The 111,279-nt window shown below is 73.2% G+C and carries 102 protein-coding genes and 1 pseudogene (1 of these 103 only partly in view); 40 read left to right on the top strand and 63 right to left on the bottom strand.

Going from position 1 to position 111,279, the window contains the following annotated elements; translation table 11 throughout:
* From nuoF to ACZ7BZ_RS16130, 8 genes are all read right to left on the bottom strand, one after another.
* On the bottom strand, positions 1–574 hold the 5' portion of the coding sequence (gene nuoF / locus ACZ7BZ_RS16165; protein ID WP_380457025.1) for an NADH-quinone oxidoreductase subunit NuoF. It extends 788 nt beyond the left edge of the window; only the first 574 of its 1,362 coding nucleotides appear in the window; the start codon lies at positions 572–574; its stop codon lies beyond the left edge, outside the window.
* Entirely contained in the window at positions 574–1,380 is an 807-nt protein-coding gene (gene nuoE / locus ACZ7BZ_RS16160) for an NADH-quinone oxidoreductase subunit NuoE (RefSeq protein WP_470358888.1), read from the bottom strand. The genes nuoF and nuoE overlap by 1 nt, the downstream gene beginning before the upstream one ends.
* The gene (locus ACZ7BZ_RS16155) at positions 1,377–2,741 is read right to left on the bottom strand and encodes an NADH-quinone oxidoreductase subunit D (RefSeq protein WP_470358887.1); all 1,365 of its coding nucleotides are present in this window, start codon (positions 2,739–2,741) and stop codon (positions 1,377–1,379) included. The genes nuoE and ACZ7BZ_RS16155 overlap by 4 nt, the downstream gene beginning before the upstream one ends.
* A complete protein-coding gene (locus ACZ7BZ_RS16150; RefSeq protein ID WP_380457031.1) occupies positions 2,741–3,454 on the bottom strand; it encodes an NADH-quinone oxidoreductase subunit C in 714 nt (237 codons plus the stop codon). The genes ACZ7BZ_RS16155 and ACZ7BZ_RS16150 overlap by 1 nt, the downstream gene beginning before the upstream one ends.
* Positions 3,451–4,005 (bottom strand): NuoB/complex I 20 kDa subunit family protein, encoded by a 555-nt coding sequence (locus ACZ7BZ_RS16145; protein ID WP_030286559.1) that lies wholly within the window; start codon positions 4,003–4,005, stop codon positions 3,451–3,453. Before ACZ7BZ_RS16145 ends, ACZ7BZ_RS16150 begins: the two co-directional genes overlap by 4 nt.
* 137 nt (positions 4,006–4,142) lie before the next feature.
* Positions 4,143–4,502 carry an NADH-quinone oxidoreductase subunit A gene (locus tag ACZ7BZ_RS16140; RefSeq protein ID WP_188306789.1) on the bottom strand — a complete coding sequence of 120 codons (360 nt, stop codon included), beginning with the start codon at positions 4,500–4,502 and terminating at the stop codon, positions 4,143–4,145.
* A gap of 839 nt (positions 4,503–5,341) precedes the next feature.
* On the bottom strand, positions 5,342–6,037 hold the full coding sequence (locus tag ACZ7BZ_RS16135) for a response regulator (protein ID WP_470358886.1): 696 nt from the start codon (positions 6,035–6,037) through the stop codon (positions 5,342–5,344).
* Positions 6,034–7,155 (bottom strand): sensor histidine kinase, encoded by a 1,122-nt coding sequence (locus ACZ7BZ_RS16130; RefSeq protein ID WP_470358885.1) that lies wholly within the window; start codon positions 7,153–7,155, stop codon positions 6,034–6,036. The genes ACZ7BZ_RS16135 and ACZ7BZ_RS16130 overlap by 4 nt, the downstream gene beginning before the upstream one ends.
* Positions 7,156–7,355: 200 nt before the next feature.
* Between ACZ7BZ_RS16130 and ACZ7BZ_RS16125 the strand changes: the two genes are divergently transcribed.
* Entirely contained in the window at positions 7,356–7,931 is a 576-nt protein-coding gene (locus tag ACZ7BZ_RS16125; protein WP_470358884.1) for a hypothetical protein, read from the top strand.
* A 12-nt stretch (positions 7,932–7,943) separates the two neighbouring features.
* Here the strand turns inward: ACZ7BZ_RS16125 and ACZ7BZ_RS16120 are convergent, their stop codons facing one another.
* Positions 7,944–8,909: a DMT family transporter gene (locus ACZ7BZ_RS16120; protein WP_470358883.1), complete on the bottom strand. Its 966-nt coding sequence runs from the start codon at positions 8,907–8,909 to the stop codon at positions 7,944–7,946.
* A gap of 176 nt (positions 8,910–9,085) precedes the next feature.
* Positions 9,086–9,751: a CatB-related O-acetyltransferase gene (locus ACZ7BZ_RS16115; protein ID WP_470358882.1), complete on the bottom strand. Its 666-nt coding sequence runs from the start codon at positions 9,749–9,751 to the stop codon at positions 9,086–9,088.
* Positions 9,752–9,929: 178 nt separating this feature from the next.
* Here ACZ7BZ_RS16115 and ACZ7BZ_RS16110 point away from each other — a divergent pair, with 178 nt between their 5' ends.
* The 3 genes from ACZ7BZ_RS16110 to ACZ7BZ_RS16100 all read left to right on the top strand — a co-directional run bounded on the left by ACZ7BZ_RS16110 (position 9,930) and on the right by ACZ7BZ_RS16100 (position 12,146).
* Positions 9,930–10,514: a TetR/AcrR family transcriptional regulator gene (locus ACZ7BZ_RS16110; RefSeq protein ID WP_470358881.1), complete on the top strand. Its 585-nt coding sequence runs from the start codon at positions 9,930–9,932 to the stop codon at positions 10,512–10,514.
* Between the two features lie 271 nt (positions 10,515–10,785).
* Positions 10,786–11,496, top strand: a complete 711-nt coding sequence (locus tag ACZ7BZ_RS16105) for a peptidylprolyl isomerase (protein ID WP_470358880.1) — start codon at positions 10,786–10,788, stop codon at positions 11,494–11,496.
* Between the two features lie 131 nt (positions 11,497–11,627).
* Positions 11,628–12,146 (top strand): MazG-like family protein, encoded by a 519-nt coding sequence (locus ACZ7BZ_RS16100; protein ID WP_470358879.1) that lies wholly within the window; start codon positions 11,628–11,630, stop codon positions 12,144–12,146.
* Positions 12,147–12,200: 54 nt separating this feature from the next.
* Here the strand turns inward: ACZ7BZ_RS16100 and ACZ7BZ_RS16095 are convergent, their stop codons facing one another.
* Both ACZ7BZ_RS16095 and ACZ7BZ_RS16090 read right to left on the bottom strand, forming a co-directional pair.
* A complete protein-coding gene (locus tag ACZ7BZ_RS16095; protein ID WP_470358973.1) occupies positions 12,201–13,490 on the bottom strand; it encodes a geranylgeranyl reductase family protein in 1,290 nt (429 codons plus the stop codon).
* Positions 13,491–13,678: 188 nt separating this feature from the next.
* Positions 13,679–14,374, bottom strand: a complete 696-nt coding sequence (locus tag ACZ7BZ_RS16090; protein WP_470358878.1) for a demethylmenaquinone methyltransferase — start codon at positions 14,372–14,374, stop codon at positions 13,679–13,681.
* Positions 14,375–14,586: 212 nt separating this feature from the next.
* Between ACZ7BZ_RS16090 and ACZ7BZ_RS16085 the strand changes: the two are divergent.
* A pseudogene (locus ACZ7BZ_RS16085) lies at positions 14,587–14,835 on the top strand (leucine zipper domain-containing protein); the annotation flags it as partial.
* A gap of 9 nt (positions 14,836–14,844) precedes the next feature.
* On the opposite strand, the gene ACZ7BZ_RS16080 reads toward ACZ7BZ_RS16085, so the two are convergent.
* The 5 genes from ACZ7BZ_RS16080 to ACZ7BZ_RS16060 all read right to left on the bottom strand — a co-directional run bounded on the left by ACZ7BZ_RS16080 (position 14,845) and on the right by ACZ7BZ_RS16060 (position 20,664).
* Positions 14,845–15,432 (bottom strand): hypothetical protein, encoded by a 588-nt coding sequence (locus ACZ7BZ_RS16080; RefSeq protein WP_380455263.1) that lies wholly within the window; start codon positions 15,430–15,432, stop codon positions 14,845–14,847.
* Between the two features lie 261 nt (positions 15,433–15,693).
* Positions 15,694–16,410, bottom strand: a complete 717-nt coding sequence (locus ACZ7BZ_RS16075; protein ID WP_470358877.1) for an imidazolonepropionase-like domain-containing protein — start codon at positions 16,408–16,410, stop codon at positions 15,694–15,696.
* Between the two features lie 19 nt (positions 16,411–16,429).
* Positions 16,430–17,650, bottom strand: coding sequence for a cyclic dehypoxanthinyl futalosine synthase (gene mqnC / locus ACZ7BZ_RS16070; protein WP_380455152.1), 1,221 nt, complete (start codon positions 17,648–17,650; stop codon positions 16,430–16,432).
* A 147-nt stretch (positions 17,651–17,797) separates the two neighbouring features.
* Positions 17,798–19,561 carry a serine/threonine-protein kinase gene (locus ACZ7BZ_RS16065; protein ID WP_470358876.1) on the bottom strand — a complete coding sequence of 588 codons (1,764 nt, stop codon included), beginning with the start codon at positions 19,559–19,561 and terminating at the stop codon, positions 17,798–17,800.
* A 191-nt stretch (positions 19,562–19,752) separates the two neighbouring features.
* A complete protein-coding gene (locus ACZ7BZ_RS16060) occupies positions 19,753–20,664 on the bottom strand; it encodes a menaquinone biosynthetic enzyme MqnA/MqnD family protein (RefSeq protein WP_470358875.1) in 912 nt (303 codons plus the stop codon).
* Between the two features lie 421 nt (positions 20,665–21,085).
* Between ACZ7BZ_RS16060 and ACZ7BZ_RS16055 the strand changes: the two genes are divergently transcribed.
* Positions 21,086–21,289, top strand: coding sequence for a cold-shock protein (locus ACZ7BZ_RS16055; protein ID WP_030287184.1), 204 nt, complete (start codon positions 21,086–21,088; stop codon positions 21,287–21,289).
* A 261-nt stretch (positions 21,290–21,550) separates the two neighbouring features.
* On the opposite strand, the gene ACZ7BZ_RS16050 is transcribed toward ACZ7BZ_RS16055, so the two are convergent.
* Positions 21,551–22,876 (bottom strand): dicarboxylate/amino acid:cation symporter, encoded by a 1,326-nt coding sequence (locus ACZ7BZ_RS16050; protein ID WP_470358874.1) that lies wholly within the window; start codon positions 22,874–22,876, stop codon positions 21,551–21,553.
* 475 nt (positions 22,877–23,351) lie between these two features.
* Here ACZ7BZ_RS16050 and ACZ7BZ_RS16045 point away from each other — a divergent pair, with 475 nt between their 5' ends.
* Positions 23,352–24,560 carry an MFS transporter gene (locus tag ACZ7BZ_RS16045; protein WP_470358873.1) on the top strand — a complete coding sequence of 403 codons (1,209 nt, stop codon included), beginning with the start codon at positions 23,352–23,354 and terminating at the stop codon, positions 24,558–24,560.
* A 92-nt stretch (positions 24,561–24,652) separates the two neighbouring features.
* Here the strand turns inward: ACZ7BZ_RS16045 and ACZ7BZ_RS16040 are convergent, their stop codons facing one another.
* The 5 genes from ACZ7BZ_RS16040 to ACZ7BZ_RS16020 all read right to left on the bottom strand — a co-directional run bounded on the left by ACZ7BZ_RS16040 (position 24,653) and on the right by ACZ7BZ_RS16020 (position 31,790).
* Complete coding sequence (locus tag ACZ7BZ_RS16040) at positions 24,653–28,084, bottom strand: SdrD B-like domain-containing protein (RefSeq protein ID WP_470358872.1); 3,432 nt, start codon at positions 28,082–28,084, stop codon at positions 24,653–24,655.
* Between the two features lie 137 nt (positions 28,085–28,221).
* A complete protein-coding gene (locus tag ACZ7BZ_RS16035; protein WP_470358871.1) occupies positions 28,222–29,391 on the bottom strand; it encodes a LacI family DNA-binding transcriptional regulator in 1,170 nt (389 codons plus the stop codon).
* Positions 29,392–29,435: 44 nt separating this feature from the next.
* A complete protein-coding gene (locus ACZ7BZ_RS16030; RefSeq protein WP_465743706.1) occupies positions 29,436–29,780 on the bottom strand; it encodes a DUF4229 domain-containing protein in 345 nt (114 codons plus the stop codon).
* 101 nt (positions 29,781–29,881) lie between these two features.
* Positions 29,882–30,409: a GNAT family N-acetyltransferase gene (locus tag ACZ7BZ_RS16025; protein WP_470358870.1), complete on the bottom strand. Its 528-nt coding sequence runs from the start codon at positions 30,407–30,409 to the stop codon at positions 29,882–29,884.
* Between the two features lie 52 nt (positions 30,410–30,461).
* Positions 30,462–31,790 (bottom strand): MFS transporter, encoded by a 1,329-nt coding sequence (locus ACZ7BZ_RS16020; RefSeq protein ID WP_470358869.1) that lies wholly within the window; start codon positions 31,788–31,790, stop codon positions 30,462–30,464.
* 205 nt (positions 31,791–31,995) lie between these two features.
* On the opposite strand from ACZ7BZ_RS16020, the gene ACZ7BZ_RS16015 reads away from it, so the two are divergent.
* The gene (locus ACZ7BZ_RS16015) at positions 31,996–33,024 is read left to right on the top strand and encodes a GlxA family transcriptional regulator (RefSeq protein ID WP_470358868.1); all 1,029 of its coding nucleotides are present in this window, start codon (positions 31,996–31,998) and stop codon (positions 33,022–33,024) included.
* A gap of 470 nt (positions 33,025–33,494) precedes the next feature.
* Here the strand turns inward: ACZ7BZ_RS16015 and ACZ7BZ_RS16010 are convergent, their stop codons facing one another.
* Complete coding sequence (locus tag ACZ7BZ_RS16010) at positions 33,495–33,968, bottom strand: ATP-binding protein (protein WP_380455176.1); 474 nt, start codon at positions 33,966–33,968, stop codon at positions 33,495–33,497.
* Between the two features lie 652 nt (positions 33,969–34,620).
* Here ACZ7BZ_RS16010 and ACZ7BZ_RS16005 point away from each other — a divergent pair.
* On the top strand, positions 34,621–35,199 hold the full coding sequence (locus ACZ7BZ_RS16005) for a sigma-70 family RNA polymerase sigma factor (protein WP_470358867.1): 579 nt from the start codon (positions 34,621–34,623) through the stop codon (positions 35,197–35,199).
* A gap of 37 nt (positions 35,200–35,236) precedes the next feature.
* On the top strand, positions 35,237–36,424 hold the full coding sequence (locus tag ACZ7BZ_RS16000) for a zf-HC2 domain-containing protein (protein ID WP_470358866.1): 1,188 nt from the start codon (positions 35,237–35,239) through the stop codon (positions 36,422–36,424).
* A gap of 51 nt (positions 36,425–36,475) precedes the next feature.
* On the opposite strand, the gene purU is transcribed toward ACZ7BZ_RS16000, so the two are convergent.
* Positions 36,476–37,342, bottom strand: coding sequence for a formyltetrahydrofolate deformylase (purU, locus tag ACZ7BZ_RS15995; RefSeq protein WP_380455182.1), 867 nt, complete (start codon positions 37,340–37,342; stop codon positions 36,476–36,478).
* Between the two features lie 128 nt (positions 37,343–37,470).
* Positions 37,471–37,905 (bottom strand): SCO4402 family protein, encoded by a 435-nt coding sequence (locus ACZ7BZ_RS15990; RefSeq protein ID WP_380455184.1) that lies wholly within the window; start codon positions 37,903–37,905, stop codon positions 37,471–37,473.
* Between the two features lie 257 nt (positions 37,906–38,162).
* On the opposite strand from ACZ7BZ_RS15990, the gene ACZ7BZ_RS15985 reads away from it, so the two are divergent.
* Positions 38,163–39,464, top strand: coding sequence for an ABC transporter substrate-binding protein (locus ACZ7BZ_RS15985; protein WP_470358864.1), 1,302 nt, complete (start codon positions 38,163–38,165; stop codon positions 39,462–39,464).
* A 71-nt stretch (positions 39,465–39,535) separates the two neighbouring features.
* Here ACZ7BZ_RS15985 and ACZ7BZ_RS15980 read toward each other — a convergent pair whose 3' ends face one another.
* Both ACZ7BZ_RS15980 and ACZ7BZ_RS15975 read right to left on the bottom strand, forming a co-directional pair.
* On the bottom strand, positions 39,536–40,702 hold the full coding sequence (locus ACZ7BZ_RS15980) for a hypothetical protein (RefSeq protein ID WP_470358863.1): 1,167 nt from the start codon (positions 40,700–40,702) through the stop codon (positions 39,536–39,538).
* Positions 40,703–40,874: 172 nt separating this feature from the next.
* Positions 40,875–42,251 (bottom strand): transcriptional regulator, encoded by a 1,377-nt coding sequence (locus tag ACZ7BZ_RS15975; RefSeq protein ID WP_470358862.1) that lies wholly within the window; start codon positions 42,249–42,251, stop codon positions 40,875–40,877.
* 305 nt (positions 42,252–42,556) lie between these two features.
* On the opposite strand from ACZ7BZ_RS15975, the gene ACZ7BZ_RS15970 reads away from it, so the two are divergent.
* Positions 42,557–43,261 (top strand): bifunctional DNA primase/polymerase, encoded by a 705-nt coding sequence (locus tag ACZ7BZ_RS15970; protein WP_470358861.1) that lies wholly within the window; start codon positions 42,557–42,559, stop codon positions 43,259–43,261.
* A gap of 487 nt (positions 43,262–43,748) precedes the next feature.
* On the opposite strand, the gene ACZ7BZ_RS15965 is transcribed toward ACZ7BZ_RS15970, so the two are convergent.
* Positions 43,749–44,447 (bottom strand): metal-dependent transcriptional regulator, encoded by a 699-nt coding sequence (locus ACZ7BZ_RS15965; RefSeq protein WP_380455193.1) that lies wholly within the window; start codon positions 44,445–44,447, stop codon positions 43,749–43,751.
* A gap of 221 nt (positions 44,448–44,668) precedes the next feature.
* Here ACZ7BZ_RS15965 and ACZ7BZ_RS15960 point away from each other — a divergent pair, with 221 nt between their 5' ends.
* From ACZ7BZ_RS15960 to ACZ7BZ_RS15950, 3 genes are all read left to right on the top strand, one after another.
* Positions 44,669–45,433, top strand: a complete 765-nt coding sequence (locus ACZ7BZ_RS15960; RefSeq protein WP_470358860.1) for an SIS domain-containing protein — start codon at positions 44,669–44,671, stop codon at positions 45,431–45,433.
* 203 nt (positions 45,434–45,636) lie between these two features.
* A complete protein-coding gene (locus ACZ7BZ_RS15955) occupies positions 45,637–46,566 on the top strand; it encodes a DUF4231 domain-containing protein (protein ID WP_470358859.1) in 930 nt (309 codons plus the stop codon).
* Positions 46,567–46,587: 21 nt separating this feature from the next.
* Entirely contained in the window at positions 46,588–47,442 is an 855-nt protein-coding gene (locus ACZ7BZ_RS15950) for an alpha/beta fold hydrolase (protein ID WP_470358972.1), read from the top strand.
* On the opposite strand, the gene ACZ7BZ_RS15945 is transcribed toward ACZ7BZ_RS15950, so the two are convergent.
* The 3 genes from ACZ7BZ_RS15945 to ACZ7BZ_RS15935 are packed head-to-tail and all read right to left on the bottom strand — an operon-like array spanning position 47,439 to position 54,024.
* The gene (locus ACZ7BZ_RS15945; protein WP_470358858.1) at positions 47,439–48,431 is read right to left on the bottom strand and encodes a 2-hydroxyacid dehydrogenase; all 993 of its coding nucleotides are present in this window, start codon (positions 48,429–48,431) and stop codon (positions 47,439–47,441) included. The genes ACZ7BZ_RS15950 and ACZ7BZ_RS15945 overlap by 4 nt on opposite strands.
* A gap of 32 nt (positions 48,432–48,463) precedes the next feature.
* Positions 48,464–52,417: an FxSxx-COOH system tetratricopeptide repeat protein gene (fxsT, locus tag ACZ7BZ_RS15940; protein ID WP_380455257.1), complete on the bottom strand. Its 3,954-nt coding sequence runs from the start codon at positions 52,415–52,417 to the stop codon at positions 48,464–48,466.
* A gap of 41 nt (positions 52,418–52,458) precedes the next feature.
* A complete protein-coding gene (locus ACZ7BZ_RS15935) occupies positions 52,459–54,024 on the bottom strand; it encodes a TIR-like protein FxsC (protein WP_470358857.1) in 1,566 nt (521 codons plus the stop codon).
* A 214-nt stretch (positions 54,025–54,238) separates the two neighbouring features.
* Here ACZ7BZ_RS15935 and ACZ7BZ_RS15930 point away from each other — a divergent pair, with 214 nt between their 5' ends.
* Positions 54,239–54,436, top strand: coding sequence for a DUF397 domain-containing protein (locus ACZ7BZ_RS15930; RefSeq protein ID WP_380455203.1), 198 nt, complete (start codon positions 54,239–54,241; stop codon positions 54,434–54,436).
* A 42-nt stretch (positions 54,437–54,478) separates the two neighbouring features.
* Here ACZ7BZ_RS15930 and ACZ7BZ_RS15925 read toward each other — a convergent pair whose 3' ends face one another.
* On the bottom strand, positions 54,479–55,408 hold the full coding sequence (locus ACZ7BZ_RS15925) for a helix-turn-helix transcriptional regulator (RefSeq protein WP_470358856.1): 930 nt from the start codon (positions 55,406–55,408) through the stop codon (positions 54,479–54,481).
* Positions 55,409–55,472: 64 nt separating this feature from the next.
* On the opposite strand from ACZ7BZ_RS15925, the gene ACZ7BZ_RS15920 reads away from it, so the two are divergent.
* The 3 genes from ACZ7BZ_RS15920 (at position 55,473) to ACZ7BZ_RS15910 (ending at position 57,146) form a co-directional block, all read left to right on the top strand.
* Positions 55,473–55,949, top strand: a complete 477-nt coding sequence (locus ACZ7BZ_RS15920; protein ID WP_380455207.1) for a hypothetical protein — start codon at positions 55,473–55,475, stop codon at positions 55,947–55,949.
* Positions 55,946–56,506, top strand: a complete 561-nt coding sequence (locus tag ACZ7BZ_RS15915; protein ID WP_470358855.1) for an NIPSNAP family protein — start codon at positions 55,946–55,948, stop codon at positions 56,504–56,506. The genes ACZ7BZ_RS15920 and ACZ7BZ_RS15915 overlap by 4 nt, the downstream gene beginning before the upstream one ends.
* Before the next feature lie 79 nt (positions 56,507–56,585).
* Entirely contained in the window at positions 56,586–57,146 is a 561-nt protein-coding gene (locus tag ACZ7BZ_RS15910; protein WP_470358854.1) for a GNAT family N-acetyltransferase, read from the top strand.
* Positions 57,147–57,213: 67 nt separating this feature from the next.
* Here ACZ7BZ_RS15910 and ACZ7BZ_RS15905 read toward each other — a convergent pair whose 3' ends face one another.
* The 15 genes from ACZ7BZ_RS15905 to pdxH all read right to left on the bottom strand — a co-directional run bounded on the left by ACZ7BZ_RS15905 (position 57,214) and on the right by pdxH (position 74,322).
* Positions 57,214–58,077, bottom strand: coding sequence for an alpha/beta fold hydrolase (locus ACZ7BZ_RS15905; RefSeq protein ID WP_470358853.1), 864 nt, complete (start codon positions 58,075–58,077; stop codon positions 57,214–57,216).
* Between the two features lie 98 nt (positions 58,078–58,175).
* Positions 58,176–58,370: a hypothetical protein gene (locus ACZ7BZ_RS15900; RefSeq protein WP_470358852.1), complete on the bottom strand. Its 195-nt coding sequence runs from the start codon at positions 58,368–58,370 to the stop codon at positions 58,176–58,178.
* Between the two features lie 39 nt (positions 58,371–58,409).
* Positions 58,410–58,637, bottom strand: coding sequence for a hypothetical protein (locus tag ACZ7BZ_RS15895; RefSeq protein WP_470358851.1), 228 nt, complete (start codon positions 58,635–58,637; stop codon positions 58,410–58,412).
* Positions 58,638–58,796: 159 nt separating this feature from the next.
* Positions 58,797–59,876 carry a serine hydrolase domain-containing protein gene (locus ACZ7BZ_RS15890; RefSeq protein WP_470358850.1) on the bottom strand — a complete coding sequence of 360 codons (1,080 nt, stop codon included), beginning with the start codon at positions 59,874–59,876 and terminating at the stop codon, positions 58,797–58,799.
* Between the two features lie 85 nt (positions 59,877–59,961).
* Positions 59,962–60,630 carry a DUF4097 family beta strand repeat-containing protein gene (locus ACZ7BZ_RS15885; protein ID WP_470358848.1) on the bottom strand — a complete coding sequence of 223 codons (669 nt, stop codon included), beginning with the start codon at positions 60,628–60,630 and terminating at the stop codon, positions 59,962–59,964.
* A gap of 242 nt (positions 60,631–60,872) precedes the next feature.
* Positions 60,873–61,340 carry a hypothetical protein gene (locus ACZ7BZ_RS15880; protein ID WP_470358847.1) on the bottom strand — a complete coding sequence of 156 codons (468 nt, stop codon included), beginning with the start codon at positions 61,338–61,340 and terminating at the stop codon, positions 60,873–60,875.
* A 176-nt stretch (positions 61,341–61,516) separates the two neighbouring features.
* Positions 61,517–62,293 (bottom strand): AAC(3) family N-acetyltransferase, encoded by a 777-nt coding sequence (locus ACZ7BZ_RS15875; RefSeq protein ID WP_470358846.1) that lies wholly within the window; start codon positions 62,291–62,293, stop codon positions 61,517–61,519.
* 19 nt (positions 62,294–62,312) lie between these two features.
* The gene (locus tag ACZ7BZ_RS15870; protein WP_470358845.1) at positions 62,313–64,715 is read right to left on the bottom strand and encodes an FxsB family cyclophane-forming radical SAM/SPASM peptide maturase; all 2,403 of its coding nucleotides are present in this window, start codon (positions 64,713–64,715) and stop codon (positions 62,313–62,315) included.
* Between the two features lie 68 nt (positions 64,716–64,783).
* Positions 64,784–64,969: a hypothetical protein gene (locus ACZ7BZ_RS15865; protein WP_380455226.1), complete on the bottom strand. Its 186-nt coding sequence runs from the start codon at positions 64,967–64,969 to the stop codon at positions 64,784–64,786.
* Between the two features lie 387 nt (positions 64,970–65,356).
* Positions 65,357–66,421: an aKG-HExxH-type peptide beta-hydroxylase gene (locus ACZ7BZ_RS15860; RefSeq protein WP_470358844.1), complete on the bottom strand. Its 1,065-nt coding sequence runs from the start codon at positions 66,419–66,421 to the stop codon at positions 65,357–65,359.
* A gap of 155 nt (positions 66,422–66,576) precedes the next feature.
* Entirely contained in the window at positions 66,577–67,746 is a 1,170-nt protein-coding gene (locus ACZ7BZ_RS15855) for an FxsB family cyclophane-forming radical SAM/SPASM peptide maturase (protein WP_470358843.1), read from the bottom strand.
* Between the two features lie 53 nt (positions 67,747–67,799).
* Complete coding sequence (fxsT, locus tag ACZ7BZ_RS15850) at positions 67,800–71,816, bottom strand: FxSxx-COOH system tetratricopeptide repeat protein (protein ID WP_470358842.1); 4,017 nt, start codon at positions 71,814–71,816, stop codon at positions 67,800–67,802.
* The gene (locus tag ACZ7BZ_RS15845) at positions 71,813–73,210 is read right to left on the bottom strand and encodes a TIR-like protein FxsC (protein ID WP_470358841.1); all 1,398 of its coding nucleotides are present in this window, start codon (positions 73,208–73,210) and stop codon (positions 71,813–71,815) included. The genes fxsT (ACZ7BZ_RS15850) and ACZ7BZ_RS15845 overlap by 4 nt, the downstream gene beginning before the upstream one ends.
* 132 nt (positions 73,211–73,342) lie before the next feature.
* Positions 73,343–73,537: an FxSxx-COOH cyclophane-containing RiPP peptide gene (gene fxsA / locus ACZ7BZ_RS15840; protein WP_470358840.1), complete on the bottom strand. Its 195-nt coding sequence runs from the start codon at positions 73,535–73,537 to the stop codon at positions 73,343–73,345.
* A gap of 152 nt (positions 73,538–73,689) precedes the next feature.
* The gene (gene pdxH, locus ACZ7BZ_RS15835; RefSeq protein ID WP_380455261.1) at positions 73,690–74,322 is read right to left on the bottom strand and encodes a pyridoxamine 5'-phosphate oxidase; all 633 of its coding nucleotides are present in this window, start codon (positions 74,320–74,322) and stop codon (positions 73,690–73,692) included.
* A 417-nt stretch (positions 74,323–74,739) separates the two neighbouring features.
* On the opposite strand from pdxH, the gene ACZ7BZ_RS15830 reads away from it, so the two are divergent.
* Positions 74,740–75,840: a citrate synthase 2 gene (locus tag ACZ7BZ_RS15830; protein WP_470358839.1), complete on the top strand. Its 1,101-nt coding sequence runs from the start codon at positions 74,740–74,742 to the stop codon at positions 75,838–75,840.
* A 154-nt stretch (positions 75,841–75,994) separates the two neighbouring features.
* Positions 75,995–77,119, top strand: coding sequence for a phosphoserine transaminase (serC, locus tag ACZ7BZ_RS15825; protein WP_470358838.1), 1,125 nt, complete (start codon positions 75,995–75,997; stop codon positions 77,117–77,119).
* Positions 77,120–77,432: 313 nt separating this feature from the next.
* Here serC and thpR read toward each other — a convergent pair whose 3' ends face one another.
* Positions 77,433–78,020 (bottom strand): RNA 2',3'-cyclic phosphodiesterase, encoded by a 588-nt coding sequence (gene thpR / locus ACZ7BZ_RS15820; protein WP_470358837.1) that lies wholly within the window; start codon positions 78,018–78,020, stop codon positions 77,433–77,435.
* 46 nt (positions 78,021–78,066) lie between these two features.
* Here thpR and ACZ7BZ_RS15815 point away from each other — a divergent pair, with 46 nt between their 5' ends.
* Positions 78,067–78,585: a GNAT family N-acetyltransferase gene (locus ACZ7BZ_RS15815; RefSeq protein ID WP_470358836.1), complete on the top strand. Its 519-nt coding sequence runs from the start codon at positions 78,067–78,069 to the stop codon at positions 78,583–78,585.
* Positions 78,586–78,661: 76 nt separating this feature from the next.
* Here the strand turns inward: ACZ7BZ_RS15815 and ACZ7BZ_RS15810 are convergent, their stop codons facing one another.
* Together ACZ7BZ_RS15810 and ACZ7BZ_RS15805 are read right to left on the bottom strand one after the other, a co-directional pair.
* Positions 78,662–80,203, bottom strand: a complete 1,542-nt coding sequence (locus ACZ7BZ_RS15810) for an MFS transporter (protein ID WP_380455243.1) — start codon at positions 80,201–80,203, stop codon at positions 78,662–78,664.
* Positions 80,204–80,324: 121 nt separating this feature from the next.
* A complete protein-coding gene (locus tag ACZ7BZ_RS15805; protein WP_380455245.1) occupies positions 80,325–80,759 on the bottom strand; it encodes a MarR family winged helix-turn-helix transcriptional regulator in 435 nt (144 codons plus the stop codon).
* Positions 80,760–80,880: 121 nt separating this feature from the next.
* Here ACZ7BZ_RS15805 and ACZ7BZ_RS15800 point away from each other — a divergent pair, with 121 nt between their 5' ends.
* Both ACZ7BZ_RS15800 and ACZ7BZ_RS15795 read left to right on the top strand, forming a co-directional pair.
* Positions 80,881–81,348 carry a VOC family protein gene (locus ACZ7BZ_RS15800; protein WP_470358835.1) on the top strand — a complete coding sequence of 156 codons (468 nt, stop codon included), beginning with the start codon at positions 80,881–80,883 and terminating at the stop codon, positions 81,346–81,348.
* A 291-nt stretch (positions 81,349–81,639) separates the two neighbouring features.
* Positions 81,640–82,482 (top strand): MHYT domain-containing protein, encoded by an 843-nt coding sequence (locus ACZ7BZ_RS15795; RefSeq protein WP_470358834.1) that lies wholly within the window; start codon positions 81,640–81,642, stop codon positions 82,480–82,482.
* An 85-nt stretch (positions 82,483–82,567) separates the two neighbouring features.
* On the opposite strand, the gene ACZ7BZ_RS15790 is transcribed toward ACZ7BZ_RS15795, so the two are convergent.
* Positions 82,568–84,280, bottom strand: a complete 1,713-nt coding sequence (locus ACZ7BZ_RS15790; RefSeq protein WP_470358833.1) for a hydrogenase maturation protein — start codon at positions 84,278–84,280, stop codon at positions 82,568–82,570.
* 232 nt (positions 84,281–84,512) lie between these two features.
* Positions 84,513–85,436 carry a DUF4231 domain-containing protein gene (locus ACZ7BZ_RS15785; RefSeq protein ID WP_470358832.1) on the bottom strand — a complete coding sequence of 308 codons (924 nt, stop codon included), beginning with the start codon at positions 85,434–85,436 and terminating at the stop codon, positions 84,513–84,515.
* 130 nt (positions 85,437–85,566) lie between these two features.
* Here ACZ7BZ_RS15785 and ACZ7BZ_RS15780 point away from each other — a divergent pair, with 130 nt between their 5' ends.
* Complete coding sequence (locus tag ACZ7BZ_RS15780; protein ID WP_470358831.1) at positions 85,567–86,016, top strand: VOC family protein; 450 nt, start codon at positions 85,567–85,569, stop codon at positions 86,014–86,016.
* A 124-nt stretch (positions 86,017–86,140) separates the two neighbouring features.
* Here the strand turns inward: ACZ7BZ_RS15780 and ACZ7BZ_RS15775 are convergent, their stop codons facing one another.
* Positions 86,141–87,601 (bottom strand): NCS2 family permease, encoded by a 1,461-nt coding sequence (locus ACZ7BZ_RS15775; RefSeq protein WP_380460229.1) that lies wholly within the window; start codon positions 87,599–87,601, stop codon positions 86,141–86,143.
* A 192-nt stretch (positions 87,602–87,793) separates the two neighbouring features.
* Here ACZ7BZ_RS15775 and ACZ7BZ_RS15770 point away from each other — a divergent pair, with 192 nt between their 5' ends.
* From ACZ7BZ_RS15770 to ACZ7BZ_RS15760, 3 genes are all read left to right on the top strand, one after another.
* Positions 87,794–88,096 (top strand): DUF2530 domain-containing protein, encoded by a 303-nt coding sequence (locus tag ACZ7BZ_RS15770; RefSeq protein ID WP_380460227.1) that lies wholly within the window; start codon positions 87,794–87,796, stop codon positions 88,094–88,096.
* Positions 88,097–88,148: 52 nt separating this feature from the next.
* Positions 88,149–90,599, top strand: a complete 2,451-nt coding sequence (locus ACZ7BZ_RS15765) for an HAD-IC family P-type ATPase (RefSeq protein ID WP_470358830.1) — start codon at positions 88,149–88,151, stop codon at positions 90,597–90,599.
* A gap of 61 nt (positions 90,600–90,660) precedes the next feature.
* Positions 90,661–90,903 (top strand): hypothetical protein, encoded by a 243-nt coding sequence (locus ACZ7BZ_RS15760; RefSeq protein WP_380460223.1) that lies wholly within the window; start codon positions 90,661–90,663, stop codon positions 90,901–90,903.
* Here ACZ7BZ_RS15760 and ACZ7BZ_RS15755 read toward each other — a convergent pair.
* Positions 90,867–94,163, bottom strand: coding sequence for a sacsin N-terminal ATP-binding-like domain-containing protein (locus ACZ7BZ_RS15755; protein ID WP_470358829.1), 3,297 nt, complete (start codon positions 94,161–94,163; stop codon positions 90,867–90,869). The genes ACZ7BZ_RS15760 and ACZ7BZ_RS15755 overlap by 37 nt on opposite strands.
* Before the next feature lie 465 nt (positions 94,164–94,628).
* Positions 94,629–95,510 carry a DUF3027 domain-containing protein gene (locus ACZ7BZ_RS15750; RefSeq protein ID WP_470358828.1) on the bottom strand — a complete coding sequence of 294 codons (882 nt, stop codon included), beginning with the start codon at positions 95,508–95,510 and terminating at the stop codon, positions 94,629–94,631.
* A 543-nt stretch (positions 95,511–96,053) separates the two neighbouring features.
* Between ACZ7BZ_RS15750 and ACZ7BZ_RS15745 the strand changes: the two genes are divergently transcribed.
* The 4 genes from ACZ7BZ_RS15745 to ACZ7BZ_RS15730 all read left to right on the top strand — a co-directional run bounded on the left by ACZ7BZ_RS15745 (position 96,054) and on the right by ACZ7BZ_RS15730 (position 99,650).
* Positions 96,054–97,412 (top strand): MFS transporter, encoded by a 1,359-nt coding sequence (locus tag ACZ7BZ_RS15745; protein WP_470358971.1) that lies wholly within the window; start codon positions 96,054–96,056, stop codon positions 97,410–97,412.
* Positions 97,413–97,497: 85 nt separating this feature from the next.
* A complete protein-coding gene (locus ACZ7BZ_RS15740; protein ID WP_380460219.1) occupies positions 97,498–98,028 on the top strand; it encodes a hypothetical protein in 531 nt (176 codons plus the stop codon).
* 10 nt (positions 98,029–98,038) lie between these two features.
* Entirely contained in the window at positions 98,039–98,800 is a 762-nt protein-coding gene (locus tag ACZ7BZ_RS15735) for a futalosine hydrolase (RefSeq protein ID WP_470358827.1), read from the top strand.
* Positions 98,793–99,650, top strand: coding sequence for a menaquinone biosynthesis family protein (locus ACZ7BZ_RS15730; protein WP_470358826.1), 858 nt, complete (start codon positions 98,793–98,795; stop codon positions 99,648–99,650). Before ACZ7BZ_RS15735 ends, ACZ7BZ_RS15730 begins: the two co-directional genes overlap by 8 nt.
* Positions 99,651–99,679: 29 nt before the next feature.
* Here ACZ7BZ_RS15730 and ACZ7BZ_RS15725 read toward each other — a convergent pair whose 3' ends face one another.
* Positions 99,680–100,063: a cold-shock protein gene (locus tag ACZ7BZ_RS15725; protein ID WP_380460214.1), complete on the bottom strand. Its 384-nt coding sequence runs from the start codon at positions 100,061–100,063 to the stop codon at positions 99,680–99,682.
* Positions 100,064–100,555: 492 nt separating this feature from the next.
* Here ACZ7BZ_RS15725 and ACZ7BZ_RS15720 point away from each other — a divergent pair, with 492 nt between their 5' ends.
* A complete protein-coding gene (locus ACZ7BZ_RS15720; protein WP_470358825.1) occupies positions 100,556–100,795 on the top strand; it encodes a hypothetical protein in 240 nt (79 codons plus the stop codon).
* Between the two features lie 22 nt (positions 100,796–100,817).
* Here ACZ7BZ_RS15720 and ACZ7BZ_RS15715 read toward each other — a convergent pair whose 3' ends face one another.
* On the bottom strand, positions 100,818–101,444 hold the full coding sequence (locus ACZ7BZ_RS15715) for an HAD family hydrolase (protein ID WP_470358824.1): 627 nt from the start codon (positions 101,442–101,444) through the stop codon (positions 100,818–100,820).
* A 98-nt stretch (positions 101,445–101,542) separates the two neighbouring features.
* Between ACZ7BZ_RS15715 and ACZ7BZ_RS15710 the strand changes: the two genes are divergently transcribed.
* The 5 genes from ACZ7BZ_RS15710 (at position 101,543) to ACZ7BZ_RS15690 (ending at position 106,344) form a co-directional block, all read left to right on the top strand.
* Positions 101,543–102,574, top strand: a complete 1,032-nt coding sequence (locus tag ACZ7BZ_RS15710) for a FecCD family ABC transporter permease (protein WP_470358823.1) — start codon at positions 101,543–101,545, stop codon at positions 102,572–102,574.
* Positions 102,571–103,620 carry a FecCD family ABC transporter permease gene (locus ACZ7BZ_RS15705; RefSeq protein ID WP_470358822.1) on the top strand — a complete coding sequence of 350 codons (1,050 nt, stop codon included), beginning with the start codon at positions 102,571–102,573 and terminating at the stop codon, positions 103,618–103,620. The genes ACZ7BZ_RS15710 and ACZ7BZ_RS15705 overlap by 4 nt, the downstream gene beginning before the upstream one ends.
* On the top strand, positions 103,617–104,441 hold the full coding sequence (locus ACZ7BZ_RS15700; RefSeq protein WP_465743605.1) for an ABC transporter ATP-binding protein: 825 nt from the start codon (positions 103,617–103,619) through the stop codon (positions 104,439–104,441). The genes ACZ7BZ_RS15705 and ACZ7BZ_RS15700 overlap by 4 nt, the downstream gene beginning before the upstream one ends.
* Positions 104,442–104,552: 111 nt before the next feature.
* Positions 104,553–105,539, top strand: a complete 987-nt coding sequence (locus ACZ7BZ_RS15695) for an ABC transporter substrate-binding protein (protein WP_470358821.1) — start codon at positions 104,553–104,555, stop codon at positions 105,537–105,539.
* A gap of 112 nt (positions 105,540–105,651) precedes the next feature.
* Positions 105,652–106,344, top strand: coding sequence for a VC0807 family protein (locus tag ACZ7BZ_RS15690; protein WP_470358820.1), 693 nt, complete (start codon positions 105,652–105,654; stop codon positions 106,342–106,344).
* 21 nt (positions 106,345–106,365) lie between these two features.
* Here the strand turns inward: ACZ7BZ_RS15690 and ACZ7BZ_RS15685 are convergent, their stop codons facing one another.
* Positions 106,366–107,166 (bottom strand): AraC family transcriptional regulator, encoded by an 801-nt coding sequence (locus tag ACZ7BZ_RS15685; protein WP_470358819.1) that lies wholly within the window; start codon positions 107,164–107,166, stop codon positions 106,366–106,368.
* A 65-nt stretch (positions 107,167–107,231) separates the two neighbouring features.
* On the opposite strand from ACZ7BZ_RS15685, the gene ACZ7BZ_RS15680 reads away from it, so the two are divergent.
* The gene (locus ACZ7BZ_RS15680; RefSeq protein WP_470358818.1) at positions 107,232–107,819 is read left to right on the top strand and encodes a TIGR03086 family metal-binding protein; all 588 of its coding nucleotides are present in this window, start codon (positions 107,232–107,234) and stop codon (positions 107,817–107,819) included.
* A gap of 122 nt (positions 107,820–107,941) precedes the next feature.
* On the opposite strand, the gene ACZ7BZ_RS15675 is transcribed toward ACZ7BZ_RS15680, so the two are convergent.
* Together ACZ7BZ_RS15675 and ACZ7BZ_RS15670 are read right to left on the bottom strand one after the other, a co-directional pair.
* Positions 107,942–108,817: a LysR family transcriptional regulator gene (locus tag ACZ7BZ_RS15675; RefSeq protein ID WP_470358817.1), complete on the bottom strand. Its 876-nt coding sequence runs from the start codon at positions 108,815–108,817 to the stop codon at positions 107,942–107,944.
* 90 nt (positions 108,818–108,907) lie between these two features.
* Entirely contained in the window at positions 108,908–109,753 is an 846-nt protein-coding gene (locus ACZ7BZ_RS15670; RefSeq protein WP_470358816.1) for a YsnF/AvaK domain-containing protein, read from the bottom strand.
* A gap of 211 nt (positions 109,754–109,964) precedes the next feature.
* Between ACZ7BZ_RS15670 and ACZ7BZ_RS15665 the strand changes: the two genes are divergently transcribed.
* Positions 109,965–110,333, top strand: coding sequence for a nuclear transport factor 2 family protein (locus ACZ7BZ_RS15665; RefSeq protein WP_470358815.1), 369 nt, complete (start codon positions 109,965–109,967; stop codon positions 110,331–110,333).
* Between the two features lie 169 nt (positions 110,334–110,502).
* Here the strand turns inward: ACZ7BZ_RS15665 and ACZ7BZ_RS15660 are convergent, their stop codons facing one another.
* Together ACZ7BZ_RS15660 and ACZ7BZ_RS15655 are read right to left on the bottom strand one after the other, a co-directional pair.
* Positions 110,503–110,736 (bottom strand): hypothetical protein, encoded by a 234-nt coding sequence (locus ACZ7BZ_RS15660; protein ID WP_470358814.1) that lies wholly within the window; start codon positions 110,734–110,736, stop codon positions 110,503–110,505.
* Positions 110,737–110,756: 20 nt separating this feature from the next.
* The gene (locus ACZ7BZ_RS15655; protein WP_470358813.1) at positions 110,757–111,125 is read right to left on the bottom strand and encodes an ATP-binding protein; all 369 of its coding nucleotides are present in this window, start codon (positions 111,123–111,125) and stop codon (positions 110,757–110,759) included.
* Between the last annotated feature and the right edge of the window lie 154 nt (positions 111,126–111,279).

Here is a 111,279-nt window from a genome sequence, read left to right as displayed (position 1 = left end):
GGCCCTCCAGCGAGTCCAGCAGCGCCGTCTCCTCGCCGCAGATGTACGCGCCGGCGCCGGCGTGCACTGTGATGTCCAGGTTCACCCCGGAGCCCAGGATGTTCCGGCCCAACAGCCCCGCCTCGTACGCCTCGGCGACCGCCGCGTGCAGCCGGCGCAGCACCGGGACGACCTCGCCGCGCAGGTAGATGAAGGCGTGGTCGCAGCGGATCGCGTAGGAGGCGATCACCATGCCCTCGATCAGCGAGTGCGGGTTGGCGAACAGCAGCGGGATGTCCTTGCAGGTGCCCGGCTCGGACTCGTCCGCGTTGACCACCAGGTAGTGCGGCTTTCCGTCGTTCTGCGGGATGAACTGCCACTTCATCCCGGTCGGGAAGCCCGCGCCGCCGCGGCCGCGCAGCCCGGAGTCCTTGACCAGGGCGATCACGTCGTCCGGGGGCATCGCGAGGGCCGCCTTGAGGCCCTCGTAGCCGTGGTGGCGGCGGTAGGTGGCCAGCGTCCAGGGGCGGCTGTCGTCCCAGGAGTCGGACAGGACGGGGGTGAGCAGCTTCTCGGCCGGCTCGGCGGAGGTCATCACGCTTCGGTCCCTTCCTGGCCGCTGGCCTTGCCCTCTTGGCCGGGCTCGTCGTGGCGAGGTTCGTCGTGACGGGGGGCCTCGTGGCGGGGGGCGACCACCTTGGTGCCGCCGGTGCCGGGCAGGGCCTCGCCGCGGGCCAGCCGCAGGCCGGCCAGCGAGGGGGCGCCGCCGGCACCGGACTCGTCGTTGGCGCCGGGGCGCTCGTCCGGGAAACCGGCCAGGATCCGGGCGGTCTCCTTGAAGCCGCACAGCCGGGCACCGCGGGTGGGCCGCACCTCGCGGCCGGCCCGCAGGTCGTCGACCAGCCGCCGGGCGCTCTGCGGGGTCTGGTCGTCGAAGAACTCCCAGTTGACCATCACCACGGGGGCGTAGTCGCAGGCGGCGTTGCACTCGATGTGCTCGATCGAGATCTCGCCGTCCTCGGTGGTCTCGTTGTTGCCGATGCCCAGGTGCTCCTGCAGCTCGGCGAAGATCTGGTCGCCGCCGAGCACCGCGCACAAGGTGTTGGTGCACACCCCGACGTGGTACTTCCCGGCCGGGCGCCGCCGGTACATCGTGTAGAAGGTGGCGACGGCGGTGACCTCTGCGGTGGTGAGGTCCAACTGCTCCGCGCAGAACCGGATCCCGGTCGGGCTGACGAAGCCCTCCTCGGCCTGCACCAGGTGCAGCAGCGGCAGCAGCGCCGAACGGGCCTGGGGGTAGCGGCCGATCAGCTCGGCGGCGTCCGCGGCCAGCCGGGCGCGCACCTCCTCCGGGTAGGGCGGGGCCGGCAGCGCCGGCAGTCCGAGTTCGACGTTGGTCACCGGTCCACGCCTCCCATCACCGGGTCGATCCCGGCCACCGCGACGATCACGTCGGCCACCTGGCCGCCCTCGCACATCGCCGCCATCGTCTGCAGATTGGTGAACGACGGATCCCGGAAGTGCACCCGGTACGGGCGCGTCCCGCCGTCGCTGACCACGTGCACGCCCAGCTCGCCCTTGGGCGACTCGACCGCCGCGTACGCCTGCCCCACCGGGACCCGGAAGCCCTCCGTGACCAGCTTGAAGTGGTGGATCAGGGCCTCCATCGAGGTGCCCATGATCTTGCGGATGTGGTCGAGCGAGTTGCCCATCCCGTCCGGGCCGACGGCCAGTTGGGCGGGCCAGGCGATCTTCTTGTCCGCCACCATCACCGGGCCCGGACGCAGCCGGTCCAGGCACTGCTCGACGATCCGCAGAGACTGCTTCATCTCCTCCAGGCGGATCAGGAAGCGGCCGTAGGAGTCGGCGGTGTCGGCGGTCGCGACCTCGAAGTCGTAGTCCTGGTAACCGCAGTACGGGTCGGTCTTGCGCAGGTCGTGCGGCAGGCCGGCGGCGCGCAGGATCGGTCCGGTGGCGCCGAGGGCCAGGCAGCCGGCCAGGTCGAGGAAGCCGACGTCGACCAGGCGGGCCTTGAACACCGGGTTGCCGGTGGCGAGTTTGTCGTACTCGTGCATCCGGGAACGGAAGGTGCGCACCGCCTCCCGGATCTGGTCCACCGCGCCGGGCGGCAGGTCCTGGGCGAGGCCGCCGGGGCGTACGTACGCGTGGTTCATCCGCAGGCCGGTGACCAGCTCGAAGACGTCCAGGATCAGCTCGCGGTCCCGGAAGCCGTAGATCATCAGGGTGGTGGAGCCGATCTCCATGCCACCGGTCGCCAGACAGACCAGGTGCGAGGCGATCCGGTTGAGCTCCATCATCATCACCCGGATGACGTCGGCCCGCTCCGGGACGTCGTCGGTGATGCCGAGCAGCTTCTCGACCGCCAGGCAGTAGGCGGTCTCGTTGAACAGCGGGGTCAGGTAGTCCATGCGGGTCACGAAGGTGGTGCCCTGGACCCAGCTGCGGAACTCCATGTTCTTCTCGATGCCGGTGTGGAGGTAGCCGATGCCGCAGCGGGCCTCCTTCACCGTCTCGCCGTCGATCTCCAGGATCAGCCGCAACACCCCGTGGGTGGACGGGTGCTGGGGGCCCATGTTGACGATGACGCGCTCGTCGTCCGCCCGGCCGAGCGCCTCGACCACCTCGCCCCAGTCGCCGCCGGTGACGGTGAAGACCCGGCCCTCGGTGGTGTCGCGGGCCTGCGCCTCCTCGGTCCCTTCCTGGGACTGGGCCTGGGCGCCTTCGTAGTGCTGAGTGCTCATCAGCTGTACGACCTCCGCTGGTCGGGTGCCGGGATCTGGGCGCCCTTGTACTCGACGGGGATGCCGCCGAGCGGGTAGTCCTTGCGCTGCGGGTGGCCCAGCCAGTCGTCCGGCATCATGATCCGGGTGAGCGCCGGGTGGCCGTCGAAGACCAGGCCGAAGAAGTCGTAGGCCTCGCGCTCGTGCCAGTCGTTGGTCGGGTAGACGCTCACCACCGAGGGGATGCGCGGGTCGGCGTCCGGCGCGGTGACCTCCAGCCGGATCAGCCGGCCGTGGGTGATCGAGCGCAGGTGGTAGACCGCGTGCAGCTCACGGCCCTTGTCGCCGGGGTAGTGCACGCCGCTGACGCCCAGGCACAGTTCGAAGCGCAGCGCCGGGTCGTCGCGCAGGATCCGCACCGCCTTCAGCAGGTGGGCGCGGTCGAGCTGGAAGGTCAGCTCGCCGCGGTCGACCACGGTCTTCTCGACGACCTCGGCCGGGTCCAGCCCCTGCTCCTCCAGAGCGCCCTCGAACTCGTCGGCGACCTCGTCGAACCAGCCGCCGTACGGGCGTTCGCTCGGGCCGGGCAGCACGATCGGGGCGGCCAGACCGCCGAAGCCGGAGGTGTCGCCGGTGCCCTGGGCACCGAACATGCCCTGGCGGCGACCGACCACCTCGACCGGGATCTCGCGGACCGGCTGCTCGCGGCGGGTCTCGGGTACCTGCTCGTTCATCGCAGCTGCCCCCGCATCTCGCTGACCGGGGTGGCCTTGAGGGCGAGCGCCTCGCCGAGCTCCTCGGCCCGGCGCCGGTTCACGCCCAGCGGCTCGTGCTGGATCTTGTCGTGCAGCTTCAGGATGGCGTCCATCAGCATCTCCGGGCGGGGCGGGCAACCGGGCAGGTAGATGTCCACCGGCACGATGTGGTCGACGCCCTGGACGATCGCGTAGTTGTTGAACATCCCGCCGGAGGAGGCGCAGACGCCCATCGAGATGACCCACTTCGGATTGGCCATCTGGTCGTACACCTGGCGCAGCACCGGGGCCATCTTCTGACTCACCCGGCCCGCCACGATCATCAGATCGGCCTGCCGGGGGGAGCCCCGGAAGACCTCCATGCCGAACCGGGCCAGGTCGTAACGGCCGGCACCGGTGGTCATCATCTCGATCGCGCAGCAGGCCAGACCGAAGGTGGCCGGGAAGAGTGACGCCTTGCGCACCCAACCGGCGGCCGTCTCCACGGTCGTGAGCAGAAAGCCGCTCGGCAGCTTCTCCTCGATTCCCATCAGATCCCTCTCAATGCCCTCAAGTCCTGTGGTACGTCCGGCGGTACGCCCGGGAGCGCCCGACGGCGCCCCGGGGAACGTCCGGCCCGTTCGAGTTTGTCCACTCGTTCACAAGGGGCGGCGGCACCGCCCCCGACTCAGTCCCACTCCAGGCCGCCGCGGCGCCAGACGTAGGCGTACGCGACGAAGACGGTGGCGATGAACAGGAGCATCTCGACCAGCCCGAAGATCCCCAGGGAGTCGAAGGTCACCGCCCAGGGGTAGAGGAAGACGATCTCGATGTCGAAGACGATGAAGAGCATCGCCGTCAGGTAGTACTTGATCGGGAACCGACCGCCGCCCACGGGCTGCGGGGTCGGCTCGATGCCGCACTCGTACGCCTCCAACTTGGCCCGGTTGTAGCGCTTGGGGCCGGTGAGTGAGGCCATCACGACGGAACCGACCGCGAACGCCGCCGCGATGGCACCGAGTACGAGGATCGGCGCGTAGGCATTCATAGCCTCCGCTCCCTCCGTCCAGTCGTCCTTGACTGCAGATCGGAACCGGCGGGTCACGCTGTGGTGAACCCGCGTTCCAGTTCCCGGGATCCACCTCATGTGAGGCAGTTCACAAAGCCTGGAACGAGCGCATCCTATGCCCGGCGGCTTGTGATCTGCGACACGCAGTTCATCGTCATCTTTGTGATCTACGACACCATGTGAATGGTGGCGAATGTGAACATGCCCAGAGTTGTCAACGCAAAGGAGTCAAATGGTCACAAGCAGTCGCATTTATCTTTGAAGCGGCTGGTCAGGGGCGGGTTTCTATATCAACTATGCTCCGGAGATAGCAAATTTCTGGGCGCCATGTTGACGTGTTATAGGGGCTCACTCGGAGGGGTGGTGGGGGGATGAACGCTTGCTTGACCCTTTGTTCACAAGCGCGCGAACTCGTCGTGGGGTCCCCTCCCCCACCCCGCCCGCCGCCCGCCGCCCGCCGCCCGCCGCCCGCCGCCCGCCGCCCGCCGCCCGCCGCCCGCGCCAGGGTTGCCCACCAGCCGCCGGTGTCACCTGCGCTGGGCCGGCCGGTCCCAGCGCGGAGCTGCTGCGCGCTCGCAGCCCCGGCGGCATGTGAGCCCCTGGGGGCCTGCCCTTCGCCCTCCTCCTCGCCCTCCGCCTCCGTGTCCGCGGCTCCGCCTCCCGTTGTGGGCAGGCCCAACTTCTCTTCCCAACGCGGCCCTCACGTCCCTGGGCCCGCCTCCACCTCAGCCTCCTGCCCTGCCTTCCTCTCGTCCTTGGGCCCCGCCCCGGTGCGGGCCGCCTACGCTGTTCCGCTCTCGCCTGTGGATCAGAGCCGGTTACCGGCTCCCGACCGCCTGTTCCCACACCCACGCCGCGACGCCCACCCGGTTTCGGGCGCCGAGCTTGCGCTGGATGTTGGCGAGATGGTTCTTCACCGTTCCCGGTGAGATGAAGAGCCCAGCGCCGATCTGGGCGTTGGTCGCTCCATCGGCCACCAGCTCAGCGATCTCTTTTTCTCGCTCGGTCAGTTCCTCCATCGGGCCGGCTATCAACGGGCCCGGAGGGCCCATCCCGCTCGCGGGACCGGGCGTGGGGGCAGAGCCTGACAGCGCCATGTGCTGCAGCAGTCGGACGGTGATCTGCGGGCTGATCAACGCATCCCCGGCCATCGCCGCCCGAACGGCCTCGATCAGCAGCACCGGGCCCGAACGCTTCAGCAGGAAGCCAGCCGCACCGTTTCGCAAGGCCGTGTGCACGTATTCGTCCAGGTCGAAGGTGGTCACCACGATCACCTTGCATTGCCCGGCCAGTTGCCGTGTGACCTCCAGGCCGTCGAGTTTCGGCATCCGGATGTCCGCGAGCACCACGTCCGGCCGCAGCCTCTTCGCCTCCTCCACCGCCGCGGCACCGTTCGCCGCCTCGGCCACCACCACCATGTCCGGTTGGACGTCCAGGATCATCCGGAATGCGCTGCGGACATCTGCCTGGTCATCGGCGACCAGGATCCGAATCGGCCCCGCACTGCTGCTCATCCGCTCTTCTCCCCTGCACCCGCGCTGGTCCTCATCAAGCCTTCCGGCTGTTCCCGCTCCTCCCGGCCTGCCAACGGCAGCCTCGCCGTCACGCGCCACGCCTCCTCCTCGTACGCACCGGCCTCGAACGTGCCGCCCAGTGCCTCCACTCGCGCGGCCAGCCCCGGCAGTCCGCTGCCACCGCCTCGGCGGGGGCGGCCGGTCGGCCCCGGTGCCCGGCCGTCGTTCGTCACGGTCAGCTCCAGCCATCCGCCGACGCGGCGTGCCCGGACCTCGATCCGATGGGCGTCCTGAGCGTGCCGACGGACGTTGGTCAGTGCCTCGACCACGATCCGGTGAACAGTCCCGCCCACTTCCCGCGGTACCGGCTGGTCCGACAGCTCCAGCCGGACTTCCGCACCGCCCGAGGCCGTGAACCGCTCGGCCACCTCGGCGAGTTCCGAGAGACCCGGTTGTGGGCTGCGCCCGCTCCCCTCCTCCGTGCGCAGCAGCTGGACCGTCCGGTCCAGCGATGCCAGGGCCCGCTGGCCGGCCTCCTCTATGCGTTCGAACAGGGCGACGGCTCGGGCCGGATCGACCGAGGCCAGATAGGCGCCCGCCTGGGCCTGAGCGACCATCCCGCTCACGTCGTGTGCCACGAAGTCGTGGAGGTCGTGGGCCAGTTCGAGTCGCTGCGCGCGCCTCGCCTCGACCACCGCCTGCTTGCGCCCTTCGTCCAGGCCTCGTAGGTAGAGCCCGATCAGGACCGTCGGCAGCGAGAGCGTCGAGCCGAACCCGAAGACCGTGAACATGTCCCCCGGCCCTTCGACGAACGCGAACCGCGTCAGCCACAGGGCGACCGCTCCGCACGCCGTCCAGGCCGCCGCGGCGCACCGCGGGCCGTCCTCGGTGCGCAGGCTGATGACCACCGACAGCAGCAGGGCGGCCAGTTCGATCAGGCCCAGCAGCCCGGCCCAGCGGTCCCCCTCCAGCCAGCGGCCGAGGAACCAGACGGTGACCGTGACCGCGATCGACGCGACCCCGAGGGCCGTGGTCATGGCCGCCACCCCGTAGCGCGATCGCGCCAACCAGGCCGGCAGCACCAGGACGAGGACCACCCCAGCCAGGATCTGAGTCATCGTCACCGCCTCCTCGACTCTTCGACTGCCGTCACACTACGACGGCGCCCGAGCGGCACACCTGTGCCGATCGGCATATTTCAAAGGCCGGTTGAGCAGGAGGAACAGCCCGATTGGCATCTGCCGCGTGCCCTGGTGGACCTCCAGTCTTGAGACATCGCACCGGCCACGGAGGTCGGAGCCGAAGGGAGTCCACCACCATGTCGAAGCTCATGATCAACCCCCGCAGCACCGCCCGCCGGCCGGCCGGCACTCTCTCCGCCATCCCGCCCGCACCGCGCTGGGCCCAGCTCGCCGCCAAGGCCGCCGTCCTCACCACCGTCCCCTCGGGGCTGTGGCGGGTCGCCTTCGGATTCGGCGTTCCGGTCGGCTTCACCGGCGCGACGGCCGCAGCGTACGCCGCCCACCAGCCGGGCTGGGGCACGGTCTACTGCGTGGCGCTGAGCAGCCTGGCCGAAGCCCTGGCCTTTCTGACCCTCGGCCTGGTGCGCCCCTGGGGCCAGGTGTTTCCGCGCCGGATCCCACTGATAGGCGGCCGTCGGATTCCGCCCCTCGCCGTGATCGTCCCGGCCCTGCTGGGATCGGTGGCGCTCACGCTCCTCGGCCTGGAGGGGCTGTTCGGCCGCTGGGCCCACAACCTGGCCGAGCCGGACTCGCCGCATGGCGTCGCGGCCATCGTGATGACGCTCGCCTACCTGCCCCTGGTCACCTGGGGCCCGCTGCTGGGCGTGGTCACCGTCGACTACGCCCGCCGGACGCTGCGACGGCGCCGATGACCAGAGCGAGGGTCACACCGGAGTCGGCTCCGGGCTCGCCCCCTCCGCATCGGGCGACCTCTCGCCCCCGCCGCTGGCCGGGCGCGGCGCGGGGGCGGTGCGCCGGCCCCATTCGGTCGCGACCAGTACCAGGGCTCCGCCGACCAGGGCGAGCGAGCCCATCCGGTTCCCGGCGAGGGTGATGCCGAAGACGGCGGCCCACAGCGGTTCGGTGCCGAGCAGCAGGCTCACCCGGGACGGGGCGGTGGCCCGGACAGCCCACATTTGGACGAAGAAGGCGAACAGGGTGCAGAACAAGGAGAGGTGCAGCAGCCAGGCCCACTGGCCGGCTCCGTACGAAAGGGCGACGCTCCACGGAGTGGGCCCGACGGCCAGTGCGACGATCATGAACACGGCGGTGGCAACCGCGAGTTGGACCCAGGTGACGGCGAGCATGTCGGTGTTGCGGACGGCCCGGGTGCGGGCCATGGCGAGGACGTACGCCGAGCGGACCAGCGCAGCGCCCAGCACTAGCAGGTCACCAAGCGTCGGAGGGCGCAGTCCGCCGTCGCCGGTGAGCAGGGCGACGCCGAGGACGGCCAGCCCGGCGGCCACGAGAAAGGCGCGCGGTGGTGCGGTGCGGCCCAGGGCGCTCTCGCCGAGCGGGGTGAGCACCATGGCGAGGCTGATGATCAGTCCGGCGTTGGTGGCAGAGGTGTGGACGGCGCCGTAGGTCTCCAACAGGAAGATCCCGCTGAGGACCAGGCCCAGTACAGCGCCGCCGAGCCACTCGGCGCGGCCCAGCTTCCGCAGGGCCCGCCAGGCGACCAGGCCGAGCAGCGGCAGCACCAGCCCGAAGCGCAGGACGAGCATCGCCACGACCGTCCCCGGCTCGGCCACCCGCTGGACGGCGAGGAAGCTCGACCCCCACACCACTGCCACGAGCAGGACCGGCAGATCACGAAGAACCGATGAGGACGAGGACGGGGAGGCAGACATGAGGAAGATCCCTCCGAGCGAACGGAACCGACGGGTGCGAGGACCGTACGGCGTCGGACGGACCCAGAGGCTGGGCGTGTGGCTCAGCGGTGGACGGGGTGAGGGAAGGAGCAAAGGTGCGCCATCTTCGCGCACCGGCCCGCCGGTGATCAATGCCCCTGGCCGGTGCCGACGGATCAGGAGGCGAGCACGCCGTTCGTCTCGGCGATGGCCTCGATGTCGGCTGGGGTGCCGGACATGATGGCTCGGACGTGCTCGGTGACGAGTTCGACCGGCCAGTCCCACCAGGCCGCACGGAGCAGGCGTCCGATGTCGGCATCGTCGAAGCGGCGCCGGATCGGGCGGGCGGGGTTGCCGCCGACGATCGTGTAGGGATCGACGTCGGCGGTGACCACCGCGCCGGCCGCGATGATCGCCCCGTCGCCGATCCGGACGCCGGGCAGGACGGTGGCTCCGAATCCGAACCAGACGTCGTTGCCGACCACGGTGTCGCCACGGCTGGGCAGGCCCGTGACGATGTCGAGGGTCTGCTCGGTCCAGCTACCGCCGAACATCGTGAAGGGGAAGGTGGAGACGCCGATGGCCGGGTGGGCGGCCCCGGCCATCAGGAAGCGGGTTCCGGTGGCGATCGCGCAGTACCTGCCGATCACCAGTCGCTCGGGGCCGTAGGCGTAGAGAACGTTGCGTTCCTCGAAGCGGGTGGCTCCGTCGGGGTCGTCGAAATAGGTGAACTCGCCGACCTCGATCCTCGGATCGGTGACGAGCGGGCGCAGCAGGACCACCCGGTCGTGGCCGGCGAGCGGGTGGAGGACGGTCGGGTCCGGGATGGCGCGGGCGGTCAAGCGAGCTCCTCTCATAATGCGACGAAAGTCGCATTATGATGAGCATGGCAGAACAGCCACCCCGCAGCAAGCACTAATGCGACTGGAGTCGACTTTGAGCGAGGCCGCCCGCCCTGATCAGCAACCCCGTACACCGACCCCGCGCCCGGGCGGCCGAAGCGCCCGGGTCCGTGCGGACGTGGTCGCCGCCACGCTCGCCGAGGTCACGGAGACGGGCTACGACGGACTCACCGCCGAGGCGGTCGCAGTACGCTCCGGCGTCCACAAGGCCACCCTCTACCGGCGATGGGGAGGGGTTGACGGCCTGATCGCGGACGCCTTGACCGCCTCCGCCGACCAGCTCTGGCCCCTACCCGACACCGGAGACCTCCAGCAGGACCTCCGCCGGATCACCCAGGAGGTGTTCAGCGTCTTCAGCGACCCCGAACGGAGCCCCACGCCCATCGCGCTGATCTCCGCCGCCCAGCGCTCCGACACCGGCGCGGCCGCCCTGCGCGACTTCTTCGCGGCCCGCCACCGCCAGGCCGCCGAAGTAGCCGAACGGGCGGTCGCCCGGGGCGAGTTGCCCATCGGGACGGACGGCGCCGAGGTGGTGCGGGCCGCCACCGCCCCGCTCTACTGCCGACTGTTCGTCACCGGCGAACCCCTGGACGCCCGCACCGCGGAACGGGCCGCCGACGCCGCCGCCCTGGCCGCCCGCGCCGGGCTGTTCGCCTCGACCCCGCCGAACCCCGACACCACCCCGAACACCCCCGCCCCGTAGAGCTCGTACCCCGCCCCGTAGAGCTCGTACCCCGCCCCGAGCCTCACCCCAAGGCCCACCCGGCGCCGCCCCTAAGGTCCACCGGCGCCGCACCCCGAGGCCCGGCAACCGCCGGGTACCCGACCGCACCTGACCCTCGGCCCCGACAATCCCTCATGCACCCTCATGCACCCTCATGCACCCTCACACGCCCTCACGCACCCTCAAGCCATAGGAGCCCCGACTGCCCCAACCCCTACCGGAGACCCACCCGGCCGTGGATGATGCCTCCATGACAAACATGCCGTCCACCACCCCCCGGAAGGCCCGTCACATGAAGCGCAAGTACTGGGCCCTGGTCGCCGCCACCACCGTCCTCCCGCTCGCGGCGAGCACCGGCACGGCCGTCGCGGCCCCCTCCGCCACCACCACCGCCCAGAGCGCGGCCTGCGCCTACACACCGGCCGCCCCGGCCGACAACTTCAAGGGCATCCCGGTCTTCGACGCGCAGAAAGCCGCCAGCCCCTACCACGCGACCCTGCGGACCAACCAGGGCCCGATCACCTTCGAAGCACTGACCGACAAAGCGCCCTGCACCACCTTCTCGTTCCGATTCCTCGCCGAGCACGACTACTTCGACCGCAGCCACTGCCACCGCCTCACCACCCAGCGGATCTACGTCCTGCAGTGCGGCGATCCGACCGGGACGGGCAGCGGCGGTCCGGGCTACTCCTTCCCGGACGAGAACCTCACCGGCGCCACCTACCCAGCCGGCACCGTGGCGATGGCCAACGCCGGTCCGAACACCAACGGCAGCCAGTTCTTCATCGTCTGGAAGGACACCAAGCTCTCCCCCGCCTACACCCCGTTCGGCCGGATCACGGTCGGCCTGGACGTCCTGCAGAAGATCGCGGCCGCCGGCGAGGACGACCAGAACGGCCCCGGCGACGGCTACCCCAACGTCCCCGTGAACATCCGCCATGTGAAGATCAGCAAGCACTGACCTCCGGGGCAGGCCCACCCCGGCGGTCGACCGGCCCAAACGGCGGACGGGCCCGGCGAACCGTCCGGCCCGCCCCCGTCGCCGCTCCCGTACGGTGGCAACACCACCGACACCGCAGGGAGCAGCACCACATGGACAGCCGGATCTGGGAGAGCGTCGACCACCTGGTCGCATGGCTGGACGAGCACAGTACCCAGTCGCCGCAGGAGGAGCGCCTGCTGCGGCTCCTCAAGCTCTCCGAGGAGATCGGCGAGGTCGGCGCGGCGGTGATCGGGGCGACCGGCCAGAACCCTCGCAAGGGTGTCACCCACACCTGGGAGGACGTCCAGCACGAGCTCTGCGACGTCATCTTCAGCGCCCTCGTCGCCCTCCGCACGCTCACCCCCGACGCGGCCCGGGTGTTCACCGAGCGCCTCTCCTACGTCGAGCAGCGCTCCGCCGACTCCCGCTCGGCTGGCTCCCGCTCCGCCGACTCCCGCTCGGCTGGCTCCCGCTCCGCCGACTCCCGCTCCGCCGACTCCCGGCCAGCCACCTCTAGCGCGGCCGCCTCCGACCCCGCTGCCTCCCGCGACACCGTGGATCGGGAGGCAGCCCCGGAGGCAGCAGCGAAGACCGAACCGGAGGCACACCAAGCACCCGAGGCCCGCTAGGCGCCAAGTACTGCCCCCGCCCCTCGCTCGACGCCAGCGCCCCCACCCCCGGCGTCAGGCGTTGGGCGCGACCTTCGCCAGCCCGTTGATCAGGCGGTCCATCGCGTCACCGCCCTGCGGGTCGGTGAGGTTGGCGAGCAGCTTGAGGGTGAAGCGCATCAGCAGCGGCCGGGGCAGGCCGTGCTGGGCGGCGAGCTGCATCACCTTGGGGTTGCCGATGAGCTTCACGAAGGCGCGGCCGAGCGTGTAGTAGCCGCCGTACACGTCCTTGAGGATGCGCGGGTAGGCGTGCAGGGCGCGCTCGCGGCCGCCCTCGGTGACGCGGGCGTGGGCCTGGACGATGACGCCGGCGGCGATCTGGCCTGATTCCATCGCGTAGGCGATGCCCTCGCCGTTGAACGGGTTGACCATGCCGCCCGCGTCGCCGACGAGCAGCAGGCCTCGGGTGTAGTGCGGCTGCCGGTTGAAGGCCATCGGCAGGGCGGCGCCGCGGATCGGTTCGGTCATGTTCTCGGGGGTGTACCCCCACTCGGCCGGCATGCTGGCGCACCAGGCCTTGAGCACCTCACGCCAGTCGAGTTCGCCGAACGCGGGCGAGGAGTTGAGGATGCCGAGGCCGACGTTGGAGGTGCCGTCGCCCATGCCGAACACCCAGCCGTAGCCGGGCAGCAGCTTGCGCTGGCTGTCGCGGGTGTCCCACAGCTCCAGCCAGGACTCCAGGTAGTCGTCGTCGTGGCGCGGCGAGTTGAAGTAGGTGCGGTAGGCGACGCCCATCGGGCGGTCCTCACGGCGGTGCAGGCCCATGGCGAGGGAGAGCCGGGTGGAGTTGCCGTCGGCGGCGACCACCAGCGGGGCCCGGAAGGTGACGGGGCGCTTCTCCTCGCCGAGCTTGGCGGTCACGCCGACGATCCGGCCGGTGCGGTCGTCCAGGACCGGCCCGCTTACGTTGCAGCGCTCGTAGAGCCGGGCGCCGGCCTTCTCGGCCTGACGGGCGAGCAGTTCGTCGAAGTCGGCACGCTTGCGGACCAGGCCGTAGTCGGGGAAGGAGGCCAGCTCGGGCCAGTCCAGCTCCAGTCGGACGCCGCCGCCGATGATGCGCAGGCCCTTGTTGTGCAACCAGCCGTTCTCGGTGGAGACGTCGATGCCCATGTCCACCAGCTGCTTGGTGGCGCGCGGGGTGAGGCCGTCGCCGCAGACCTTCTCGCGCGGGAAGGCGGTCTTCTCCAGCAGCAGCACGTCCAGCCCGGCCTGCGCGAGGTAGTAGGCGGTCGTGGCGCCGGCCGGGCCCGCGCCGACCACGATGACGTCGGCGGTGCTCTCGACCGTGCTGTCCGGCTTCGTCAGATCGGCTGCGGTCTCGGACACGTGGACACACTCCTGGAGCTGCGGCGGGGGGTGGCGGCTTCTGTTTCCGGCAGTCTAGTTCCGCTCACGCCGCCGGAAGCCCCCGCGGCCCGTCCTGGAACCGCCACCCGCCGACCAGGAACCGCCCCCGCCGCACCGCACCGCTACACCGTTACGCCGCGAAGCCGCTACGCCTGCTTGTACCCGCGGTGCAGCGCGACGATTCCGCCGGTCAGGTTCCGCCAGGCGACCTTCGACCAGCCGCTCTCCTGCATCCGGGCGGCCAGCGCGGGCTGGTCCGGCCAGACCCGGATGGACTCGGCGAGGTAGACGTACGCGTCAGGGTTGCTGCTGACGGCGGTGGCGACCGGGGGCAGGGCGCGCATCAGGTACTCGGTGTAGACCGTCCGGAACGGCGTCCAGGTCGGCGTGGAGAACTCGCAGATCACCAGCTTGCCGCCGGGCTTGGTGACCCGGTGCATCTCGCGCAGCGCCTCGTCGGTCTCCTGGACGTTGCGCAGCGCGAAGGAGATCGTCACCGAGTCGAAGGTGTCGTCCGCGAACGGCAGTCGGGTGGCGTCGCCGGCCGTGAGGGGCAGCTCGGGGTGGCGGCGCTTGCCCTCGGTGAGCATGCCGACCGAGAAGTCGCACGGGACGACCTTGGCCCCGGCCTCGGCGAAGGGCAGCGAGGAGGTGCCGGTTCCGGCCCCGAGGTCGAGCACGAGGTCCCCCGGTCCGGCGGACACCGCCTCGGCCACCGCCCGGCGCCAAGCGCGGGCCTGGCCGAGGGAGAGCACGTCGTTGGTGAGGTCGTACTTGGCCGCGACGTCGTCGAACATGGCGGCGACTTCGTGCGGCTGCTTGTCCAGGGAGGCTCGGGTCACGCCCCCATTGTTCACCCTGGGACGGACACCCCGACCAACGGGGCACACCAACGGGGCACACCAGCCGGCCCCGAGGGCGCGTCTTCACGCGCCCGGGACACGCCCTCGTTGTATTGACCACGAGCGTTGCCGACGACGCTCGGGCTTGATCACGGCGAAGACCTCCGGTGTGGTGGAGGTGTCTAGGCCCCACACCACACACGGAGGTCATCGTGTCCCACCGTAACGCCCGGTTGACCGTGCACGGCAGGCGGCTCCTGGTCGAACGGGTCCAGGCCGGCCGACCGGTCGCGCAGGTCGCCGCCGAGACGGGCGTCTCCCGGGCCACGGCCCACACGTGAGTGCGGCGATGGCGGACCGAGGGCGAAGCAGGCCTGCTCGACCGCTCCAGCTGCCCGCGCACCACCCCGCACCGCACTCGGAGGCAAGCCACCGATCTGCCGCGTGAACAATCCTGCGGGTCAATACACCTAGTGCGTCCCCCGGCGGCCGCCCGCCCGCCGCCGGCGCCGCGAGCGCTTGCCCTGGGTTATCGCGGGCATCCCCTCGGCCAGCGCCCCGGTGGCCATGGCGAGGTTGGCGGCGATCCGGCCCTGCCCGGTGCGGACCGCGACGGCCCGCCGGTGGCGCCGGATGCGCAGGATGCAGATCACGAAGAGCACGACGGCGACCGGCACGCTGAACCGGGCCAGGCCGACGCCGACCGGCTGGGGGTAGGTGTCGCCGCAGATCCGCACCGCACCGGGGTCGTCGGCGGCGTGTTCCAGGCAGACCGCGTCGCCGACCTTGGCGCCGTCGGAGAGCGGCAGCGCGGCCGCGGTGTGCGGCTGGCCGCTGACCTTGTAGCTGACGGCGCTGTACGTGCCACCGCCGGTCGGCAGTTGGGTGACGACGCCCTCGACTCTCACCGGGTGGGCCGCGATCCGGTCGGCCTGGTCGGCCTGGCGCCAACCGAGCAGGCACATCCCGACGGCCAGCACGGCGCTGAGCACGGCGGCGAGGTACCAACCACGGCCCAACCGCGGGGAGCGCGGCGGGGAGACGGTCGCGGTTCGCATGGTTCCTGTCCTGGCTTGCCTCCGGGGCCTGGGGCACGGCCCCGCCGCCCGCGGGCACGGGTGGTGGTGTGGTGAGGGTACGGAGTGAGCTGTCCGGGATCGTATCCGCTGGCGGGCCCTCAGGTCACGGCGAAGGGACAATCATCGCCCTGAGTGGGCACGGCAGTTCGAGTGCACACGAAGGAAGTCCCGTATGCGGCAAGGCAATCCGCCTACTGATGAGTACGTCACATCGGGCCGGTCCCCGACCCCGGCCGGTCCTCACCGCCGCCGGTACACCAACCGTCCGCCCAGCACGGTCGCCAGGCTCCCGCCGGACGCCGGCTCCACGCCGGCCGCGCCAGGACCCGCAGCCGCAGCCGAAGCCGTAGCCACACCCACCCCCGCGCCCACCGGGAACACCGCGAAGTCCGCCCGCCCACCGGTCGCCACCCGCCCGTGCACGGCCCGCATCAACGGCAGCACAGTCAGCGGATCCAGCACAGCCAACGGTTCCAGAGCCAACGGATCCAGCACAGCCGACGGCTCCGGCACAAGCGACGGCTCCGGCAACGCCACCACCCCCGACCGCGCCACCGCCGCCCGCACCGCGGCCCGTTCGAACGGCCCGGCCACCGCCGTCACCCCGAACCCGAGCATCCGCTGCAGCCCGCGCCGCGCGCTGGCCCCGCACCGGGTCTCGTCCGTGCAGCCCACCAGCCCGTCCGCGACCGGTTCGACGCCGGTCTCCTCCCGCGGGTCCGGGTGGTAGTCCCGCTCCAACAGCCGCTGCCCCCAGGGGTTGCGCAGCCCGGGTGTGAGCACGGCGGTGCCCCAGCCCCGGACCCGCGCCGCCGGGTGAGCCGCCGCCAGTTCCGGGTACGGCCCGACGGCCTCGACCAGTTCGCCGCGCACCACCACCGCCCCGTCGGCGAAGGACGGGGCGGTGGGGTCGGCCGGGTCGGGCAGCAGGAACGCCGCCCGGTGGAGGGTCAGCACGGTGGCCGGGGCGCCGGGCTCAGTTGTCCAGGATCTTCAGCTCGGGGTGCGCGGTGCCGCCCTCGATGGCCGTGGAGGCGATGTGGGAGGCGACCCGCGCGTCGACCGGGTCGTTCGCCGGGTCGTCCAGCACCCGCAGGTGCTCGTACGTGGTGGAGCGCTGGGCCGGGACGCGGTCGGCGGCGCGGATGAGGTGGATCAGCTCGGTCAGGTTGGAGCGGTGCTTGGCACCGGCCGCCGAGACGACGTTCTCCTCCAGCATCACCGAGCCGAGGTCGTCCGCGCCGTAGTGCAGCGACAGCTGGCCGGCCTCCTTGCCGGTGGTGAGCCAGGAGCCCTGGATGTGGGCGACGTTGTCGAGGAACAGCCGGGCGATCGCGATCATCCGCAGGTACTCGAAGACGGTGGCCTGGGTCGAGCCCTTGAGGTGGTTGTTCTGCGGCTGGTAGGTGTACGGGATGAAGGCGCGGAAGCCGCCGGTGCGGTCCTGCACGTCGCGGATCATCCGCAGGTGCTCGATCCGCTCGGCGTTGGTCTCGCCGGTGCCCATCAGCATGGTGGAGGTGGACTCCACGCCGAGGCCGTGCGCGGCCTCCATGATCTCCAGCCAGCGCTCGCCGGACTCCTTGAGCGGGGCGATCGCCTTGCGCGGCCGCTCCGGCAGCAGCTCGGCGCCGGCGCCGGCGAAGGAGTCCAGGCCCGCCTTGTGGATCCGGGTGATGGCCTCCTCGATGGAGACGCCCGAGATCCGAGACATGTGCTCGACCTCGGAGGCGCCCAGCGAGTGGATCACCAGCTGCGGGAAGTCGGCCTTGATCGCCGAGAACGCGCGCTCGTAGTACTCCACGCCGTAGTCCGGGTGGTGGCCGCCCTGGAACATGATCTGGGTGCCGCCCAGCTCGACCGTCTCGGCGCAGCGGCGCAGGATCTCGTCGAGCTCGCGGGACCAGCCCTTGTCGCTCTTAGGCGGCACGTAGAAGGCGCAGAACTTGCACGCCGTCACGCACACGTTGGTGTAGTTGATGTTGCGCTCGATGATGTACGTCGCGATGTGCTCGGTACCCGCGTAGCGTCGGCGGCGCACCGCGTCGGCGGCGGAGCCGAGCGCGTGCAGCGGCGCGGAACGGTAGAGCTCCAGCGCCTCCTCCGGGGTGATCCGGCCGCCGGCGGCGGCCCGGTCGAGCACGGCCTGCAGGTCGGTGCTGGACGCATCGAGGGTGGTCGCTGCGAGCTCGGTCACCTGGCGGCCTTCTCTCTCTCAAGTGCTACTCGGGTACGGCCGAACCAGCCTACGCCAGGCGTTTCGGGCGCCCGCGTCAGCCCGCTGAACTGCACCTCGACCCGGCTCGCCCGCTTGACCGACGCCCCCACCTCAACCGCGCCCACCTCAACCGCCAGCGCCGCCGACCCGGCGCAGCGTGCCGGCCGGGTTGCCGGCGGCCGGGTCGGCGGAGGTGAAGCGGATCGTCCCGTCGGACTGCAGGGTGAGCGTCTCCGAGTTCGAGCCGCCGGTGCAGGCGCCGGGAATCGAGGAGCGCACCAGCCGGGACTGGAACACCAGCGTGCTGCCGGAGACGGACTTGAGCGTCCAGGCGCCCTCGCAGCTGATCGAGATCAACCCGGAGAGGGCGTTGCGACTGGTGGTGGCCTCCTGACCGAGCGCCGCCTGGTGGACGGTGATCGTGGTGGTGCCGCCGGGCAGCCCCTTGTCGGTGACCATGTCCCCGCTCCAGGTGCCCAGGAACGCCGCCGGCACCGCGTCGCCCCCGCCCGCCCCGGGCACCGGGGAGACTCCCGACGGCGCTCCGGCCGCAGAGCCGGACGGCGCCGCCGAAGCGGATGCGGACGCGGACGCGGACGACCCGTCCGGCACGAAGGTCCCGGGCGACGCGATGGCCGCACTCGGGTCGATCGCCGGGACCGGCCCGACGGAGGGCACCGACACCACCGGATCGGGCCGCTGGCTCATCGCGTACAGCCCGTACCCCACGCCCCCGATCAGGGCGACCGCCAGCGCCACCGCCCCCGCAGTCACGGCCCGTCGACGCCGGCGCCGGGCGGTCTCCGGGTACGCCCCCGGTACGGGCGGGTAGCCGTACGGCGGCCGCGGACCCGACCCCTGCCCGTCACCAGAGGCCCCCGAGTCCCCCGAGGCCCCCAAGTCCCCGAAGTCCCCGAGGTTCCCCGGGCCCCCCGAGTAGGCCGAGCCGTCCGAGCCGTCCGGGTACGCCGGGTCGTCCCCCGCCTCCCCCTCCAGGTCCAGCAGCTGCACCGCACTGCGCCCTACCCCCGCCGCCAGCGCCGGCGGCAACCAGTCGCCCCGCGCGAGCCGGCCACCGGCCGCGCCGTCCGGGTCCAGCCAGGCGCTCAGCTGTTGCGGGGTGGGCCGGGCGGCCGGGTCCTTGGCCAGGCAGCCGAGGACGACGGTCCGCAGCGCGTCGGGCACCCCACTGACGTCCGGTTCCTCGTGCAGCACCCGGTAGAGCAGGACGGCCGCGCTGACCCCTTCGCCGAAGGGGTGCACGCCGGTGGCGGCGAACGCCAGGACGGCGCCGAGCGAGAAGACGTCCCCGGCCGGTCCGGCCGGCTGCCCGTTCGCCTGCTCGGGCGACATGAAGCCGGGCGAGCCCACCACATACCCCGAACGGGTGAAACCGCTGGTGGCGTCGAGGGCCCGGGCGATCCCGAAGTCGATCAGCCGGGGCCCGTCCAGGGTGAGCAGCACGTTGGAGGGCTTGACGTCGCGGTGCACCAGGCCGAGCCCGTGCACATGGGCGAGGGCTCCGGCGAGCCCGACGCCGAGGGCGCGGACGGCGGCCTCCGGCAGCGGGCCGTGGTCCTGGACGGCGGCGGCGAGCGCGGGGCCGGCGACGTAGCCGGTGGCGACCCAGGGCGGCTCGCCCTCGGTGTCGGCGTCCAGGACGGGTGCGGTCCAGGCGCCGCCGACCCGTCGGGCGGCGGCCACCTCCTGGCGGAACCTGGCCCGGAACTCGGTGTCGTCGGCGAGTTCCGTCCGCACCACCTTGACGGCGACGGCGCGTCCGCCGGCCGTCCGGCCGAGGTAGACCCGGCCCATCCCGCCCGAGCCCAGCCGCCGGAGCAACCGGTAGGCGCCCACCCGGCGCGGATCGTCCGGTCCCAGTGCCCGCATGCCCCGCACGCTCCCCTCGCACGCGCCCGCGCGGCCCGGGCGGGTGCCCGGCCGCTACGCCGCTCCCGAGCCGCCTCCCGCGCAGTACCCCGCCGGACCCGCCTCGGGAGCAGACCGTACCGGGCCGGGCCGACCCTCCGCCCGGCCCCGCCCACCGCGAAAGCCCCCGCCCGGGCGGGAGAGCCCCTGCCCTACGGCCCGACCGGCAACTCCGCCGGCTCCAGCAGCCGCACCGTCACATCCGGCGCGAACCCGCTGTCGTGCGCCACCCGGCGGGCGAACTCGGCGACCCCGGCGAGCTGCCGCACGCCGAGCGAGAAGTCCAGCGCCTCGCTGAAGTACCGCTCCAGCACGTCCGCCCCGAAGGCCTCCCAGCGGGCGGCCTGTTCGGCGACCTTGGCCGCCTCCACCAGCGACAGGTCGCGGGACTCCAGGAAGGCCCGGTGGACGGCCGCGGTCAGCTCTGGGCGGCGCTCGGCGAACTCGCGGCGCACGGCCCAGACCGCGAAGACGAACGGCAGGCCGGTCCACTCCTTCCACATCTCGCCGAGGTCGTGGACGGTCAGCCCGAGGTCTTCGGCCTGTCCGAGGTAGGCGCGCAGCGCCGGGTCGCCGATCAGGACGGCGGCGTCGGCCTCGGCGAGCATCGCGCTGAGGTCGGGCGGGCAGCTGAAGTAGTCGGGGCGGACGCCTTCGCGCTCCTCCAGGAGCAGCCGGGCGAGCCGGACGGAGGTGCGGCTGGTGGAGCCGAGGGCGACCCGGCGGCCGTCGAGGTCGGCGAGCGGCACCTTGCTGACGATCAGGCAGGACATCACCGGGCCGTCGCTGCCGACGGCGATGTCGGGCAGGACGAGCAGGTCGTCGGCGTTGCGCAGGTACTCCACGCAGGTGATCGGCCCGATGTCGAGGGAGCCGCCGACGAGCTGGTCGCTCAGCTTCTCCGGGGTGTCCTTGGTGAGGTCGAGGTCGAGCAGATTGCCGGTTCTGGCGAGGCCCCAGTAGAGGGGGACGCAGTTCAGGAACTGAATATGGCCGACCCTGGGCCTGACCGGGGTGTTCTCCTGGAGTTCGAGCTCCCGCGTTTGTCCGTCCGGTGCTGCCACTGCGCCGCTCCCTTGCTGTTCGTGCGCTTCCCCGCAGCGTATGCCCGGTGTTCGTGGGGGCTCGCACCGGCCACCCGACACGCGCGCGGAGGTCTGCCGTCCGCTCCGGTGCGCGCCCCCAACACGCCTTCCTGCGCCCGTTCCCAGCCCACTCCGGGCCCCGCTCCGGGGGCTCACGACACGAGCTGTCCGGAGGGCGAGTGACCTCTGGTCGTCACAGCGACCGCATGCTAGCGTTGCCCTCAGTTGCAGTTTGATTCCCCTTGCAGTACTTGAAGCCTGCGGAGCATGTAACCGCAGGCTTTTTGTAATTTTTCAGCAATATCGAAAAACTTCGGACTCGTCCGGAGGCAGGGCGATCAGCGCAGCGGACCGGGGACCACACGGTGTGGCCCCCGACACGCATCGCAAGGAGAACGGCATGGCTCAGGGAACCGTCAAGTGGTTCAACGCTGAGAAGGGCTTCGGCTTCATCGCCCAGGAGGGCGGCGGCCCCGACGTCTTCGTCCACTACTCCGCCATCAATGCGAACGGCTTCCGTTCGCTGGAGGAGAACCAGGCGGTCACCTTCGACGTCACCCAGGGTCCGAAGGGCCCGCAGGCGGAGAACGTCACCGCCGTCTGACCATCCTCTGATGTTCTGATCGCTCGGGACCCCAACGGGTCCGCCGGCGGCTCCCGACAGCCGTCACCATGAGCACAAGAGCAGCACCCAAGGGGGCCTGCCCATCATGGGCGGGCCCCCTGCCTTTTCGGGCCGCGCCCTGGGCGCCGCGCCCTGAGCCCCTGCAGCCGCCCCCGAACAGGCACCGAACAGGCACCGGGGAACGCCGGAGGGCCCTCCCCCGTCACCCGGGGAAGGGCCCTCCCGCATGTCCGTCCGGAATCAGGCCGCTGCCGGGACCACGGCCTTCGGCGCGTCCTCCTCGTACAGGTCCCCGGAGGGATTGTTGTACGCGGCCACGTCCAGGATCCGCTCCCGCGCCGCGACCACGACCGGCACGACCACCTGGCCGGCGACGTTGGTGGCGGTGCGCATCATGTCCAGGATCGGGTCGATGGCCAGCAGCAGGCCGACGCCCTCCAGCGGCAGGCCCAGGGTGGACAGGGTCAGCGTCAGCATGATGATCGCGCCGGTGAGACCGGCGGTCGCGGCCGAGCCGACGACCGAGACGAAGGCGATCAGGATGTAGTCCTTGATGCCCAGTTCGATGTTGTAGACCTGGGCGACGAAGATCGCGGCGACGGCCGGGTAGATCGAGGCGCAGCCGTCCATCTTGGTGGTGGCGGCGAACGGCACCGAGAACGACGCGTACTCGCTCGGGACGCCGAGGCGCTCGGTGACGCGGCGGGTGACCGGCAGGGTGCCGACCGAGGAGCGCGAGACGAAGGCCAGCTGGATGGCGGGCCAGGCGCCCTTGAAGAAGTGCACCGGGTTGAGGCCCGCGGCGAAGCGCAGCACCAGCGAGTAGACGACGAACAACACCAGCGCGCAGCCGACGTAGATGTCGAGGGTCAGCGTGGCGAAGGGCTTGAGCAGGTCCCAGCCGTACTTGGCGACGGACTTGCCGATCAGGCCGAGGGTGCCGAGCGGGGAGAGCCGGATGACCCACCAGAGGGCGGTCTGGGTCAGCTCCAGCACGGACTCGCTGATCTTGAGGACCGGCTCGGCCTTGGCGCCGAGCTTGATGATCGCGGCGCCGACCACGACCGCCATGAAGACGATCTGCAGCACGTTCACCTTGACGAAGGCGTCGACGATGTTGGTCGGGAAGATCCCGGTCAGGAAGTCGATCCAGGTGCCCTTGGAGTCGAGCGCCTTGAGGCCCTCGGTCTTCAGGTTGGTGCCCTGGCCGGGGTTGGTCAGCAGACCCAGGCCCAGGCCGATGCCGACCGCGATCAGCGAGGTGATCATGAACCAGAGCAGCGTGCGGGTGGCCAGGCGGGCCGCGTTGGTGACGTTGCGCAGGTTGGCGACGCTCACCACGATCGCGGTGAACACCAGCGGCGGCACGGCCAGCTTGAGCAGCTGGACGAAGATCTTGCCGATGGTCTCCAGGGTGGTGGCGAGCCAGGAGATGTCGGCGGCGCGGGCCAGGTAGCCGAGGCCGATGCCGAACACGAGGCCGGCGACGATCTGCACCCAGAACGGCGTCTTGCGGATGCGGGTGAGCACGGACGGCGACGAGGTCGCCTCGGGCGCTGTGGACATGGGGGTGCGGCTCCGGGGGAGGGCGTTGCTGACGGTGGGAGGTGGAGCGGAGGAGGCGGCACGGCGCGGAGCCGGACGGGAGAGGGTCGCCGACCCCGTTTCAGGGGCGTGCCGCCGCGATACAGCTCATGGCTGCACAGCTCATGGCGCGACAACGGCGCGGGCTGTCCACAGCACCGGTCAGAGCACCTGGGCGGGCGACGCCGGGCAGCTGGCCCGGGCCGTGCATCCGCAGTGCTTCTGGAGTGGTCACGGCCGACACGTTAGCAGCAAAGGTTTGAGATGTTCAAAGTACTTGTTTGAGATCAGGCCACTCCGGACCCGCATCCAGGAGTGGGACGGGAGGGGGATCCGGACACGAACGAGGCTGATGTCCCATCAGATCCACCTTCCGGCCAGATTGACCGACCGGCAGTTATACGTATAACTTTGACAGCGCCCCGCCCTCCCCTGCCCTGACCGGAGAAGACCACCGATGGGCTACCTCGCCCTGCTCCGCGCCCCGCACGTCACCCGACTCCTGCTCGGCACCCTGCTCGGCCGCCTGCCCGCCGGCATGACCGCCCTGGTGATCGCCCTCGCCCTGCGCGAGGCCGGCGTCCCCTACGGCCGGATCGGCCTGGCCACCTCCGTCTACGCGCTCGCCGCCGCCGTCGGCGGCCCGGTGCTCGGCCGGATCGTCGACCGCACCGGCCAGCCGCGCGTCCTGGTCGCCTCCGCCGTGGTGGCCGGCGGCGGGTACGCCCTGCTCGCCCTCGCCCCCGGTTCCGCGCTCGCCGCCCCCCTGGGCGCCGCCGTCGCCGGCCTGGCGATGCCCCCGCTGGAACCCTGCCTGCGCTCGCTCTGGCCTGACGTGGTCGACGAGGACCAGCTCGACACCGCGTACGCCTTCGACTCCGCCTCCCAGCAGATCCTCTACGTCGCCGGACCGCTGGCCGTCGCCGGCATCGCCGGACTCTTCAGCCCGGTCGCCGCGCTCTGGGTGGCTGCCGGACTCGGCCTGGTCGGTGCGCTGGTCGTGGCCACTGCGGAGCCCGCCCGGACCTGGCGCGCCCCCGCCCGCGAGCAGTCCGCCGGACTCCTCGGCCCGCTGCGTTCCCCCGGCCTGGTGCTGCTGCTGATCGGACTGGCCGGGGCCGGCTGGGCGGTAGGCGCCCAGAACGTGCTGTTCATCGCCTACGCCGAACAGCACTCCGGCACGCTGCCCGGCGGCGGGGGCACCCTGCTGGCGCTGGCCGCGCTCGGCGGACTGCTCGGCGCGCTGGCCTACGGCATGGTCGAGTGGCGGCAGAGCACCGCGACCCGCACCTGGATGATGGCCCTCGCGATGGCCGCCTCCTACCTGCCGCTGGTCACGCTGCCCGGCCCGTACCCGATGGCCGCGCTGGCCTTCCTCTCCGGCATCCTGCTCGCCCCGCTGCTGGCCGCCGCCTTCGTCCTGGTCGCCGAACTGGCCCCGACCGGGACGGTCACCGAGGCCTTCGCCTGGCTGGTCACCCTGTTCGCCACCGGCAACTCGCTCGGCTACGCCGTCTCCGGCCACCTCGCCGAGGGCTCGCTGCGCTCGGTCGCGGTCTGCGCGGCGGGCGGGATCGCGCTCGGCGCACTGGTGCTGTTCGGCGCCCGGCGCTGGTTCCGCGGCGCACCGGTCGCGCCGCTCGCCGAACCCGTCCCGGTGGGCTGACCGCCCACCCCCACAGACGACTGCGCCCGCCGGGGTCTGGCCGGCGGGCGCAGTCATGTCCTTCCACTCATCCGGAGCGATCGCCGGAGCGATCAGCTGTGGCGGCCTCGACGACCCCAGGCGATCACGGTGAACAGCACACCGCTGCCCAGCACACCGGTCGCCAGCAGCACCGGCACCAGCCCGGACCCACCGGTGCCGGGCAGCTCACCGCCCCCGTGGCTCCGGGACGGCGACGGGCTGTGCGTCGGACTGTGCGACGGGCTGTGCGACGGGCTGTGCGACGGGCTCGGCGAGGGCGACCCGGACGACGTCGGGGACGGCGACGACGTGGGCGAGGGCGAAATCGTCGGAGACGGCGACGAGGTCGGAGAAGGGGACGACGTCGGCGAGGGGGACGACGTCGGCGAAGGGGACGACGTCGGCGAAGGGGACGACGTCGGCGAAGGGGACGACGTCGGCGAAGGGGAGGAGGTCGGCGAAGGGGACGACGTCGGCGAAGGCGAAGGCGAAGGCGAAGGCGAAGGCGAAGGCGACCCCGCCAGCACCAGCCCCATGTCCAGGTTCAGGTCCCGCTGCCCGCCCGACAGCCGCACCGTCTGGGTGGTCCCCGTGACGGGGTCGGCGTCCGAGTCCAGCGCCGGGTCCGTCCCGGCATGCTGCACGGTGACCTTGGCCCCGGACGGAATGGTCGTCAGGTCGAAGCGCACCGCGTACTCCCCGTCCGGCAGCTTGTCGAACAGGTAGTGCCCGGAGGCGTCGGTGACCGTCGTGACCGGCTTGCCCATCTTGTCGCGGACCGGCTGCCCGGCGCCGTCCAGAAGTTCGACCCGGACGCCCGGTACGCCGGCCTCGCCGGGCTGCTGGATGCCGCTGCCGTCGCGGTCGGCCCAGACGAGGTCGCCGAGCGCGTTGTTCGGCGGGACGGGCGCCTGGACGCCGACGCCGACCTTGGCGGGTTCGGCGGGCAGCAGCGGGCTGCCGCTGGAGTCGGTGGCGGTGTAGGCGAAGCTGTTCCAGGCGAAGTCGGCGTTGCCGGCGTCCACCGAGGCGACCATCGGCCAGGTCAGGGTGAAGAGGGCGCCGGGCGCCAGGGTGCCGGGCCGGCGGACCCGGAACCAGGTGGTGGTGCCGGGGCCGGGGAAGGTGCCGCTCCACTGGGCGTTGGCGTCGCACGGGCCGGGCACCGTGATCGCTCCGGAGACGCACGGGGTGGGCGAGGTGGTGTACTCGATCACCACGGTCGGGTCGCTGGAGGTCAGCGGCTGGGTGAGCGAGGGCGTCCAGGCGGAGCCGCGCTGGATGTCGGGCCGCAGCACGTAGGAGTCACCCGGGGTGGGCAGCTTGTCGTACGCGATGAACTCGGTGACCGGGTCGGGCGAGTCGTTGCGGACGGTCAGCCGGTAGGAGATGCCGCCGCCGGGGGTGGTGGTGCCGGTGGTGGCGTAGTCCTTGTCGAGGTCGCCCTTGACCTCCTTGAAGGACCGCAGCACGGCCGGGACCTGCACCTCGACCTGCGAGGAGGCGTGGCACATGGTCTCGGTGGTGTTGCCGTCGCCGTTGAGGTCGAGGGTGTCCGGCACGCCGCTGTCGGTGCCGAAGTAGGAGCAGCGGACGGGGGCGGTGGCGCCCTCGGTGGTGACGTACACGTCGTTGGTGAGGGTGCCGGGCTGGGCGCTGCCGGCGACCTGGGCGTCGATCAGGGTGCGGTACGCCTTGCCGTCGTTCTGGTACATCATGTCGGGCGCACCGGCCGGCCAGGTCATCTTGAGCAGCTGGCGGCCGTCGGGGCCGGGCAGCACCTGGACGGACCGGGGGGCGACGGAGTCCGGGTAGGCGGGGTTGCGGCGGGCGCTGCCGTCGACGTAGACCAGGCCGGGCGGCAGCAGGTCGTAGAGGACGAGCGGGGTGTCGAGGGTGCGGCCGGTGCGGTTGTACGGGACCACCTCGAACGTGGCGGTACCGCCGGGGGCGAGGACCGCGCCGGCGGTGGTGGTCTTGGCGGCGCCGAGGTTGACGGCGGCGGTGACGGTGGTGTCGGCACAGGCGGCGGCCGCGGAGGTGTCGCCGGCCGCGTCGGTGCCGGTGACGTCCACGCAGTTGTGCAGCGGGGTGGGCGCCGGGCGGCCGTCGTGGCCGGGGGTGACCACCTGGGCATGGACCTGGACGGCGTCGCCGGGGCTCCAGCCGGTCGGGATGGGGCCGTTCCACTCGAAGCGCAGCCCGTCCAGCCAGCGGCCCGCCGGGATGCCGATCACGTCGTAGTCGGGGTTGCCGGCGCCGGTGGCGAAGGTGATCCAGCCGGGCCTGGAGCCGTTGAACGGGTTGGTGGGGGTGAAGGTCTGCCAGGTCGGGTCGCCGTTCAGCCGGTACTGCAGGGTGAGGACGATGCTGGTGGGGGTCCACGTCGACCACTGGACGGCCTGGGGGATCAGCCAGTCGTAGAGGCCGGGGGTGGTACCCGAGCCGGGGTCGGTCATCACCAGGCTGGTGGCGGGCCCGGCGGCGTTGCCGGGACGAATCCCGAAGGAGGCGATGTCACCGGAGACGACCTGGTCCCGCCAGGCCTTGGAGGCGGTGACCTGGATGCCCGTGGCGGGCGGCTGGAAGGTCGGGGTCTGCGCGGTGTCGGTGGACAGGTCGCGCATCGGCTCGGGGCCGAGCGGGTCGCCCTGCAGGACCACCGAGTTGGTGGAGGTGGTGCCGCTGGGGAAGGGCGGGTCGGGGTAGTTGACGACCAGCACGCCGGGGATGCGGCAGCCGGCCTGGCCGTTGCCGGCCCGGAACTCTCCGATGTCGTAGATCCAGCGGTCCGGGTCTGCCGGGTCCTGGGCCCAGCCGGGCGAGCGCCCGGTGTCGACGACCGCGCCCGGCGGCAGGGTGTCGACCAGCCGGGCGGCGTCCAGGTCGACGTTGGGGACGCCGGCGGTGGAGCAGGCACTGAACTGGTAGGTGACCGAGCGGCCGTCCTGGCTGCTGGTCTGGACGCCCTTGGTGACCTTGTAGTCGGGCTGGACGTGCGCGGTGGTGGAGGCGGAGCCGGTCTCCGGGGGCTCGCCGTCGGCGGTCAGGGTGGCCGAGTTGACGGTCCGGGTGTTGTTCGGGGTGGTGAAGTTCGGGAACTTGAGCACGACCTTGACGGTCGCGGTGGTCCCGGGGGTGAGGGTGAGCAGCTTGATGTCGAGGGCGCCGGCGACGGTGCCCGCGGCCGGGACGGTGGAGCCGGCCACGTCGACGGTGCTGGCGTCCGGGACCCAGCCGACGAACTCCATCCCGGCGGGCAGTGAGTCGGTGATGTGCCCGCTGGTGCAGTCACTCACCGAGCAGGTGTAGCGCAGGGTGTAGGTGACGTTCTCGCCGGGCACCACGGTGGCCTTGTCGACCGTCTTGGTGAAGGTGACGGCCGCCTCGGCGGGCGGGGCGGTGATGGTTCCGGTGAGCAGGGTGCCCGCGAACAGGCCGAAGGCGGTGGCCAGTCGGGCAGCTCTGGACAGGCGTGGGGATCGTGGTCGGGGCGTCCGCATAGGCGGAATCTCACCGTCCGATTAAACGTCCGAGGCCACGGCGCGAGAGGAAAAGATCCGGATTCACCTGATCGGATTAGTACTAACGGGCACGCCGTCGGACACCGGCCCGCCGGGGCCAGCTCGCCGAAGGCCCGTCAGTCCGAGCTCGGAGCCGGGTCCGAAGCAGAGGCAGGGGCTGAGGCAGGCACAGGGGCCGTCGAGGAGCGCCGCACCAGCGAGGTGGCCAGCGGCGCGAGCGGCTCCACTGGCTCCCCGCGCAGCAGTCCGGCGAGCGCGGCCGCCCCTGCCCGACCCAGGTCCTCACCGGGCAGGTCGACGGTGGTCAGCGGTGGGGCGAGCAGCCCGGAGACCGCGATGTTGTCCATGCCGACCACCGACAGGTCCTCCGGCACCCGCAACCCCCGCTCGGCGGCGGCCTGGTAGACGCCGGAGGCGACCACGTCGTCGTCGCAGATCACCGCCCGCGGACGGTCCGCCCGCTCCAGCAGCTCTCCCGCCACGATTCTCGCGGCCGCATAGCCCTCGTTCAGGCTCACGCCCAACTCCACGACCTCCAGACCGAGTTCGCGGACGGCCTGCTCGAAGGCGGCCTGCCGGACCCGGAAGGTGTAGGCGGCGTGGGTGGAGCGCAGGTGCCCGATCCGGCGGTGCCCGAGGGCGGCCAGGTGCTCGACGGCCGCCCGCATCCCGCCGGCCACGTCGAGTTCGACGGTCGGGCGGGCCCGGTCGGTGCCGGGGTCGGCGTCCAGGAAGACGGCGGGGGTGTCCGGCGGCAGCTCACCCAGCTGGCTGTCGTCCGGGGAGCAGATCAGCAGGCCGTCGAAGCGGCCCGCGGTGGCGGCCTCGGCGAGGGTGGCGCTGCCCCAGCCGGAGCTGACCACGACCGCCAGCCCGTGCCGGCCGGCCTCGTGGTGGACGCCCTCCAGCACCCGGCCGAAGAACGGGCCCTGGAGGTTCGGCACGGCCAGCATGATCATCCCGCTGCGGCCCAGCCGCAGCTGCCGGCCGGCCGCCTGCGGGCGGTAGCCGAGGCTGCGGGCCGCCTCGCGGACCCGCTCCCTGGTCGCCTCGGAGACCCGGCGGCCCGCCTCGGCCCCGGAGAACACCAGCGAGACGGTGGCCTGGGAGACCCCGGCGAGCCGGGCCACGTCCCGCCCGGTGGGCCGGCGCACGGGGGTCGGCCACGTCCCGGCGGGCCGCTCGGCCCCGGCGCCGGTCCCGGTCCCGGTCCCGGCCTCGACGCCGGCTCCGGCTCCGGAGTCGACGTCCGGGCCGGGGTGCGGCTCAGCGGGCTCAGCGGGCACGGCGGGCTCAGCGGGCTCAGCGGGCACGCGGGTTGCGCCCGGGATCAGTTCTGCCGGGAGGCGGCCGCGCGGACGGCGTCGTCCACGGCGTCCTCCTCGGCGTTCTGCGCGGCGATCCGCTCGGCGGTACGGTTGCGCATCCCGGCGACCTTGCTGTTGATCTGGGAGGACATCTCGTCGCGCTGCTTGCTCAGCAGCACGTAGCTGAGCGGCGCTGAGGCGATCGCGGCCAGCAGGACCAGGAAGATCACCCCGGCCTCACCGCTCACCGGGATGATCCCGAAGTGCCCGAGCAGCAGGGCCACCAGCAGGCAGCCGAGGAAGATGCTGGCCCGCATGGAGGTGTAGCGGAGCGTGGCGTGCGACTTCTGCGGGCCGTTGCTGCTCACTGGGACACATCCTTCTGGTCGAGCCGGGGCGGGTCTTCCAGTCAAGCATGCCTGACACCCGGCGCGGGCCAGGGGGCACCGGTCACCTCTCCGGGGCGGGATCAGCGCAGGTCGAGCCACATGGTGATGTCGTCGCGGTCGTCCCCGGGGGCGACCCGGATCGCGGCCGGCACCCGGCCGACCTCGCGGTAGCCGCAGCGCTCGTAGAAGCGCTCCAGGCCCAGGCCGCCGCGGGCGGTGAGCCGCAGTGACTCCAGGCCCCAGGCTCGGGCCACCCGCTCGGCCTCGGCGAGCAGTTCGGCTCCGTACCCGAGGCCCTGGAAGTCGGGGTGCACCATGACCCGCTTGAGCAGCCTCCAGTGCTCCATCGGCTCGAACCGCATCGACGCGAAGAACAGCACCCCGGCCAGCCGACCGGTCGCGCCGTCGTGCGCGACCAGCAGCCGGTCGGGGCCGTCCGGGGCGAGCCCGGCGAACTGCTCGTCGGCGGTGTCCCAGACCTCGTCCTCGGTGACCGGGGCCACGAAGCCGACCGCGCCGCCGGCGTTGGTCACGTCCGTCCAGAGCCGCACCACGGCGCTGCGCAGGTCGGGGTCGGGCTTGGGGTCGAGGGTGAAGGTGAGCGCCATGAAGCGGAGCCTAACCCTCCGATCGGACACCGCCCCGAGAACACCGGGAGCCTCAGGACAGGGCGGGCACCACCCGGTCCGTCGGCCGTCCGGTGCGCAGCGCCAGGCAGAGACCGACCGCGACCGCGCACAGCGCGCCGGCGCCGTACCAGGTGAGGTCGTAGTTGCCGAGCGCGTCGCGGGCCAGGCCGGCCAGCCCGGCGACCACGGCGGCGCCGATCTGGTGGGCGGCGAGCACCCAGCCGAAGACGATCGGGGCGTCGTCGCCGAAGTGCCGGCGGCACAGGGCGACGGTCGGCGGCACGGTGGCCACCCAGTCCAGGCCGTAGAAGATGACGAAGGCGAGGATCGGCGGCTGCAGCGAACCGGCCAGCAGCTGGGGCAGCAGGAGCAGGGAGAGGCCGCGCAGCCCGTAGTAGACGGTGAGCAGCAGCCGGGAGTCGACCCGGTCGGTGAGCCAGCCGCTGAACACGGTGCCGACCACGTCGAACAGGCCGATCAGGGCGAGCAGGCTCGCGGCGGTGGTGACGGGCATGCCGTGGTCGTGCGCGGCCGGGATGAAGTGGGTGCCGACCAGGCCGGCGGTGGTGGCGCCGCAGATCGCGAAGGAGCTCGCCAGCAGCCAGAACGACCGGGTGCGGGCGGCGTCGCGCAGCACCCGCAGGGTGCGGGCCAGGGCGCGGGCGTCCCGCACCGGCGCGGGCGGGGCCTCGGTGGCGCCGTACGGGAGCAGGCCGAGGTCGGCGGGGCGCTCGCGCATCAGCAGCAGGACGGGCACCGCGACGGCGCTGGCGGCGAGCGAGACCACCACCACGGCCGAGCGCCAGCCGTGCTGTTCGACCAGCCAGGCGCCGACCGGCAGGAAGACCAGGTTCCCGGCGGCGCCGGCGGCGGTGAGCACCCCGGTGACCAGGCCCTGGCGGGCCTGGAACCAGCGGCCGGTGATGGTGGTGGCGAACGCTCCGGCCATCGAGCCGCTGCCGAGGCCGACCAGCACGCCCCAGCAGAGGACCAGCTGCCAGGGCTGGCGCATCAGCATGGTGAGGCCGGCGCCGACCGAGATGGTGAGCAGCGCGCAGACCACCACCAGGCGCACGCCGAAGCGGTCCATCAGGGCGGCGGCGAAGGGGGCGGTGAGGCCGTAGAGGGTGAGGTTGACGGAGGTGGCGCTGGAGATCGTCGCGAGCGACCAGCCGAACTCGTTGTGCAGGGCGTCCATCATCAGGCTGGGCGTGGAGCGGAAGCCGGCCGATCCGAGCAGGACGAGCAGGGCGACGGCGGCCACCACCCAGGCGTAGTGCACCCGGGGGCGCCGGCCGGGGCCGGGTATCGAGGTGGTGGGGGGCGTCGTGGAGGCGGCGAGGGCACTGCGTTCGGTCACATGGACGAGTCTCCCGAGCGGGCGCGGTCCGGACGAGTGGCCCGAATGACAGCTTTCGCAAGAATCGGGCCACGCCCGGCGCGTACCCTGGCCCGGACCCGCCCCACGGGGAACCACCGGGGGAACCACCGGGGGAACCACCGGGGGAACCACCGGGAGCCGCTGGGGAACCACCGGGGATGGATCGGGAACGGGAAGGAACGGCATGGCGCACCTGGTCGCGGTACTCGCCCTGGAGGGCGTGATCGCCTTCGAACTCGGCATCCCCGCAAGGATCTTCGGCAACGCCCGGGACGACGCCGGCCGCCCGCTCTACCGGGTGGCCACCTGCACTCTGGACGGCGGGCCGGTCGCCACCAGCGCCGACTTCCGGATCACCGTCGACCACGGGCCCGAACTGCTGGAGCGGGCCGACACGGTGGTGGTCCCGGCCTCCCACGACGCCACCCCGGACGACGTGGACGCCGCCTTCACCCCCGAACTGGCCGCCGCACTGGGGCGGATCCGGCCCGGCGCCCGGCTGATGTCGATCTGCACCGGCTCCTTCCTGCTGGCCTCGGCCGGCCTGCTGGACGGCCGCCCGGCCACCACCCACTGGCGCTACACCGAGCGCTTCGCCCGGGCGTTCCCGAAGGTCCTGCTGGATCCGGACGTGCTCTACACCGACGACGGCGACGTCCTCACCTCCGGCGGGGTGGCCGCCGGGGTGGACCTGTGCCTGCACGTGGTGCGCCGCGACCACGGCAGCGCGGTGGCCAACGCGGTGGCCCGCAACTGCCTGGTGCCGCCGTGGCGCGACGGCGGCCAGAAGCAGTACGTGGAGGCGCCTAGCCCGGTGGACTCCGGCGGCTCCGGCACCGCCGCCGTACGCGCCTGGGCGCTGGAGCACCTGGACGGGCCGCTGCCGCTGAGCCGGCTCGCCGACCGGGCGGGGATGAGCGTACGGACCTTCACCCGGCGCTTCCGCGAGGAGACCGGGGCCAGCCCCGGCCGGTGGATCACCACCCAGCGCACCGAGCGGGCCCGGCAGTTGCTGGAGCGCACCGACCTGAGCATCGACCAGGTCGCCCGGGAGTCCGGTTTCGGAACGGCCGCCTCGCTGCGGCTGCAGCTGCGCGACCGGCTGGACGTGGCACCGTCCACCTACCGTCGCACCTTCCGGACCACCCCGGCGCAGGCCGGCCCCCAGGAGCGGAACCCGGCCCGGTCCCGCGTCCTGGCCGAAGCCGAGTAGAGCCAAGTGAAGCCGAGTGAGGCCGAGTGAGGCCGAGTGAGGCCGAGTGAGGCCGAGTGAAGGCAGGTGACGGCAGGCAAGGCCGAGTGAATCCCGGGAAAGGGCGGGCCGCCGGCCGGAATCCGCCTCACCGGGGCCAGCGCACCGGACGGCGGCCGACCGCGTACGCGCCGAGCGCAACGTGGCGGGCCGCCGTCCGAGCGCGGCGCACGGGCCCTGAACCCGCGCCACGGCCTCCGCACTCGCCGAGGAGTGGGCCGCGCCCGGCAGTCCACGATCCCCCCTGCTGACGCGATCCCCCTGGACAGCAGCACCGTGGCGGCGGACGGACGTCCCCTCGGCGTCCCCTCGCAACGGGAGCCGCACCCAAGCGTGATCAGTCGGATACGTCACGTCAATGGGTAGTCCGAAATTCGGAATGATTGCGTCAGCTTTCGGCCGGTGATCGACACCGGCCGTGCCGGAAGCCGTTATTGCGCCAGAGCCGCCCAGTCCATCCCGGCCAGGGGATCCGCCGGGCGGGCCTCGGCGCCGATCTCGCACCAGACCCGCTTGCCCGAGCCGTCCGGGTACCAGCCCCAGCGCTCGCAGAGCAGCTCGACCAGCTCCAGGCCGCGCCCGTTGGTGGCGTCCTCGTCCGCGCCGGCGTGCCGGGGGGCCGGGGCGGCCTGGCTGGCGTCGGCCACCTCGACCCGCAGCGGGCCGGGCGGACCGGCCGGCGCCGCACCCTCGGCCACCGGCAGACAGAGTCTCAGCACGGCCGGACAGCCGGTGTGCACCACGGCGTTGGTGACCAGCTCCGAGACCACCAGCACCACCGTCTCGGCCATCGGCGCGTCCGGGTCCACCCCGTGGTTCAGCAGCCGCGAGCGCACCCACCGGCGGGCCCGGCCGACCTCGGCGGGGTCCGCCTGCACCGCAAGCTGTACCTGAAGAACCTGCACCGCTCCACCACCCGCACTCGCAGTTCGGCCAACGTCCCGATCGGGCCGGATCAGCCGGCCGGCGGGGCCCTCGCACTTCGCCCGGTGCCACCCGGCTCGCCCGGGCGTTCGCCGACCCGTTCGCCCGCGCCACTCGCCCGCGTCAACTCGTCGGTCGCGCACCGGCCACGACACGAATACGCCTCAGGATGGGTGGGCGGACGGACCGCAGCAAGCGCTTCGGGCATATTCCGGCGATCGGGGGACAGGGCAGTGCATACTGTCCCGCTCACTCTCACGAGCCTCGCACCGGTACTCGTCCGGCCCGGGCCGACGCCGGTCCCGCAGGGCGTGTCGGACACGCCCTGGGCGGGAACCTACCGCCGGACACCCCCGTCGCCCCGCCCGCCACTCGCGAACCACCCGTGCGACATATGTCCAGCGGTTCTCGAACAGCGCCATCGGCGGACCCTCCCACCACGGGAGGAGCCGCTCCGGTGCCGACCTGCCGTCCGCCGACCTCCCGTCCGCCGACCCGCCGTCCGCCGACCCGGCGCCACGGATCCGAACCACGAGGCGGGGTTCCGTTCTTGGCGGATTCCCCTCCGCCGCCGACCGGCCAGGGGATACCGTTGGGTAACGCCAACGAGCCGGGCAGGAGGGTTGGTTCTCGATGGCCACCCCGGACCGGATCCCGCGTTGGGACGAGCAGTTGCAGCGCCGCCTCGCCCGCGGCGAGGAGACCGCGCTCGGCGAACTCTACGACCGGCTCGCCCCGATGGTGCACGGCCTGGCCGGGCGGATACTCGCCGACCAGGCGGCCGCCGCCCAGCTCACCCGGGAGGTCTTCGCCCACGTCTGGGAGCACCCGGAGGACTTCGACCCCGCCCAGGGCTCGCTGCGCTCCTGGCTCGGCTCGCTCACCCACCGCCGCGCGGTCGAACGGCTGCGGGCCCGGCGCGCCACCGGACCGGACGCGGGCCGCGGCACCGGCGCGGGCGAGGAGGAGATCCGCGCCGTGGCCACCGCCGCGCGGATGCAGTACGTGGTCGACTCCCTGCCCCAACCCCTGCGTGAGACCATCGCGGTGACGTACTACGACGGTCGCACCTACCAGGAGACGGCCCGGCTGCTCGGCATCAGCGAGCAGGCCGCCAAGCAGCGGATGCGGCTCGGACTGGAGCTGCTGGCCACCGAACTGGCCGACGAACGCGCCCGCCAGGAGCACACCGACGGGGACGGGGGCAGGTGAGCGTGCGCGAGCGAATCGTCGAGAGGTGCGCGGGCGGATGAGCGAGGAGCGGCACGACGCCCTGCGCTCGCTGCTCGGCGCGTGGTCCCTCGGTGCCTGCCCGCCGCGCGAGGCCGCCGAGTTGGAGCAGCACCTGCGAGACTGTCCGGAGTGTGCCGAGGAGGCGGCCCGGCTGCGCGAGGCGGCGGGCTGGCTCTCCCTGGACGAGCCGCTGGACCAGCCGGGTTCGCTGCGCCGGCAGGTGCTGGACTGGTGCCTTGCCCGCCGCCCGGCGGAACTGCCCGTCCCCGCCTGGGGGATGCCGTACACCGCGGAGACCGCCAAGCTCGACGCGCTGCTGCGCGACCTCGGTCCGGAGGAGTGGCAGGAGGTGGCCGAACTGCCGTGGTACGGCGGCACCGAGCGGCTGCACCCGGCCGAGGTGCTGGGCCGGCTGACCGCCGTGGACGGCTTCCTGGCGCTCGCCCTCGGTCTGCCCGACCCGGTGCCGGCCGCCGCTGTGGCCGGCACCGGGCCGGCCGCGGAGCGGCGGGTGCCGCCGCAGGAGGCCTTCGTCCCGGCGCCGCGGGTGCCACGGGTGCCGCCGCAGGGCGGACCGTACGCGGCGGTCGGCGCGCGCACCGCCCGGCTGCTCGCCGACCAGGCCGGTCTGCCGCCGCAGTCGGTGCGGGCGCGCTGGCGCCAGCAGACCCACGACCTGGTGCGCAGCGCCGCGCTGGCCCCGCAGGGCAGTACCCCGGTCGACCTCGGCTTCGCGGTGCTGCCGCTGCGCGACGCCTTCGTGGACCGCGCCCTGGAGTGCTTCGTGCACGGCGAGGACGTGGCCCGCGCCGTCGCCTACCCGTACGCCCCGCCGTCGCCGCAGCACCTGCGGCAGATGGTGGAGCTGGTGGTGCGGCTGCTGCCGCGGGCGCTGGCCGGGCTGCGCGCGGGGCACCCGGAGCCCGCCGGGGTGCCGGACGCGCCCGTGGCCGCCCCGGGCGGCCGGCGGCTGCGGCTGGTGGTGGACGGTCCGGCGGCCGGCGAGTGGCTGGTGCCGCTGGACGGCGGGCCGGCGGGGGCTCCCGGCGGGGAGCCGGTGGCCTCGATGGTGCTGGACGGCCTGGAGCTGTGCCAGTTGGCGGCCGCGCACCGCGACCCGGACCGGCTGCCGGTGGGCGAGCACGGTGACCGCGCCGCGGTGCGCGAGGTGCTGCACGCGCTGCCGCTGCTCTCCCGGCGCTGACGGCCGCGCGGCTTCCGCCGCAACGCAACGGCCGCGGCCGGACCGCGGGCCTCAGCCGAAGACGACCGTCCGGGTGCCGTCGAGCAGCACCCGGTGCTCGCTGTGCCACTTGACCGCGCGGGCCAGCGCCTGGCACTCGACGTCCCGGCCGAGCGCGACCAGCTGGTCCGGGCTGACGTCGTGGGTGACCCGGGCCACCTCCTGCTCGATGATCGGGCCCTCGTCGAGGTCGGCGGTGACGTAGTGCGCGGTGGCTCCGATCAGCTTCACGCCGCGGGCGTGCGCCTGGTGGTAGGGCTTGGCGCCCTTGAAGCTCGGCAGGAAGGAGTGGTGGATGTTGATCACGCGGCCGGACAGCTCGGTGCACAGCCGGTCGGAGAGCACCTGCATGTAGCGGGCCAGCACGACCAGTTCGACGTTCTCCTTCTCGACCAGGTCGAGCAGCTGCCGCTCGGCGTCGGCCTTGGTGTCCCGGGTGACCGGGATGTGGTGGAAGGGGACGCCGTAGCTCTCGGTGAGGTCCCGCAGGTCGGTGTGGTTGGAGACCACCGCGGCGATCTCCACCGGCAGGGCGCCGATCCTGGTGCGGTAGAGCAGGTCGTTCAGGCAGTGCCCGAACTTGCTGACCATGAGGACGATCCGCATCCGCTGCTCGGTCGGGTGGATCTGCCAGTCCATCCCGAAGGAGGCGCCGATCGCGGCGAAGCTGGCCCGCAGCTTGTCGGCGGTGACCGGCTCGGGGGCGGAGAAGTGCACCCGCATGAAGAACAGTCCGGTGTCCCCGTCGCCGAACTGCTGGCTGTCGATGATGTTGCAGCCGGTCATGAAGAGGTAGCTGGAGACAGCGTGGACGATGCCCTGCTTGTCGGGGCAGGACAGCGTGAGGACGTACTGGGCGCTGGCCGGCTGCTGTTCCACTGCGGGTATCCCGTTCTGAGCTCGTACGAATGCGTCACGCGCGTGCGTGAATGGTCCAGCGTGTCACATCGTGGACGGTCGCCGCCCCGCTGCCCGTACTGCGGGACGGCGCCGACCGGCGGGCGGCCTCAGACCTGGGTCAGGATGCGCAGCACGTCCAGCGACCTGGGGGTGGCGTCCGGGTCGTCCCCGTCGCCGGTGGCCAGGGCGACGTGGGCCTCGCGGGCGGCCCGGACGGTCTCCGGCCAGCCGGGGTGGCCGAGGTAGGCGGAGGCCGGGGCGTCGGCGCCGACCTCGTGCAGCAGCTGCACCGCGCGCAGCACCGCGACGTCGACCAGGGCGGCCTCGGCGGAGTCGCGGAACATGGTGCCCACGTACTTCTCGGCGGACCAGCGGTCCAGCCAGGTGTCCTCCACGAGCCGGTAGACGGCGTCGGTGACGTCCCCGTAGCCCTCCCGGCCGGTCAGCCAGGCCTCGTGCTGGAAACCGGGGTCGGACAGCATGTGCAGCGCCGAGCGCAGTCGGGCTCGCCAGCGCCACCAGGGCAGGTCGTTGAGCGGCATGCCGCCCATCGTGCTGGAGCGGTGGCCCGGACGAGAAGGGTTTCGGGCGGACCGGTGCGAAGAATCTGTGCTGGCGGACATGGTGAACGATCGTACGTTCCCCGTCTGTTCGTGCTCCACTCACGATCTACACGCGTACCGACCCGGATTTCGGCGGCCGTTTGCCGGGCGTTCGCATTTCTGCCCTCTCGGCTTGCGGCGCCGGGGCTTGGCTTGTTCCCCGGTGCGCCGGATGGCGCCCCAGAGAGGGAAGACCGATGACCAGCCGAAGGGACTCCTCCCGGGCCCGGCCCACGATCAGCGGACGCCGCCCGCGGCGCCCGATCGCCGCCGCGGTGACCGCCGCGGTGCTGTTCCCCACCCTCTTCTCGGCCTCCGCGTGCGGCGGACCGGCCGATGCCTCCACCAACGCCGACGACCTGACCGTGATGACCTGGTCGCCGTCCGGCACCGGCTCCGCGGACCGCCCCGGCATGACCGCGCTCGCCGAGTCGATCGGCCGCGACGTCAACGTCAAGGGCGGGCTGAGCGGTCACCGGCTGCACGTGATCACGTGCAACGAGCACAACACCGCGGACGGCGCCAAGGCCTGCGCCCAGCAGGCGGTGGACGCCAAAGCGGTCGCCGTGCTCGGCTCCTACAGCCAGTGGGGCGACGCCTTCATGCCGGTGCTGGAGCGCGCCGGCATCCCGCTGATCGGCGGGTACGGCCTGTCCCAGCCCGAGTTCTCCAGCCCACTGTCCTACCCGGTGGACGGCGGCATGCCCGCGCTGATCGCCGGCAGCGGCCGCCAGTTGGTCGACGCCGGCTGCAAGGCCGTCTCGCTGATCCGCCCGGACACCCCGGCCGGCGACAACCTGCTCGGCTACCTGGGCAACGCGCTCAAGCCGGCCGGGATCAAGCTGCTGGACGTCAAGGCGCCCGAGCAGTCCTCGGACTACGGCCAGGTGGTCCGCAAGGCGATCGGCAAGGACGAGCCGGGCAACTGCGTCACCAGCGCCCTGGCCGCCGAGCCGACGGGCAACCTGCTGGACGCCTACCGGCGGCAGAACGCGAAGAACACCCGGATCGCCTCGGTGATCGGCAGCGTCCAGCAGTCGGTTGTCGACTCCACCGGTGGCGACTCCGGCCCGCTGGCCGGCGCGTTCGTCACCAGCTGGTACCCGCCGGAGTCGGCCAAGACCTGGGACGCGCTGCGCGCGGTGGTGCGCTCCCAGGCCACCGACGGGCACAGCATCGACGTCGCCGACCCGGGCGTGGAGACCACCTGGGTCGCCTACGAGGTGTTCCGGGTGGTCACCGAGAAGCTGGCGGCGGCCGGCAAGCCGGTCAGCGCGAAGACCATCGCCGCCCTGCTGGACAGCGGTGAGGGCATCGACGTCGGGCTCACCCCTCCGCTGAACTGGGGCACCACCAACATGCTGCCGAGCACCGAGTCCCCGCGGCTGGTGAACACCTGGGTCACCTACCAGGTGGTCAGGACCGGCCGGATGACGCTGCAGCAGCCGGGCTTCGTGGACGTCCGCTGGGTGCTCACCGGGGCCCGTTCCCCGGGCTGACCGGGCACGGCACCGAGGGCGGGCCCGGCGCGGGCCCGCCCTTCCGCACTGCTAGAGGCCGTTCCGCACTGCTAGAGGTCGCCGTCGCTGCGGCTGGGCAGCCCGGTCTGGGTGGCGATCGCGTTCCACAGGGTGGAGGCCTGCTTCTTGGCGGTGGTCGCCGTGCCGCTGGCCTGCACCGCGTTCTTGTAGTGCTGGTTGCCGGTGTCCGGCTTCTTCGGGTCGCAGGAGGCCTGGGCGTCGGTCGCCCAGGCCGCGTACTCGTCATCGGCCTGGGCCGAGGCAGTCCAGGCGGCGTTGAGCTGCTCGACCAGCTGCTGGGCGCCGGGCAGCTTGTCGGTCTTCAGCTGGCCGAGCTTGGTCTGCAGCTCGCGCCGCTTGCCGGCCGCGCCGGACAGCGCCTGCTGCGAGTCGGGCAGCTTGTCGCACTTCTGCACCGAGGCGACCGCGGAGACCACCGCGCTGCGGCTGTCGCTGGCGGTGCCCAGCAGGTCGGACAGCGGCTGGGCCTGGGCCTTGACCTCCGGGTCGGCCGCCGCGCCGGAGCCGCTCGCGCTCGCCCCGCCGGGGGCGCTGCTGCCGGTGGCGGCGACCGGGGCGGTCTTCTGGTCGGACTTGGTGGTGGTGTCGTCGCCGTTCATCAGCACGGCGACCAGCACGCCGGCCACCGCGAAGCCGGCCACCACGCCGCCGATGACCAGCTTGTTGGACGAACGGCCGCCGCGGCCCGAGCGGCCCGCCTGGGTGGCGTCCCGCTCCGGCCCGTAGCCGTCCTGCTGCCCGTAGCCGTCCTGCTGTGGGTAGCCGTCCTGGGCGTAACCGCCCTGCTGGGGGTACCCGTGGCCCGGGTACCCCGGCTGCTGCTGCGGCACGGCCTGCGGGTAGCCCTGGTGTCCCTGGTAGCCGGGCTGGGGCGCGGGGTAGCCGCCCTGCGGGTCGCCGGCCGGGTACGGCGGCAGGTGCTGGGTCTCCGGGGCGGCCTCGGCCTGCGGCGGGACGCCGTAACCGGGCTGCGGCGCGGCGCCCCACGGGGGCTGCTGGGCGGGCGGGGCCTGGGTCGGCAGCGCGTGCGCGCCCTCGCCCAGGTACTCGGGCTGCCCGGACGGCTGGCCCACCGGCGGCACGGCCGTGGGGCCCTGCGGCTGGCCCGGCTGGCCCTGGGGCTGGCCGGGCTCGGGGCGGAACAGGTCGTCCAGGTTGAAGTCACCCGAGTTGGGATACGAGCGGCGCTGACTCAACGCGATTCCTCACCTGTGCAGGACCGCGCACTGGCGGCGGACCACATCTCGTCGGTTCTTGGGAGCATCACAGTTCCTTGGACGTCGCGCCCACGCTACCGGTTCGCCTCACCGGGTGACCACGTGGGCGTGACAATCCCACACGCTCCCTGCACAGACGATCGGACGGTCCTCAGGCCGCCTCCGCGTCCGCCCTGGCGTGGAACTCTCGCACCACCCGCTGTTCGCGGTAGGGCTCCAGCCGGCGCCGGAACTCGTCCAGGTACTCCACGCCCCGGTTGGAACGCAGCCCGCTCAGCAGCCGCACCGCCTGGGTGCCCGTCTCGCAGGCGCGTTCCAGGTCGCGCTGCTGGAGTTGGGCGGTGGCGAGCAGCACCAGGTCCACCGCGCGGCGGCGGACCCGGGTCGGCGGGTGGAGGTCGAGCGCCCGGCGGGCGTAGTGCTCGGCCGGCCCGGCCTGTTCCAGGTCCCGGTGGCAGTGGGCGAGTTCGTCGGCGAGGTAGGCGTCGTCGAAGTGGACGATCCAGTCCGGGTCGTCCTCCGGGCGGCGCTTCTCCATCATCTCCAGCGCCTTGGCCGACACCGCCTCGCAGGAGCGGGCGTCGCCGAGCAGGGCGTGGCCGCGGGCCTCGGCGGCGTAGAACATCGCCATCGCCGTCGGGGTGGCCACCGTCCGGGCGCCCTCCTGGGCGGCGCGAGCGAGTTGCGCGATCTCCCGCGGGTTGCCGAGGGTGGCCGCCAGGTGGCTCATCGAGGCGGCCAGCACATAGCCGCCGTAGCCGCGGTCGTCGGCGGCCTGGGCGAGCCGCAGGGCCTGGATGTAGTAGCGCTGGGCGAGCCCGGGCTGCCCGGTGTCCACCGCCATGTAGCCGGCCAGTTCGGTCAACCGAGCCACCGCGGCGAACAGTTGGCGGCCGGTCTCCTCCCGGTAGGCGCCGCCGAGCAGGCCGGAGACCACCGAGTTGAGGTAGTGCACCACGACCGGGCGGACGTGACCGCTGCCGAAGCGGTGGTCCAGGTCGACCAGCATCGCGGTGGTCGCCTTGATCGCGGCCACGTCGGTGGGGCCGACCCGGGGGCCGCCGGCGCGGGCCACCACCGGGTCGGGCGGGGTGATCAGCCAGTCCCGGCTGGGCTCCACCAGCGCGGAGGCGGCGACCGTCGCACCGGTCAGGAAGTCCCGCCGGCCGACGTCACTGCGCCACAGCTCGCACACCTGCTCCAGGGCCGCGTTCAGGGTCGGCGCGAACTGCAGCCCGATGCCGGAGCTGAGGTTCTTGCCGTCGGCCATGCCGATCTCCTCGACCGACACGCTGCGGCCGAGCTTGCGCCCGAGCGCCTCGGCGATCACGGCCGGCGCCTGCCCGCGCGGCTGCTGCCCGCGCAGCCAGCGGGCGACGGAGGTCTTGTCGTAGCGCAGGTCCAGTCCGTGCTCCGCGCCGCACAGGTTGACCCTGCGGGCCAGACCGGCGTTGGAGCAGCTGGCCTCCTGGATCAGTTGCTGCAGGCGCTCGTTGGGCTGTCGTGCGACGAGTGGTCTCGCGGCCATTGGGCTTCGCCTCCCCACACCCTCCGGTCCCGGCCGGCGGGCGACGATGTGCTGATCTGTTGCCGACTGTCCGACCGTCCAAGGAATCTGACCCCAGGTTAGCGATCAGCAACGCCAGCGGGATACCCACGGTGACGAACCGCACCCCCCGCGCGCCCTGGGGAATGCTTCCGTGCGCCCCCGCTGCGCCCGCCTCCGCCCGCCCCAACTCGCTTGAGTCACCGGTTCGGGTGACATTGCCGGGATGCGGCCGACCGGGGCCCGCCGGGCCGTAACCAGCCTCACACACGGTAGTTGAGCAGCCCGTGGAAGACATCCCCGACGCCCCCGGCCAGGACAAGAACGCCGGCCTGCCCCCGCTGCTGATCGAAGCCGTCGGCTACGCCGAGAACCGCCACTGGGAGGTGGCCCCGGGCGCCTGGCTGATCGACGGCGACGGCCCCGCCCGCTGCTCCTGCGGCGACCAGCGCTGCACCCAGCCGGGCGCCCACCCGCTGGACGCGGACTGGGCCCGCAAGGCGAGCGCCGGGCCCGGTGCGGTGCGGCGCTGGTGGACGGAGCGGCCCAAGGCCTCGATCCTGCTGCCCACCGGCCGGTCCTTCGACGTCCTGGACGTGCCGGAGACGGCCGGGTGCCTCGCGCTGGCCCGGATGGAGCGGATGGACCTCCAGCTCGGGCCGGTCGTGGTGCTGCCCACCTCGCCCGGCCGGGTGGGGCGGCGGCTGCACTTCCTGGTGCTGCCCGGGGTCGCGGCCAAGCTGCCGGAGATGCTCCGCAAGCTCGGCTGGCCGCCCGGGCGGCTGGACCTGGTCGCCCGCGGCGAGGGGGACTGGACGGTCGCCCCGCCGTCCCGGATCGGCTCCACCGGCTACGCCCAGTGGGCCCGCTCCCCCTCCGAGTCCAACCGCTGGCTGCCGGACGCCGCCGAGCTGATCAGCCCGCTCGCGTACGCCTGCGGCCGCGAGGCGCCCGCGCAGCCCGTCCCGGCCGCCCAGCCGGCGGGCGTCTGACCGGACCACGCCCCGCCGCGGGCCCGAGGTCCGGTCCGGGCCGAAGCCTGCCGCCCTGCGCCGATCGGGTGAGGGTGCGCACCGCGCGACACAACGCGCGCGAGTGACGGGCCTTGTCTCCCACCGGAGACGAGGCCCGTCATACGCATGTGCGGATAAGGCCTCGGTCTACCCGCTGGTCAACCGGGAAAGCCCCCCGTACGAGTGACTGCGCTCAAGGATTGCCAAGATCGACCGAGGGGAGGAATGGCGGTGTGGGGGTCGCCGGAAGGGTCGCTCGGACGGGGAAGCCGGGCGAGGCGATGGAGGGGAGCGGGAGGGACAGGAGGGGCCGGGGAGGACGAGAAGGGCCCGCTGCACGGGGAGCAGCGGGCCCTGATCGTCGGTACGGAGCGGGCGGCCCCGGCCGACCGGGGTCGGGCGACGAGGCGGGGCACCAGGTCAGGCGGTGGGGTCAGGCGGTGGGCTGAGGCGGTGGGGCGGTGACTCAGGCCTGGGCGACGAAGACGTGCTGGGCGATGTCCTTGCCCAGCTCCGCCGCGTTCTCCCCGGTGCCGACCAGCACACCGCCGACGCCGGCGCCCATGGTCACCTTCACCGTGGAGCCCGGCCGGATGCCGGCCCGGCGCAGGGTGCTCATCAGCGCGCTGTCGGTCTGGATCGGCTCGCCGATCCGGCGGACCACCACGTCGGCCCCGGCCTCGCCCGGCTTGACGGAGTCCAGCGGGACGAGCGCGGCGTCGAAGCCCTCGCCCTCCGCCTTGGTGTCGCCCAGCTCGTCCAGGCCCGGGATCGGGTTGCCGTACGGGGACTGGGTCGGGTGGCCGAGCATGGCGAGCACCTTGCGCTCGACCGTCTCGCTCATCACGTGCTCCCAGCGGCAGGCCTCCTCGTGCACCTGCTCCCACTCCAGGCCGATCACGTCGACCAGCAGGCACTCGGCGATGCGGTGCTTGCGCATGACGCGCACCGCGAGCCGGCGGCCCTCCTCGGTGAGTTCGAGGTGGCGGTCCCCGGCGACCTGGAGCAGCCCGTCGCGCTCCATCCGGCCGACCGTCTGGCTGACCGTGGGTCCGCTCTGCTCCAGCCGCTCCGCGATCCGGGCACGCATCGGGACGATGCCCTCTTCCTCCAGCTCCAGGATGGTGCGAAGGTACATCTCTGTGGTGTCGATCAGCCCAGACATCGCCGCTGGCTCCGTTCTTCGGTGTCCTCACCGCCAATTCTGACGTACCGCACCGACAACCGGGCCCGCCCCGGGGTTTCCGGGACCGGTTTTCGTTCCTGTTGACAGCGGTGCCGCCGGGGCGCGACCGTGCTCGCCGTAGCTTTCTCCACTGGCGGTCCGGGCCATCCCGGCCGCCCCACCCGGCCGGCGCCCCCACCGGCAGAGAGCGAAGGCACCCGATGAACGACCTGGTCGGCAGGTACTTCGACGCCGCGATCGCCCACCTGAACCGGGTCCGCGAGGAGGAGTCCGACACCATCGAGGCGGCGGCGGCCCTACTGGCCGAGGCGGTCTCCGAGGGGCGGCGGGTGTTCGCCTTCGGCGCCGGGCACTCCTCGCTGCCGGCCCAGGACGTGGTCTACCGGGCCGGCGGACTGGTCCCGATGAACCTGCTGAACGTGCCCGGGATGGCCGGGGTGACGATGATGCCCGCGCCGCTGTCCAGCGCGCTGGAGCGGGTCTCCGGGCTCGCCACCGCGACCCTGGACCTGACCCCGGCGACCAGCGGGGACCTGCTCTTCCTCATCTCGCTGTCCGGCCGCCAGGTGATGCCGGTCGAGCTGGCCCGGTACGCCCGGGACCGCGGCCTGAAGGTGATCGGGGTGACCTCGCTGGCCTACCCCGGCGAGGTGCCCTCGGCCCACCCCTCCGGCACCTACCTGAAGGACCACTGCGACGTGGTGCTGGACAGCAAGGTCGCGGTCGGCGACGGCGAGCTGAGCCACCCGGGCGCCGAGACCTCCTTCGGCCCGGTCTCCACCATCGTCACCAGCGCGCTGATGCAGGCCGTGGTCGCCTCGGCGGTCGGCCGGCTGGCCGACCGGGCGGCCGCCGGGGACGCGCCCGCGCCGCCGCTGTTCCGCTCCGGCAACGTGCCGGGGGGCACCGAGTGGAACGCCGAGCAGATGGCCGAGAACGCCGAGCGCATCCTCTACACCTACTGATAGCGGCAGGACCGACGGATCCCGATCGGCCCGCCTCCCCTGCACGCCCGCTGACGGCGAGTGCCGGTGCGACTACGGGGCGTACCGGACAATCCAGCGGGCCTTCCCGGCCATTGCGGACCGCTCCGGCCACCGCCAGGCGTACCGGGAAGCCGCCCGGGGCAGGAGAGCCGAGGGACCTGAGCGACGGGTGGGGGCCGAGCATGGCGTCTGGTGCGGGACCGACCGGGTGGGTGCGCGAACAGGAGCTGCTGCCCGAGTTCTTCTGGGCCGCCGACGCGGCCTCGCTGCGCGGCCAGCGCCGCGCGGTGCTGCTCTCCGCCGGGGAGCTCGCCCTGCTGCTGCTCGCCGCCGCGACCGGCTCGGCCGACGGCGAGCCGTGGGCCTGGTCGGCCGCCGCCGCGTACCTGGGCGCGGTGGGGTTGGCGGTGGTGATCGGCCGGCAGAACCCGCAGGGCCTCTGGTACGAGGGCCGGGCGGCCGCCGAGTCGGTGAAGACACTGGCCTGGAAGTTCGCCGTCCGGGCGGACGCCTACCGACCGCCGCCGCGCAGCCTGCCGGACGCCGAGGGGCTGTACCGCTTCCAGCTCACCAGGGTGCTGGGCGCCTTCCGGGACAGCCCGGTGCCCGTGCCGGCGAGCGGGGTCGAGGTCACCGAGGCGATGCGCGACCTGCGCGGCCAGCCGCTGGCGGTGCGCCGCGAGGTGTACCTGAACGAGCGGATCCGGGTGCAGCACGACTGGTACCGCCGCAAGGCCCGCTACTGCGCCCGCGCCGGGTACTGGACCGGCGTGCTGGGAGTGCTGCTGCCGGCGCTGGGTCTGGCGCTGGCGGTGCTGCGGGCGCTCGGCGCGTTCACCTACGACGCGCTGGGCACGGTCTCGGCGGTGGCCGCCTCGGTCACCGCCTGGGCGCAGCTGCGCCAGTACCGCCCGCTGGCCGCCGCGTACGCGCTGGCGGCCGAGGAGTTGGAGCTGATCCGCCTCCAACTCGCCCGGCTGGACCTGGAGTCGGTGGACGCCGAGGAGCTCTGGGCCCGGCTGGCCCGGGACGCCGAGGACGCGGTGTCCCGCGAGCACACCACCTGGCAGGCCCGCCGGGAGGTGCGCACCACCACCGACCCGGAGTACTAGGAGGAACGCGTGGCGTTACGGATGGTCAAAACGGCGGACGGCCGCGCCCTCGCCGTCGAGTCCCTCGGCGACCCGCGCGGCCGTCCGGTGTTCCTGCTGCACGGCATGCCGGGCAGCAGGGTGGGGCCGCACCCGCGCAGCACCGTGCTGTACCGGCTGGGGGTGCGGCTGATCTCCTACGACCGGCCCGGCTACGGCGACTCGACCCGGCTGTTCGGCCGCCGGGTCGCCCACGCGGCGGCCGATGTGCGCACCATCGCCGACGAGTTGGGGCTGGACGGCTTCGCGGTGCTGGGCCGTTCCGGCGGCGGCCCGCACGCGCTGGCCTGCGCGGCGCTGCTGCCGGAGCGGGTCAGCCGGGTGGCGGTGCTGGTGGGGCTGGCCCCGCGCGCCGCGACCGGCCTGGACTGGTACGCGGGGATGACCCCGTCCAACGTCCGCGCCTACCGGGAGGCGGAGCGCGGGCACGGCCGGATCGCGGACGCGATGGAGTTCCGCTCCCGGCAGATCAAGGACGACCCGGTCCGGCTGCTGAACGGGCTGCGCACCGAACTCTCCCCCGCCGACCGGGAGGTGGTGGCGGACAGCGGGCTGCGCCGGATGCTGCAGAGCAACTACCGGGAGGCGTTCCGGCACGGCGCGGACGGCTGGATCGACGACGTGCTGGCCTTCACCGCGGAGTGGGGCTTCGAGGTCGGGTCGATCGGGGTGCCGACCTGGCTGTGGCACGGCGCGGACGACCAGTTCTCGCCGGTCGACCACTCCCGCTGGCTGGCCGACCACATCCCGGGCTCCGAGCTCTTCCTGGAGCCCGGCGCGGCGCACTTCGGGGCGTTCCGGGTGATGACCACGGCCCTGGCCTGGGCGGCGGGTTAACTCCGGATCGGGGTCAACGGCCCGGAACCGTCCAGCACCGCCAGGATGTTGTCCACCGCGAGGTCGCCCATCGCCTGCCGGGTGCGCACGGTGGCGCTGCCCAGGTGCGGAACGAGCACCGCGCGCTCCTGGGCGAGCAGCGCGGACGGGACGGCGGGCTCGTGCTCGAAGTTGTCCACGGCGGCGGCGAACAGCGCGCCGGACTCCAGGGCGGCGGCCAGCGCCTCCTCGTCCACCACGCCGGCCGTCATGCTGACCACCACCGCCCCGGGCGGCAGCATGGCCAGCCGGCGGGCGTCCAGCAGGTGCCGGGTCTCCTCGGTGCAGGGGCAGGTGACGACCAGCACGGTGGAGGTGGCGAGCAGGTCCTCCAGCGGCTTCCACCCGGCGCCGGCGGCCTGCTCGGGCGGCAGCTCGCGGCGGTTGTGGTAGCTGACCGGCATGTCGAAGGCGGCGGCCCGGCGTGCCACCGACTGCCCGATCCGGCCCATGCCGAGCACGCCGAGCGGGGTGCCGGCCAGTTCCAGGCCGAGCAGGAAGTTCGGGCTCCAGGTCCAGGGCGTGCCGGAGCGCAGCAGGCGCTCGCCCTCGCCGAGCCGGCGGGTGGCGGCCAGCAGCAGGGCCCAGGCGGTCTCGGCGGTGGCGTTGGTGAGCACCCCGGGGGTGTTGGTGACGACCACACCGCGTTCGGCGCAGGCCGCGAGGTCGACGTTGTGGTAGCCGACGGCGTGGTTGGCGACGATCTCCAGCTGCGGGCCGGCGGCGTCCAGGAACTCGGCGTCCACCCGGTCGTTGAGGGTGGTGAGCACGGCCCGGCGACCGCGGACGGCGTCGAGCAGTTCGGCCCGGTCCAGCTCCCGGTCGGTCTCGCCGCAGGTGACGGCGTACCGGTCGGTGAGCCGTTCCAGGACGCCGGGCGCGGGGTGCCGGGTGACCAGGACCGGGGGCGGGGTGGTCGGGTCCGTGGCCCGCTCGCTGCTCTCGCTCATGGCTCGGCAGCGTACCCCGCCCCCTTCCCCAACTACACCGGCTGCGGCTCCAGGTCGCGGTTGATCCGCTTCCAGCCGCGCGCGGAGACCGTGTTGGGGTGTTCCTCGCCGAACTGCCGGATCAGCTCGGAGATCGCCCGGGCGCGCAGTTCGGCGGCCTGGGTGTGCCGGCCGGCCGCGCGCAGGGTGATCGCCAGGTTGGCCTCGCAGGCGACGGCGTCCGGGTGCTGCGGGGTGTAGCGCCCGCACAGGCCGGCGTAGGCGGACCGGCCGAGCTGTTCGGCGAGGTCGGTCTGCCCGTCGTCGCCGTAGGCGTTGGCCAGGTTGATCACCGCGTTGAGGGTGTACGGGTGCTCCGCGCCGACGGAGCGGGTCAGCCCGTCGACGGTGAGCCGGCCGCGTTCGATGGCGCCCTGGACGTCGCCGCTGCCGCGCAGGTAGATGCCGAGGTTGTTGGCGCAGGCCAGGGTGAACGGGTGCTCGTCGCCGAACAGCCGCCGGTGGCCCTCGAAGACGGTGGAGCAGAGGTCGCGGGCGGCCTCCTTGTCGCCGGAGGCGCTGTGGTCGGCGGCCAGGTTGAGCGCGCAGGCGAGGGCGTCGGGGGCGTCGGCGCCGTAGCGCTCCAGGTAGCGCTCGTAGGTCTCCTTGGTGATCCGGCGGGCCTCGGCGAGCTGGCCGATCCGGCGGAGCGAGACGGCGAGCGACTTGGCGTTGCGCAGGTTCTCCGGGAGGTCCGGGTCGAGCACGTCGCCGAGGTCGGAGGTGACTTCCTGGAGGAGGTCCACCGAGCCGCGGTAGTCGCCGAGTTCGCGCAGGTCGCGGGCCAGGTTGGACTTGGTGGACAGGGTGTAGGGGTGCTTGGGGCCGAGAACGGCGGTGCGCCGGTCGAGGGTCTCCTGGTCGAGTTCGCGGGCGGCCTCGCTGTTGCCGACCAGCCGGTAGTCGATGGCCAGGTTGTTGGCCATCGACAGGGTGCGCGGGTTGTCGTCGCCGAAGAGTTCGCGGAACTGCTCCAGGATCTCCTGGTCCAGGTCGAGCGCGGCCTGGAAGCGGCCGAGTGCCCGCCGGTCGGCGCCGAGCGAGCCGGCCGTCATCAGGGTGTACGGGTGGTGTTCGCCGAGCAGCACCCGCTGGCGCTCCAGGGTGGCCTCGTCGAGGGCGAGCGCCTCGGCGTAGTTGCCCTGGGAGCGCAGCACGTTGGCGAGCTGGAAGCGCAGCAGCAGGGTCTGCCGGTCGTCGTCGCCGAGCTTGCTGGTCCATTCGGCGTCGAGGGCGTGGCCGAGGTCGCGGGCGCGGTCGAGTTCGCCGCGCTTCCACAGGTAGCGGACCCGGTCGATGAGCAGTTGGCGGGTGTCGGCCTCGTCGCAGTTGTGCGCCTTGGAGGGCGACAGGTGGGGCCAGATCTCGTCGAAGGCGGGCCAGTTGGCGGGGTCGTCGGTGTCGCCGAGGACGGGCCGGGCGCCGGTGAGGATGCGGTGCACCTCGTGGACGGCGATCTCCTGCTCGTCGTCGGTCATCCCGGCCCGGATCACCGCCTGGACGAGCCGGTGCACCTGGAAGCTGTTGCTGCCGGCGTCGACCTTGGCGAGGGCGTACCGGCCGATCGCCTGGATGACCTTGCCCAGCATGAACTTGTCGCTGAGGTCGGCGTCGTAGCGCACCAGCGCGCGGATCATCTGGTCGCTGTAGAAGAGGTTCATCGAGATCGGCTCGGGCGCGAAGAAGGCGCACAGCTGGAGCAGCCGGACGGCCGCCGGGGACTGCTGGCGCAGCCGTCCGATCGAGACGTTCCAGGTCGCGGCGACCGGGGTGGGGTAGTCGGTGGGGTGGTCGACGGCGAGGGCGCGGGCGGCCTCGGCGTGCAGTTGGTTGACGTAGGTGTCGACCGGGGTGCCGGTGGTGTCCAGCCAGGCGGCGGCCACCTCGACGGCCAGCGGGAGGTCCCCGACGGCCTCGGCGACCCGGTCGGCGTCCGGGCGGGAGAGGCTGCGGGCACGCCGGCACAGGTGCTCGACGCTCTCGCCGCGGGTGAAGACGTCGACTTCCAGCGCCTCGGCGTGCCCGGTCCAGGCCTGGTTGCGGGAGGTGACCAGGATGTGGCCGGAGCCGCCGGGGAAGAACCGGCGGATCTCGGAGGGCTCGTCGGCGTTGTCGAAGATCAGCAGCCAGCGCGACGTGGGCACGCCGCGGCGCAGCGCCTCCCGGGCGGCCTCGGCGGCCTCGGTGACCGAGTCGCCGACCCGCAGGCCGAGTCGGCGGGCGAGTTCGGCCAGTGCCGGGGCGACCAGTTCGGTCTGCTCGGCGTCGATCCACCAGACCAGGTCGTAGTCGGACATGAAGCGGTGGGCGTACTCCAGCGCCACCTGGGTCTTGCCGACGCCGCCGAGCCCGTACAGGGTCTGCGGGGTGGGCAGGACGGCCGCCATGCCGCCGCGCAGCTGGTTGCGCAGCTGCTCCAGGACGGCGGCGCGGCCGGTGAAGGACGGGTTGCGCGGCGGGACGTCCCAGACCGAGGGCTTGCTGCCGGGGAAGCGCGGGCCGCCGGTGGGGGCGTCGCCGAGCACCGCGTCGCCGCGGCCGAGGGCGCGCAGCAGGCTCTGGATGGACTGGGTCTCGTCGCGGCCGACCAGGTCGACGGGGTTGCGGTTGCTGAACGGCGCGGTGAGCCGGACGTCGCCGACGCGCACCGGCAGCAGCTGGCGCCGGGTGCCGGAGGGGTCGGAGTTGACCACCGACTCCCACAGCGCGCGGGCCTGCGGGGAGCGCTGGTAGGCGGGCGAGAGCACGGCGACCGTGCGGTAGGCGGAGTCGATGCCGCGCTCGGTCTCCTCGCGCGGGTCGGTGCCGGCGCTGAGGTCGCGCGGCAGCACCCGGAAGCCAGCCCTGGTGAGCACGGACTCGATCCAGTCCGCCCACATCCGGTCCTCGGGCACGTAGGACAGGTAGAGGTCGGCGGGGACGGACGGGCGGCGGCGGGTGAAGGCGTCGACGTAGCGCAGCCGCACCTCCTCGTCGATCGCCGGCAGCCCGCTGACCCGCCCCTCGGTGATCATCGAGGTGAGCCGTTCGCAGGCGGCCAGCATCGAGGTGGGGGTGCCGGTCTGGTCGCCGAAGGTGGCGAGGATCTCCTCGTAGGCGTAGAACGGCCGGTACGGGATCTCCACCGAGCCCCAGTAGCCGGCGAGTTCCTCACCGCCCAGGCCGGCGGGCAGGCCGTCGAAGCGGACCCGGGCGAGGGCGCGGCCGGCGTCCGCCTTCTCCTTCTCGCCCTCGTCGATGCGCATCGGGACGGGCAGGATGCGGATGCCGCGGTCGCGGTAGCGGTCGTGGATGTGCTGGGCGATCCGGGAGGCGCCGTCGATGGACTGGTCGCTGAGGGTGAAGCAGACCACCAGGTCGTCGGGCATCTGGACGGTGCAGATCTCGGCGATGTCGGACAGGCCGGTGCGGGAGTCGATCAGCACGTAGTCGTAGCGCTTGGCCATGTCGGCCTTGAGCGCGTCGAAGAACTGCCCGCCGTCGAAGCGGTCGTAGAAGATGTCCCAGTCGAGGTGGGTGACGGCCTCGGAGTAGTCGCGGTTGAACTGGCCCGCGGAGAGGAAGTCCAGGCTGCCGCCGGCCGGGAAGTACGGCCAGGAGAGCGAGAGCGCGTGCGGGTGCACCCGGGCGAAGTCCAGGTGCCAGCCCTCGGCGTGCTCGACCGGGCGCAGCGCCTCCTCGCGGTACTCGGCGATGAGGTCCATCATCCCGGTGGTGCCGGCCAGCGAGGCCGGGTCCAGGAAGGGGTGGAAGAACTTGGCGAGGCCGGGAGCTTCGAGGTCCCAGTCGACGGTGAGCACCCGGAAGCCGTTGGCGGCCAGGATCCAGGCGGTGTTGGCGAGGGCCATGGTGCGGCCGGTGCCGCCCTTGTAGGAGTAGAAGGTGATGATCCGGCCGTTGCGGTCCTGTTCCGCGGCCCGCCGGGCGGCCTCGCGGGCGGCGGCCATCTCGGCGGCGCCGAGGCGGAGGTTCCTGGTGGTGTTGTCGCTCATCGGTTCGGTCCTCCCAAGGGCGCCATCCCAGCATCGGGGTCATCGCCGTCGTCACGGTCGTAGCGGTGGTCGCGATCGTTCTCACGGGCGGTGCGGTGGTTGCGGTCGGTGGTGCGGCCGGTGGTGCGATCGGTCGTGCGATCTACTCGGTCGGTGTTGCGGTCGAGCGGGGTGCTGCGGCCGGGGGGATCGTTCCGGGCGACGGGGCCGTCCCGGTCGGGGTCCCGGTCGGGGTCGTGGTCCCGGTCGAATGGTTCCGGTCCGTAGGGTTCGGTCCGGTGCCCGCCGAAGCCGTCCGGCCCGTACCCTCCGGGGCCGCGGCGGAAGGCCTCGCGCAGGCTGGGCCGGGGCGTCGGCGGCTCCTCCGGTTCGGCCCTGGTGCGGCTCTCGAAGGCGTACTTGGCCTTCATCGCGGCCCGGGGCAGCGCGTCGTCGAAGTCCTCCAGGCTGTTCAGCCCGGTCGGGCCGGTGACGCCGAGGAAGCTGGGGCGGCCCGCGCGCCGGGTCTTGCGCAGGGTCTGGTCGGAGAGCCCGCTGAACTCGCCGTCCCGTTCGAGGCATTCGCGGTCGTCGGTGTTCCACGGCTCCAGCACGCTGACCCAGGTGGCGTCGGAGCGGTCGAAGCGGCGGACGAGTTCGCGGCGGCGCGGGTCGCGCAGTGACCAGCGGTCGAGCAGCAGCAGCCCGGGGGCCTCGGCGTTGCCCTCGATGATCGACTCCACCTCGTCGTCGAACTCGTGCACGGTCGGCTGGAACCCCAACTGCCGGGCCAGGCGCACGGCGTGCTGGGCGATGGGGGATCCGGCCGGGCGGTACGGGTGCCAGTCGGTGCGCCGGGCGCCGTAGAAGTCGGGGTTGCGGTCCCGGGGCAACTCGCCCTGGTGGTAGGTGAGTACGGAGATCCGCAGCTGTTTGGTGGGGGCAGAGACGTTGAACGCGCTCGGCAGGCCGTTGAATTCGAGCCGCCGCCCGACCGGGATCACCGTCTCCTCCGCCACCTGGACGATCCGCGCCGCCAGCCGGTGCACTGCCAGCTCGTACGCGGCCCGGAAGTAGCTGAGCTTCATCAGCGCGTACAGGCCCTCGGTGGCGTAGTCGGGCCCGAACCCCGCGTGGTTGAACTGCAGTTCGCTGGCCACCTTGGGCAGCCGGTAGCGGCTCATCGGCGCCCACAGCACCGGGACGATGCCGCTGGTGCGCTCCACCTCCATGGTCGCCGGGTAGACCGGACGACGGGTGAAGGCGTGCCACTCCTGGCCGCACGGCACGCTGTTGAAGTACCGGGGCGAGTACAGCGGCACGAACACCCGGCAGGTCGCCAGTTCCTCGGACAGCCGCTCGGCCCACAACTCGCCCTGGTGCATGGACTCGTCCATGAACCCGACGGGCACCCCGGCCGGGACGGTGGTGAGTTGGAGCACCGCCTCGCAGAGGTCGCGGTACAGCTGGCGCACCCAGTGGTTCGGGTCGCCGGCGCCACGCGCACCGGACTTCGGCGTGTGCGCGTAGGAGAGGAAGAAGTACGGCCGGGCCTCGTCCTCGTCCCAGCCCCGGTCAGTCACACGTGCCTCCCCCGGGCCCGTCGGCAACCTGCCTCCCGCAGCCCCCGTGCGGCGGGGTCTCAGTGTAGGAACGACTGACACCCCAATGGAATAGCACAACGGGTCGTACGAATTGACATGACCGAAACGATGCCGCTGTCCGCTCGCGTGGAGCAGTACCCTCGTTGCGGCCGACGTGAACGATCAGCCGCGGTGAACGATCAGAAGGGCCCTCATGGACCAGCTCAACTGGCAGCGGTCGAGTTTCAGCGCCGGCGAGGCCCAGTACCTGGAGATCGCCTCCGCCGGGGACCTCGTCTACATCCGCCAGTCCGACAACCCCGACCTGGTCGTCACCACCACCCGGGTCAAGCTCAACGCCTGGATCCTGGGCGCCAAGGACGGCGAGTTCGACCACTTCGTCGGCCTCTGACCCGCTGCCCCGCTGCCCCACCGACCCTGCCCCGCCGACCCGCTACTGCCGGTAGCGGGCCGCCAGCATCCGGACCGTCCCGGCGATCCGCTCGCGCAGCTCGGCCGGTTCGAGCACCTCGACCTCGGCGCCGAGGCGCAGGAACTCCCCGTGCGCGTGGTCGACCGACTCGATCGGGACCAGGACCTCCGTCCAGTCGCCCTCCCCCGGCGTCACCCCGAGGCGGCGGGCGCCCTCCGGGGTGAGCCGCACCAGCGCCTGCCCGGTGTGCAGCCGGGCGTGGAAGTCCGCCAGGTACGTCCGCCAGTACGCAGGCAGGTCGAAGCCCTCCGGCACGGCGAACTCGCCCCCTGGATCGCCGAGTTCGATGATCTGGTCGACCCGGTAGGTGCGTGTCCCGGATGACCCTCCGGCCACCAGGTACCAGCGGCCCGCCTTGAGCACCAGCCCGTACGGCTCCACCCGGCGCTCGATCTCCTCCGGCGCCCGCCACCGCCGGTAGCGCAGCAGCACCGCCCGGCGCGCCCACACCGCCGAGGCGACGGCCGCCAGGTGCGGGGTCTCGTCGGCGCGGCCGTACCAGCCGGGGGCGTCCAACAGGAAGCGCTCCTGGATCCGCCCGGCGTGCTCGCGCAGTTCGGCGGGCAGCGCGGCCCGCAGCTTGAGCTGGGCGGCGGCGAGCGCCTCGCCGAGGCCCAGGTCGGCGGCGGCGCCGGGGAGGGCGGCGAGGAAGGCGGCCTGCGCCTCGTCGGCCGTCAGCCCGGTGAGCCGGGTGCGGTAGCCGTCGACCAGCCGGTAGCCGCCCGCGTGCCCGGCCTCGCCGTACAGCGGGATGCCCGCGGCGGCGAGCGCCTCGACGTCCCGGTAGACGGTACGGACGGAGACCTCGAGTTCTCCGGCCAGTTGCCGGGCGGTCATCCGGTCCCGGTTCTGGAGGAGGAGCAGCAGGTTGACCAGTCGGCTCGCGCGCATGCCGCCCAGTGTTCCCGTCTCCACTGACAGTGGATGTCAGTGGAGTGCCCCTAGCCTGCGGCGCATGAACGACTTCGACTTCTTTCACGGCTCCTGGAACGTGGCCAACCGCCGCCTCACCGCACCGCTCACCGGTGGCGGCACCTGGGAGGAGTTCCCCGGCCACACGGCGTGCCGGCCGCTGTTCGGGGGCGCGGGCAACATCGAGGAGCTCGTCTTCCCCACCCTCGACCGCCGGGGCGTGACCCTGCGGCTGTTCGACCGCGCGACCGAACAGTGGTCGATCCACTGGTCCGACAGCCGGACCGGGCGGCTCGACCCCCCGGTGGTCGGCGGCTTCACCGGAGAGCGCGGTGACTTCCACGGCGACGACGTCCTCGACGGCCGCCCGATCCGGGTGCACTTCGCCTGGCACCGCCTCGGCCCGGACACCGCCCGCTGGGAGCAGGAGTTCTCCGCCGACGGGGGCCGCAGCTGGGAGCTGAACTGGACGATGGACTTCACCCGCACCGGTCCCGCGTTCGAGGGGCTGGCGGCATGAGCGTCATCGTCGAACTGCGCCAGTACACCCTGCGCCCCGGCGCCCGGGAGACCCTCATCGAGCTGTTCGAGCGGGAGTTCGTGACCGGGCAGGAGGCCGTCGGCATCACCCTCGGCGGCCGGTTCCGCGACCTGGACGACCCGGACCGCTTCGTCTGGCTGCGCGCCTTCCCCTCGATGGCCGAGCGCCGCCGCTCCCTGGAGGCCTTCTACCACGGGCCGGTCTGGCGGGAGCACCGCGACGCGGCCAACGCCACCATGGTCGACAGCGACGACGTCCTGCTGCTGCGCGGGCCCGGCTTCCTGCCGCCGCCCGGGGCCCGCGAGGTGCTGGCGACCGTCTACCACCCGGCCGACACCGCCGCCTTCGACGGCTACGCCGCCCGGCACCTCGGCCCCGGCCACGCGCTGCACCGCACCGAGCACGCCGAGAACGACTTCCCCGTCCTGCCCGTCCGCACCGGCGAGGACGTCCGGGTGTGGTTCGGCCCGGCCGAGGCACCACCGGTGCCGGCGTCGCCCATGCGGCGGCTCCGGCTGGAACCCGTGACCGCCTGACCGTCCGGGTGGCCCGGCCCCTCGTCGGGGCACCCGATATCCGGTGGCAGGCCCGGCGTCCGGCGGCGAGGATCACCGCATGCACACCTTCCTGGAGACCGAACGGCTCGTGTTGCGCCCGTTCACCGACGCCGACGCCGACGCCCTCCACGCGCTGGACGACGACCCCGAGGTCATGCGCTTCATCAACGGCGGTGAGCCGACCAGCCCGGAGACCGTCCGGGCGAAGGTCCTGCCCCGACTCCTGCACGACTACCCGTGCTTCGGCACCCGCGGCTTCTGGGCCGCCGAGGAGACGGCCACCGGCACCTTCCTCGGCTGGTTCGAGTTCCGCCCCCTCGACGAGCACAGCCCCGCCGTGGTGGAGCTCGGCTACCGGCTCAACCAGGCCTCCTGGGGCCGGGGTTACGCCACCGAGGGCTCCCGGGCACTGATCCGCAAGGGGTTCACCGAGCTGGGCGTGGAGCGGGTCACCGCGAACACCATGGCCGTCAACTCCCGCTCCCGGCGGGTGATGGAGAAGTCCGGGCTGTCCTTCCTGCGGAACTTCACCGGCGACTGGCCCGACGCGATACCCGGCTCCGAGCACGGCGAGGTCGAGTACGAGCTGACCCGGTCGGTCTGGCAGCAGGAGACCTGACGCCTGCATGCCCGCTCGCACGGGAAGTCGGCCGGGCCGACTTCCCGTGCACCGGCGTCCGCGCGGGTCAGGACCCGCTGGGCGGCAGCGCGGCGACCTCCGCCAGCACCCGGGCCGCCGGTGCCGGGTCGACCAGCCACTTCAGGTGGCTGCTCGCGAGCGTCCGGACGTCGTACGGGTTGTCCGGCGTCAGGGCGTCGCCCTCACGGATCATCCGGTCCTGCATGGCGGGCGGGATGCTGGTGTCCTCGGCCAGTCGGACGTACGACCGGGGGATCCGGCCCCAACTGTCGGCCTGCGCCCGGTCGTCGGGGCCGCCGGCGTCGAGGTTCTCGTCGGGCTGGAAGGTGTTGAGGAAGACCATGAACTCCTCGTCCGTCCCGTCGGCCAGGAAGGCCGCCTTGAAGGACGCCAGGACGGCCGGGTCCGCGGTGCGGAAGTTGCAACGCAGCAGCCCGAGTTCGGCCGGGCTGCCGACCATCGCCGCGGCCAGTCCGGCGGCGTCGACGGTGGCCATCTCGGGCTCGGCGTAGTAGGCGCCGACCGCGAGGTCGACGGGCGCCCAGGCGGAGACGTAGACGATCCGGTCGATCAGGTCGGGCCGTCGGTTGGCCGCGACGGTGGCCGTCAGCCCGCCGCGGCTGTGCGAGACCAGGATGACCGGCCCGTTCTCCTTGGCCCGCTCCAGGATCCCGATCAGGTGCGCGACGTTGTCGGCGAGCGTGACGCCCTTGATGGCCCCGGCCGCGGTGGCGAGTTCGGCGAGGTCCTGCGGCGCCTGATAGGCCCGCGGGAACGTGGCGGCGAACCCGTGGCCCGGGAGGTCGACGGCCACCGAACGGTGCCCGAGCAGGCCGAGTTCGGCCTGTAGCGGCGCGAACGAGAAGGAGTTCGCGAAGGCTCCGTGTACCAGTACGAACGTCGGCTGCATCTGTCCACACTCCCTGTCCCCCGGGGCCGCACACGAACGGCCGCCCCCGTACGGTGATCCACCCTAGTCGGCGAAGATCATCCGCACTACGGTCCCGCCTACGCGCTCGCCCGGGGCAGCCAGTCGATCGGTACTCGGCAGGAGTTGCCGATGCCGGCGACCGTCGTGTGCGCCCCGACCAGGATCAGGAGCTCCAGCACCCCGGCTTCCGGGTGCCGTTCGGTCAGGGACTGCCAGGTGGTCGACGAGAGCCGGCACAGCGAGTTCGACCACCTCACCGCCTGAACCGCCACGTCCGCACCCCGGGCCCTTCGCCGGGGGCGCGGACGTTCCTACTCCGCGCTCGTCACGCCCGCTCGGACCTTCGACGGCCAAGGGCTGAGCTGCCGCCGGGCCTGCAGCGGCAACTGCGCCAGCGGGACGCCCCCCTCCGGCAGCGGCGCCTCCGCGAAGAACCCGACCCGCTGTGGTGCCGCCTGCCCCTGCGACGCCCCTGGCGCGACTGCCATCGCCAGGCCGGTGGCCGCCAGCGCCCCGATCAGCGCCACGTACCGAACCATGGTTCCTCCGCCTCCGAAGACACGCGCCAAATACCCAGAGTATCGACGCCCCCGCGCTGCGCATCGCGGCCCGGCTCCCGCCACGACGCGCCTGCGCAGGAAGTCGGTGGGACCGACTTCCTGCGCGCCAGGGCCTCGACGGCCGGGCAGCAGCGCGGGTCAGCAGAAGACTGCCTTGATCAGCTGGTCCAGGGCCTTCGGGAACTCGACCGCCGGGTTCTTGTCCGAGTCGCCGGTGGTCAGTCCGGCGGTCAGGGTGCGACTGCCGTCCGGGGTGGCGATCATCAGGGCGCCGTAGCCGCCGGGGGCGCCGCCGTTGTGGTGGACGATGGTGACGTCGCCGTTCTCCGGGCCCAACTCCTGGATGAACACACCCAGTCCGTAGCCGAGCATGCCGTGCGGCGTCCGCATCTCCGCCAGCAGTTCAGCCGGCAGCAGCCTGCCGCCCAGCAGCGCGCCGAAGAACACCTGGAGGTCCCGGGTGGTGGAGATCATGTCCCCGGAGCCGCAGAGCAGCGAGAGGTTCTGGCGGGAGACGTCGACCACCTTCCACTCCTCGCCGTCCTGGTAGCGGCAGTAGCCGTGGGCGTGCGGACCGGGGAGCTCCGAGAGGTCGCCCGGCACTGCGGTGTCCGCCAGCCCCAGCGGCCGCAGGATCCGCCGTTGCATCTCCTCGGCGTAGGAGCGTCCGCTCAGGGCTTCGGCCAGCAGCACGGCCAGCGTGTAGTTGGTGTTGGAGTAGCTCTGGTCGGTTCCCGGTTCGAACCGGGCGGGCTTGGCCAGCGCGAACTCCACCAGTTCGTCCGGCCGGTAGCTGTGGAACCGGTTGTCCACCCATGCCTTGCCGATCGAGGGCAGCCCGGGCACGAACTCGCCGCCGTCCAGTTCGCCGGTGCAGTTGTAGACGCCGCTGGTGTGCTGGAGGAGCATCCGCACGGTGATCCGCTCGTCCAGGGCGAACCGGGGCAGGTGTTCGGCGACCGGCGAGTCCAGCCCGATCGCGCCGTCGGCGACGAGGTGGAGCAGCAGGGCAGCGACGAAGGTCTTGGTGGTGCTGCCGACCCAGAACCGCCCTTCGGTGGAAGGCTTCGCGCTCTCCCCCAGCTTGTTCACCCCGGCACTGCCGGTCCATTCGCCGCGGTCGTCGCGCACCCGCAGCTGTATTCCGGCGAATCCGGCGTCGACGAAGTCCTGGGCGGCCTTGCTCAGTTCGGGGCGGTCCTGCTCGATGCTGCTCATGGTCGTTCCTTCTCTCGGGCGTGGCGGGCGTGGCGGGCGTGGCGCGGGCGGGGGCGGTGGCGAAGGCGGGGGCGGGGGCGGGGGCTCAGAGGCTGCGGGCGGTGATGTCGCCGTAGGCGGTGGTGGCGTGGATGGTCAGGCCGGGGGTGCCGTCGGCGTTCTTCAGGGCGTTGTGGATCCGGCCGTGGCCGGTGCCGGCGTCGAGGGCGGCGGAGACCCCGCGGGCGGCGCCGACGGCGATCCGGCCATACTCGGTGCGCAGGGTGACGGCGCCGCTCACGGCCTCGGTGATCCGCAGGTCACCCTTCTGGGTGTGGATCTCGGCGGGGCCGCCGAGTCGGCCGACCTCGATGTCCCCGTCCTGGAGGGCGAGGTGGACGCCGGCGGTCTCGTCGAGCTTGACGGTGCCCTGGGCGGCCTTGAGGGTGACGTCGCCGAGGCGGCCGACGCCGCGGAACTCGCCGAGCGCGGCGGTGGCGTCGATCCGGGAGCCGGCCGGGAGTTGGACGGTGACCTCGACGGAGCCGGAGTTGCCGAGGACGCGGTTCCGCGCCTCCGGGGTCACCACTCGGAGCACGCCGTCGGCGTAGGCGACCTCGACCCGCGCGGCGGCCTTCACGTCGCGGCTCTTGGTGGCGTCGGCGGGCCGGACCTCGACGACGGTGTCGGCCCGGTCGGCGGCGATGAACCGGATGCGACCCGCGGGGATGTCCAGGACGGCCGAGACCGGGGCGGTGGTGGCGAACTTCTGCATGGCGCTCTCCTTCTCCTCCGCGTCGCGACCCCCTTGGCCGCGACGCTTTCCGACAAGGGAAAAGCTACGTTGCGTTCGCACATCCAGCAACCTACGCGTTGCGCCAAATCGCCATAACAGCAGCTAGATGCAGTGCAATCATTGCAACGACTCTGCCGGGAACGCAACGACCCCCACTCCGTTCGTTGCAATGGAATGGGGGTGAACGCTATGCCGGAGCCACAGCGGCGGTTCGCCGGGAACTACCCGCGCCCGGCGCAGCCCCACGGCCGCCGGCAGTGGCGTTCGTTCAGCAGCACCGAGACGGTGTCGTCCTGGGCGTTGGTGACCGCCAGGTCGAGTCCCCCGTGGCGGCTGAACCGCCCGACCACCACCGTGTCCGGAATGGAGAAGTCGCCGGACCCGGTGGGCAGGAACTCCGACACCCGGAAGCTGCCGTCACCGTTGCCCCGCAGCAGCGCCACCGAGTTGTCGCCGGTCGCCAGGGCCAGGTCGGGCGCGCCACGGCCGGTGAAGTCGCCCACGACGGCGGCGCGCGGGTTGTGCCCCACCGGATGGTCCGTCTTGGGGGCGAACCCGACGGCGAACCCGGGCGCGGACCCCGGCGCGAACCCCCCGGCCGCTACGGCGCCACCCGGCAGCCCCACCAGCGCACCGACCGCCAGCAGCACCCCCGCCACCACGGCCTGGCCAGCCCTCGTTCCTCGCATTGCCGCACCTCTCCCGTCCCGGGCACCGCTCGGCGCCGCTTCTGGGCGCGATGGTCACCCGGCGCCGAAGGGCGCGGACGCAACGACACCCCGGGATCGCCGGAAAGGACGGGAACGCCACCGCTCCGGTACTGGGCCCAGGTACTTGGCTCAGCCGACGGGCTCTGCCGACGGGCTCAGCCGATCGCGCCGCTCCGCAGCAGCCGGTCGGCGAGGTCGACGGCCTCCCGGACCGGCACCAGCCGGCAGTCGGCGCCGCCGATCCGCCCGGTGCGCACGCCCTCGGCCTCGGCCAGCACCCGGGCGCCCAGTGCCCCGAAGTGCAGGTCGTCCAACTCGGCCGCCCGGAAGGCGGTCCAGCCCTCCGGGGTGACACATCGGTACTCCCGCTCCCGCACGCCGGGCTGGCGCAGGTCGGCGAGGTGGAAGGCGGTGAAGCGGGCCATCTCGACGCCGAGCATCAGCACCCGGGCATCCAGCTCGTACAGCCGCCCGAGCGGGCTGTCCGGGCCGAGGTGGGAGGTGAGCGGGTGCCGGGCGGTGATCTCTCCGGCCCGCGGTCCGAGCGCCGCCCAAGAGGTCTGCGGGTGCCCGCTGCGCAGGGCGCCGGGGCGGGTGCGGACGGCCTCGGAGAGGGCGCCCAGGGTCGGCGAGGCCGGGGTGGTGGCCGGGTCGAAGCGCGGCATCCGCGCCCGGTACGCCTCGGCCTCCGGCGGTGCGAGCCCCGCCACCGCGTCCTGGTGGATCCGGGACGTCGAGGAGTTCTCGGGCGTCGCGGTGTACGCCACCAACGTCCCGTCTCCGCCGAGGACTTCGAGCAGCGCGTCGACCACTCCGGCCGCCCCGCCCTGGACCGGCCCGAGCGCCCGCAACGACGCCTGGACGTGCAGCACCGTGCCCGCCCGGACGCCCAGCCCGGCGAACCCGTCCACCAGCTCGGCCACCGAGATCACCGCGACCCCCTCCTCCACCTCAGGCCCCGGCCATCCGCTCCGAGAGCTCCGTACGCTCCGTACGCTGCGCACGCGCCCGGTGCGCCTCGGCCTCCGCCGCCGCCGGCAGCGGCACGTCCAGCCACGGCGCGACGCTCTCCGCCATCCCCGCCGCGAACCGCTCCCCGAGTCCGGTCAGCGCACCCGACTCGCCCAGCCGCTCGACCGCCTCCGCCGTGTACCGCCGCCAGAGCGCGAACTGCGCCCGCGCCCGCTCGGCGGCCTCCCCGGCCAGGCCGTCGTACGCGGCCGTCCGGGTGCCCCAGTACTCGGTGACGGCCAGGTGCGCGTACGTGCCCTGGAGCAGCCCCTCCAGCGGGCGCGGGTCGGGCCGCCAGGGCGCGAAGTACAGCCGGTCGTCGGCCCGGTCGTAGAGGTCGAACAGGTCGAGCACCGCCCCGAGCTTCACGTGCTGGAACTCGTGCGCGAGCAGCAGCGCCAACGTGGGCGCCGTCGCGGGCCGGGCGATGCCGACCGCGCCGTACGCCTGCCGCGCCGCCGAGCTGACGTCCCGCCCGGCCGGGCCGGGCCGCAGCGGGGTCACCGTGGCAAGCCCGGCCCGGATGCCCTCCGCGTAGGCCGGCAGGTCCCGCCCGAGCAGCTCCCAGGCCTCGCGCAACGCGCCTGTCCAGCCGAGCAGTTCGGCCTCCGGGAGCCGCTCGGCCACCGGGTGGTCATGGCTGTCCCGCAGCGGGTCCACGTCCTCCAGCGCGACCGTCCAGCCCCCGGCCAGCCGGACCCGCCGCAACGGCTCGTCCAGGACCGTGGCCACCGTCCCGTCGGCGGCCCGCACCTCGAAGCCGTCCGCCCGTCCGGTCACCACCGCCTCCCCGTCCGGCACCGCGACCCGCCCCAGCGTCGGCAGGTGCAGCCACCCGCCCCGCACCGGCACCGTCACCGCGTCCCCCCGCCCGGCCCGCACCGCCGCCGCGGCCGCCAGCGCCGCCATCGGCCCCAGTCCCACCGACAGGTCCCCGGCGATCCGCCGCGCCGCCCACGCCCGCGCGTACGGGTGCGCCAGCACCGCGTCCACCGCCCGGGGCGCCGCCCCGTCCAGCTCCGACAGCAACTCCCAGGCCGCCGCCCTCCCCTGCCCGGAGGCGTCCCAGGCGGCGGCCAACATCGCGCGAGTGAGTGCGAGTTGAGCCTGGCCGAGGGCGGCGATGGTGTCGGCCCCGCCGTACCCCCGGGCCAGTTCGTCGAGTTGGGCCGGCGAGAGCGCGGTCGGCAGCAGCGGCCGGCCGCCCTGGGCGGGCACCGGAGCCGGGGCGGAGGGCGAACCTCCGCTCTCCGCAATGCCGTTGATGAGCGTCATGAGGTCACCGCAGTAGACGGAGGGATTGTCGAAGCCATTGTCCGCACGGTAGCGGTGGGCGTACAACCCGCCACCGCAGGAGCGGACCACCGGGCAGGCCCGGCAGGTCTCGCTCAGCCCGGCCAGACCGGACTGGCGGGCGGCGATGCCGGGGTGACGGGCGAGGTCGTCGAGGCTGTGCGCGAAAACGTTCATGCCGGTGACGGGTGCCCCGTCATAGGCGGTCTTCAGGCTGTCCGCCTGCTCGAAGGTCCCGTCCGTCTCCAGCACCGCGAGGTCCGAGGGCTCCAGTCCGAGCGACTCGGTGAGACTGGAGAGCCCGCGCACCGTCCGGTGCACGGATTCGAAGGTGCGCACGGCGAACGGACGCGCGTCCGATTCCCACAGCCTGTGGACGGCGAGCAGCCAGTCCGCGTAGGGCGTCCGCGCGGCATCGCCCGGGCGCCGCTTCGGCGGCTCCTCCCAGGTCGCGTGCGGCAGCAGGAAGTCCACGGCGGGGGGGCGAAGTTCGGCCAGTGCCCGGTAAACGGCCACCGGATCGTTCTCGATGTCGATGGTGCACAGCAGCCCGGCGAAGAGATGCCGGAACTCGGGCTCGTTCAGCAGCCCGACCGCCCGCAGCACCTGCGGGTGGCTGCTGCGGCCGTCGGCGAAGCGCCGGTGGCGGTCGTTGGCGGCCTTGTCGCCGTCCAGCGAGATGCCGACCTTGAGGTCCAGTTCCGCGAACAGCTCGCAGAACGGGCGGCTGAGCAGCACGCCGTTGGTGTGGATGCGCAGATCGAGGCCGCAGCCGGGCGGGAGCGCCAGCCGCAGCGCCTCGGCGGCGCGGCGCAACCGGTCCGGGCCGGCGAGCAGGGGTTCTCCCCCGTGCAGGACGACCCGGACGGCGGACAACCGGTGGGCGACCACGTGCTCACCGATCCGCTCGGCGGCCTTGGCCAGGATCCCCTCCCCGATGACCTTGGGGCGGGAGCGCCAGCTGCTGTCCGCGTGCTCGTAGACGTAGCAGTGGTCGCAGGCGAGATCGCACCGGCTGTGCATCTTGACCACGAATTGCGTCAGTGGCACCGGAATTCGCGTCGTCATGGGTGTGGCAGGTTCAGCTCGGCCTGGGTCCGTTCGGTGTTCGGAGCCGGTCAGATCGAGGAGTTGAAGGCGGCGACCGGCACGAGGCCGGATTCCGCGCCGGGGAGGGCGCGCTGCAGCCGGGCGGCGAGTTCCTCCGCGCCCAGGGCGGCGAGCTCGGCGAGGGATGGGCGTTCCGGCGTCTCCTGAGTGTCAGTGAGCTTGCCGGCCGGCCTGGTGCTGGTTACCGGAGTCATATTCGTTTCCTTAGGCGCGGTTAGGACCTGCCGAGTGCGGGTAGGCCACCCGGTTGCGACCAATGTAGTGCCCGCGAGGACTCCGCGCGGCACCTTGCTCCCCCAAGTTGGTCTGCCCAGCCGGTCGACGCCGTACCACGGCGCGCGACGGCCTGAGAATTCACCCGTTCAGCGGTCGCGCACTTCGCCTTTGCGCGCGCCGAAACGCATTGACCGGAGCAGGCGTTCGAGCCTGCGGTCCGGTCTCCGCACAGACAGGCGCCGGGGGTACGGACGGCGGATTCCCAGCGGGGCCCCCAACCGGTTCAGCGCGTCCCGGACGGGTTCCGGGCGCGTTCCGGGAGCGCACCGTCACCCGGGCGGCCGGTGCCGTCCGGGCGCTCGGCCTCAGGCCCCCAGCTCACGGACCGCACTCGCCAGCTCCTCGGTGAACTCCCTCCCGCTCGCGGTCAGTTCACCGCACTCCAGCAACGTCCTCGCCGCTGCCAGGGTGTGTGCCCGCCAGCGGGCGAACTCCCGCTCCGCACGGGCCGGTTCACTCACCCCGGCGGCCGCCTCGGCGCTCCAGAAGGAGGCCACCCCAAGGTGCGCGTACGTCCCCTGGAGCAGCGCGCCGATCGGGCGCAGATCGGGCCGCCAGGGCGCGTGGTAGATCGCCGGGCCGTTCGGCCGGTGCAGCGGCACGAGGTCCAGCAGGGCGCCGAGTTGGACGTGCAGGAACTCGTGCACCAGGGCCAGCGCGAGCAGCACCGGTTCGGCCGGCAGCGACGCCGCCACCGCGCCGTACGCCCGCCGGGCGGCGGCGCTCACCGCCTCCCCGCCGGGCGCCGGACGCAGCGGCACCACGATGGCGACGCAGGCCGCCACCGCCTCCGCGTGCCGCCGGTGCCGACGCACCAGGATCTCCCAGGACGCGGCCAACTGCTCGTGCCACGAGAGTAGTTCCGCGTCGGAGAGTGGACCGACCGGAGGCCGCCCGTAGTCCACCCGGCGCGGACCGAGGTGGTCGACCAGCGGCGCCCATCGCAGCCCGTCGCACTCCAGGTCGAGCGCCGGGCCGGCCTCCGCCCGCAGGAATTCGCCCAGCCCGTCCAGCGGTGCCGCCGGGCCCAGTGACAGCGCGCGCAGGCGGTCCGCCGCCCAGGCGTCCAACTCCGGTCGCAGCAGCACCTCTTCCCAGCGCGACCGGTCGGCCCGCTGGAGCGCGCACAACTCGCCGTAGGCCTTCCGGTAGGCCTCGTCCTGCGGCGCCGCCCGGTGCAGCGCCAGCAGCAGCAGCGCCCGCTTGCTCAACTGCCCGGCCCGCAGCAGTTGAACGGCCTCGGGGCCGCCGCGCGCGCCCGCGATCGCCCGGAAGGTCTCCCGGTCCACGCCGTGCCGCGGCAGCCCGTCCGGGCCGTTCCCCCGCGCGCCCGGCACCCCGGCCGCCACCGCCTCGCCCACACCCGTCACCGCTCCGCCCTCTCCTGGGAACCCCTGAACGACCGGGCGGCCCGCCCGGTCCGCCCGCAGTCTCCCCACGCGGCGCCGCCTCAGCCGGTCCGGCCCCGGGCATGACCCGGACGGGTGAGCCCGGAGCACGCCCGGCGAGATCCGCCGGCCGGGCCCTACCGCCGCTGCCCGACCCCGGCCAGCTCCGCCACCCCGGCCCGCAGCCGACGCGCGATGTGCCGGATCAACCGGTCCATGTCGGCGCAGTACACCGAGGGGTGCGCGAAGCCGTCGCCCGCGTACCGGTGGGCGTAGAGCCCGCCGCCGCAGACCTTGACCAGCGGGCAGTCCGCGCACTCCGGCCCGAGCCCGGCGAGGCCGCGCTGACGGGCCCGGAAGGCCGGGTGGGCCGCCGCCTGCGCGAAGCCGTGCCGCCACACGTCCAGGCCCGTTCCGGCGGCCCCGTCGTACGCCACCTTGAGGCTGTCGGCCTGCTCGATGGTGCCGTCCGCCTCGACCACCACCAGGTCGACCGGGGCCAGTCCGACCGCCTCGCTGGCCGCCCGCCCGCCGAGCAGCAGGACGGACAGCTCCTCGAACAGCCGCACCCCGGTCTCCCGGTACGGCGCGTCGTACCAGCGGTCGAAGGCGGCGATCAGCCACTCCCCGTACGGTGCCGGGTCGGTGCCCGGGGGCGGTGCGAGCGGCAGGCCGCGCCGTACGCCCGCCGGCTGCTCCTGCCAGGTGGCGTGCGGCAGCAGCAGGTCGAGCCGGGGCGGGGCGAACTCCAGCAGCGCCTCGTAGGTGGCGACCGGGTCGGCGGCCAGGTCGACCACGCACAGCAGGCCGGCGAACAGCTCCCGGTGCCGGTCGGAGCCGAGCAGCCGCACCGCCGCCGCGGTCCGCTGCCAGCTGCCCGCGCCGGTGGGCAGCCGCCGGTGCCGGTCGTGGTCGGCCGGGGTGCCGTCCAGCGAGACCGCCACGCCGACCCGGTACCGGTGCAGCACGTCGAGCAGGGCGGGTTCGTCCAGCAGCCGCAGCCCGTTGGTCTGCAGGCTGAACCGCACCCGGGGCCCGGCTGTGGCCAACTCGGCCAGCAGGGCGTCCAGATGGGCCGCGCCGACGAGCAGCGGCTCACCACCGTGCAGCACCACGGAGACCTCGTCGAGCCCCTGCGCGGCCGCGTGCTCGGCGATCCGCCGGGCGGTGCGGCGGACGGTCGCCAGTTCCATCCGCCGCGGCCGGTCGCGCCAGCTCTGGTCGGCCGCCTCGTACATGTAGCAGTAGTCGCAGGCCAGGTTGCAACGGCTGTGGATCTTCAGCAGGAACTGCCGGAACGGCACCATGCGCGTGAACCTAGCACCGCCCGGCGGGATCGTTGACCGCCCGTCACCGTCGGTCACACGTGCGGGGGCTCCACGTCCGAGTCGAGCCTGGTGCCCGCCTTCACGGCGACCGTGGTCGGGTGCTCCTCCCCCAGGGTGATCCGGGCCCGTCGGATGCAGTCCGCCCGCAGGTCGGCGGCCCGTTCGGTCTCCCCGAGCGCCGCCAGGGTCAGCGACAGGTTGGAGGTGATGCCGATGGAGTCGTAGTGGTCCGGGCCGAGCACCTCGGTCATCAGCGGCGCCGCCTCCTGCTCCAGGACGAGCGCGGCCCTGATCTCCCCGCCCAGCGCCAGGTCGTTCGCGTGGTTCATCATCGCGATCGGGATGTAGAGGTGGTGGGCTCCGAGGACGGTCCGGAACTGCGCCAGCGTGCGCCCGGACAGCTCCCGCGCCTCCGCGACCCGCCCGGCCAGCCGCAGGTAGACCGAGAGGTTGTTGGCGCCGGCCAGGGTGACCGGGTGGTTCTCGCCCAGGTAGTCGCGGTAGCGCGCGAGCGCCCGTTCGGCCAGCGGGATGGCCCGGTCGGTGTCGCCGAGCGCGTTGTAGTCGCTGGCCAGGTTGGTGGCGGCGGCCAGGGTGTCCGGGTGCTCGGGGCCGTTGATGTCCAGGTAGCGCTGGTAGATGTCCTCGTCGATCTCCACGGCCTCGTGGTAGCGCCCGGCCCGGCGCAGTGCCACGGCGAGGTTCTTGCGGGCGCGCAGGGTGTCGGTGTGGTTGTCGCCGATGGTCTGCTGGTAGATCCGGACGGTCTCCTCCAGCAGGTCCAGCGCCTCCCGCAGCCGCCCGGTCTCGCGCAGGTCGCGGGCGTAGTTGGAGGCGGAGGACAGCGCGTACAGGCTGTGCGCGCCGAGGGCGTCGCGCTGCTGGAGGTAGTTGCTGCGGTGCCGTTCCAGCGCGGCGTAGCGGTCGCCGGCCAGGTAGTCGGAGACCGCGAGGTTGTTGGTGATCATCAGGGTGCGCGGGTGGTCCGGCCCGAGGGTGCGCCGGGCCGCGTCCAGGGTCTTGCGGTCGAGCGCCCGGGCCTCGTCGTAGCGGCCGAGGAAGCGCAGGTCGGCGCCGAGGCTGTTGGCGACGGCGAGGGTGTGCGAGTGTTCCGGGCCCAGGGTCGCGGTGAACCGCTCCAGGATGTCCCGGTCCATCTCGTACGCCTCCTGGAGGGCGCCCTGGGAGCGGCGGATGTTGCTCAGCTGGGTGCGCAGCATGAGGGTCTGGGCGTCGTTGTCGGCGTCGAAGCCGGGGCCGCCGTAGCCGTCCTCCCGCCAGTGCTCCAGGGTCCGTTCGGCGAGTTCCCGGCCGGACTCGTGCAGGCTGCGCTTCCACTGGTAGCGGACCGAGTCGATGATCCACTGCCGGACGTCCTCGTCGGCGCTGTCGAGCGCGCCGGACGGCCAGAGATGGGGCAGGAGTTCGGCGTACTCGGCCCAGTTGGCGGGGATGTCCGGGTCGCCGGGGTTGGCGGTGGCCAGGGCCGCGTGCACCACCCCGCGCAGCTCGGCCTGCCGCTCCTCCTCGACCTGGTCCCGGAGCACCGCCTGGACCAGCCGGTGCACGGTGATGGTCTCGCTGCCCTGGTCGGTGCGGGCGAGCCCGAACCGGTTGATGGCACGCAGGAACTCGCCGATCGCCAGCTTGTCGCGGGGCGCGCGCGGGGGCAGCCGCAGGGCCCGGGTGACGGCCCGGCTGTAGAGCAGTCGCATCGGGATGGCGTCCGGGCCGAAGAAGGCGCAGATCTCCAGGATCTGGGCGGCCGGGGCGTTCAGCCGGCGCAGCTCCTCGACCGAGATGCGCCAGGTGGCGGCGGCCGAGTGGGGGTACTCGGCGGGGCGCAACCGGGTGCGCTCCAGCATCTCGGTGAGCTCGTCGTCGAGGAGTTCGAGGTAGGTGGCGATCGGCATCGACGTCTCCTGGAGCCAGACGGCGGCCTGGCCGACGGCCAGCGGGAGGTCGCCGAGGCGGTGCGCGACCTGGTCGGCGTCCTCCGGGGAGAGGCCGCTGTTGAAGCGGCGCAGCAGCCGGATGCTCTCCTCGCGCAGGAAGACGTCGACCTCGACGAGGCCGGCGTGCCGGGCCCAGCCCTGGTTGCGCGAGGTGATCAGCACGTGTCCGCCGGAGGAGGCGCCGCCGGGCTGCCAGGGGGCGAGTTCCTCGGGGGTGCCGGCGTTGTCGAAGACCAGCAGCCAGCGGCGGTACGGGTGGCCGCGGCGCAGTGCGTCGAGGACGGCGGCGGCGGTGTGCGCGACGTCGTCGCTGGTCGGCACGCCGAGCCGGGGGGCGAGTTCGGCGAGCTTCTGCGGGATGTTGGCGGGCTCCTCGGCGGGCACCCACCAGATGACGTCGTAGGCGGACTTGAAGCGGTGCGCGTACTCGGCGGCGATCTGGGACTTCCCGGCGCCGCCGAAGCCGTAGAGGACCTGGCTGAGGACGGCGGCCGGCCCGCCGGTGAAGCGGTTGCGGAGCAGTTCGAGCAGCTTGCCGCGGCCGATGAAGGCGGCGTTGCGCGAGGGCGCCTCCTGGACCTGCGGGGCCGTGCCGGGGAAGCGCGCCGGGGCGATGAACTCGCCGCTGTCGGTGTCGAACTGGCGGTTGCTGCCGGGCGGCGGGCCGAGTTCGCCGTACAGCTGGGCCTCGGCCGCGGTGCCGGAGGAGCGGATCAGGTCGGGCACCGCCTGGCCGACGAACGGGCGGGGCACAGGCTCGTCCGAGTCCTGGAGCCGCAGGGCTACCAACGCCGAGGAGCCGGAGGGCAGTTCGCGACCCTGCAGGAGCTGCCAGACCTCGCCGGCCCGGGGTAGCGCGGTGTACTCGGGCGAGAGCAGGGCGAGCACCCGGCCCTGGCCGTCGAGCGGCCCGGCGACCTCCGGCGGCCGCGGGCCGGTGTGCGGCTCGGCGGCGTTGTGCAGGGAGGTCTGGTAGCCGAAGCGGGTGAGGGTGGCGGCCGCCCACTCGGCCCACATCCGGTCCTCGGGCGCGTAGCTGACGAAGACCTGGCGGGGCACCGCCCGGGCGGAGCGCAGGTAGGCGGCGTACAGCCGGCGGCGGGCCTCGGCGCTGAGCGGGCGCAGCGAGCGGACCCGCCCGTCGGTGATCCACTCGGCCAGCCGCTCGAAGGCGTTGAGCAGGCTGCGCGCCTCCTGCGGGCGGTCGGCGACGGTGGCCGGGACCTCCTCGTAGGCGTAGAACGGCTTGTACGGCACCTCGACGTCGGCCCAGTAGGCGGCCCGGCGGTCCCCGGGCAGCCAGCGGCCGAGGTAGGGGGCGAAGGCGTCGCGGGCGAAGTCCCGTCCGGCTTCCAGGCGTTCCTGCTCCGCGTCCTCGACCCGCATCGGCACCGGCAGCACCCGGATGGCCCGCTCCTCGGCCTCGGCGATGGCCTTGGCGGCGTCCACGCCGCCGCGGATGTTCTGGGCGCTGAAGGTGAAGCAGTCGACCACGGTGTCGGGCATCAACACGGTGCAGATGCCGGAGGTGTCGCTGACGCCGGTGCGGCTGTCGATGAGCACGTAGTCGTAGGTGCGGGCCCAGCGTTCGCGCAGCTCGCGCAGGAACTCGCCGCCGCGGATGTCCCGGCCGTGGTAGAAGCTGCGCCAGTTGAAGCTGGTGACGGCGGCCGCGTAGGCGGCGTTCTGCCGGCCGGCGGGCAGGAAGTCGAGCCGGCCGCCGGCCGGCAGGTCGAGGGCGAGGCCGCAGGTGTAGCCGCCCAGCCGCCCGGGTTCGTCCAGCCAGGCGGCCGGCGGCAGGCCGGTCGGCCCGGTGGCGGATGGCAGTGCCTGCTTCACGTAGGAGCGCAGCAGGTCGATCAGCCCGTCGGTGGAGTGGAGTTCGGGGTCGACCAGCAGCGGGTGGTAGTAGCGGTGCAGGCCGGGGGCCTCCAGGTCCCAGTCGACCACCAGGACGCGCAGGCCCCGGCTGGCGAGGATCCAGCCGACGTTGGCGAGTGCCATGGTCCGGCCGGTGCCGCCCTTGAACGAGTAGAACGTGACGACCGTCCCCGGTCCGCCGCGTCCCGGCTCCGTGCCGGGCTCAGTGCTCATCGTCCGTCTCCCCTCAGCGGGACAGAGCCGTCGTGGCCGCCCGGGCGCTGGCCGGGCACGTCCTTCGGTGTCGGTTCCGGATCGCGGCGCGCGGACGGGCTCCGCGGCGGACCGGAGGGACTTGGCGGGCCGGCCGGGATGGCGAGTCCGGGCATGTCCGGGCCGCCGCCCGGGCCGAAGCCGAAGGCGTCGCCGCCATCGTCCCCCCAATCCAAGTTGTCGTCCATGAGCTTGTTCTGAGCGATCGTCACCATGATGGCGAGGTCGCTGTCGAAGCTCTCCTGGCTCACTTTGACCCGGAACAAGTGCTCCGGGTCACGCCTGCGCAGCCAGTTGCGGCGGAACACGCCGCGCACGCCCGCCCACGGCGCTTCGCGCTCCCCGTCCGGGTCGTTGCCGCCGATCGGCACCATGACGCCGGTGACCGGGTGGTTCTGGTCGTCGTACTCGCGCAGGGCGGACCGGTAGCGCTCGTGCTCGGCCGCCCACGGGTCCACCAGCAGGACGCTGACCTGGCTGTCCTCCCGGGCCTGGTCGAGCTTCTCGCCGAGCCCCGCGCCGATCTCCTCCAGGGTGGTGGTGTGCCCGGCGTTGGTGATCACCCGTTGGGCGCGCGAGGCCAGCGAGGGCTGGGCGGGCGGGTAGAACGGCGCCCAGTGCCACGGCTTGGCGCCGTACCGTCCGCCCGGGTACGAGCCGCCCTCGGCGGCGGCTTCGGAGGCCCGGCCGGCCGCGATGAACAGCCGCACCATGCCGGGTTCGGCGGCGGGTGCGGGCGCGGCCGGCCCGGGGAAGTAGCCGCGGACGGCGTCGAGGTCGAACTCGGGCAGTTCGGCGAGCCGCCGCACGGCCGCGTCCCGGATCCGCCCGGCGACCACCCGGACGACCTGGCGGTAGGCGTCCTGCTGGGCGGTGCGCAGCAGCGCGCGCAGGCCGTGCCGGGCGTAGGCGTCGCCCATGTCCGGCTGGGCCCACTGGATCTTGGTGACCTCGGTGACGAGGTCGCCGGACGCGACCGGCTCCCAGAGCACCGGGATCAGTGCCGAGAGCAGTTCCCCGGTCTCCTCGTGGTGGCGCCGGACCCTGCCGCGGAAGGCCGTCCACTCCTTGCCGCAGTAGAGGCTGTCGAAGTAGGCCGGGGAGTAGAGCGCGACCATGGTCCGGCTCCGGCCGAGCATCAGCGCGAGCTTCTCGGCCCATTCGTCGCCCAGGCGCAGTCGTTCGGTGTCCCGGAAGGCGAGTTCGTAGGCCTGGACTGCCGGTCCGAGGATGCGTCCGAGTTCGTCCCTCAGGTCGTTGAAGAACTGGTCGACGAAGGCGTCCTCCGCCTGGAAGTCCCGACGCGCGTAGCTGAAGAAGAAGTACGGCCGTTGCTGCTGTTCCCGCTCACTCACCTGTTCCCCCCGACCCCGACGGTGCCGTGACGGCGCTGGTTTCTTACCCAGCATGTCGTGAACCGCACCAGGACGGCGGAGAGTTGGCGTTTTCGTCCGGCCCGTGGGGTTTAGCCGACGGTCAGCGGCGGATCACCGGAGTTCGAGCGCCGACTGGAAGGCCGCGAGCGGCTCCGCGCCGGGGGTCAGGGCGTCCGCCACGACCCGGCGCAGCAGGTCGCCGAGGACGGTGTCGGGCAGGGCGTCGAGTTCGTCGAGCGACAGGGCGGCGACGTCGACCAGGTCGGAGTCGAGTCCAGCGGCGGTTTCCGCACCGGTGACGCCCATCAGTCCCTCACTCGATCGTGCCGGCACAGCGGGCTGCCGGCCGGAGAAAAATCACCGACCTGGTCCGCGACGCGCACATTCTACACAAAACGGTGACGACCCGTCAGGTCCGGCCCGGCCGCCGCGCCCGGGCCGGACTCGACCGCCCCCGGTCACGGGCAGAGGCGCTCCACCCGCCAGCCGGTGGGGCTGTCCGGGTCGGCGAGGTAGCGGAGCCGGTCGTGAAGGCGGTTCTCCCGCCCCTGCCAGAACTCGACGCTCTCCGGGACGACCCGGTAGCCGCCCCAGAACGGCGGGACGGGGACGCCCTCGCCCTCGGGATAGCGGCGTTCGAGGTCGGCGTAGCGCTGTTCGAGGACGGCGCGGTCGCTGACCGGGCTGGACTGCTCGCTGGCCCAGGCGCCGAGCTGGGAGCCGTGCGGGCGGGTGCGGAAGTAGGCGGCGGTCTCGTCCCGGCCGACCTTCTCGACCCGGCCCTGGACGATCACCTGGCGGGCCAGCGCGATCCACGGGAAGAGCAGTCCGGCGTACGGGTTGGCGGCGAGCTCGGAGCCCTTGCGGGAGCCGTAGTTGGTGAAGAACACGAAGCCGCGGGCGTCGTAGCTCTTGAGCAGGACGGTGCGCGAGCTGGGCCGGCCCTGGGCGTCGGCGGTGGAGAGCACCATGGCGTTGGTCTCCACCACCCCGGCCTCGTCGGCCTCGTGGAACCAGCGGGTGAACTGGCCGATCGGCTCGGGCGCGAGCTGCTCCTCGGCCAGGCCCTCGTGGACGTAGTGCTTGCGCATCACGGTGAGGTCCGGACCAGGGCGGGCCTCACCGGCCGGGGTCCGGGTGGCGGGGCTCAGGGGCGCCGACTGGGCGCGTTCCGGGGTCTGCACGCCGACATCATCCCGTACGACAAGCAACCGGCACCGCTACCTCCGGACGAACCCCGGTCGGAGTTATGGTGACTCGCCACCGCTTGGCCGCCCGCCGTACGGGGAATTGTCCGGAATCTGGCGTTTGATTCCGGGGCCCCCGGGGGCACGACCGACCCTCGGCGGGAAAGTCAAGTGGCCCCACGGGCAACATCACCGCGGTGGTGTATGGCGCAATGCACCCCGTGCCTGTCACTCTGGCACCGAGTGCCAACCACGATTCGGTCACTGGCGCGCCGCCCCACCACGGCGGAGCGCCGAACACAGAACTGAAGGAGCCGTCGCATGTCCGACTTCGTACCCGGGCTTGAGGGAGTCGTCGCGTTCGAGAGCGAGATCGCCGAACCCGACCGTGAAGGCGGCGCCCTGCGGTACCGCGGTGTCGACATCGACGACCTGGTCGGCCACGTCTCCTTCGGCCACGTCTGGGGCCTGCTGGTGGACGGCAAGTTCAACCCCGGCCTGCCGGCCGCCGAGCCGTTCCCGATTCCGGTGCACTCCGGTGACATCCGGGTCGACGTCCAGTCCGCGCTCGCCATGCTCGCCCCGGTCTGGGGCCTGAAGCCGCTGCTCGACATCTCCGCCGAGCAGGCCCGCGACGACCTCGCCCGCGCCGCCGTGATGGCGCTGTCCTACGTCGCCCAGTCCGCCCGCGGCCAGGGCCTGCCGATGGTCCCGCAGAGCGAGATCGACAAGGCCGAGACGGTCGTCGAGCGGTTCATGATCCGCTGGCGCGGCGAGCCGGACCCGAAGCACGTCAAGGCCGTCGACGCCTACTGGACCTCGGCCGCCGAGCACGGCATGAACGCCTCCACCTTCACCGCCCGGGTCATCGCCTCCACCGGCGCCGACGTCGCGGCGGCACTCTCCGGCGCGGTCGGCGCGATGTCCGGCCCGCTGCACGGCGGCGCCCCGTCCCGGGTGCTCGGCATGATCGAGGAGATCGAGCGCACCGGCGACGCCACCGCCTGGGTCAAGAACGCCCTGGACAAGGGCGAGCGGCTGATGGGCTTCGGCCACCGCGTCTACCGCGCCGAGGACCCGCGTGCCCGCGTGCTGCGCCGCACCGCCAAGGAGCTCGGCGCGCCGCGCTTCGAGGTCGCCGAGGCGCTGGAGAAGGCCGCGCTGGAGGAGCTGCACAACCGCCGCCCCGACCGCGTGCTCGCCACCAACGTCGAGTTCTGGGCCGCGATCATGCTGGACTTCGCGGAGGTCCCGGCGCACATGTTCACCTCGATGTTCACCTGTGCGCGCACCGCGGGCTGGTCGGCGCACATCCTGGAGCAGAAGCGCACCGGTCGCCTCGTGCGCCCCTCCGCGCGCTACATCGGCCCCGGCCCGCGCAAGCCCGAGGGGGTCGAGGGCTGGGACGCCATCGCCCACTGAGCGCACCGCACGCGCGCAGCTCAGCACCACCCCTGACCAGCGGGTCCGGCTCCGGCCGGGCCCGCTGTTCGCATGCCGACGAGCAGTCAAGATCACAATCTCAGCGGGCGGACGACCGTACCCCGGACGGCTCCCCAACCAGTAGGCTGCGCGCGTGGCTCAGATCCAGATCCCCGCTGACATCAAGCCCGCAGACGGCCGTTTCGGCTGCGGACCGTCCAAGGTGCGCCCCGAGGCCCTGAGTGCCCTCGCCGCCACCCAGACCTCCCTGCTCGGCACCTCGCACCGCCAGGCCCCGGTCAAGAACGTGGTCAAGCGCGTGCGCGAGGGCGTGAGCAGCCTGTTCTCGCTGCCGGAGGGCTACGAAGTCGTCCTCGGCAACGGCGGCTCCACCGCCTTCTGGGACATCGCCGCCTTCGGCCTGGTGCGGGAGAAGTCCCAGCACCTGGACTTCGGCGAGTTCTCCTCGAAGTTCGCCTCCTCGGTCAAGGCCGCCCCGTGGCTGGCCGAGCCGACGGTGATCAAGACCGCCCCGGGCACCCACCCGCTCCCGGTCGCCGAGGCCGGCGTGGACGTCTACGGCCTCACCCACAACGAGACCTCGACCGGCGTCGCGATGCCGATCAAGCGTCCGGCGGGCGCGGACGAGGGCTCGCTGGTGCTGGTGGACGCCACCTCGGGCGCCGGCGGCCTGCCGGTCGACATCACCGAGACCGACGTCTACTACTTCGCCCCGCAGAAGTCCTTCGCCTCCGAGGGCGGCCTCTGGCTGGCCACCTTCTCCCCGGCCGCCCTGGAGCGCGCCGCCGAGATCGCCGGCTCCGGCCGGTACGTCCCGCCGTTCTTCTCGCTGCCGACGGCCATCGACAACTCGTCGAAGGACCAGACGTACAACACCCCGGCGCTCTCCACCCTGTTCCTGCTGGCCGACCAGCTGGAGTGGATGAACGGCAACGGCGGGCTGGACTGGGCCGTCGCCCGTACGGCTGATTCCTCGTCCCGGCTGTACGCCTGGGCCGAGAAGTCCTCCTTCGCGACCCCGTTCGTGGCGAACCCGGCCGAGCGCTCCCAGGTGGTCGGCACCATCGACTTCGACGAGTCGGTGGACGCCGCCGCGGTCGCCAAGGCACTGCGTGCCAACGGCATCGTGGACACCGAGCCGTACCGCAAGCTGGGCCGCAACCAGCTGCGCATCGCGATGTTCCCGGCGATCGACCCGGCGGACGTCGAGGCACTCACCCACTGCATCGACTACGTGGTCGAGCAGCTGGCCGGCTGAGCTCCCGAGAACACGGCTGAGGGCCACCGCCTGTGGGCGGTGGCCCTCTCGCCGTTCCCGGGCTGCTTGCCGACCGGCCGGGGCCCGCGGGCCCCGTACCATTCGGCTCGGGCCGGGCCGCCGGCTACTTGCCGACCAGCGAGCTGATCAGGACGACGACCAGCAGCAGCACCAGGGTGCCGGAGACGATGCGCATTCGAGTCTTGGGATCCACGGTCATCGAGCGTACCCGTGGCTCACACCGACACGAATCCCAGGCCCTCATCTCCGGCCGGCTCCAGCCGGCTCCGGTCAGCTCCGCGGCCGGCTCCGGTCAGCTCCAGTCGGCCAGCGCCCAGGAGCGCAGTGACTCGTAGTGGGCGAAGCCCCCGCTCAGGTCGCTCCGCATCAGGTGCAGCTCGGCGGCCTCCCACTCCGGCCCCCGGTACGGCGCCAGCGCCGCCGCCAGGGCCTCCAGCTCGGCCGCCGCGACCCGCTGGACGGCCCGCCGGTGGCCCCGCGAGGAGCCGGCCCGGGCCAGTGTGAGGTGCGGGTGGAAGGCGAAGGCGTCGGTCTCCCCGGTGAACTCGGCGGTGGCCCCGGCCACCGTCTCCGCGAGCCGGCGGATCGCCCAGGTCTGCCCCTCGACCCCGACCCAGAGCACCCGGTCCCCGAACCGGCCGGAGCCCGCGATCCGCAGCCGGTGCACCGGGTGGACGGCGGCCACGGCGGCCAGAGCGGCCTCCAGCTCCGGCAGCCGCTCGGCCGGGACCTCGCCGAGGAAGGCCAGGGTCAGGTGCCAGCCGTCGACGGTGGTCCAGCGCAGCCGGTCCGCCCCGGGCAGCCCCCGCACCGGGGCGACGGCGTCGGAGAGTTCCTGGAGCGCCTCGACGGGCGGGAGGACCGCCACGAACAGTCTCATGATCCAATCTTCCCTCGCCCGACGGCACGGTGTAGAACGGTTGTCCATGAAGATCCGCACCGGGGGTCCCGCGGACGTCCCCGACATCCTGTCCCTGCTCGACGGCGCCATCTCCTGGCTGGCCGGCCAGGACCGCACCGGCCAGTGGGGCGACCAACCGTTCAGCACCATCCAGGCCCGAGTCGACCAGGTCGCCTCGTACGCCGAGGAACCCTTCCTGATCCGCCTCGCGGTGGACGACGACGGCCGTACGGTCGGCTGCTGCGTGGTGGCCGAGCAGCGCGGGAGGTTCGTCCCGCCCTCGGCGGAGCCGGAGCTCTTCGTGCGCTTGCTGGTCACCGACCGCAGTCGCAAGGGCTCCGGCATCGGCGCCGCGCTGATCGCCGACGCCATCGAGGAGACCCGCCGGCGCGGCTTCGACCTGTTGCGGGTGGACTGCTACGCCGGCAACGACCGCAAGCTGGTCGGCCAGTACCGCGCGCTCGGCTTCACCGAGACCGAGGGCTTCGAGGTCGAGCAGCCGTCCGGCGTCTGGCCCGGCCAGGTGCTGGAGATCCGTCTCTGACCGGACCGGTCCGACATGGCGTCAGATGACCCTCGGGAGAAGGCTCCCGAAGGTCATCTGATCACCTGGCGCATCGTCAGCAGGCGGCGGCCAGCTCGGACTTGCGCGCCGGAACGGTGCGCGGCACGAAGGCCACCACCCGCCCGCCGCGGCCCGGGTGGAGGTCGAACCGCACCCGCAGGTCGGCGCTGCGGGCCAGCACCAGGCCGACCGTACCGGCCGCCAGCGCGGACACCAGACCGCAGGCCAGCAGGCCGAGCCGGGGCCCGTACGAGGCGGTGACCCAGCCGACGATCGGGGCGCCGATCGGCGTGCCGCCGGTGAAGACCAGCACCAGCAGGCCCATCACCCGGCCGCGCATCTCGGGGTCGGTTCCCAGCTGCAGCATCGAGTTGACCGAGGTGTTGAAGCTCAGCCCGAACACCCCGATCAGGGTGAGCAGCAGGGCGAAGGTCCAGTAGTCGGGCGCGAAGGCCGCGACCACCTCCAGGGTGCCGAAGGCCAGCGCCGCGGCGACCAGCCGGCGCAGCCGGGGCGCGCCCCGGCGGGCCGCGAGCAGCGCGCCGGCCAGCGAACCGACCGCCATCGCGGTGTTCAGCAGGCCGTACTGCCCGGCGCCTACCTTGAAGGTGTCGTACGCGAAGCCGGACAGCAGCGTCGGGAAGTTGAACCCGAAGGTGCCGATGAACCCGGCCAGCACCATCGGCCAGAGCAGCTCGGGCCGCTCCTTCACGTACCGCAGTCCTTCCCTCAACTGCCCCTTCTCGCGGGCGATCGGCTCGGTCGGGCGCAGCTCGGACTCCCGCATCGCGAGCAGCCCTCCGATCACGGCGGCGAAGGACAGCGCGTTGACGGCGAACGCCCAGCCGCTGCCGACCGCGGCGATCAGCAGGCCCGCGACGGCGGGGCCGACCAGCCGGGCGGTCTGGAAGTTGGCGGCGTTCAGGCTGACGGCGTTGGCGAGGTCCTTGGGGCCGACCATCTCGGAGACGAAGGCCTGCCGGGTCGGGTTGTCGACCACGGTGACCAGGCCGAGCAGCAGCGCGAAGGCGTACACGTAGTACGGAGTCACCACGTCGCCGATGGTCAGTACGGCCAGGCCCGCGGCGAGCAGGCCCATGGCGCCCTGGGTGTAGACCAGCAGCCGGCGCTTGGGCATCCGGTCGGCGAGCACTCCGCCGAACAGGCCGAGCAGCAGCATCGGCAGGAACTGCATGGCGGTGGTGATGCCGACCGCGAGCGGGCTGCCGGTGAGGCTCAGGACCAGCCAGTCCTGGGCGATCCGCTGCATCCAGGTGCCGGTGTTGGACACCACCTGGCCGGCGAAGTAGTAGCGGTAGTTGCGAACGCGCAGTGAGGAGAACATCCCCCGGGGCCGGGTGAACTCGGCGCCGGTCGGCGTTGCGGCCGAACTCGTGGGGGACGCGGCCGAATGGGCTCGGCCCTGAGCGGCGGGGTCCGCCGCGGTGCGTTCGTCGGGGTCGTCGTCGCCGTTGCCGGGCAGTCCGCTGGGGGCGGGTGCCTGGGCGTCGGCGGCCGCGGTGCTGTCCGCGGCGGGGTCGCTGGTCGGGTCGTCGGTACGGATGGCGGCGGCGCTGGCTGCGGCCGGCGGTGTCACGGTGGTCTCCCCTCGTGGCGCGACGACCCTGGCGGGGGCCGTCGCGCTGCTGGTTTCGGTGGTCGGTCCTGCGGTGATGCTGACTCCTTCTCCTCCCGGCGGCCGGCCGGGCTCGGTGTGCCTAGAGGTGTGCGAGCTTGTAGAGCACGGGTGCGGCCTCCCGGAGGACGGCCCACTCCTCCTCGTCGAGCCCCTCGGCGAGCTCGGCGAGCCAGACGTTTCGGCGCCGGCGACTCTCGTCGAGGATCGTCTCGGCCTGCTCGGTGCTGCTGACGACCACCTGGCGGCGGTCCTCGGGATGCGGTTCTCGCCGCACCAGCCCCTTCTCCTCCAGCATCGCGACGATCCTGGTCATCGAAGGCGGCTGCACGTGCTCCTTCCGGGCGAGCTCACCCGGCGTCGCCTTTCCGCACCGGGCGAGGGTGCCCAGCACTCCCATCTCGGTAGGACTCAGCGACTCCTCCACCCGCTGGTGTTTGAGTCGTCGGGAGAGGCGCATCGTGGACGACCGCAGCTGTGAGATCGCTGCGAGGTCCTGCTCGGACATCTCGGGCATCTCTTTAGCTTACGTCATTACTCTCTCTAAAGAAAAACGGGTTCCCGCCGTGCCGGAGGATCGGCCCGGTGCCATATTGGTGAGGGGTGATCGTTCCCGACTCCGGAAGGGCCGACCAGACATGTCCGACCTCGTCTCCGCACCGTCCGCACCGTCGTCACAGGCCGCCGGGTCCGTACCGTCGCCGCAGGCCACCGGGTCCACGCCGGCCCCGCAGGACGACTCCGGCTTCGCCCGGCTCGCCATGGTCACCATCGACTGCGCCGACCCGATCGCGCTGGCCTCCTTCTACGGCGAGCTGCTCGGCTGGGAGACCCGGCACGTGGACGAGCACTTCGCGATCCTGGACAACCCGGAGGGCGGAAGCCCGCTGGGCTTCGGGCGGGTCACCGGCTACCGGCCCGAGCCGTGGACCGAGCCGGACGGCAGCAAGCACTTCCACCTGGACTTCTACGTCGACGACCTGGAGGAGTCCACCGCCAAGGCGCTCGCCCTCGGCGCGACCGAGCCGAGCTACCAGCACGGCCGCACGCTCAAGGTGTTGATCGACCCGGCCGGCCACCCGTTCGGGCTGGCCCCGCTGGAGTAACGCACGAACGCGCCCGAAGGCCATGCGCAGGCGGTGTCAGGGCTTGGTGCCGGGATCTTGCAGGCCGCGTAAAGATCCTCCCTGACCTGGGACTTCACCAAAACCCCGAACATTGTGCGACCGCCGGGTAATGGCTACTCTCCCCGTTGTCAGGGGCACCACACGCCAGGTCTCCCCTCGGCGGAGCCAACTCCCGCGCCCACTGCGCGCGCGTGCCCCGGCCCATTCCCTCCCCCGCCGACGCGCCCGTCCGAGCCCTGGCGCCCTCAACCCCTCGTCCAGGGAGCTCTCTTGGGTGCGATCCACCATGCCGACCACGGCTGGGTGACACCGGCGATCTCGTACTTCGTCGCCTGCCTCGGCTCATTCGTCGCGCTGCGCAGCGCCCGTTGGGCACTCGTCTCACAGGGCCGTACCCGGGCGGTCTGGCTGCTGTTCGCCTCGACGTCGCTCGGCGCCGGGATCTGGTCCATGCACTTCATCGCGATGCTCGGCTTCTCCGTGACCGGGGCCGAGATCACCTACCAGCCCGGGCTGACCGTGGTGAGCCTGCTGGTCGCGATCGCCTTCGTCGGCGTCGGGCTGTTCACCGTCGGGTACTGGCGCCGCAGTCCCGTCCTGTCGCTGCTGATCGGCGGGCTGACCACCGGCCTCGGGGTCGCGGCGATGCACTACCTGGGCATGGCCGCGATGGTCCTGCCCGGCCGGCTCGGCTACGACCACACCACGGTCGCGCTCTCCATCGCCATCGCGGTGTTCGCGGCGACGGCCGCGCTCTGGGCGGCGCTGAACATCCGCGGCACGCTGGCCGTCCTGGCGGCGGCGCCGGTGATGGGCGTGGCCGTCTGCGCGATGCACTACACGGGCATGGCGGCGCTGTCGGTCCACCTGGACTTCTCGCGCTCCACCGAGAGCGGCGTGATGGCACTGCAGTTCGTCTTCCCGCTCGGTGTCGGCCTCGGCTGCTACGTGTTCTTCGGCTCGCTGGCCTTCGCGGTCTCGCCGAGCAAGGGCTCCGGGCAGCCGCTGCTGGTCGGCCCGGCGGCGCCGTTGCCGCCGCGGGTTGCACTCTCGTCCAAGGTCCCGCCGCAGCAGCAGCGGCGGCCGTTGAGCGAGACGCGCGCCCGGCACTGACCCGGGCAGGGCGGCGGGCGTCCGACCGGGTCCCCCACCCCGGTCGGACGCCCGCCGCCTTGCTCGGGCCGGCTGCTCCAGCCGGTCACTCGGGCCGGCCGAGCAGCCCGGTCAGGTGCTCCGGGGTCGCCACCGGGCAGGCCTTGCGCACGAAGTCCCGCCGCAGCGCGTGGTACGGCTCGCCCGCCCGGTAGAAGTTGGCGTGCATCCGGCGCAGCTCCTCGGTCCGGTACTCGGCCAGCGGCTTGGCCTCCTCGTCCACGGCGCGGCGCCGCTTCTTGTCCACCAGCCGCCCGGTGAGCTCCGGCGCCTCCGCCAGCGCGGCGGCCTCCCGGGCCACCCAGCGGCGGAACCCGGCCGGGTCGCCGCCGACCGTACGGTCCACCAGGCCGATCCGGCGGGCGTGTTCGGCCCCGACCGGCAGCGCCTCGGTGGTGAGCCGCTCGGCCTGCTCGGCGCCGACCCGGGCGGGCAGGGTGTACGTCCAGTACTCGGAGCCGTACAGGCCCATCAGCCGGTAGTGCGGGTTGAGCACCGCCGACTCCCGGCACCACACCTCGTCGGCGGCCAGCGCCAGCATCAGGCCGCCGGCCGCCGCGTTCCCGGCCAGGGCGGCGACGGTCAGCTTGTCGTCGGTGGTCAGGATCGCCTCGACCAGGTCGTCCATCGCGTTGATGTTCTCCCAGGACTCCAGCGCCGGGAAGGCCGCGCCCTCGATGACGTTGAGGTGGATCCCGTTGGAGTAGAAGTCCCGGGCCGCGCCCAGCACCAGCACCGAGGTGGGCCGGTCGGCGGCCTCCCGGTAGGCGGCCAGCAGCCGGCGGCACTGCTCGGTGCCCATCGCCCCGCCGGCGTAGCCGAACTCGAGGAAGCCGACGTCGCCGTCCTCGTGGTAGCGCAGCTCCGACCAGGTGTTCCGACGGGCCGCGGCGGCGGGGGTCACCGGCACCTCGCGGACCCGGTGCAGCTCGTCGCCGAGCACCGTGGCGGCCGGCAGCTTGAAGGTGACCGGCCCGCCGGGGGTGCGGCGAGGGCGCAGCTGGGGGATCCAGACCGCGCCGTCCACAGTGGCCCGGCAGATCGCGCCGTCCCGGGTGGCGAGCACGGCACCGGGCTCGGGGCCGCGCAGCTCGTCCTCGGGGTGGCCGCCGTGCAGGAAGAACTCGCGACCGTACAGCTCGTCGAGCACGCCGGGCTGGGAGTCGGCGGCGCGCAGTTTGCGCAGCACGGTGGCGGTGTCGTCCCGCTGCCAGTCGATCCGGCGGGCCTCCTGCTTGAGGAACGGCCGCAGTTCACCGCGCACGTCGGGCCGGGCGTAGTCCAGCGGCTCGGGGCTGAACAGCCCGCCCTCGTACCGCTGGACGGCCAGCAGGACGGCCTCGGTGGCGGCGTCCGCGACCTCGCCCCGGTACAGCTCGCTCTTGCCGCACTCGGGGACGGCGAACTCGACGGACGCCCAGATGTCGCCGGCGTCCATCTCCTCGACGGCCTGCAGCACGGTGACGCCCCAGCGCCGGGCGTCCTCGGTGATCGCCCAGTCGAGCGAGGAGGGGCCGCGGTCGCCCTTCGGGCCGGGGTGCACGATCAGGACCGTCCGGGTGGACCAGATGTCCGCCGGGACGGCCCTGGTGAGCATCGGGCAGATGATCAGCTCCGGGTCGACCCGGGCCACCGCCTCCCTCATCTGCTCGTCGCCGAGGGCGAGTTGGACGGCGACCTGGTGGCCGCGCTCGCGCAGCTCGGTGTGGACGCGCTGGGTCAGGCTGTTGAACGCGGTGGCGATCAGGAGAATGCGCACAGGGGGCCTCCGGGCAGGGACTGCGGGTCGCGCGGAGGCGATGAAACCAGGGCATGGACACGTAATGGTCACGTTCCGTGCCGCGGCGCTCTACCCTCACGCACCCCGCACACCTGTGCCCTCGGCGTGCCCCCGCTTCGCGGTATCTCCCCAGCCCCTCCCCCGAGTTGGTCTGGCGCCGGACACCCGGCACCGGGCACCACCGCCTCGCCACCTCGCCGCCCGGCCCGTCCTACCGCGGGAAGGCCCGGCGGGCCCTCCAGGTGGTGTGCTCGCGGGAGACCGCGTCCTCCGCCTCCGCGGCCAGCCGGGCCCAGCGCTCCTCGGCGTCCGGCGTCTTGAGGTCGAGGTCGGACAGCTGGTTGCCGACGTTCTCCAGCTCGCGCGCGGCCAGCTGGTAGGCGGCGGCCAGCGGGCGCAGCTGCTTGAGCTGGGTCCAGGCGATGATCGCGGCGGCCGCGGCCGAGCTGGCACCGAAGATGTGCACCTCCAGCGCGCCGGTGGCCTGGGCGATGGCCGCCGCCGCGCCGATGATGATCAGCGTCGCGATGCCGAGGCCCCAGGAGACCGCCTGGGACTCGCAGGACTCCGCCCGGGAGCGGTACCAGGTGCGCTGGCCCTCGACCCGGGTGCGCAGATAGAGGGTGCGCCGGGCGGTGAGGCTGTCGGCCCGGGCGCGGCGCATCTCCTCGGTGATCTCCGGGACGCTACCGGGCGGCACGATCTCCGGGTCCTCGAAGGCCCGCAGCACGTCCTCGACCTGGAGCAGGTAGCCGCGGTCGGCGTCCGGCGACTCGGCCTCGCCGCCGAACGGACTGGCCCGGACGCTGTACTTCCAGGCCAGCGTCTTGACCGACTCGGCCGCCGCCCGCGCCTCGTACCACCGGCCCTGCGGGTTGCCGCGGCGCAGCCGGGACCAGAAGTAGCCGGCGACCAGGAAGGCGGCCACCGAGAACAGTGGCTTGATGTCGCTGTCGCCCTTGTGGTCCGGGCCCGGCAGCGCGCCGATCAGCGCGGCGACCACCAGCATGGCGATCAGCCCGCGGTGCCAGCGGAGCGTCTCGCGCTGTCCGTCCAGCGAGGCCTTGTCCGCCCGCCAGAACAACTCCGGCAGCAGTCGCGCCTCGACTCCCCCGGGCGGATCCTGTTGCACCATCGGTCGAGTCCCCTCCCCGTCTCCGTCCAGGCAGTATGCCCGCCGCCAACTGCCCTACACAGTCACCTTTTTGACACCTTTCGACCGTCGGTGATTGCCCCTTCCAGCCGTCACCGGTACAACCGGTTACATGCCGTTGCACTGGAAACTCGTCGTCGACTGCGCCGACCCGCACCGCCAGGCCGCGTTCTGGGGGGCCGCCCTGGACTACGCCGTCGAGGACCACCGCACCCTGATCAGCCGCCTGCTGGACTCCGGCGCGATCACCCCGGACGCCCTCACCGAGGTCGACGGCCACCCCGCCTGGCGCACCCTCGCCGCGGTCCGCCACCCCGAGGACCCGTACGACCCGGTCTCGGACACCGGCCTGGGCCGCCGCATCCTGTTCCAGGCCGTCGGCGAGGACAAGGAGGCCAAGAACCGCCTCCACCTGGACGTCCACCCCGGCCCGGACGGGCGCGCGGCCACCGTGGCCCGCCTCGAATCCCTCGGCGCCACCGCCCTGCGCGAGGTCGCCGAGCCCGGCGGTGCCTGGACCGTCATGGCCGACCCGGAGGGCAACGAGTTCTGCGTCCACTGACCGGACGGCCCACCGACGGAACCCCGACGGGCCCGAAAACCCGACGCCCCCGGAAACACCGACCCCGGAAACACCGACGGCCCCGCACCCGAGCGGGTGCGGGGCCGTCGCGGGCCGTACGGCGTCAGAGCAGGCCGAAGGCCGGCATCAGGTAGTAGAAGGCGAACACCGCCGCCACCACGTACATCGGGGCCGGCACCCCGCGCCCGCGCCCGGCGGCCAGCCGCAGGACACAGAAGGCGATGAAGCCGAAGCCGATGCCGTTGGTGATCGAGTAGGTGAACGGCATCATCACGATGGTCAGGAAGGCCGGGATCGCGATGGTGTAGTCCGCCCAGTCGATCTCCTTGATCGAGTTGGCCAGGATCAGGAAGCCGACCGTGACCAGGGCCGGGGTGGCGGCCTGGGCCGGGACCATGGTGGCCAGCGGGGTGAGGAAGAGCGCCAGCACGAAGAGCAGGCCGGTGACGATCGAGGCGAAGCCGGTACGGGCGCCCTCGCCGACGCCGGCGGTGGACTCGACGAAGCAGGTGTTGGCGGAGGCGGAGGTGGCGCCGCCGGCCGCGGTGGCGATGCCGTCGACCATCAGGATCCGGTTGATGCCCGGCAGGTCGCCCTTCTCGTCCAGCAGGTGGGCCTCGTCGGCGACGCCGAGGATGGTGCCCATCGCGTCGAAGAAGCAGGACATCAGCACGGTGAAGACGAACAGCGCGCCGGTCAGCACGCCGACCTTCTCGAAGCCGCCGAACAGGCTGACCTTGCCGACCAGGCCGAAGTCCGGGGCCGCCACCGGGTTGCCGGGCCAGGCGGGGACGGTGAGGCCCCACTTGAGCGCCGGGACGTCGGCGAACTTGTCGATCACCACGGCCACCGCGGTGGAGGCGACGATGCTGATCAGGATCGCGCCGGGCACCTTGCGGATGACCAGGACCAGGGTCAGCAGCAGGCCGAAGACGAAGACCAGCACCGGGAAGCCGAGCAGGTGACCGTTACCGCCGAGCTGCAGCGGGACGGTGGTGTGGGCGGCGTCCGGGATCCGGCTCACGAAGCCGGAGTCGACCAGGCCGACCAGGCTGATGAACAGGCCGATGCCGATCGCGATGGCCTTGCGCAGGCCGAGCGGGACGGCGTTCATGACCCGTTCGCGCAGGCCGGTGGCGACCAGCAGCATGATCGCGAAGCCGGCCAGCACCACCATGCCCATGGCGTCCGGCCAGGTCATCTTGGGTGCGAGCTGCAGTGCCACGATGGTGTTGACGCCGAGTCCGGCGGCCAGGCCGATCGGCACGTTGCCGATCACGCCCATCAGCAGGGTGGTGAGACCCGCGGTGAGGGCGGTGGCGGTGACCAGCTGGGCGCTGTCCAGGTGGGCCCCGGTCATGTCCGTGGCGCTGGCCAGGATGATCGGGTTCAGCACCAGGATGTACGCCATGGTGAAGAAGGTGGCGACACCGCCGCGGATCTCCCGCGGCAGGGTGGAGCCGCGCTCGCTGATCTTGAAGTAGCGGTCCAGGGCGCCGGAGGGGGGTACGGGCGCGCTGGGGGCGGGTTCGGGCGACTCGGTGGCCGGCTGGACCACAGGCATGCGGGCGTCCTCTGTGGGGGAGCTGAGGAGGGGGACACCCGGGACGACGGTGGCCGGGCGTGGACCTTTAAGTATGGTTTCCGGATCGCACCCGCGCTATCTTCGCGCGTAGAGCGCCGATGGCGTCCGGAGCCCGTCGACCGGGCACCCGCCACGTCCCCCGAGCCCCCCGCGCACCGTACGCTAGGCCCCATGCCCAAGACGCCGCTGCACCCCTCGCCCCCTCCGCTGGAGGCCAATGACGTCGCCATCGTCGGCGGCGGCACGGTGCTGTGGTTCGTCGCCTTCGTCGCCCTGCTCCCCTTCCAGGGCAGCCTCTCCGACCACGGCCACGGCAGCTGGCCGTGGATCTGCCTCTCCGGCGGCCTGCTCGGCCTGATCGGCCTCTGGTACTGCCGCGCCCGGCGGGACGCGATCGCCCGCAGCCGCGCCGCCGAGGCCGCGCGGCACACCGCCGGGGACGACGGTCAGGACCCGGCCACCCAGTCGGACTGAACGGTCCTTTAGTAGCACGCATCGGACATAAGGCACCCGTAGAGTCGGTGCCATGACGCAGCCTGCCCAGCCAGCGGAAGAGCAGCCGACCGACGGGAACCGCCTGGACGGAGCGCACCCGCTCGGGCTGCTGCCCGGGCGGCGCGGCGGCCTGACCGCCGCCGAGGTCGCCGAACGGGTGGCGGACGGACGGGTCAACGACGTCCCGGTGCGGTCCAGCCGGTCCGCCAAGGAGATCGTCCGGGCCAACGTCTTCACCCGGTTCAACGCCATCATCGGCATCATGTTCGGGATCATCCTGATCGTCGGGCCCCTCCAGGACGGCCTGTTCGGCCTGGTCATCGTGGCCAACACGGCGATCGGCATCATCCAGGAGCTGCGCGCCAAGAAGACCCTGGACAGCCTGGCCCTGATCGGCGAGGCCAGACCGCAGGTCCGCCGGGACGGCGCCGTCCAGCAGGTCCCGGTCTCCGAGATCGTCCTCGACGACACCGTGCTGCTCGGCATCGGCGACAAGGTGATCGTGGACGGCGAGGTCACCGAGGCGGACAGCCTGGAGATCGACGAGTCGCTGCTCACCGGCGAGCCCGACCCCGTCCTCAAGCAGCCCGGCGACCAGGTGATGTCCGGCAGCTTCGTGGTGGCCGGCGCCGGCGCCTTCACCGCGACCAAGGTCGGCCGGGAGGCCTACGCGGCGCAGCTGGCCGAGGAGGCCAGCAAGTTCACCCTGGTGAAGTCGGAGCTGCGCACCGGCATCAACAGCATCCTGCGGTTCATCACCTACCTGCTGATCCCCACCGCCATCGGTCTGATCATCAGCCAGCTGGCCGTGGAGGGCCGCGACTGGCGCGAGGCCGTGCGCCGGATGGTGGCCGGCATCGTGCCGATGGTCCCCGAGGGCCTGGTGCTGCTGACCTCGGTCGCCTTCGCGATCGGCGTGATCCGGCTGGGCCGCCGGCAGTGCCTGGTCCAGGAGCTGCCCGCGATCGAGGGCCTGGCCCGGGTGGACACCGTCTGCCTGGACAAGACCGGCACCCTCACCGAGGGCGGCATGGACGTCGTCGACCTGCGGGTGCTCTCCGACGGCGACGCCGACCCGGTCGGCAAGGACGCCATCGAGCACGCGCTCGCCGTGATGGCCGGCGCCGACGCCCGCCCCAATCCGTCCATGCAGGCCGTCATCGACGCCTACGGGCGCGGCGACGGCCCGGGCGGCCACGGCTGGCGGGTGATCGAGGCGATGCCCTTCTCCTCCGCCCGCAAGTGGAGCGGCGTCCAGCTGCTGGAGCCCCAGGGTGCCGAGGCCAGCTGGCTGCTCGGCGCCCCTGACGTCCTGCTCTCCGCCGGGCACCCGGCGCTCGCCGAAGTGGACGAGCTGGGCGCCCAGGGCCTGCGGGTGCTGCTGCTCGGCCGCACGCCCGTCCCGCTGGACTCCCCCGATCCGGCGGCCGGCCTCACCCCGCTGGCCCTGGTGGTGCTCCAGCAGCGGCTGCGCGCGGACGCCGCCGAGACCCTGCGCTACTTCGAGGGGCAGAACGTCGGGGCCAAGGTGATCTCCGGCGACTCGGCCGTCTCGGTCGGCGCGGTGGCCGGCCACCTCGGACTGCCCGGCGCGGCTCACCCGCTGGACGCCCGCACCCTGCCGCAGGACCCGGAACAGCTCGCCGAGGCCGCGGACCGGACCAGCGTCTTCGGCCGGGTCACCCCCCAGCAGAAGCGCCAGCTGGTCGGGGCGCTGCAGTCGCGCGGCCACACCGTGGCGATGACCGGCGACGGCGTCAACGACGTGCTCGCGCTCAAGGACGCGGACATCGGCGTGGCGATGGGCACCGGCTCGGACGCCACCAAGGCCGTCGCCCAGATCGTGCTGCTGAACGACTCCTTCGCGACCCTGCCCTCGGTGGTGGCCGAGGGCCGCCGGGTGATCGGCAACATCGAGCGGGTGGCCGGGCTGTTCCTGGTCAAGACGGTGTACTCGGTCCTGCTGGCGCTGCTGGTGATCTTCACCCACTCGCCGTACCCGTTCCTGCCCCGGCACTCCACCGTGCTGTCCACCCTCACCATCGGCGTGCCCGCCTTCTTCCTCGCCCTCGCCCCCAACAACGAGCGGGCCCGCACCGGCTTCGTGAAGCGGGTGCTGCGCCTGGCCGTCCCCGGCGGCGTCATCGCCGGCACCGGCACCTTCGTCGCCTACGCGCTGGCCCGCTCCAATCACGCCACCGACCTCAGGGCCGACACCAGCGTGGCCACCCTGACGCTCTTCCTGATCGCCATCTGGGTACTCGCCATCGTCGCCCGCCCGTACAACTGGTGGCGGCTGCTGCTGATCGGCACCATGGGCTTCGCGTTCGCCCTGGTGCTGCTGGTGCCGTTCCTGTCGGACTTCTTCGAGCTCTCCCTGGTCGGCCAGCGCGACCCGTGGACGGGCGTGGCCATCGCCGTGGTCTGCGGGGTGCTGCTGGAGGTCGTCTGGGGCTGGATGAAGCGCCGCGGCATGGAGTGAGCCCCCGGAGCCCCCCGGAGCCCCCCGACGGCCCTAGCATGGCCCCGAAAGGGGGTGCCGAATGGCACGCAAGGGCGGGGAGCTGGAGGCGTTCACCGCCTTCCTGGGCGGACTGCTGGCGGCCGGACTGGTGGCGCTGGCGATGACGGGCGTCGGCCTGGCGGTCAGGCCGACGCCCGCACTGAAGACGGCGGCGCTGGTGACGCTCGGCGCGGTCTGGCTGACCGTCACCACCACCGTCTACCTGCGGCTCAAGCCGCGTGCCGGTCAGCCTTCGAAGTCCCGGGCCGCGGACAACTCGTAGGCCCGGTCCGGCTCACTGAGCGCGGCCAGCACCTCGAAGCGCCGGTGCCACTGCCCGACCGACCAGGCGAGCCCGGCGGCCAGGCCCTCGGGGGTGGCCGCGTGCAGCAGTCCGGGCACCGGCGGGACCTCGAACTCGTCGTCCTCGTCGCCGGCTTCGGCCAGCTCCGGGTCGTACGGCGGTTCCGGGGCGTCCGCCTCGTGGTCCCAGCGCCAGTCGACCGCGGCCTCGCCGCCGTCCGGGCCGACCACCAGCAGCTCCTCGTGCTCCTCGTAGGCGACCGGGCAGCCGGGCAGCAGCTCCCGCACCACCGCCGGGACGCGGTGCAGCACGCCCTCGGAGAGCACCCGCCCGCCGGCCACCTCGCTGGCCAGCGACACGTGCAGCCGCTCGGCGAGGTCCGCGGCGAGCGCCGGGGCGACCGGCAACAGCGGGTACGGGTGCAGGAGTTGGACCAGGTCGGGGGCGTCGGCCACGACCGCCTCGGTGGCGTCCACGATCACCGTGTGGTCCGGACGGCGGCCGGTGGTCGGGTCCAGCGGCGGCAACGCCCGTACCACGTCGAGCGGTTCGATCCGCTCCCGGTCGACCCGGGCCAACGCGCTGTGGATGCCGTGCAGTTGGCGGTGCCCGACCTCGGCGGCCGGGTCGGTGAGCCGGTCCAGCACCTCGTCCGGGCCGTGCACCTCGGCGAGCAGCGCGGCCAGCGTGGTGCGCACCCCGAGCGCGTGCAGGAACTGGTCGTCCAGGGTGGTGCGCGCCTCGTCGTACAGGCCGCGCAGCAGCGGGTCGGCGCCGGCGGCGCGCAGCCCGGCGGGCTCCCGGCCGCCCAGCACCGGGTGGTCGCGCAGCCACCAGGCGGTGTACGGCGGCAGATCGGCGTAGTTGCCGTCGGGCAGCAGGGTGCGCACCGGGTTGACCACGGCGTCCCGGTACGGCGGGCGGGCGAGCGCGGCCAGCGCCTCCGGCCAGGCGTCGTCGTCCACCAGGTCGAGGTCCCGGACGGCCAGCAGTTCGGCGGCCACCGGCGGGACGCCGATCACCTCGTCCGCGTTCAGCGCCTCCAGGGCGTCCTCGGCCCACTCGGCGAGCCCGTCGGGCGCCTCGTCCACCAGCCCGGTGGGGTGGCCGCCGGCCGCCCGGTCGGCGGGGGCGGTGGGGTCGAGGCGCTCCAGGTCGTCCGGGTCGAGCACCACGTCCTCGGCGCGCACCAGCACGAAGTCGGCCAGCACGCCGACGGCCACGAGCACCTCGGGGCCCCAGCGCTCCAGCAGCTCATCGTCCACCCAGCCGGCGTCCTCCTCGCGGGCGAGGGCGGCGAACGGGCTTCCGGGCAGCACCAGTTCGCCGGCCCGGGCGGGCTCGCCCTCGTCGTCCAGCAGCACCAGCCGGGCCAGCCAGGGGTGCTCGCCGGCGGCCGGGGCGGCGGCCTTCACCAGGGCGAGGACGGCGTCGGCCAGTTCCAGCGCGGCGTCCAGGTCGTCGTCGGCCAGCTCGTAGGAGCGGGCGACGGCGGCCCGCACCTCGGGGGTGTCCAGCACCCCGGCCGGGGTGGCGGTGCCGGCGCCCAGCTTGGCCAGCAGCGGGTGGGCGGCCTCGGGGTGGGCGAGCCGCAGGTCGAGCGCGGCCAGCGCCCCGGCCAGCGACTCGGGGTAGCCGGGGAAGGCCGCCCAGTCGGCGTCCTCGGAGGGCAGCAGGACCCGCCGGGGCCCGGTGACGGTCCGCCCGTCGGCGAGCGGCACGGGCAGTGCGCCGAGCGACTCCGGGTCGGCGGCGCCGAGCGCCGCGTACAGGTTGCGCCACCAGGCCGGGTCCCGGTCCAGGCCGCCGAGCTGGTCCACCACTTCGGCCAGCGGCACCCGGCGCACGTTCAGCACCCGCAGCTCGCTGCGGCGCTCCAGGCCGGCCGGCAGCAGCCCGGGGAAGATCGGCGCGAGCGCCTCCACCACCGAGCCGTCGGCGCCCTCCAGCAGGGTCGCGTCCCGGGGCCGCAGCGCGGGCGTGCCCTCCTCGACGCCGCCGGGGTGCGGTAGGAACGGCGTACCGGGCAGCCGGGACAGCACCGCGGCGCGCAGCGCGTTGTCCAGCGCGCCCTGCCCGAGCGGCCCGGGGACGAGGCCGAGCGAGCCGAGGTCCGCGCCACGGGCCCGCAGCAGATCGGTGTAGCTGTCGGCGGCGCGTTCGGTGAGGAAGTCGGCGAGCGCGCCGGGGGCGATGTGTCGACGGGTGGAGTCCAGCGGGTACGAGGCGATCAGCAGCGCGGGCAGGCCGATCGGCTCGTCGCTGGGGGTGGGCGCGTGCAGCACCGGCGCGATGGCGGGACGCTGCGGGGCGCCGTCCTCCGCGACCGGGACGGCCCAGGTGACCGTCCAGTACGGGCGGGCGCGCTCCTCGGTGGGCCGGTCGGCGAGCAGTTCGGCGTCCAGCCGGCCGGAGGCGCCGGCGGTCTGCCAGACGGTGCGCCGCAGCCGGCCGCCCTCGTCGTCGGTGACGGTGACCTCGGTGACGCCGTCCGGGCGCGGCTCGGCGGCGCCGCGGGTGAGCGTCCGGGTGCCCTCCGGGGTCTCCACCACGACCTCGGCCAGGCCGGGCAGGGTGAGCAGCAGGGCGTCGTCGATCGCGGCCAGCAGGCGCCGGGTCAGGTCCTCCGCGGCGGCGTCCCGCAGCGGCAGCACCACCACGGTGTCGTAGCCGGCGGGGGCCGGGCCCTCGGCCGCGAACGGCAGTCGCAGCAGCGGCACGTGGCCGTCCCGGCGGCGCAGTTCGTCGGTCAGCGCCGGCTGCGCCTCGGCGAGCGAGCGGGCCTCGCCCAGCGACCAGCGGACCCCGCCGGCGGCGCCGAGCACGGCGGGCTCGTCGGTGACGGCGAGGACGGCGGCGAAGCCGACGCCGAACCGGCCGACGGCGGGCTGCTCGCCGCGCTTGGAGGAGGCGCGCAGGGTGGACAGCGACTCGACGGCCGCGGCGTCCAGCGGGGCGCCGGTGTTGGCGGCGGCCAGCACGCCGTCGGCGAGGGTCAGCCGCAGCCGACCGGGGCCGTGCCCGGCCCGGAGGGCGGCGTCGGCCGCGTTCTGCGCCAACTCGACCACCAGGCGGTCGCGGTAGCCGCCGAGCGCCAGTTCCTCCTCGGCGTTGGCGTCCTCCCGGAACCGGGCCGGCGAGGCGGCCCAGGCGTCCAGCACCCGTCGGCGCAGCGCGGCGCTCCCGAACGGGTCGGCGAGGTGCTCGTTCGTGCCGCTGCCGATGATCCGAGGTTCCACTGGACCTGCCGCCTTCCGCCGCCCTGTACGTCGTAGGGGCATTCTTCCCTGCCCCACTGACTGCTCCCGACCACGGCCCGGTCCGGTGGGCGCCGACGGGCCGCGGTCGGCCGGGGAATCCGCAGGCGAAGGCCCGTCAGCGGCCGGTATCCGGGGGCCCGGTCCGGAACTCCGGCCCCAGGAGCCCCAGGAGCCCCAGGGGCACCGGCGGCGCGCGGCGGCGGGAAGGGCGGCGGCGGGAAGGGCGACGGCGGGAAGGGCGACGGGGCGGCACGAGGGACGGGCCCGCCGACCCGGCACCCCACTGCCGGGGCCGACGGCCCGCCCTGCCGCCGTCCGCGGACATGGGGGGTCCCCACGAACGGCAGGCCAGCCGGGGCACCGCGGCGAACGGGCACCCCTACCTGGAACAACGCCGCGGCCCGCCCCACCGGTTCAGTGGGACGGGCCGCGGGCGACACGGACTCAGGAGTGGCCGAGCTCCTCCGCCGGGGCGTCCGGCTCGACCGAGCCGGAGGCGCGGTCCGGGTGGAGCTGCAGCGGCTCGACCACCAGTTCGTCCAGGATCAGCTCGGACGGCGCCGGCGGGGCCGGAATGACGGCCGCCTCGGAGTGCCCGCCGCAGCCGTACGCGAAGGAGACGATCTGGCCGTCGGCCGGGCCGAACTCGTTGCCGCACACGCCGAAGGCCTGCCCGAGCGAGCCGCCGATCGGGATCAGGAAGCCGCAGCTGCCGCACGCGGCGGGCGCGGCCTGCGCCATCGGGGTCTGCGGGCCGTGCGACTTCTCCCAGCGGTCGGCGGCCAGGTGCAGACCGAGCCGGGAGAGCACCCGGCTGCGGCCCAGGCCCAGCTCCTCGGCGACGGCGTTGATCTGGGCGCGGGCCGGGGCGGGCTGGACGTGCGGGTCGGTGACGATCACGTCCTCCTCGGCGGCCAGCACGACCGCGGAGTTCGGCGCGGGCTCGTCGTCGCCGGTCCAGCCGGGCTCCAGCCGCGCGTCGTCGGCGCCGGTGGGCAGCAGGTCGCCGGGGCCCATGTCGCCCGGGCGCAGCCGCTCGCTCCACGGCACCCACTCCGGCGCCAGCACGGCGTCCGGGCCGGGCAGCAGCACGACCTCGTCCAGCGTCACGTTCTTCGCGCGCGGGGCGCGGGCGACGGTGACCGCCCAGTGCCAGCCGCGGTAGGCCGCGTCCAGACACTCGAAGGTGTGGGTGACGACGCGGTCGGCGTCCGCCTGCGCACCCAGGTGCGCTCCGACGACCTCGGGCCCGACGGCCTCCTCGGCTGCCTGGCGGGCGAGTTCGACGGCCTCGGCACAGAGCCGGTCGGGGGTACGGCTTCGCATCGCAGCACTCACGGCGTCGATTCTCTCCCAGTTCTTCTGTCGCCCACGGCGTGTTGCCTTCTCGTCGCGGCTCGGTAGTCCCTCATCCATTCTGCGCGACCCGGGGCCGCGTCGGGTACCGGCCGCGCCGCTCGTCCGACCTCCCGGCGGCCCGGCGCCCCGGCGGGCGGACCCTGGGGCAGGCTACCCGTCGGTCGGTGCCCCGGCACAGTCCGGGGCGGAGCCGACCGTTCCGGAGGCCGCGCCGACCCCGTCGATTCCCGGGTCACCCCGGCGAATCTGGGGCAGGATGGGCTTGTGGCGGACGACGACCCGTCGCAGCACGCACTGCGCCCCTCGCAGGCCGGCAACCCCGACGAGGCGGACGCCGTGCCGCGACAGCAGCCTCCTGTCCCCGCTGCGGGCGAACCGCAGTCGGCGGACGGCGGCGGGGCGTCCGCGGCCGCCCCGGTCAGCCTGGAGAAGCCCGTCCCCCCGCCGGACGGCCTCCCCCCGGCGATCGACGACGACCCGGACGCCGCCCCCGAGCCGCACCGCAACTTCCTGGTCCGCACCGCCTCCGCGGCCGGCCTGCGCACCGGCCGGCTGGTGCACGGCACCGGCCGCCGGATCCGCCGCGCCACCTCGGCCGAGGGCGCGGGCGAGTCGGGCCTGGCGAAGCTGATCGAGCTGCACGCGCTGAACTCCTTCGGCGACATGCTGATCACCATCGCGCTGGCCTCCACCATCTTCTTCTCCGTCCCCACCGGCGAGGCCCGCGGCCGGGTCGCCCTCTACCTGCTGATCACCATGGCCCCGTTCGCCCTGCTGGCCCCGGTGATCGGCCCGCTGCTGGACCGGCTGCCGCACGGCCGCCGGGCGGCCATGGCGATGTCGATGCTGGCCCGGGCCGTACTGGCCTGGACGATGGCCGGGGTGATCTCCGGCGGCGGCATCGCGCTCTACCCGGAGGCGCTGGGCGTGCTGGTGGCGTCCAAGGCGTACGGGGTGGTGCGCAGCGTCGTGGTGCCCCGGCTGCTGCCGAGCCGGCTGTCCCTGGTGAAGGCGAACTCCCGGGTCACCCTGGCCGGGCTGCTGGCCACCGGGGTGGCGGCCGGGGTGGGCGGGCTGCTGCACCTGATCGGGCCCGGCTGGCCGCTGCGCGGCGCCTTCCTGGTGTTCGTGATCGGCACCCTGATGGCCTTCCACCTGCCGCACACGGTCGACTCGGCGAAGGGCGAGCAGCGGGCCGTGCTGCACGCCGACGTGCCCGGCGAGGGCGAGGGCTCCCACCTGGTCCACCACAGGCCGCCGAAGGTCAAGGCCTCGCTGCGCACCGTCGGCCCCTCGGTGGTGCTGGCCCTGCGGGCGATGGCGGGGATGCGCTGGCTGGTCGGCTTCCTGGTGTTCTTCCTGGCCTTCCTGCTGCGCACCGACCCGATCGGCGGACTGCGGCCGACCCTGGCGCTGGGCCTGGTGGCGGTGGCGGCCGGGACGGGCAACGCGCTGGGTTCGGTGCTGGGCTCCTGGCTGCGCACCCGCGGCCAGGAGGCGACGGTCACCGCGATGCTGCTGCTGGCGACGGGCGTGACGGCGGCGGCCGCGCTCTGGTACGGCGTGGTGACGGTGGTTCTGGTCGCCGGGGTGTCCGGGATGGCGGCCTCGCTGGGCAAGCTGGCGCTGGACGCGCTGATCCAGCGGGACGTCCCGGAGGCGGTGCGGACCTCGGCGTTCGCCCGTTCGGAGACGCTGATGCAGCTGTCCTGGGTGGCGGGCGGCGGGGTCGGCATCGTGCTGCCGCTGAACGGGGTGCTGGGCCTGTCGATCGCGGCCTCGGTGGTGGGCCTGGTGCTGCTCTGGACGACCCATTCGCTGCTGCGGCTGGGCCTGCGGCGGCACCCGGCCGCGCCCCGGGTGGCCTGAGAACCGCCGACCCGGCAACACGCGGCAACACGCGGTGGCCGACCCCCGCGTAGCGTGATCGCCCGGGTTCGGTAGATTCTGACGCATGAGCCTCAATACCCGTGTCATCGCCGCCCTCGGCGCCGTTGTCGTGGTCGGCGCCGCCACGGTGGGCACCTCCGTCGCGATCGCCGCCGGACAGACCGAGCACAGCTCCCATCGGGCCACCCTCCAGGTCGGCACCACGTCGGTCGCCGCGGACCCGCTGTGCTGGAACGACGGCAGCCCGCTCACCGACGACCAGCAGGACAAGTGCCGGACCACCGCCAACGAGGCGCTGGCGAACGGCACCCTGCCGCAGTCCGACGTGCGGGCCAGCGACCGGGTCGGCGTCGGCGTCAGCCCGAACGTGGCGAAGACCGGCTGGTGGGCCTCCACCAACGGCGGTTCGAGCACCCAGGGCGGGCAGACCAGCCTGTTCTCGTACGCCCAGGGGCCTTCCTTCTCCGGCTCGCAGCCGGCCGGCCGGGTGCTGAACTCCAGCGGCAAGACCGTGGTCACCGTGGTCGAGATCGACAAGAAGTCGGAGAGCCCGATCGCCGTCTGGTACTTCCAGATGAACACCAAGGACAGCTGACGCTCCCGCGATGAGCGCGCAGGTCGCCGACGTGCACCCCGGGCAGCCGGGCCCCGAACGGGCCCGGCTGCTCGTCGTCGTCGCGGTGCCGGCCGAGGCCGAGGCGGTGCTGCGCGGCCTGCCCGGCGGGGCCGCCGGTCTGACGCTGCCGGGCGGGGTGCTGCACCGCTGCACGGGCGTGCCGGTGGACGTGCTGGCCGCCGGGGTCGGCCCGGCCGCCGCCGCGGCCGCCGCCACCACCGCGCTGGCGGCCCGCCCGTACGGCCTGGTGGCCTCGACCGGGATCGCCGGCGGCTTCGCCCCGCACGCCCCGGTCGGCGCCACCGTGCTGGCCGGGTCGATCGTGGCCGCCGACCTCGGCGCCGAGACCCCGGAGGGCTTCGCCGACGTCGCCGAGCTGGGCTTCGGCACCGCCCGGCACACCCCTCCCCCGACCGTCGTCGCGCTGGCCGAGCGGGCCCTTGCGGCGCACGCCGTCGACGCCGTGACCGGCCCGGTGCTGACCGTCTCCACCGTCACCGGCAGCGCCGAGCGGGCCGCCGTACTGGCCGCCCGTCACCCGGGTGCCGCGGCCGAGGCGATGGAGGGCTTCGGCGTGGCCGAGGCCGCCGTCCGCTTCGGCGTGCCGGCCTTCGAGCTGCGCACCGTGTCCAACCCGGTGGGCCCGCGCGACCGGGCCGCCTGGCGGATCGGCGAGGCGCTGGCCGCCCTGGAGCGGGCCTTCGCCGCCCTGCCCGTCCGAGAACTGATCGAGGAGGCCGGCTGTGGCTGAACGGCTGAGCATCGCGTACTCGCCCTGCCCGAACGACACCTTCGTGTTCCACGCCTGGGCGCACGGTGACGTCCCCGGGGCGGACGCCCCCGAGGTGACCTTCGCCGACATCGACGTCACCAACGGCCTGGCCGAGCGCGGCGAGCTGGACGTGCTGAAGATCAGCTACGGCGCGCTGCCCTGGGTCCTGGATGAGTACGCCCTGCTGCCCTGCGGCGGTGCGCTCGGGCGCGGCTGCGGCCCGCTGGTGCTCACCCTGCCGGGCGTGGGCTCCCCCGCGGACCTCGCCGGGAAGACCGTCGCGGTGCCGTCCGAGCGCTCCACCGCCTACCTGCTGTTCCGGCTCTGGGCGGCGCGCGCCGTCCCGGGCGGGTTCGGCGAGATCGTCGTGCTGCCGTTCCACGAGATCATGCCCGCCGTCCGGGACGGCCGGGTGGACGCCGGCCTGGTCATCCACGAGGCGCGCTTCACCTACCGGCGGTACGGCCTGCACAGCCTGGCCGACATGGGCGAGGCCTGGGAGCGGGAGACCGGCCTGCCGATCCCGCTGGGCGCCATCGTCGCCAGGCGGTCGCTGGGCGCCGAGCGGCTGTGCGAGCTCGCCGAGGCGATCCGCACGTCCGTCCGGCAGGCCTGGGCGGACCCGTCGGCCAGCCGGGAGTACGTGTTGGCGCATGCCCAGGAGATGGACCCGGCCGTCGCCGACCAGCACATCGGGCTGTACGTCAACGAGTTCACCGCCGACCTCGGCGAGGAGGGCTACGAAGCCGTCCGCGCGCTGCTCACCCGGGCCGCAGCCGAGGGGCTGGTGCCCCCGCTCGACCCGGGTGCGCTCGCGTTCCCGTCCTAGCTGGAACCTGCCTTCGGACTCCCTGGGAGTCAGATGTCGAACTGGTCGGCCACCGCGCGCAGCAGGCCGGCCAGCTTCTGGCCGGTCGGCTTGGCCGGGTAGCGCCCGCGCTGGAGGCCTGGCAGCACCGCATCCAGGGTGGTGATCAAGTCCTGGACGATCGGCGCCATGTCGTCGGCGCTGCGGCGCTGGGCGGCGGCCACCGACGGCAGTGCCTCCAGCAGCTGCACGGCCATCGCCTGGTCCCCGCGGTGGCCGGCGACCACGCCGAACTCGACCCGCTGACCGGGCTTCAGCACGGTGACACCGGCGGGCAGCGCCTTGGTGTGGACGAAGACGTCGCCACCGTCGTCGCGCGACAGGAAGCCGAAGCCCTTCGTCTCGTTGAACCACTTGACCTGGCCGGTGGGCATCTCGAACAGTCCTCGAATGGGTGTGAGGGATCCCGGCCCTGGCCGGGGATCACTGGGTGGGATTGAAGACGGCCGACCTCGGCTCAGCGCCCGTGGGCGCCCAGGGCCAGCGCGTTGTCAGGAGCAGACTAACGGTCCGTCACTGCCTCATCAGCGTTCCGCGATGGATCCGCGTTCCGAGGGCCGGAGGGGCCGGCTGGAGCGCGGGGATCTCGCGGTCACGGACGACCCGGCACTGGCACGGCCGGGGCGCGGTTCGGCGCAGTCCATCGGCTCACACCCCCGGGTCTGAGGACACGGGACGCCCTTGTAGCGCCCCTCGGCAACCCGTGCATACCCCCGCTCAGCAGGGATCAAAACGCATCGCTGCCGGGAAACTGCGCAACGTGACCGAGCCGCTCCGGTGGGCCGCCGCCGCGGCCGCTCTGCCAGACTGGGGGCGCGGACCGGGCCCGAACGGGTGGCCCGGCGCGGCCCCAGGGAGTGACGGACGTGAGCAGCCAGAGCGCCGACCCCGGCGACGTGTACGTCAAGGCCGGGACGGTGGTCTTCGGAATCGGCGCGCTCGCCACCCTGGTCACCTTCGTGCCGCTGTTCCTGCACCTGACGCCGCTGCCGACGGCCATGTATTGGCTGAGCATGCTGATGCCGGCCGGGTTCCTGGCCGCGCTGACCGGGCTGTTCCTGAACGCCCGGGCCCAGCGCGCCCGGATGGAGCCCCGGGAGTCCTAGGACAGGACCCAGGGGTCCTGTCCTAGCCCGCGAGGTGCCGGCCGAGCCACTCCGGGAAGCCGGTGAGGTCGGGGAGCACCACGTCCGCGCCGGCGGCGCGCAGTTCGTCGGCGCCGTACGGGCCGGTGGCCACGGCGACCGCGACGGCCTCCGCGTGCCGGGCGCCCACGATGTCGCCGAGGTGGTCGCCGACGTAGATGCTCGCGCCGTGCGCGCGAAGCGCCTCGCCCTTGGTCTCCGCCCAGAGGTCGCCGACGAGGACGTCCGCGGGCAGCCCGGCGTGCTCCAGGTGGAGGCGGGCGTTCGGCTCGTACTTGCCGGTGATCACGGCGACCCGGCCGCCGTGGGCGCGGACCGCCTCGACGGCGGCGTGGGCGCCGGGCAGTGCCACGGTCGGGGCGAAGGCGTGGTCGCGGTAGAGCTCGCGGTAGCGGGCGGCGGCCCGCTCGACCTCGTCCGCCGGGAACCAGTTGCCGATCTCGTCCAGCAGCGGCGGGCCGAGCCGGGTGACCACCAGGTCGGCGTCGACGTAGGTGCCGGTCTCGGCGGAGAGCGCCTGGTAGGTGGCGCGGATGCCGGGGCGGGTGTCCAGCAGCGTCATGTCGAGGTCGAAGCCGACGGTGAACGGGGCGGGTGAGGTGGCGGGCATGCCGTCAGGCTACCGAACCCCGCCCGGCTGGGACACGGCGATTTGCCCCGCCTCCGAGGCGGAACTTAGGTTTACCTGAGTTTCCGCGGAGAGGGCTCATGACCGACACCACCGCACCACCGGGCAGGCGGCGGACACCCCGTCACCGAATACTGTGGCTCACCGCCGCGCTGGCCGTGCTGGCCGTCGCGGTGCTGTTGAGCCTCGCGGTCGGCAGCCGTACCGTGCCGCTGTCCGGGACGGTCGACGCGCTGCTGCACGGCGGCGACTCCGCCGACGCCGTGGTGATCCGCGAGCTGCGGCTGCCGCGGACGGTCGTCGGGCTGGCCGTCGGCGCGGCGCTCGGGCTGGCCGGGGCCGTCATGCAGGGCCTGACCCGCAATCCGATCGCCGACCCGGGCATCCTCGGCGTCTCGCAGGGCGCGGCGGCGGGCGTGGTCGTCGCCATCTCCGGGTTCGGGGTCTCCACCCTCACCGGGTACGTCTGGTTCGGCTTCGCGGGCGCCGTGATCGCCACCGTGCTGGTGTACGGCCTGGCCGGGCGCGGCCGGGGCGGGGCCACGCCGATCAAGCTGGCGCTGGCCGGCTCGGCGATGTCCGCCTTCATCGCCTCGCTGAACACGCTGGTGCTGACCACCGACGCGGCCACCATGGACCAGTTCCGGTTCTGGCACGTCGGCTCGCTCTCCGGCCGGACGGCGGACGTCGCCTGGCAGCTGCTGCCGTTCCTGGCCGTCGGCACCGTGCTGGTGGTGGCGGTGGCGCGCGGGCTGGACGCGCTGGCGCTGGGCGAGGACACCGCGAAGGGGCTGGGGGCGAAGACCGGCCTGGTCCGGGCGGTCGGCGCGCTCGGCGCCACCGTGCTGACCGGCTCGGCGGTCGCGGCGGCCGGCCCGATCGCCTTCATCGGCCTCGCCGTGCCGCACGCCGCCCGCGCGGTGGCCGGGGCGGACCACCGCTGGATCCTGGCCTTCTCGGCCGTCCTCGGCCCGGCCCTGCTGCTGCTCGCCGACACCCTGGGACGGGTGCTGTTCCCGCCGTCGGAGGTGCCGGCGGGCGTGATGACGGCCCTGGTGGGGGTGCCGGTGCTGGTGGCCCTGGTGCGCCGGCGGAAGGTGGTGGCGGCGTGACGACGGTGTCCCTGCGGGGGTACTCCGTGGTGCGGGCCGGGCGGGCCTCGTTCCTGCTGCACCGGCGTTCGGTGCTCGCCGCCGTCGGGCTGGCGGCGGCGCTGGCGGCGACGGCGGTGGCCTCGCTGTGCCTGGGCGAGTCGACCGTCTCGCCGGGCGAGGTCGTCAAGGTGGTGCTGGGGCAGCCGAGTCCGGACGAGCTGGTGGTCGGGGAGTTCCGGCTGCCGCGCGTCGTGGTCGGGCTGCTGGTCGGGGCGGCGCTCGGACTGGCCGGGGCGCTGGTCCAGACGGTCGCCCGCAATCCGCTGGCCAGCCCCGACGTGGTGGGCGTGACCTGGGGCGCGACCGTGACGGTGGTCGGGCTGATGGCGTACGGGGTGGTCGGCTCGACCGGGCAGGCGCCGTACGCGGCGGTCGGCGGCGGGCTGGCGGCCGGGCTGCTGGTGTACGCGCTGGCCTGGCGGCGGGGGCTGCACGCCCAGCGGTTCGTGCTGATCGGGATCGGGATCAGCGTGGCGCTGTCCTCGCTGACCTCGGTGTTCCTCACCAAGGGCGACGGCTTCCAGGCGCAGGCCGCGAAGGTGTGGATGACCGGCAGTCTGAACGGCGCCGGCTTCGACCAGGCCGACTGGCTGGCCTGGGTGCTGCTGGCGGCCCTTCCGGTGGCACTGTGGGCGGCGCGCGCCCAGCGGTCGATCTCCTTCGACGACGCGACCGCCGTCGGCCTCGGGCTGCGGCTGGACCGGATCCGCCTCGGCATGGCCCTGCTGGGCATCGTGCTGGCCTCCTGTGCGGCGGGCGCCGCCGGGCCGGTGGACTTCGTGGCGCTGATGGCCCCGCAGATCGCGCTGCGGCTGGCGAGGTCGGCGCAGGTGCCGCTGCTGTGCTCGGCGCTGACCGGCGCGCTGGTGGTGGTGCTGGCCGATCTGCTGGCCCGGCGCCTGCTCGCCCCGACCGAGCTGCCGGTGGGCGTGGTGACCGGCATGGTCGGCGCGCCGTACCTGATGTGGCTGTTGGTCCGATCCCGCCGTGGAGGCTCCCGATGACCGCACACCGCTTGGAGGCCCGGGGCCTCACCCTGGCCTACGAGGCGCGCACGGTCGTCGAGGGCCTGGACGTCGGCATCCCGGACGGCCGGGTGACGGTGATCGTCGGCCCGAACGCCTGCGGCAAGTCGACCCTGCTGCGGGCCCTCGGCCGGCTGCTGAAGCCGGTGCGCGGCGCGGTGCTGCTGGACGGCGAGGAGCTGGCCCGGATCCCGACCAAGCGGATCGCCCAGCGGCTCGGCCTGCTGCCGCAGTCGCCGACCGCGCCGGAGGGCATCTCGGTGGCGGACCTGGTCTCGCGCGGCCGCCAGCCGCACCAGAGCTGGTGGCAGCAGTGGTCGGCGGAGGACGAGGCGGCCGTCGCCGAGGCGCTGGAGCGCACCTCGACGGCGGAGCTGGCCGAGCGCAGCGTGGACGAGCTGTCGGGCGGCCAGCGCCAGCGGGCCTGGATCGCGATGGCGCTCGCCCAGGGCACCGACATCCTGCTGCTGGACGAGCCGACCACCTACCTGGACATCGCGCACCAGGTGGAGGTGCTGGACCTGGTCCGACGGCTGAACGTCGAGCGCGGCCGGACGGTCGTCGCGGTGCTGCACGACCTCAACCAGGCCGCCCGGTACGCGGACCACCTGGTGGCGATGCGGGACGGCCGGGTGGTCGCCGAGGGCCCGCCCGGCGAGGTGGTGACGGCGGAGCTGGTGCGGGAGGTGTTCGGACTGGACTCGGTGGTGGTGCCGGACCCGGTGACGGGCACTCCGCTGGTCGTGCCGGGCGCGCCGTGGCAGGCGCCGGCCGAAACCGCCGAAGCCGTGGGCGCCTAGTGGGCGTCCAGTAGGCACTGAGTGGGCACCGGGTAGGCGCTTAACGGCCTTTTGGGTTCGATTTCGGACATAATCGACGGGCCCCCGCCACCCACCGCCGAGGACCCGCCGATGCCCCGGATCGCCCGCCGCACCTTCCTCGCCGGCCTCGGCGGGGCCGCGCTCACGGCGTGCACCGGCTCCCGCTCCGGCGGCGGGCAGCCGCCGACCCCGGACGGCTTCGAGATCAGCGGCTCGCCCTCCCCCGCTCCGCTGCCGCCGGTGACGGTGAACGCCGCGACCGGGCCGGTGCAGGTGCCGGGCGAGCCGCTGCGGGTGGTCGTGCTGGACACCGACGTGCTGGACTCCGCGCTGACCCTGGGCATCACCCCGGTCGGCGCCGCGCTCCCGGCGGCCGACTCCCGCTTCCCCGAGTACTGGCCGACCTCCCGCACCTCGGGCATCCGGCTGGTCGGCCCGGCCGGCGCGCCCGACCTCGCTTCCGTCCGGGCGCTGCGGCCGGACCTGATCCTCTCCAACCAGGCCCGCGACGGCGACCGCTACAACCAGCTGCGGGAGATCGCCCCGACCGTGCTCACCCAGACCACCGGGGCGCCGTGGAAGGCGGACTTCCAGCTGCACGCCCAGGCGTTGAGCCGGGTCGCGGCCGGGGCCGCCTTCGTCACCGCGTACCAGAAGCACGCCGGGCAGGTGGCGGGGGCGCTGTCGGCGGCGAAGCTGTCGGGGAGCCGGGTGAGCCTGGTGCGCTTCACGGAGGGCGGCGGGATCCGGCTGTTCGGGCGGCAGAGCTTCCCCGGGATCGTGCTCGCCGACGCCGAGGTGGGTCGGCCGGACGCGCAGAACGTCGACCAGTCGGACTTCGAGATCCCGCTGGACCAGCTCGGCAAGGCGGACGGCGACCTGCTGCTGTACGCGACGTACGGCAGTCCGGCCGCCTCGGGCGCGGAGGCGGCGCTGGCGAGCCCGGGGTGGCAGGCGCTCGGCGCGGTCAAGGCGCACCGGGCGTTCCCGGTGGACGACCAGCTGTGGTTCCAGGGGATCGGGTACACCGGCGCCAACTTCATGCTGGACCAGGTGCAGCGCTTCCTCGGGGCGTGACTGCCGGAGGGACCTGCCCGCCGCAGGGACGTGGCCGAACTGACCTGGGCAGGCGTCGGTCCCATCCGCCACAATGGGCCGCCACTTTCACACACGTCCCGGGGGATCCACCATGTCGACCGCGGTAGCTCCGACCGCTCCAGCCCGCAAGGGAAAGGCCGCCGCGTTCGGCTGGCTGATCAGCATCGCCTTCAACGTGGTCGCGCCGATCATGATCTACAACCAGCTGCACGACCACGGCTACAGCGACTCCACCGCGATCCTGCTGTCCGGCCTCGGGCCGGTGCTCGACACCGTGATCTACCTGGCCTGGCACCGCCGGATCGACGAGTTCGCCGTCGTCTCGCTGGTGTTCGTCGCGCTGACGCTGGTCGTCTCGCTGGTCGGCCCGACCGACCCGAAGATGCTGCTGGCCAAGGACTCCTTCGTCTCCGGCCTGCTCGGCGTGCTCTACCTCGGGTCGCTGGCCGCACCGAAGCCGATCATGTTCTACTTCGGCCGCAAGTTCGCCACCGACGGCACCCCGGGGATGATCGCCTGGTGGAACTCGATGTGGCAGTACCCGGGTTTCCGCCTGGTCCAGCGCAACCTGACCATCGTGTGGGGCATCGCGTTCATCCTGGAGGCCGTGCTGCGGATCGTGTTCGTCTACACGCTCTCGCACGGCGCGGTGGTCACGATCAACAGCGTCCTGCCGTACGCGGTGCTCGGCGGCCTGGTGTTCTGGACGATGACGTACGCGCGGCGGGCCAGTGCCCGTGGCCGGGCCGCCGCCCAGGCGGCTGCCGAGGCGGCCGTCGCCTGATCCGGCGCCATCCAGAGTGATCTAGCGTGAACTCGCGTAGCGGGCCGGGGAGATGCCGACCGCTGCGGTGAAGTCCCGGGTGAGATGGGCCTGGTCGGCGTAGCCGAGTTCGACGGCGAGCGCGGCCAGGTCCAACTCCCCTTCCCGTGCGGCGCGTTCGGAGGCCTCATGGAGCCGGGCGCGGCGCAGCACCCACTTCGGGGAGGCGCCGACGTACTCGGCGAACAGCCGTTGGAGGCGGCGGACGGTCAGGCCCAGCTCGCGGGCGAGGTCGTCCACCCGGCAGAGGTCCGGGGAGCCGGTGATCCGCTCGACCATCGCGGCGACCTCCTCGGCGACCGGGTCGGGTGCGGGCAGCCGGGGCAGCAGGAAGGCGTCCGCCCGCTCGGCGCTCGGCCCGTCCAGGACCAGGGCGTTGGCTTCGTCCACCCCGGGGCCGAAGTAGTCGGCGGCGGGGACGGACCGGTCGGCCAGGGTGCTCACCGGGTGCCCCGCGAAGGGGCGGAAGGCGCCCGGGCGGAACTTCACGCCCAGCACGTGCCCGGCGTCTTCGAGCCGGCGGACGAAGAGCGAGCGGTCCACCCCGTAGACCCGGGGCCCCGGGGCCTCGAAGACCAGGTGGACGTTGGGGTGGGCGAGCACCTTCTGCTCGTACGGTGGGCGGCCGGTCAGGTCCCAGCGGACCAGCCAGTAGAACTCCACGAAGCGTGCCACGGCGGGCGCGAGCCGTTCCACGCTGATCAGTTCGGCGGCCCGGGCCGGGTGGAGCACGCCGCGGCAGGGGTCGTGGGCGGTGTCGGGGGCTGGGTCCGGGTCGTCCATGGCGGCCAGGCTAGTCGTCGCGTTTCTTCAAGACCGGGCGGCGCGGCCCGGCGCAGGATGGCGGCATGAACGCTCACCCCCTGCACCCCCTGCTCGCCCGTGCCGCCGCGACCGCCTCCGCTGTCGCCGCCGGTGTCCCGGCCGAGGTGCCGCTGGACGCGCCGACCCCCTGCGGGGAGTTCGACACCCGGGCGCTGATCAACCACTGGGTGCTGTACACCTCGCACGGCCTGGAGCACCGGGCCCGGCGCACCGAACTGCCCGCGGCACTGGTCGAGCGGGACTTCACCGCCGACGCGGACTGGCGCCCGGCGTACGCGGCCCAGTTGGAGCGGGCGGTGGCGGCCTGGGGCGAGTCGGCCGCCTGGGAGGGGGACGTGGACCTGGGCGGGTCGCCGTTCCCGGCGGTGGGGATAGCCCGGATACTGATCCTGGAGCTGCTGCTGCACGGCTGGGACGTCGCCCGGGCGGTCGGGCAGCAGATCGAGGTGGACGAGGAACTCGCCCTGCTGGTGGGCGAGATCGTGGCGGAGAACGCCGAACTGTTCCAGCAGTACGGGGGTTTCGCGGCGGCGGTCGCGGTGCCGGAGGACGCCTCGGTGTGGGAGCGCGCGCTGGCGGCCTCGGGGCGTGACCCGCACTGGAAGGTCTGACCGGCCTGCCCTCACGGGGAGTCGGCCCGCCCGTCGGCCCCCGTCGGTTCGGCGCGTGCCCTCCCGCCACGCGCCCGCCCACCATGCGCCCGCCCACCCGCCAGGCGTCCACCGCGTGCCCGTCAGGCGGGACGCATGGCCGCCGTGAGCTTGGCGTGGAGGAGGCGGACGGCCGGGGAGTGCTGGTCGCGGCGGGCGACCAGGCCGAGCCGGGCGTTGGTACCGGCGTCGGCGAGCGGGACGGCCCGCAGGCCGGCGCCCTCCACGGAGGAGGCGCTGAGCACGGCGACCCCGGCGCCGCGCTCAGCCAGGCGGAGCACCGCCACCGGGGAGCTGGCCTCGATGTCCACGCGCGGGTCGAGGCCCAGCTGCGCGCAGGAGCGGTCGTAGGCGGCGCGGAGCCCGGTGCCCGGGGAGAGGCAGAGGATCTTCTCGCCGCGCAGGTCGGAGAGGTTCAGTTCGGCGCGGTCGAGGGGGTGCCCGTGGGGGACGACGGCGGCGATCGGGTCGTCGACGACCACGCCGACCTCCAGTCCCGAGGTCACCTCGCCCGCATAGCCGATCAGCGCCAGGTCGAGGGCGCCCGCCAGGACCTGGGACTGGAGCAGATCGGAGTGCCCTTCGTGCAGGCTCAGTTCGATGCCCGGGTGGGAGCGGCCGAGGTCTGCGACGGTGTCCAGGAACGGCGGGATCGAGCAACCCATGATCATGCCGAGCCGCACCCGGCCGCGGACGGCGTCCGCGAACTCGGCCGCGGTGTGCTGGATGGCGTCCAGGGTGGCCAGGGCGTTCTTGGCGAGCGGGAGGATCGCCTCGCCCGCCGGGGTGAGCTGCACCCGGCGGCCGGAGCGGTGGAGCAGCAGCTGGCCCAACTCGCGCTCCAGCTTCGCCACCTGGGTGCTCACGCCGGACTGGCTGACGTGCAGGCGCACGGCCGCTGCCGTGAAGGACCCTTCGTCGACGACGGCGGCGAAGTAGCGCAGCTGGTGCATCTCCATGAACGGTGACGATATGCGACGGGCGTGCCATCGGCAGGACGGATGCCCCGGGCGGGCGCCCGGGGCATCCGTCGGTCGACGGGCAGGCCGTCACCGCGGCCGGTTCTCCCTGCCCTTCATGCGTTGCGTCCCGTCCCCGGGAAGCTCGGCCTCGATGCGCTCCTTGCGCAGGCGGCCGGTGACCGTCTGCTCCTCGACACGTTCCTCGGTCACCAGGCGCACCCGCTCGACCGGCACGGCCTCGGTGCGGACGACCGCCCGCTCCGCGTGCAGGACGACGTCGTGCTCGGCTTCGCTGATCGGCTCGCCCGACAGCGCGGCGCCCCGGTTGGCCTCGGTGATGGCCTCGCGTTCGATGTGCACCTCGTCGTGCCGCACCGGCACGGTCTGCCGCTCCTCCTCCGTGACGACGTACTTGTGCAGCTTCGCGTGCCCCGTCTCGTACCGCTCCACGCCGACCTGCATCCGCTCTTCGGAACGGGTCATCGCGTCGTCGGTCCCCCGGCGGGCGCCGGGGTGCGCGGCGGCGGTGCCGGTGCCGTCGGTCGTGGCGGCGGTCGTGGCGGCGGCGGTGGCCAGGGCGGTCCCGTCACCGGTACGCGACTTGCCGCCGTTGCCCGCGGAGAGGCCGTAGTACCGGTAGAGGCGCTGCTCCTCCCGCGCGGGAAGGTGGCCGCCCTCCTCCACCATCACCATGGGTGCGTCCTTGACCTTCTCCTTCGGGTACGGGACCTGGATGTGGTCGTCGACCACCCTGGCGTCCCGGATCGGCACGAACGACTCGTTCGAACCGAACCATCCGGTCTTGATGCTGACCCACTCCGGTTTGCCGCTGACATCGGAGCGGAACATGTGGTCCGCCTTGCCGATCCGGTTGCCCTGGGCATCGTCCACGGGCTGGTGCAGCATGGAGCGGGCCTGCTGTTCGGTGATCATCGATTTCACGCCTCCTTCACACTCCGGTTGCCGAGCGCCTTACCAACGTGACGGAGGCCAAACGGGCCGAGCTGACAGTCACTCAGTGTGATGCGCAGGCCTCTTGGGCCTCAAATAGCGACGCTGCGTCATTTTCACTATCAGTGATGGTGATAGCAATGATCGGAACCATATGTTGGACGGATGGTCTGAGCAGGGGAAGGATGGAGGCATGACGACGACGAAGAGTGCACGCGAGCTGGCCGAGACCTACTTCACCGCTTGGGAGGCGGGTGACTTCGACACCATCCGGGGCCTGCTGGCCGAGGACGTCGACTTCGTCGGACCACTCGGCACGGCCTCGGGGATCGAACAGGCGCTGGGCGGGCTCAGGGGGCTCGGTCAGGTGCTGGAGAAGATCGACGTGAAGGTGCGGGTGGCGGAGGGGGACGACGTCATCACCTGGTTCGAGCTGAACACCAGCATCGCGCCGCCGGCGCCGACGGCGAACTGGATGCACGTGGAGGACGGGAGGATCGCTCGGATCCGGGTGACCTTCGACCCGCGCGAGGTGCTGGCGGGGTTCGAGAAGAAGGCCTGAGGGGCGGGCGGAACAGCAGGGGGTCGTGATCGCCGGGGGCGGTGACGGCCCTCTTCGGCTGTTCGGACTCAGGCGTCCTCGTCGGGCGGCATCGCCCTGAGAGCGGTGACGACGCCCAGCACGACCGTGGCGATCGCGAGGGCGAGGAGCGTCGCGAAGGCGACGGCGATCAGGAATCGCACGAGCGCTCGCGGTCGGCGTGGAGGAGGAGGGTGAGGAGGTTCAGGAGGGTCGACGCCGGAGCCGTGTTGAAGCGGACCAGGACGCGGCCGTCGAGGGTGTGGTCGATGTCGGCCGAGGGGAAGAGGAGGCCGAACTTCTTCCCACGCTCCTGGAGTTCGGCGAGGAGCGTGCGGATGTGGTCGTCCGTGTAGGCCCTGATCCGGGGATCGGTGGGCTGCATGGGGCGGTGGGGAACGGGCATCAGGCGGCGTCCAGGTCGCACTCGAACCAGATGCACTTGCCGCGCTCCTGCGGGTCGACGCCCCAGCGGCTGGTGAGCGCCGCGACCAACTGGAGGCCCCGGCCGGACTCGGCGAGGAGGTCGAGGGACTGCATCTCGGGCAGCATCGGGCTCTCGTCGGAGACGCCGACCCGGAGGGTACGGGGGGCGACGGAGAGGATCTGGACGACCGGCGCAGGGGTGTTCGCGTGGCTCCAGGCGTTCACGATCAGCTCACCGAGGGCGAGTTCGGCGTCAAAGGTGGAGGAGGGCGGCCAGCCGAGACGGAGCATGGCGCCCTGGAGGGACTGGCGGCCGAGGGTGAGGGAGGGCGTGTTGAGGTGACGCATGGGAGTTCTCCCGGGCGTGTGTGGGGTGGAGATCCGGCGGATACGTCGCCGTGAGCCAGGCCATACAGATGGGCATGGCTGCTCTGCGGTGCTTGCTGGCAGGCATTACTGACGATCCGTCGGATCGACGTGACACCGACCATAGCGCAAGCTG

Source organism: Kitasatospora sp. NPDC036934, from assembly GCF_055608425.1.
This window is presented reverse-complemented; position numbering and strand designations above follow the sequence as displayed.

Excerpts from the sequence above, each read along its gene's own strand:
- thpR (WP_470358837.1), bottom strand. The coding sequence starts at position 78,020 with ATGAGACTGTTCGTGGCGGTCCTCCCGCCCGTCGAGGCGCTCCAGGAA.
- ACZ7BZ_RS15865 (WP_380455226.1), bottom strand. The coding sequence starts at position 64,969 with ATGACTCCGGTAACCAGCACCAGGCCGGCCGGCAAGCTCACTGACACT.
- ACZ7BZ_RS15805 (WP_380455245.1), bottom strand. The coding sequence starts at position 80,759 with ATGCCCGAGATGTCCGAGCAGGACCTCGCAGCGATCTCACAGCTGCGG.
- ACZ7BZ_RS15890 (WP_470358850.1), bottom strand. The coding sequence starts at position 59,876 with ATGAGCAGCATCGAGCAGGACCGCCCCGAACTGAGCAAGGCCGCCCAG.
- pdxH (WP_380455261.1), bottom strand. The coding sequence starts at position 74,322 with ATGCGCAAGCACTACGTCCACGAGGGCCTGGCCGAGGAGCAGCTCGCG.
- ACZ7BZ_RS16140 (WP_188306789.1), bottom strand. The coding sequence starts at position 4,502 with ATGAATGCCTACGCGCCGATCCTCGTACTCGGTGCCATCGCGGCGGCG.
- ACZ7BZ_RS15675 (WP_470358817.1), bottom strand. The coding sequence starts at position 108,817 with ATGGAGATGCACCAGCTGCGCTACTTCGCCGCCGTCGTCGACGAAGGG.
- ACZ7BZ_RS15740 (WP_380460219.1), top strand. The coding sequence starts at position 97,498 with ATGAGCCTCAATACCCGTGTCATCGCCGCCCTCGGCGCCGTTGTCGTG.
- fxsT (WP_470358842.1), bottom strand. The coding sequence starts at position 71,816 with ATGAGCACTGAGCCCGGCACGGAGCCGGGACGCGGCGGACCGGGGACG.
- ACZ7BZ_RS16125 (WP_470358884.1), top strand. The coding sequence starts at position 7,356 with ATGTCGAAGCTCATGATCAACCCCCGCAGCACCGCCCGCCGGCCGGCC.
- ACZ7BZ_RS15930 (WP_380455203.1), top strand. The coding sequence starts at position 54,239 with ATGGACCAGCTCAACTGGCAGCGGTCGAGTTTCAGCGCCGGCGAGGCC.
- ACZ7BZ_RS15960 (WP_470358860.1), top strand. The coding sequence starts at position 44,669 with ATGAACGACCTGGTCGGCAGGTACTTCGACGCCGCGATCGCCCACCTG.
- ACZ7BZ_RS15955 (WP_470358859.1), top strand. The coding sequence starts at position 45,637 with ATGGCGTCTGGTGCGGGACCGACCGGGTGGGTGCGCGAACAGGAGCTG.
- ACZ7BZ_RS15670 (WP_470358816.1), bottom strand. The coding sequence starts at position 109,753 with ATGATCACCGAACAGCAGGCCCGCTCCATGCTGCACCAGCCCGTGGAC.
- ACZ7BZ_RS15885 (WP_470358848.1), bottom strand. The coding sequence starts at position 60,630 with ATGCAGAAGTTCGCCACCACCGCCCCGGTCTCGGCCGTCCTGGACATC.
- ACZ7BZ_RS15905 (WP_470358853.1), bottom strand. The coding sequence starts at position 58,077 with ATGCAGCCGACGTTCGTACTGGTACACGGAGCCTTCGCGAACTCCTTC.
- ACZ7BZ_RS16105 (WP_470358880.1), top strand. The coding sequence starts at position 10,786 with ATGACAAACATGCCGTCCACCACCCCCCGGAAGGCCCGTCACATGAAG.
- ACZ7BZ_RS15830 (WP_470358839.1), top strand. The coding sequence starts at position 74,740 with ATGTCCGACTTCGTACCCGGGCTTGAGGGAGTCGTCGCGTTCGAGAGC.
- ACZ7BZ_RS15735 (WP_470358827.1), top strand. The coding sequence starts at position 98,039 with ATGAGCGCGCAGGTCGCCGACGTGCACCCCGGGCAGCCGGGCCCCGAA.
- ACZ7BZ_RS15815 (WP_470358836.1), top strand. The coding sequence starts at position 78,067 with ATGAAGATCCGCACCGGGGGTCCCGCGGACGTCCCCGACATCCTGTCC.
- ACZ7BZ_RS15760 (WP_380460223.1), top strand. The coding sequence starts at position 90,661 with ATGGCACGCAAGGGCGGGGAGCTGGAGGCGTTCACCGCCTTCCTGGGC.
- ACZ7BZ_RS15800 (WP_470358835.1), top strand. The coding sequence starts at position 80,881 with ATGTCCGACCTCGTCTCCGCACCGTCCGCACCGTCGTCACAGGCCGCC.
- ACZ7BZ_RS15780 (WP_470358831.1), top strand. The coding sequence starts at position 85,567 with ATGCCGTTGCACTGGAAACTCGTCGTCGACTGCGCCGACCCGCACCGC.
- ACZ7BZ_RS15725 (WP_380460214.1), bottom strand. The coding sequence starts at position 100,063 with ATGCCCACCGGCCAGGTCAAGTGGTTCAACGAGACGAAGGGCTTCGGC.
- ACZ7BZ_RS15680 (WP_470358818.1), top strand. The coding sequence starts at position 107,232 with ATGAACGCTCACCCCCTGCACCCCCTGCTCGCCCGTGCCGCCGCGACC.
- ACZ7BZ_RS15990 (WP_380455184.1), bottom strand. The coding sequence starts at position 37,905 with ATGCCGCTCAACGACCTGCCCTGGTGGCGCTGGCGAGCCCGACTGCGC.
- ACZ7BZ_RS16155 (WP_470358887.1), bottom strand. The coding sequence starts at position 2,741 with ATGAGCACTCAGCACTACGAAGGCGCCCAGGCCCAGTCCCAGGAAGGG.
- ACZ7BZ_RS16055 (WP_030287184.1), top strand. The coding sequence starts at position 21,086 with ATGGCTCAGGGAACCGTCAAGTGGTTCAACGCTGAGAAGGGCTTCGGC.
- ACZ7BZ_RS15765 (WP_470358830.1), top strand. The coding sequence starts at position 88,149 with ATGACGCAGCCTGCCCAGCCAGCGGAAGAGCAGCCGACCGACGGGAAC.
- ACZ7BZ_RS15945 (WP_470358858.1), bottom strand. The coding sequence starts at position 48,431 with ATGAGCGAGAGCAGCGAGCGGGCCACGGACCCGACCACCCCGCCCCCG.
- ACZ7BZ_RS16130 (WP_470358885.1), bottom strand. The coding sequence starts at position 7,155 with ATGACTCAGATCCTGGCTGGGGTGGTCCTCGTCCTGGTGCTGCCGGCC.
- ACZ7BZ_RS16005 (WP_470358867.1), top strand. The coding sequence starts at position 34,621 with ATGGCCACCCCGGACCGGATCCCGCGTTGGGACGAGCAGTTGCAGCGC.
- ACZ7BZ_RS16000 (WP_470358866.1), top strand. The coding sequence starts at position 35,237 with ATGAGCGAGGAGCGGCACGACGCCCTGCGCTCGCTGCTCGGCGCGTGG.
- ACZ7BZ_RS16065 (WP_470358876.1), bottom strand. The coding sequence starts at position 19,561 with ATGCGGGCACTGGGACCGGACGATCCGCGCCGGGTGGGCGCCTACCGG.
- ACZ7BZ_RS15880 (WP_470358847.1), bottom strand. The coding sequence starts at position 61,340 with ATGCGAGGAACGAGGGCTGGCCAGGCCGTGGTGGCGGGGGTGCTGCTG.
- ACZ7BZ_RS15665 (WP_470358815.1), top strand. The coding sequence starts at position 109,965 with ATGACGACGACGAAGAGTGCACGCGAGCTGGCCGAGACCTACTTCACC.
- ACZ7BZ_RS15975 (WP_470358862.1), bottom strand. The coding sequence starts at position 42,251 with ATGGCCGCGAGACCACTCGTCGCACGACAGCCCAACGAGCGCCTGCAG.
- ACZ7BZ_RS16135 (WP_470358886.1), bottom strand. The coding sequence starts at position 6,037 with ATGAGCAGCAGTGCGGGGCCGATTCGGATCCTGGTCGCCGATGACCAG.
- ACZ7BZ_RS16120 (WP_470358883.1), bottom strand. The coding sequence starts at position 8,909 with ATGTCTGCCTCCCCGTCCTCGTCCTCATCGGTTCTTCGTGATCTGCCG.
- ACZ7BZ_RS15915 (WP_470358855.1), top strand. The coding sequence starts at position 55,946 with ATGAGCGTCATCGTCGAACTGCGCCAGTACACCCTGCGCCCCGGCGCC.
- ACZ7BZ_RS15695 (WP_470358821.1), top strand. The coding sequence starts at position 104,553 with ATGCCCCGGATCGCCCGCCGCACCTTCCTCGCCGGCCTCGGCGGGGCC.
- ACZ7BZ_RS15950 (WP_470358972.1), top strand. The coding sequence starts at position 46,588 with ATGGTCAAAACGGCGGACGGCCGCGCCCTCGCCGTCGAGTCCCTCGGC.
- ACZ7BZ_RS15965 (WP_380455193.1), bottom strand. The coding sequence starts at position 44,447 with ATGTCTGGGCTGATCGACACCACAGAGATGTACCTTCGCACCATCCTG.
- ACZ7BZ_RS15985 (WP_470358864.1), top strand. The coding sequence starts at position 38,163 with ATGACCAGCCGAAGGGACTCCTCCCGGGCCCGGCCCACGATCAGCGGA.
- ACZ7BZ_RS16025 (WP_470358870.1), bottom strand. The coding sequence starts at position 30,409 with ATGGCGCTCACCTTCACCCTCGACCCCAAGCCCGACCCCGACCTGCGC.
- ACZ7BZ_RS16080 (WP_380455263.1), bottom strand. The coding sequence starts at position 15,432 with ATGCGAACCGCGACCGTCTCCCCGCCGCGCTCCCCGCGGTTGGGCCGT.
- ACZ7BZ_RS15690 (WP_470358820.1), top strand. The coding sequence starts at position 105,652 with ATGTCGACCGCGGTAGCTCCGACCGCTCCAGCCCGCAAGGGAAAGGCC.
- ACZ7BZ_RS16145 (WP_030286559.1), bottom strand. The coding sequence starts at position 4,005 with ATGGGAATCGAGGAGAAGCTGCCGAGCGGCTTTCTGCTCACGACCGTG.
- ACZ7BZ_RS15715 (WP_470358824.1), bottom strand. The coding sequence starts at position 101,444 with ATGCCCGCCACCTCACCCGCCCCGTTCACCGTCGGCTTCGACCTCGAC.
- ACZ7BZ_RS15895 (WP_470358851.1), bottom strand. The coding sequence starts at position 58,637 with ATGGTTCGGTACGTGGCGCTGATCGGGGCGCTGGCGGCCACCGGCCTG.
- ACZ7BZ_RS16040 (WP_470358872.1), bottom strand. The coding sequence starts at position 28,084 with ATGCGGACGCCCCGACCACGATCCCCACGCCTGTCCAGAGCTGCCCGA.
- ACZ7BZ_RS15785 (WP_470358832.1), bottom strand. The coding sequence starts at position 85,436 with ATGGTGCAACAGGATCCGCCCGGGGGAGTCGAGGCGCGACTGCTGCCG.
- ACZ7BZ_RS15750 (WP_470358828.1), bottom strand. The coding sequence starts at position 95,510 with ATGCGAAGCCGTACCCCCGACCGGCTCTGTGCCGAGGCCGTCGAACTC.
- ACZ7BZ_RS15770 (WP_380460227.1), top strand. The coding sequence starts at position 87,794 with ATGCCCAAGACGCCGCTGCACCCCTCGCCCCCTCCGCTGGAGGCCAAT.
- ACZ7BZ_RS16045 (WP_470358873.1), top strand. The coding sequence starts at position 23,352 with ATGGGCTACCTCGCCCTGCTCCGCGCCCCGCACGTCACCCGACTCCTG.
- ACZ7BZ_RS16015 (WP_470358868.1), top strand. The coding sequence starts at position 31,996 with ATGGCGCACCTGGTCGCGGTACTCGCCCTGGAGGGCGTGATCGCCTTC.
- ACZ7BZ_RS15920 (WP_380455207.1), top strand. The coding sequence starts at position 55,473 with ATGAACGACTTCGACTTCTTTCACGGCTCCTGGAACGTGGCCAACCGC.
- ACZ7BZ_RS15700 (WP_465743605.1), top strand. The coding sequence starts at position 103,617 with ATGACCGCACACCGCTTGGAGGCCCGGGGCCTCACCCTGGCCTACGAG.
- ACZ7BZ_RS15660 (WP_470358814.1), bottom strand. The coding sequence starts at position 110,736 with ATGCAGCCCACCGATCCCCGGATCAGGGCCTACACGGACGACCACATC.
- ACZ7BZ_RS15685 (WP_470358819.1), bottom strand. The coding sequence starts at position 107,166 with ATGGACGACCCGGACCCAGCCCCCGACACCGCCCACGACCCCTGCCGC.
- ACZ7BZ_RS15910 (WP_470358854.1), top strand. The coding sequence starts at position 56,586 with ATGCACACCTTCCTGGAGACCGAACGGCTCGTGTTGCGCCCGTTCACC.
- ACZ7BZ_RS16050 (WP_470358874.1), bottom strand. The coding sequence starts at position 22,876 with ATGTCCACAGCGCCCGAGGCGACCTCGTCGCCGTCCGTGCTCACCCGC.
- ACZ7BZ_RS15710 (WP_470358823.1), top strand. The coding sequence starts at position 101,543 with ATGACCGACACCACCGCACCACCGGGCAGGCGGCGGACACCCCGTCAC.
- ACZ7BZ_RS15655 (WP_470358813.1), bottom strand. The coding sequence starts at position 111,125 with ATGCGTCACCTCAACACGCCCTCCCTCACCCTCGGCCGCCAGTCCCTC.
- fxsT (WP_380455257.1), bottom strand. The coding sequence starts at position 52,417 with ATGGCCGCCGCCCGCGAGGCCGCCCGGCGGGCCGCGGAACAGGACCGC.
- ACZ7BZ_RS15925 (WP_470358856.1), bottom strand. The coding sequence starts at position 55,408 with ATGCGCGCGAGCCGACTGGTCAACCTGCTGCTCCTCCTCCAGAACCGG.
- ACZ7BZ_RS16100 (WP_470358879.1), top strand. The coding sequence starts at position 11,628 with ATGGACAGCCGGATCTGGGAGAGCGTCGACCACCTGGTCGCATGGCTG.
- ACZ7BZ_RS15855 (WP_470358843.1), bottom strand. The coding sequence starts at position 67,746 with ATGGTGCCGTTCCGGCAGTTCCTGCTGAAGATCCACAGCCGTTGCAAC.
- ACZ7BZ_RS15775 (WP_380460229.1), bottom strand. The coding sequence starts at position 87,601 with ATGCCTGTGGTCCAGCCGGCCACCGAGTCGCCCGAACCCGCCCCCAGC.
- fxsA (WP_470358840.1), bottom strand. The coding sequence starts at position 73,537 with ATGGGCGTCACCGGTGCGGAAACCGCCGCTGGACTCGACTCCGACCTG.
- ACZ7BZ_RS16150 (WP_380457031.1), bottom strand. The coding sequence starts at position 3,454 with ATGAACGAGCAGGTACCCGAGACCCGCCGCGAGCAGCCGGTCCGCGAG.